This is a genomic window from Paenibacillus sp. sgz302114 (assembly GCF_056120345.1).
This window is the reverse complement of sequence record NZ_JBVYOI010000008.1, coordinates 115,344-205,875: the sequence shown is the minus strand read 5'-3', so window position 1 is coordinate 205,875 and position 90,532 is coordinate 115,344. Positions and strand designations below refer to the sequence as shown.

Here is a 90,532-nt window from a genome sequence, read left to right as displayed (position 1 = left end):
GTAAAAGGAAGAGGCATTACCATGAGCATGTCCCGTAAGGGTACGCCCGCTGATAATGCCCCCATCGAATCGTTCCATTCCACTCTAAAGTCTGAAACGTTCTATCTCGAAGGTTTAACCTGCACAACGACGGCAATCGTTTGAGCAGACCGTTCGAGAATATATTCACTACTATAACTCAATTCGTATTCAAACGAAACTAAATAACCAGTCGCCGGTTGAATTCCGACGACTGGCTGCTTAACTTGAAAGGTGTTTTGATCCCTGTCTCACAAACAGGGGTCAGTCCCTTTGTGCGAATGAGCTTTTATTGTTGTATGAGCTAGGCCGCGCTTTTGTGGGACTCTGTCTCACGTTTGAGCTTCGGAATGAAGAAAGTGACCGGCAGCGCGACAATAACGATGATGCTAGCGATGAGATAGACGTCATTGACGCTCATCGTGAACGCCATGATTTTGATATGGTTTGGGTCGGTTGCCCCTGCCTTCGCGAGATCCTTGCCGTGCTCTATGGAGCGGGAAGAGAGCATCGTTGTGAATATGGCGATCGCGAATGAGCCGAGCACGTTGCGGATCCAGTTGGTCAGCGAGGAAGCGTGGCCGCTGAATTGCTTCGGCACAGCTTGCATGCCGGCATTGCTGGCAGGCATCATTGCGAACGAAATGCCGAGGTTCCGAATGATCATCCAGAACAAAATATAGCCGTGCGGAATATCGACACTCAGCCAGCTAAGCGGCAGTGTGCCGCCGGCCATGAGCAGAACGCCGGTAATGAGCAGCGGACGCGGGCCGATGCGGGTGAAGAGCTTGCCGACAAGCGGTGTCATCAGCGCCATTGCAAGGGAGGCCGGAAGTAGAATAAGGCCGGTATCGAGCGTCGACACTTGCTGAATATTTTGCAGGAATACAGGCGATAGGAACGTTCCGGAGTACAAGCTGATCGTCACAATGCTCGTTATCGTCAGAGAGATGGTATATCGGCTGATGCGGAAGATGCGCAGGTTGAGCAGCGGCGTCTCGCATGTCAGCTCCCGCCAGATGAAGAGCAGCAGGAAGACCGCTCCAATGATGAGCAGTGCAATGGTTTTCTCGCCGGTCCAGCCCCATGTATGTCCGTTCGAAAGGGCAACGAGCAGCGATGCGCTGCTAATAATAACCGTGATGAAACCGATGAAATCGAATGATTTGGGCACATTTAACCGGTAATACGGAATGAATGGGATGATAAGCATTATGCCGATAGCTGCAATCGGCACGTTCACCCAGAACAACCAGTGCCAGCTGACATTATCGAGCAGCCAGCCGCTGAAGGTTGGGCCGATAGCCGGAGCGAGCATGCTGGATGCCGCCCAGAAGCTGATCGCCATTGGCTGTTTCTCTCGCGGGATGACTTGGTAGACAATCGCCATCGTAACCGGGGAGATCAAGCCGCTGAACGCGCCTTGCATGATGCGGAACGCGATGAGTGAATGTGCGCTCCACGCAAGCGCGCAGCAGACTGACGCAATCATAAAACCGGATAGGGCAAAGATATACAGTCGTTTGTAGCTGAATCGTTCGCCGAAATAACCGGTAATCGGGGCGAAAGTGCCCATTGCGAGCATGAAGCCGGTCAGTGTCCACTGAATCGTGCTGAGCGAAGCGTGAAAATGCTCAGAGAGCACCGGAATCGCAATGTTAATCGTGCTGATGTTGAGTGTCGAGATGAAGCTGCCGAAGAAGATGGCAATCATAATGGGCAGAACCCGAATTTGCGGTTGGGGTGCAGGTGGCTGCATAGTGGTTGTAACGCCTCCGTTCTATTTGCTTTATATGTACAGTTTTACATATAAGAGCGACCTTGACATCATACGCTCGGTGCCCAGATGGAGTCAATTGCGGCAGGCTATGGTATGAGGGCACAGCGCGTCAATAAAACGCATTCATGAGGCTTCGGCGGCTTTTTTCGGCTTGATGCAGCCCTGTGATATAATGGAGCAAAATCTATTTTGCACATTGCAGAAGCTGGGGATACGGAATTGAACATGAACACCACGAACACCAATAGAGATATGGGCAACACGATGATATGGCAAGTCAGCGGCACAGCGCCGCAAGCTGGCGAATTGGCGGAGGCGGCGGCAATGCTGCGTGAAGGCGGCGCTGTAGCTTTTCCGACGGAAACGGTGTACGGCCTAGGGGCGGATGCGCGGCGGACGGAAGCGGTGGAGCGGATCTTCACGGCAAAAGGTCGCCCGTCCGACAATCCGCTAATCGTGCATATCGCGGATGCGGCGCAGCTCGCGGAGCTGACTTTGCCGCTTGCGGCTGATGCGGCAGCGCTAGCGGAGCGGCTGATGGCAAGATTTTGGCCGGGACCGCTCACGCTCGTGCTGCCGGTGAAGCCGGGCGCTGTCTCGCCGCGCGTCACCGCAGGTCTGGACACGGTAGCGGTGCGGATGCCCGCGCATCCCGTTGCGCTGCGGCTCATCGCCGAGTCGGGCTGCCCGCTCGCCGCGCCGAGCGCGAATCGCTCGGGCCGTCCGAGCCCGACGCTGGCATCGCATGTGCGCGATGACCTGAGCGGCCGCATTGACGGCATCGTCGACGGCGGCGCGGCAGGCGTTGGCTTGGAATCGACGGTCGTAGAAATCGAGGGCGGCGATTCCGTGCGAATCTTGCGCCCTGGCGGCGTGACCGCCGAAGCGCTGCGCGAGGTTGCCGCGCATGTGGCGTACGACGCCGTGGCAGCGCCCGGCGCCGGCACAGGCGAGAGCGACGGCGAAGGCGAAGGCAGCGCCGCCGCGGATACAGCGGCGCCGCGCTCGCCGGGCATGAAATACGCGCATTACGCCCCGCAAGGGCTGATGCAGCTGGTGAAGGGCGAGCCTGACGCCGTCTCCGCCTATATTCAGGCGGAGACGGCGTCGGCGCGGGAGCGCGGCGAGCGCACGGGCGTGCTCGCATTTGCCGAGCATGCTGCTCGGTACGACGCCGACTGCGTGCTCGTCGTCGGCAGCCTCGCGCAGCTGGAAACGGCTGCGCACGGGCTTTATGGCGCGCTGCGCGAGTTCGACGCGCGCGGCGTGCAGCGCATCTGGGCCGAGACGTGCCCGGAGCACGGCATCGGCCATGCGCTTATGAACCGCTTGGCGAAAGCCGCCGGCCACGCGGTGGTCCGCGCCTAGCGCTCGCGCTTCGCGCTGTGCCTGCGTGGTGTTCTCGGAGCTGAGAGAGCCTAATACGTACTCTCAGCCCAATAATCGGCTGATTGAAGCTCTGTGAGTGCTAATTCAGCACTCTCAGATAAGGAAGCAGCCGAAAGCGCCGCGTCCCTCTATAATGGGTTTTCCAATATACCCCCAGCTCTCGCGCCTCGCACAGTGCCGAGTGCTCTTGTAGGGCTGCTGCTCACCGAGCCTGGTCATCATTCCCCCCTTGTCCGCATATGCTTGTGAAGAAGAAGCGGGACAAGGAGAGGATGACATGATCGAGAGCATGCATGCCGGGCAGCTGCTGACCCTCATTATTATAGCGGTGGCGCTGGGGATGGACGCTTTTTCGCTTGGTGTCGGCATTGGACTCAAAGGGATCCGGTTGCTGGACATTATGAAGCTGAGCGCCGTCATTGCGCTTTTTCACATAATTATGCCATTGATGGGCATCTTCACAGGTGAGTATGTCAGCACGCTGCTTGGCGGCGTCGCGACGACTGCGGCAGGTGCGCTTCTGCTGCTGCTTGGCGGGCATATGATCTACAGCTCGCTGCGCGGTGACGCGGTTGAATCCATTGATTATCGCAGCGGATGGGGGATTCTTCTGTTTGCGCTGAGCGTAAGCATTGACTCGTTCTCCGTTGGCATCTCGCTCGGTATGTTTGAGGCAGATATGCTGCTGACCGTGCTGCTCTTTGGCGTTGCTGGAGGCATCATGTCCGTGCTCGGCTTACTGCTTGGCAGACGCGTCGGCACTAGTCTCGGCGGTTATGGAGAAGCGTGCGGCGGCGTCATTTTATTCACCTTCGGCTTGCTGTTCTTGTTCTGAAATATATAAATATAGAGGAGTGTACGATTCTTGAAACGGATACTGTTTGTCTGCACGGGCAACACCTGCCGGTCGCCGATGGCTGAGGCGCTGCTTCGTACGCTCGCGCAGGAGCGGGGGCTGCAGCTCGATATTCGCTCTGCAGGTGTATCGACGATTGATGGGCTGCCTGTTTCGAAGAACGCGGAAGAAGCGCTGTCCCGCCGTGGTATTGAGCATCGCAGTGCGTCAAGAGCGCTTGAGACTGGCTCGATAGCTTGGTCGGACTTGATTCTGACGATGACAGGAAGCCACAAAAGACAACTGCTGCAGCGGTTCCCGAGCGCAGTGGACAAGACGTATACGCTGCTCGAGTTCGTGAATACCGACCCGGAAGTGCTTGAGCGCATCGCTGAGCTCGAAGGGATTTTGTCCGAGTGGCACATGAATCAAGCGCTAGGCCAGCCGTTTAGTGAAGCGAAGCGCGCTAGACTGCTGGAGCTGGAGCGGCAAATGCCGAACTTCGATATCGAAGATCCTTTCGGAGGACAGCTCAGCGTGTACGAGCAAAGCGCGGCTCAGATCGAGGAAGCGCTGAAGCGGCTGCTTGACCGGTTGCAGCAATAATTGGGCAACCTGAGGCTGCTTGGCCGGATTGATTTTCACGCGATAATCCGTTATGATGAAAATAACTAAAGACGGTTTCCAATGTAACTGGCGACGAGAGTGGGTTAAACCACGGTGGAGCATTGGAATATACGGCCGGTCGCCTGGGCAAAGAGCAGTGTGCGTAAGCATGCTCGCTCTTTTTTTGTCATTCGGAAGATGGATAAGTTTGCCGCTTGCAGCTGAATGACCGTCAGATGAATTTGATTCTTGTTCTGTAATTCAGTTTTTTATGTCCCGCGTTTTTTGCTTGTCGTCGCACAAAACGCATGTTCACCACGAATCTGGTCAATGTTCCTTTTTTGCTTGTCGCCTGAAATCAGGTATACTAGAACCAGTGTGAATCGACATTTTCCGCCATGAGCGGTCACTTGGGAGGTATATGGAATTATGAGAATTGCCATCGGTGCAGACCATGCGGGCTACCGCCTGAAGGACGAGATCGTTCCGTTCATTCAATCGCTCGGTCACGAAATCGAGGACGTCGGTTGCAATTGCGACCAGTCGGTTGATTACCCGGATTATGCGCTGCCGGTTGCTGATCTTGTGGCATCGGGCAAAGCGGATCGCGGCATTCTGATCTGCGGCACAGGCATCGGCATGTCCATTGCGGCCAACAAAGTGAAGGGCATCCGCTGTGCGCTCGTGCACGATATGTTCTCCGCCAAAGCAACTCGCGAGCACAACGATACGAACGTGCTGGCAATGGGCGAGCGCGTCATCGGTCCCGGCGTTGCGCAGGAGATTATCCGCATTTGGCTCGAGACGCCGTTCTCGAACGGTGAGCGCCATGTGGGCCGCGTGAACAAAGTGATGCAGATTGAAGCAAAATTCGCGGACGCGTAAAGGAAGCCGGTGATGACGATGGATCCAGCACAGCTTTCTAATGATGTGGAAACCGTCATTCGCGAACTAGCTTCTGCAGCGCGGCTGCGAGAGGGGCAGCTGCTCGTTATTGGCTGCTCTACGAGTGAAGTGCTTGGCCAGCGGATCGGCACGTCCGGCACGCTGGAAACTGCTGAAGCCATCTATGCTGGCGTAGAGGCTGTTCGGCGCGAGCTGTTGTTCTATCCGGTGTTTCAGTGCTGCGAGCATTTGAATCGGGCGCTTGTCATGGAGCGCGAAGCGGCTGAGCGGTATGGGCTGGAGCTCGTCTCGGCGATCCCTGTGCGCAAAGCCGGAGGATCAATGGCTGCATACGCCTTCAGTAAGCTGCAGGATGCCTGCCTGACCGAGACGGTACAGGCACACGCCGGTCTCGACATCGGCGACACCTTGATCGGCATGCACTTGAAGCGTGTGGCTGTGCCGGTGCGTCCGTCGATTCGTTCCATCGGAGCGGCACATGTGACGATGGCATATACTCGTCCGAAGCTAATCGGCGGAGAACGAGCTGTATATAACCGGGAAGCTGCTAATTTGGCGGCGCCCGGCGCTAGCGATACTTGCGATTAATTATTTTGAGGAGGACTTATACACACATGGAGAACTTACGCAAACAAGATCCCGAAATTTTGGCCGCACTTGGCCTTGAGCTTCAGCGCCAACGCGACAACATCGAGCTGATTGCATCCGAGAATATCGTTTCCGAAGCTGTGCTTGAAGCAATGGGTACTGTTCTGACAAACAAATACGCGGAAGGCTACCCGGGCAAGCGCTACTACGGCGGCTGCGAGCACGTGGATATCGCGGAAGATATCGCGCGCAATCGTGCGAAGGAACTGTTCGGTGCCGAGCACGCGAACGTTCAGCCTCACTCCGGCGCACAAGCGAACATGGCTGTTTACCTGGCAGCATTGAACCCTGGCGACACAGTTCTCGGTATGAACCTGGCGCACGGCGGCCACTTGACGCACGGTAGTCCGGTTAACGCTTCCGGTATTCTGTACAACTTCGTTCCTTACGGCGTAAGCGAAGACACGTTCACAATCGACTACGCGGAAGTTCGCAAGCTGGCGTTCAAGCACCGTCCTCGTATGATCGTTGCAGGCGCATCGGCTTACCCGCGCATCATTGATTTCGAAGAGCTTGGCCGCATCGCTGACGATGTTGGCGCGCTGCTGTTCGTCGACATGGCGCACATCGCAGGCCTTGTTGCTGCTGGTCTTCACCCAAGCCCAGTGCCGCATGCGCACTTCGTTACGACGACAACTCACAAAACGCTTCGCGGTCCTCGCGGCGGTATGATCCTTTGCCGCAAAGCATGGGCGCAAGCGATTGATAAAGCGGTATTCCCTGGTTCCCAAGGCGGTCCTTTGATGCACATCATCGCAGCTAAAGCTGTCGCTTTCGGCGAAGCGCTCCAGCCTTCGTTCAAAGAGTATGGCAAGAACGTTGTGGACAATGCCCAAGCGCTTGCAAACGCGCTGATCGGACACGGCATCAACATCGTTTCCGGCGGCACAGACAACCATCTGATGCTGATCGACCTGCGCAACCTGGGCATTACAGGCAAAGATGCGGAGCATGTCCTTGATTCCGTTCAAATTACGGTGAACAAGAACGCGATCCCGTTCGATCCGACCAGCCCGTTCATTACAAGCGGTATCCGCATCGGTACACCTGCTGCGACTTCCCGCGGCATGGGCGTAGATGCGATGGGTACAATCGCAGAAGTTATCGCAATGACGCTGAAGAACCCGAAAGATGAAGCGGTTCTGACTAAAGCGCGCGGTATGGTTAGCGACCTTATGTCGCAATACCCGCTCTACCCAGGTATGACTTACTAATTCGCGTGTATGGAAATCGGCAGCCTTACTCTAGCTTAAACTGGGGTAAGGCTTTTTTGTTTTGCAAAACAGTAAAAACAAAATGATTGCAATCGCTTTCTTTATTTGTATATAATAAGCTCAAACTCGTTCCGAAACGTTTCGGATGGAAATGGAGAATACGCTGGTGACAACTTTGAAAATGGTAGCTAGGCTCGCCGGTGTCTCTGTTACCACTGCATCACGGGCGCTGAATGGCTATTCAGACGTAAACGAAGACACACGCACGAAGATCAAGCTCGTGGCTCAGGACTTGAATTACAGGCCGAACGTATTGGCACGAAGTCTTGTCACGAAGCGATCTCGCGCAATTGGCGTCATTCTATCGGAGATAAATCGCTCGGGAGCGAAGGATGCACTTATGTACGAAATTTTATGCGGCATCAACGACAGGGCATCCGAGCTGGATTACGACATTATGCTGTTCAGCACGAATCCCAAGAAGCAGTTATCCAAATCCTATTCGGATCTATGCAAAGAGTGGAATGTCAGTGGCGCGATCATTGCGGGGCTGCGGGTTAATGACCCTTACTTGGAGGAAGTTGCAAGCGATACCAATTTCCCGTGCGTGCTCATTGATATTCCGGTAGAGGGCAGCAATGTCGGCCATGTAACGGCAGATGATATCCAGGGGGCCAGATTAGCCGTAAGGCACTTGGTCCAGCTAGGTCATCGTAACATTGCGATGATTAACGGACATAATCAGGCTGTGGTCAGTTTCGAGCGGCTTAAAGGCTATCAGCTCGAGCTGGAGCAGAATGGGCTGACCTTCAAGCCGGAGCTCGTGTACGACGGCGGATTCACGGAAGAAGGCGGGTTTACCGCAATGGGGCAAATTTTGCGCGAGCATCCGGATGTTACGGCCGTATTCTCGGCAAGCGATTTAATGGTGCTAGGAGCGCTTAGAGCTGCCGAGCATTGCGGAAGCAAGGTGCCGGAGTCGATATCGATTGTCGGGTATGATGATATTACGATCGCCTCCTACTGCACGCCTCGCATTACGACAATTAAACGCGATAAGTATGAAATGGGCTATCAATCGGCTCAACTGCTCCTCGACATGCTGACCAAGCAGAAGGCTGCAGCCCGCAAAATCGTCCTGTACAATGAACTGATTGTCCGAGAAAGCACGGCTCGCCCGGCGGTGAAGTAAGGAAGGGCGGCTTTGTTTCACCCAGCAACCGAAACGTTTCGGTATTATTTTTTTCGTAAATTTCCGAAACGTTTCGGATAATGATGGTATTTAGGGCTAGCACCAGCGAAGCCTACTGGTGATGCTCTTAAATATATAATCCTACCAAGAGGAGTTGTACGAGCATGTCAACGAGGGGTAAAGCAGTACTTGTACTTGGTATCACGGCAGCAGTCGTTTTAACCGGATGCGGTTCTAACGGAGATTCGGGCTCGAATGGTGCAGCGGGCAACGCATCGAGTAATTCGGCGGCGACGGCGAATAACGGGGCGGCTTCAAGCGGCAATTCGGAACAGAAGGAAGTAAAGCTGCGTGTCGGCACCTGGGAAGGTGGAGATGGCGCTAAGCTTCAGCAGCAAATCGCAGACAATTACAGTAAAGAACACAGCAATGTCAAAATCTCGATTGAATCGGTACCGGATCAATACGGCACGAAGCTGCTCACGCAAATTGCAGCTGGCCAAGCGCCGGATATTTTCCAAATCGGTGACGGCGACGTCAGCATGTTCATGAAGAAAGGCGCGCTTGAAGATCTGACGCCTTATATTGGAGGCGCTAACGGCGTCAACCTGGACGACTACTATACGAGTGTTCTTGATGTAGGCAAGCTGGATGGCAAGTACTACACAATGCCGAAGGACTACTCAGATATTGCGGTTTATTACAATAAGAAAATGTTCGACGCTGCAGGCATTCCTTACCCACAAACAGGCTGGACATGGGATCAGTTCTACGACACAGCGAAGAAGCTGACGGTCAAAGACGGCGACAAGTTCAAGCAGTGGGGCGTTAGCTTGCCAGGCGGCTGGGTACGTGCGATTCTACCTCTTATCAACTCATACGGCGGCAGCGTCATCAGCCCAGACGGCGAGAAAATCGATGGCTTCATGAACAGCGACGGTACTGTTAAGGCGCTTGAGTTGTACCAAGACATGTACCAGAAGGATCATATCTCCCCGTCCAACACGGAGAGCGAAGCTTTCAAAGGTGTAGATCTGTTCGTTGCGGGTAAAGTGGCGATGAGCGTTACCGGCAGATGGCCGGTAGAGGATTACAAGAAGAATGCGGATCTTTCCTTCGGTGTTGCACAAATGCCAGTTGGTCCATCAGGCGCAGCAAACACGATTTGTTATGCAGGCTACGGCTTGTATTCCAAGTCTGAGAACAAAGATGCGGCTTGGGATTACCTGAAGTATTTGACAGGGCCGCAAGGTCAAGAACTGATGGCGACGCATGCGTTTACGGCTGTGAAATCGACGGCGGAGAAGCTTGGCCAAACGAATGATCCGGCGTTGAAGCCGTTCCTTGACGACATTCCGAATATTAAAGATTTCCCTGAGAAAATCAGTCCATTCTTCGGCGTATCCGGTGGCAAATCGCTGCAAGCGGTATTGGACAAAATGCTGCTCGGCAAACCGATTGACGTGAAGAGCGAGCTGGACGCAGCAGCTAAACAGGGCGATATCGACCTTCAAGCAGCTAAATCGGAATAAAACACGGCCTGAAGGCATGTGAACCAGAAGTTGACACACGGGGCGGGATGAACGTTTACGGGCTTCCCGCTCTTCCCTATTCATTGATGAACTGCGCAAGAGGAACAACATACTAGCCTGAGGTGATGAAATGAGCATGCCGGCGCCGAGCGTAGATACTGCCGCACCTGACACCGTCCGCAAGAAAATATGGTTTAACGCTACACGCAAGGAAGCAATGTGGTTTTACCTTCTAATTTCCCCGTGGCTTATCGGGTTTCTCTGTTTTGTACTTGGACCTATGATTGCTTCGTTTGTTATTAGCTTAATGAAGTGGGATTTGCTTACCCCAGCTAAATTTGTCGGTTTCAAAAACTATTCCAAAGCGATTAATCGCGACCCGCTGTTCTGGCAGTCGCTAAAAGTAACGGTTGTCTATTCGATCTTCTCAGTACCTCTTGGACTGATTTTCTCCTTGGCGCTTGCCCTGCTGCTCAATCAAGCGGCGCGGGGAATGCGGCTGTTCCGCACAATATTCTATATGCCGGCTGTCGTTAGCGGTGTATCCGTCATGGTGCTATGGATGTGGATTTTCAATCCTCAAATCGGATTATTAAATACAGTACTTGGCTACTTTGGCATTAACGGTCCTGGTTGGATTTTCGATCCGAAATGGGCAATGACTTCACTCATTATTATGAGCCTCTGGGGAATTGGCGGGGGCATGATTATTTGGCTTGCTGGCTTGAAGGGCATCTCGCCGATGCTGTACGAAGCGGCGGATCTCGACGGTGCCAATGTGTGGCAGAAGTTCCGGAATGTAACGATTCCAATGCTGACGCCGACGATTTTCTTCAACTTGATAATGGGCATTGTAGGCGCACTCCAAACTTTCGGTCAAGCCTATGTGATGACGAAGGGCGGACCGATGAACTCGACGCTCTTCTTCAACTACTACTTGTTCCAGAACGCATTTGAGAATTTCAATATGGGCTATGCATCGGCGCTTGCCTGGTTCTTGTTCGTCATTATTCTTGCGCTGACACTTGTCGTCGTGAAATCGTCAGATGCATGGGTGTATTACGAAGGGGAGAGGAAGTGACAGCATGAAGCAATCTAACTGGATTAAGCTTACTATCGTTTATGCGCTTCTTATACTCGGATCGATCGTTATGCTCGTTCCGTTTGCCTGGATGCTCTCTACCTCGCTGAAAGAGTCCTATCAGGTATTCGCTACGCCTGTGCGCTGGATTCCGAGTCCGATCAAATGGCATAACTACGTGGAAACATTCACAGGCCTTCCATTCGGCAGATGGCTACGCAATACGGTCATTATTACACTGCTCAATATTCTCGGCACGCTCGTGTCTTGTACGGTAGTGGCCTACGGCTTCGCGCGGTTTCGCGCTAAAGGAAAGAGCTTCTTCTTCATCCTCATGCTGTCGACCATGATGCTGCCGGGAACGGTAACGATGATTCCGGTGTTCTACCTGTTTACAGAACTGGGCTGGATGAATACGTTCTACCCGCTTATCGTGCCTGCGTTCTTCGGCAACGCCTTCTTTATTTTCTTGCTGCGTCAATTCTTTATGGGTATTCCGACAGAGATGGAGGAAGCGGCTAAGATCGACGGTGCAAGCACGGTCGGTATTTTATGGCGTGTTATTTTGCCGCTTACGATCCCTGCCCTTATTACGGTTGCGATTTTCCAGTTCAATGGCGTATGGAATGATTTTATGGGCCCACTGTTGTATCTGAACAAGCCTGAGCTGTATACGCTCGCGCTTGGTATCAACTTCTTCAAGAGTGAGAACAACGTCCAGTGGAACTACTTGATGGCGGCTTCCGTCGTTACGATGCTGCCGTCACTCATTTTCTACTTCATCGGTCAAAAATATTTCGTTGAAAGCATCACGCTAACAGGACAGAAGGGATAACCGTATGATCAAGCTATCGAAACGCGCCTCCTGGACGCTCAGTATCGGTCTGATGTCGGCAGCTATGCTTGGACTCGAGATTGCCCTGACCAATGTATTCGGCGTACTGCTGCAGTACCATTACGTATCCTTCATCGTGTCGCTTGCCGTCTTCGGTATTGGGACAGGCGCTTATGCCGCTTCCCGGAGCAAGCGATCTGGGAGTGCGGCTGTGACGGGATGGGTGTGTGCAGCTGCAGGGCTGTTCATGGCGCTGCTAAGCTTCGTTTTAGCGAGGTTTCCGTATGTCGATCAGCTTGCGATTTATGCGCTGATGTGTACCGTGCCGTTCATTCTGTTCGGCTGGATGACAGGACGTGCACTTGGCAGCGGTGCTGCATCGGCTGCAACGATCTATGCAGCCGATTTGCTCGGCGCAGCGCTTGGCGCTGTTGCTGCTTATTTGCTGCTTAACCGCTTCGGCGGCTTTGAAACGATCTTCGCTTTGTCGGCGCTATGCTTCGCAGCTGCGGCTGCATTATTCCTGCTGCCGGGCGAAGGAAAAGAACGCCGCATGGCGGGGCCTGCAGCTGGCTTGATCGCTGCCGTACTCGTCGTGGTATGGCTGGCCGCTGGTCCCGAAGGCGGCTGGAAGCTTAACTTTGCCGGTATGCTCGGTGCAGCGCCGGATAAGACGATCGTTGGCACACTGCAAGCGGACCCGGCTGCACGTATTGTACATACGAAATGGGACAGCTTCGCGCGTACCGATACAGTAAGCACGTCAGATGCAAGCCGGCGTATTCTGTTCGTCGACGGCGGCGCGGGTAGCTATATGTATAAGTTTGGCGGCGATCTGAGCGCAATGGGATCGCTTGCGAGAGACATCGAATTTTTGCCGTTTGCAGCAGGCTCCGCGAATAAGGCGATTATCGTCGGCGCGGGCGGTGGCAGAGATATTCTATATACATTGATGGCAGGAGCCAAAGATGTTACCGCTGTTGAGCTTAGCCCAAGTCTAGTGAGCAGCGTGCGGGCAATGTCGGATTATAACGGGTCCGTACTTGATCTGCCTGGCGTCCATACGGTCGTTGGCGACGGGCGGAGTGTGCTGGAGCGTAGCCGCGAGTCCTACGACCTCATCGTACTGGATCTTGTCTATTCTCAGGTTGGCGGCATCGGCGGACAGGCGCTGTCCGAGAACTACGTGTTCACGAGGGAAGCGTTCGAGACGTATTTGCAGCGGTTAACGCCTACTGGCCGCATTATCGTCATTTCACACCAAGGTATTGAAGGGCTGCGAGCCTACTATACCGGATTTGAAGCGCTGCTTCATACAGGTGGAGACGGCATCAAGCCAAGGGAAGCGGCGAAGCATACCGCGCTCCTCATGGCGTCGGAGGGTTCCGCTTCACCGAATTTAACGTTGTCTATTATTCAGAAGTCGCCCCTAAGTGAACAACAGCTAAAATTACTCCGTGCGGGATCGAGCTCCCTCGGTCTGAATGCGCTGTTCCTGCCAGGCTCGGATGAACAGTTTCTGAAGCCGCTGTTGGACGGAAAGACGCCGTTTGACCGATTCGTCCGGGATTCCGACTACAATGTGTATCCGACTACGGATGATAAACCGTTCTTCTTCCTCGTGCAGCAGTCGCTGCCGAGCGCTTTGAAGCAGTGGCTTGCCGTCATTCTCGTGCTTACGGTAATGTTTGCCCTTCTGATTCTGCAGAGTGAGCAGCAGCAGAAGGCTGGAGATCGGAAGCGGATAAACGCGTTCACTTATTACATCTTAACCGGCATCGGTTATATGTGCGTTCAGACTGTACTTATACAGAAGACCTTGTACTATGCAGGCAGCCCGGTGCTCGCCGCAATGACGGTTATTGTCGCGATGCTGCTTGGCGGCAGCGTTGGCAGCCTTATTGCCGGAAGGATCCGTGTGAAGCTGTGCATCTTGGCTGCCGCCATTATTGGACTCATTGTCGTTCTTGCCATATGGGGTGCAACAGCAGAAGCCGATCTGATGGCGATTGCTGAGACTGGCCGAATGATCGTGCTCGGCATCGCGCTCTTCCTGCTCGGTGTTCTGCTCGGTATTCCGCTTCCTGCGGGACTGCGGGCGGAAGAAAGCAGCCCGTCCGGCAGAGCAGCATTTTATTTTGCGCTAAGCGGCATCTCCGGCGTATGGGGATCTTGGCTTGCGGCGGCGGTGTCGATTGCAGGGGGGTTAACCGTTACGCTGGCAGCCGGCTGCTTATGCTACGCGCTTCTAGCACTAACACGTTATCGTACGATATAGGAGGCTATTGAAATGACATTGACTAAAGAAGCGAAATTAAGTGCCGGCCCGATTTTGGAGGCTTATCACGAGTCGAGAGAATCGAGCGGCCTGTCGTGGAAGGATCTTTATATAACGCCAGGCAATCGGACCTATATGATCGGCAGCCAGAACGGCGGATTTCCGGATTTCGGCCACCATGTAAAGCTTGAAATGGGCGGCCTGTGGCTGCATCCGATCAAGCTGCTTGACGGCTTCTGGCTTCATATTGCTAACACTGGTGCTTCTGCTCCAGCTGACGGCAAATGGCTGACCGAATCTGATACCTTCCATAACTATCCCTTTTATAATGAGCATCGTTATACGCTGCCATCGCTCCAGCTTCAAGTGGATCGCAGCCAGTTCTGCCCGGATGATGCGGAAGGCTTCGTTATTACTTATACGATGCGCGACACGAGCGGCGAGGATAGAAAGCTTAGCCTCAGCTTCCTCGCAAGGACTGACCTGAGTCCTGTATGGTTCTCTGAGGGGAAAGGTATTGAAGACGGCTTCGACGAAGGGCAGTTCGACCGAGAAGAGGGACTTTTCCTCGGGAAGGATTCGCTGAACCCGTGGCACGTCGTCATCGGCGCGAACCGTCAATTCAGTAGAGGGCACATCGAGCGGGAGCTGTTCGGACCTCACTGGACGGCAGGAAAAGGTATTGGCGCTGAGCTTACGTATGATGATGTCGTTGTGCCTGCGGGCGGAGAGACGGAGATTCGGTTCTTTATTGCCGGTTCTTATTCATCTGAGGAGTCGGCACGTCAAACGTACAAGCAGCTGGCGAGCAGCTATGCCAAGCTGTGGTCGGACAAATGCAAGCGTTATGAAGCGCTAGTGTCCCAAACCGTTATCTCCATCCCAGACCAGCATCTGCAGAAGGTGTTCGACTGGGTGAAGTTCCATAACGATTGGTTCGTGCGCGACGTGCCGGAGGTCGGCCGCGGTATGGGAGCGGGTCATCCGGAATACCCGTGGTGGTTCGGCTGTGACAACAGCTACACGCTGCTGGGACTTCTGCCGCTTGGCGGACTCGAGATGGCGCAGGAGACGTTGGAGCTGATTCGGCGGACATCCGAGGAAACGAACGGAAACGGCCGTATTATTCATGAGCTGTCCACGAGCGGACTTGTCGCAAATCCGGGAAATACGCAGGAAACGGCGCATTTTATTAAATGCGTGTGGGATGTGTTTGGTTGGACAGGCGACATTCAATTCCTTCGCAGTATGTATCCTGGCGTCAAGAAAGGTTTGTCGTGGCTGCTTGGCGAGATGGACCCGGACGGCGATTTGCTGCCCGAAGGCTATGGCATCATTGAGATTGAAGGCCTCAACGTTGAGCTGATCGATTCTGCTGTATATACATGGTCTGCATTGCGCGCGGGCATCCAGATGGCGGTGCTGCTTGGAGAGCAGGAGCAAGCGGATGAATATGCATCGTTAGCCGAGCGCCTTGGCCATACAATCAACCACGAGCTGTGGCTGGAGAAAGAGGGGCTCTACGCCGATGCGATGGCATCGGTCGGCAAGGTCATGAGCCGCATTGATATTTATATCGAGCGTGCCCGCAGTATGGGGGCGGAAGTCGCCGTGGCCAGCATGCAAGCGATGAAGGAAGAGATGCAACAGCTGGATCCGGAGAGCGAGCAGCCTTGGCTGTTCAAGAACTGGGTCATCAACACGCCGATGGAGACGGGGCTTGCTCCTCGTGACAAGGCGATTAGGGCGCTCGATCGGATGGGCACGGATGAATTCACGGGACCTTGGGGCACCTACCTATCCGGTATGTATCAAGATCAGATGATGACAATCTCGACTAGCGTGCAGGCGGTTGCCGAAGCGCAGTATGATCGTATGGATGAGTCGCTTCGCTATGTCCGCTTGATCGCTTCAACATTCAACAAGCGGCTTCCGGGCTCTATCTCGGAGATGTCTCCGGATTACGGATGCTTCGTCCAAGCTTGGACGGTATACGGAATCGCATGGCCGATGCTGACCGGTATGTTCGGCATTCAGCCTGAGGCACACCGGCGAACGCTTACGCTGCGTCCGCGCTTGCCGAAAGAGTGGAATGAGATGAGCGTAAAGAATGTGAACTTGGGGCTTGGCGAGCTGCACAACGTCCTCGATTGGGCGATTAGCCACGAGGAGTCCGTTCAAACGTACTCGTTCGAGCTCAAGCATCCGGGATGGTCGGTTGTGTGGGATGTGCCTGTTACCGCGGATGAAGCTGTAACGCTTGACGGTGCTCCGGTTGAGCCAGCGAAAATGGCGGAAGGCGGCTCCTCGATTCGGATCGACAGTGCCGGGAAGCATGTTATTGTCGTGAAGAAACGCATAGGTATTGAATAATGAAGGGGCTGTAACTCGTCATCGTGACCGATGAGTGACAGCCCCTTATTAATGCCGCGGAATTTACGGGATTTCACCTATATTGGCATCCGAGCCGTGATATGATGACCCTATACCACGAACAAGGCGGTGCATCGTAAAATGAATCCGTTTGTGATAGTCATTGTCGTGATCATTTTGTTTTTCGCATTTAGACTTTTATCGTCCAATAACGGACATGGGAGGGCTAGAGGTGCTATGCGGGGAGGCTCGCGGCCAAGGCCATCCAGCGCCCGGACGCCGATGCGCAAGCCGCCTGAATGTCTCGGTGTACCGGAGGGGCATCCTGCGCGCACGGCAGCGGAACGGCTTGAAGCGGCGCTGACAGCTGATTTCGAAGCGCGCGTAAAGGACCGCGTGCTGCGCAATGCGCCAAGCCTGCGGGACGGGGAATGGCAGTGGCAATGGTTCGAGCTGAAGCGGTATTTTCTCATGTGCGGTGTCCTCAGAGGCGTGCCGATGTACAGTGCGCGAGTCGATGACGTGTGGCATGAGATGCTCATGTTTACGCGTGAATATGAACAATTCTGCAAGCAGTTCTGCGGTGCGCTTATCCATCATGCTCCTCATACGCCGGGTGGGAAGCCGGATCCGAGTGAGCGCGCATGGTTCGATTGGATCTATGGCGAGCTGTTCCTGCCGGCACCAGCGAGCGGACAGCTGTGGGGGCCGTTCTACCGGACGCCAATGTCGCATGAGCTGATGCGCGAGCTGGAGCAAGAGAACGATGAGGCGCTTCGCAGCCGGAGGTTTAATGAGCGTGCGGCTGAACAGTTTCCTGATATTGATGCGACCATTCGCTACATAATTGAGCGAGGCAGAATGCTTACGGCATCGAACGGGCAAGAGCAGACATACCGGGATCGTGATGATTGGACGGGGATGGGCATGTCGACAGGCCTGCTTTCGGGGATGTTCTTTGCCTCGTCATTGGGGCCGATAGATGATTTCCACAATCAGATGAACGACGCACAGTCAGAAGAGGAGCGCGAAGCGAACGGCGATAGCAGCGGCGCAAGCTATGTATGCAGCAGTGGCGATACAGACGATAATGGCGGTGACGGAGGCGATTCAGGAGGCAGCAATTGCAGCTCGGACAGCGGCAGCAATTGCAGCAGTTCAGATAGTGGCAGCGGTGGAGACAGTGGCGGTGGCGGTTCGTCCTGCGGCAGCAGCTGCGGAGGCGGCAGCTAGTTATTGGTTTGAAGCAGCGCGAGACCATTCGGGCAATCAACTTGGCTTAAAAAGACCATTGCTCATGCCTCATTGAAAACCTTCGTTTCCAGACCGCAGCTGGGGACGAAGGTTTCTTGGCGTGCGGAGACGGCAACTAATTCGGGCTGCTTAGGTAGAATTCACTCGGTTTCGGGAATACTTTGCATGAGTTTTATAGCTCTCGCTTACATTTAAATGTGCATATTGCGTCTCCGAATGTTATAATACTCAGTTGAAAAGAGCATTTCAGGAGGATGAATAATACCTATGGGTAAGCTCACCATTTGCGATCACCCGCTTATTCAGCACAAGCTGACCTTTATCCGTGATAAAGAAACGAAGACGAAAGATTTCCGCGAACTTGTTGATGAAGTTGCGACAATGATGGCTTATGAAATTACAAGAGATTTGCCGCTTGAGACCGTTTCGGTCAGTACGCCAGTTGTTGAGGCGACAAGCAAAATCGTTTCCGGCCGCATGCTCGGGCTCATCCCGATTCTGCGCGCAGGGCTTGGCATGGTTGAAGGAATGCTGAAGCTCATTCCATCGGCTAAAGTCGGCCATATCGGCTTGTTCCGCAACCCGGAGACGCTTGAGCCGGTTGAATACTATGTCAACCTGCCGTCCGATGCGCCAGAACGCCTCTTAATCGTCATTGATCCAATGCTCGCAACGGGCGGGTCGGCGAATGCGGCGATCCAGGCATTGAAGACGCGCGGCTGCACGCAGATCAAACTGATGTGTCTCATTGCTGCGCCTGAAGGCGTGAAGGCCGTACAGGAAGCGCATCCGGACGTTGATATTTTCTTGGCTTCGCTCGACAGCCATCTCAACGACCACGGTTATATCGTGCCAGGTCTCGGCGATGCCGGCGACCGCATGTTCGGCACGAAGTAAATTTACTTTAGGGGTGAAAGGCATTGGCTAAGATTAAGGTAATGACGGTTTTCGGCACACGACCGGAAGCGGTCAAGATGGCGCCGCTCGTACTGGAGCTGCAGAAGCATCCTGAAGACATTGAGTCGGTCGTCTGCGTAACGGCGCAGCATCGCCAGATGCTGGACCAAGTGCTTGATTTTTTCAAAATCACGCCTGATTACGATCTCAACGTCATGAAAGATCGTCAAACCTTAACCGAAACGACCGTTAAAGTGCTGCAAGGCCTTGATCCGATTCTAAGCGAGTCAAAGCCGGATATCGTACTTGTGCACGGTGATACGCAGACCTGCTTCCTAGGCAGCTATGCAGCGTTCTTGCAGCAGATTCAAGTCGGCCATGTCGAAGCAGGCCTTCGTACATGGAACAAGCTGTCTCCGTATCCGGAGGAGATGAACCGCCAATTGGCAGGCGTGCTCTCCGATGTGCATTTTGCGCCTACGGACAAGTCTGCCGAGAACTTGCTCAAGGAGAATAAACCGGAGAACGCTATCTACATAACCGGTAATACGGCAACGGATGTATTCCAGTACACGGTCGATCCTTCGTTCAGGCACCCGGTGCTCGATTGGGCGAAAGGCAAGCGGATGATTCTGATGACAGCGCATCGCCGTGAAGCGATCGGCGAGCCGCATCGCAATATTTTCAGAGCGGTGAAGCGCATTGCGGATGAGTTCGAGGACGTTGCGATCGTGTACGCGGTTCATCTGAATCCGGCTGTTCGCGAGCCGGCGAATGAGATTCTTGGCAATCATCCACGTATTAAGCTCATTGAACCGCTTGATGTGTTCGAATTCCATAACTTCTATCCGCATACGTACATGATCATGACGGATTCCGGCGGTCTGCAGGAAGAAGCGCCATCATTCGGCGTGCCGACGCTCGTGCTTCGCGATACGACAGAGCGCCCGGAAGGTATTGAAGCAGGAACGCTGGAGCTTGTTGGTACGGATGAAGCGGTTGTGTACGAACGGGCGCGCGCGCTGTTGTCAGACTCAGCGCTGTATGAGCGGATGAGCAAAGCTGCGAACCCATATGGTGACGGAAAAGCGTCGGAGCGTATTGTCCAAGCTATTTTGCATCATTTTGGGAAATCAGACATTCGTCCGACAACGTTCACACAACGTTCATAGTTGACATTGATAGTGGAGCATCTCCTTTAAGGCTACAGCATACAGTGCTACTGTACGGTTGTTGCATCCGAAAACCCTAGGAAAATCAAGGGTTTTCGGGCTGTAGTTCACTAAATGTTTGAATTTATATCAATTGACAAACATGAACCCGCTTGGCTAAAATAAATAAGAGTTTTGGAGTGATTAGGGGCGATGAATTCATCCCATGACGACAAAAATCGCAGCACGGACAACAGTAGCCTTGGAGATAATCCATGGCGGGCGATGGGGCTGATCGGCTCTGTTGGCGGAACAATTGGCGTATGTCTTGGACTAGGCTATTGGATTGGCAGCAGGACTGATAGTTCAGATGGTTCCGGGTATGGAGCGATTGTCGGAATGGCTGCAGGTTTCGTCATTGCCGTCATCATAACCATACTTTTGATCCGAGCGTTTACAGGGGGCAAAGCAAAGTAATGGATGATCTGTCCGGCCACCTTCGAACGGTTATGCGTATTACGTTCTTTTTTTTGTCTGTATGCTTCATTGGATGGGCCCTGCTTCCGGAATATAAACCGCTCTTCGGCGGATTAATTCTCGGCGCTGTGGCAAGTCTTGCAAACGCCTTCCATCTTTCTTGGAAAGTACAACGAACCGGCGCATATGCGGTGGCTGGAATCAGGAAACGCAACAATCTTGGATTTCTTACACGCGCATGCATCGCGCTGCTCGCGGCAGTCATTGCCACTAGGTACTTTTCGTTCAGCATCTATGGAACAGTAGCCGGATTATTTGTAGCGCAATTGGCAACACTCATATTGGGGTTTATTGCCAAGCGGAATTCGGCGGTACGGCATTCTACCGATGAAAGGGGTGAAAACAACTAAATGGATCATATTTTTCCTGAAGTGCATCTAGGCGGCATACGCTTTGACCTAGCTGCTATTTTCATGATTGTTATCACCAGCATTATCGTGTTCATTCTTGCAAAAGTGTCCGTTCGTAACGCATCGGTAACTAATCCGACGAAGATGCAAAACTTCTTGGAGTGGGTTATCGAATTCGTTCAGAACATTATTGGTACGACGATGGATCTTAAGAAAGGTCGTCCGTACTTGACACTAGGTATTGCAATGATCATGTACCTGTTTGTAGCGAACTTGCTCGGTCTTCCGTTCGGTATCGTTACGCACGCACATGAAGGCGCAACATTCTTAGGAATGGAATTGTTCTTGGATGGTAAAGAGGAAGCGCACATCTCGTGGTGGAAATCGCCGACAGCGGATGTTGCCGTTTCAGGAGCGCTAATGGCTATCGTAATCGTGCTAACGCACATCGAGGGTCTTCGTCGCAACCGTAAACATTACCTCAAGCACTATTTCGAGCCTTACGCAGCATTCTTCCCGCTGAACGTTATTAAAGAGGTTGCGAAGCCGCTTTCGCTTTCGCTTCGTCTCTACGGTAACATTTTCGCAGGTGAGGTTATGATCGGCGTTATCATGGGTATGGGCTGGTTCGGTATTCCGGCGCTCATCGTATGGCAAGGCTTCAGCGTATTCGTAGGTGCAATTCAATCGTTCGTATTCGTCATGCTGACAATGGTTTACATGTCGCAAGCGATCGTTCACGAAGAACACTAAGCACACTGTAACAACCCTGCTAAGCAGGAAAAAATAAACTATTTTTAAACAATTTGAGGAGGATTTCTCTAATGGGAGCTTTAGCATTAGTTGCAGCAGCAATTGTATTTGGTCTTGGAGCATTGGGTGCAGGTATCGGTAACGGTTTGATCGTAGGTCGTACAGTTGAGGGTATTTCCCGTCAACCAGAACTTCGCGGTACTCTTCAAACTACAATGTTCATCGGGGTAGCGCTTGTAGAGGCACTTCCAGTTATTTCCCTCGTTCTTGCGTTCATCTTCTTGGGTAAAGCTTAAGAAACATTTCAACAGACTATGGCGGGGAGTGCCTTATGCCTCCGCGCCTTCCTTTTGCTGACAGTCTCATAAGGGTGTCAGCCAATCTACGGAAAGGAGTGACGTACGTTGGATATCGTATGGTCAAATTTTTTCATCCAACTGATTGCCTTCGGAATTCTCTACTGGCTGCTTAGCCGTTACGCTTTCGGCCCGCTCTTCTCCATCATGGAACAGCGCAAGCAGTTCGTGAAAGAACAGCTTGAAGGTGCAGAGAACAGCCGCAAGCAAGCTGAAGCGCAATACGAAGAGCAGAAGCAATCGCTCGCGCAAGCTCGTAAAGACGCTTATGACATTATCGAGCAAGCGAAGCAAACAAGCACGAAGCAAGCCGACGAGATCGTTCACGCTGCAAAATCCGAGGCAACTCGCCTGAAGGACGAGGCAGTGAAAGATATTGAAAGCGAGAAGAACAAAGCAATTGCTTCACTTCGCTCGCAAGTTAGCGGCATGTCCGTCATGATCGCTTCCAAAATCATCGAGAAACAAATCGATGACAAATCGCAAGAGCAGCTTGTTGACCAATACTTGAATGAGGTTGGAAGCAAATGAGCCGCGAGGGCGTCGTAGCTAAACGCTACGCTAAAGCGCTGTTTGAACTGGCACAGAGCAACAATGCGGTTGCGGATGTTGAAAAACAGCTGAAGATCGTCGTTGATGTCTTGTCCGGAGATGCGCAAATTCGCAAATTCCTCGGACTGCCTAACGTAGAAGTTTCCAAGAAAATCGACATCGTACGCGGCGCTTTGTCCGATACCGTGTCGGTTATGGTTCTGAATACTGTAGAGCTTCTCATTATCCGCGGCCGCCAAGCTGCGATTGCTGATGTGTACGAAGCTTATACGAAAGTAGCGGGAGATGCGCTCGGTCAAGCACACGCTACGATATATACCGCTAAATCGTTGTCCGCTGAAGAGCTGTCCAAAGTGTCGGCGCAGTTCGGTACAATGATCGGCAAACGCATTATCGCAAAACAAATCGTTGAACCAGCTCTGCTCGGTGGCGTACAAGTGCGCATCGGCGATCGTCTATATGACGGCAGCCTCTCCGGCAAGCTCGCTCGACTTGAACAAGCTTTGAAAACTCAAGCATTGTAGATAGGGGTGAACGGAATTGAGTATCAGACCTGATGAAATCAGCACGCTGATTAAACAACAGATCGAACAATTTAAATCCGAAATTCAAGTCGTTGATGTCGGTACGGTCATCCAAGTTGGTGACGGTATCGCACGTGTGCACGGCCTTGAGAACGCGATGGCTGGCGAACTGCTCGAATTCGCGAACGGTGTTATGGGTATGGCCCTTAACCTTGAAGAGAGCAACGTCGGTGTCGTTATCATGGGTCCTTACACTGGCATCCGCGAAGGCGACCAAGTGAAAAGAACGGGTCGTATCATGGAAGTTCCTGTAGGCGAAGCGTTGCTTGGCCGCGTTGTTAACGCACTGGGTCAACCAGTTGACGGCAACGGTCCAATCAACACAACTGCAGCACGTCCAATCGAATCTCCGGCACCGGGCGTTATGGCTCGTAAATCGGTATTCGAGCCGATGCAAACAGGCATCAAAGCGATTGACGCGATGATTCCTATCGGCCGTGGTCAACGCGAGCTTATCATCGGTGACCGCCAAACAGGCAAAACGCAAATCGCGATCGACACGATCGTTAACCAAAAAGGCAACGGCGTTATCTGTATCTACGTTGCAATCGGTCAAAAGCAATCGACTGTTCGTACAGTTGTTGAGTCCCTTCGCCAACAAGGCGCTTTGGACTACACAATCGTTGTAACAGCGAGCGCTTCCGAGCCGTCCCCGCTCCTTTACCTAGCGCCTTACACAGGCTGCTCGATGGGCGAGTACTTCATGTACAACGGCAAACACGTACTTGTTATCTATGATGACCTTTCCAAACAAGCGGCAGCATACCGTGAGCTTTCCTTGCTGCTTCGCCGTCCGCCGGGTCGTGAAGCTTACCCAGGTGATGTATTCTACCTGCATTCCCGTTTGCTTGAGCGCGCAGCTAAGCTGAACGATGAGCTTGGCGGCGGTTCCTTGACTGCATTGCCATTCATCGAGACGCAAGCCGGCGATATCTCGGCTTACATCCCGACGAACGTAATCTCGATTACGGACGGTCAAATCTTCCTTGAGTCCGACCTGTTCTACTCCGGTCAGCGTCCAGCGGTTAACGTTGGTAACTCTGTATCCCGTGTAGGTAGCTCCGCTCAAATCAAAGCAATGAAGAAGGTTGCTGGTACGCTTAAGACTGACCTCGCGCAATACCGCGAGCTCGCAGCTTTCGCAGCGTTCGGCTCCGATCTCGATAAAGTAACACAATCCCGTCTGAACCGCGGTGAGCGTACGCTTGAAATTCTGAAGCAAGGCGTTAACGCGCCATTGCCAGTAGAACGTCAAGTTGTATCCCTGTACACGGTTACTCGTGGACACGTGGACGATCTTCCAGTTCAAGACGTTCGTCGTTTCGAACAAAGCTTCCTGGCTTACGTGGATGCAAACAAACCGGAAATTTTCGCTTCCATCCGCGACACGAAAGATTTGACTTCCGACAATGAGAAAGCACTTGTTGAAGCAATCAAAACGTTCAAGAACAGTTTTGCTGCGTCGGTATAAAAGTTTAACTTAGCGCGGAATAGATACTGGTTAGGGTGAAGCTAAGCTTCACCCAGAGGCTGGTAATAAGGTGGTGACAACGAATGGCTAAAGGTATGCGCGAGATTAAGCGCTCGATCAAGAGTAAGCAAAATACGAAGCAGATTACGAAGGCTATGGAGATGGTAGCATCTGCGAAGCTCAAAAGAGCTCAAGACGCAGCTGTAGCATCACGTCCATATACGGAGAAAATCAAAGAAGTCGTAGCTAGCATTGCATCGGGTGGAGGCACAATTAAGCATCCCATGCTGCAAAGCCGCGAAGTTAAGCGTACGGCCTATCTGGTCGTTACGTCGGACCGTGGTTTGGCGGGTGGGTACAATGCGAACGTGCTTCGTAAAGTATGGACGACGATTGAGGAGAAGCATAAGTCTTCTGCTGAATACGACGTGTTCGTCATCGGTCGTAAAGGCCGCGATTACTTCAGACGCCGTGGCGTAGAGCTGGCAGGCGAAGTAACAGGACTTTCCGACACACCTAAATTTGCAGATATCAAGTCGGTAGCAGCAGCTGCTGTTAAAGGCTTCGAGAGCGGCAAGTATGACGAATTGAACCTGGTTTACAACCAATTCTACAACGCAATGACCCAAGTTCCTGTTGTTAAACAGCTGCTTCCACTGGATCAGTCGGATTTCACAGGCGCGAAGGCAAGCTACGAATATGAGCCGTCACCTGAGAAGGTGCTCGACGTTCTTCTTCCTAAATACGCGGAAACGGTCATTTACAGCGCAGTATTGGAAGGTAAAGCGAGCGAGTTCGGCGCACGTATGACTGCGATGGGCAATGCAACGAAGAACGCGACGAAGATGATCGCAGGCTTGACGTTGACGTACAACCGTGCGCGTCAGGCAGCAATCACGCAAGAAATCGCGGAAATCGTCGGCGGCGCGAACGCGCAGGCGTAACATAAACTTTAAAGTATTTTTCCTCGGAAAAACATGAAGGAGGTACACCAATGAGCAAGGGGCATGTAGTCCAGGTAACAGGTCCGGTTGTCGACATCGCGTTCGAGAACGGTCATTTGCCTGAGATTCTTAATGCGATAAAAATTGAGAAAAAAGCTGAAAAGCCAGGCGAAGTAAACATCAATCTTACGGTTGAAGTTGCAACTCACCTAGGTGATAACCTGGTTCGTTGCGTTGCGATGTCTTCCACTGACGGTCTTGTCAGAGGTACAGTAGCTGTTGACTTGGGCAACCCAATCACAGTACCTGTAGGACCAGCAACACTTGGTCGCGTATTTAACGTACTCGGCGATCCAATTGATAACAATGGTGATGTTGACCGTACGCTCGCTAACCCGATCCACCGTCAAGCTCCTCCTTTCGAAGAGCTGTCGACTTCCCAAGAAATCCTGGAAACAGGTATTAAAGTTATCGACCTTATGGCACCATACTCCAAAGGTGGTAAGATCGGTCTCTTCGGCGGTGCGGGCGTAGGTAAAACCGTAACGATGCAAGAGCTGATTCACAACATCGCACAAGAGCACGGCGGTATCTCCGTATTCGCCGGCGTTGGTGAGCGTACTCGTGAAGGTAATGACCTTTACCACGAGATGAGCGACTCCGGCGTTATCAACAAAACAGCGATGGTATTCGGTCAAATGAATGAGCCTCCAGGCGCGCGTCTTCGCGTAGCTTTGACAGGCTTGACAATGGCTGAGTACTTCCGTGATGAAGAAGGCAGAGACGTACTTCTGTTCGTCGACAACATCTTCCGCTTCACGCAAGCTGGTTCCGAAGTATCCGCATTGCTCGGCCGTATGCCGTCCGCGGTAGGTTACCAACCAACATTGGCAACTGAAATGGGTCAACTGCAAGAGCGTATCACTTCAACGAAAAAAGGTTCCGTTACTTCCATTCAAGCGATCTACGTTCCTGCCGATGACTATACGGATCCGGCTCCAGCAACGGCGTTTGCTCACTTGGATGCAACGACTAACCTTGAGCGTAACATCGCAGCGATGGGTATCTTCCCAGCCGTTGACCCGCTCGCTTCGTCTTCCCGTATCCTGACACCAGAAATTCTTGGCGAAGAGCACTACCAAGTAGCGCAAACCGTTAAGAAAGTTCTGCAACGTTATAAAGAGCTTCTGGATATTATCGCGATCCTCGGTATGGACGAATTGTCTGAAGAAGACAAGCAAGTCGTTCACCGCGCGCGCCGTATTCAATTGTTCTTCGCACAACCACTTCACGTTGCGGAAGCGTTCAATGGTATTCCGGGCTTGTACGTTCCTGTTAAGGAAACGGTACGCAGCTTCAAAGAAATTCTTGAAGGTAAGTACGATCACCTTCCAGAACCGGCATTCCACAACGTCGGAACGATCGAAGATGCAGTTGCGAAAGCGGAAAAACTCGCTCAAGAGGTTTAATTCGCTCATAGCTGCTTAGGGAGGTAAACCATGAGCTCCTTTTTATTGGAAATTGTAACGCCTGAGCGTAAGGCTTACGCTCAGGATGTTAATATGATTATTGTCAAAGGCTCCGAGGGTGAGCTAGGTATTCTGCCTAACCACATTCCGATGGTAACGCCTTTGAAGATTGCTCCTGTCACAATCAAGAGAGACCGCACTGAAGAGGTTATCGCTGTTAACGGCGGCTTCCTTGAGATCCGTAAGGATAAAGTGGTTATCTTGGCTGAGAGCGCTGAGCTGCCTGGCGACATTGATGTTGCTCGTGCAGAATCCGCGAAGCAGCGTGCGGAGCAGCGTCTGAACGGCAAGCGCGATGAGTACGATCATGTTCGTGCCGAGCTTGCCCTGCAGCGTGCGCTTAACCGTATCGGTGTAGCAGGCCGCTAATCATACACAAATAAAGGCTGATTTCTTTGCAGATTATCTCTGCAGGGGAATCGGTCTTTTTTTGCGTTTTATCGACATTTTTAGAGTATAATGACAGCAATGGTAGTATTAAAAGACTAGTAGTATAGGAGCATACAATGATGATAGATATTCACACACATATACTTCCTGGCATTGATGATGGGGCAGGCAATCTAGAGGATTCGCTTGCACTCGCTAGAGCTGCCGTAGCTGAAGGCATTACAGGAATAGTCGCAACTCCGCACCATGCGGATGGAAGATATACGAATCATGCTGCGTTTGTTACGGAGCAAGTAGAGCGATTGAAGGAAGAGCTGGCAGCTCGCCAGATCCCGCTTGAACTATTCGGGGGACAAGAGATTCGTGTACATAGCGATATGCTAGACGCTTGGGGTGCAAACGAGCTTGCTGCGCTGGCTGGGTCGAAATATATTTTGATAGAGATGCCCTCAGCGTCCGTACCTTCAAGAATGCTAGAGTATATACACGAGTTTGTTATTATGGGGATTAGCCCCATTATTGCCCATCCCGAACGTAACGCAGAGGTCGTAAAGTACCCTGAGAAGCTTAAAGAAATGATAGAGGCAGGCGCATATGGCCAAATGACGACGCACTCTCTATTAGGCGGCTTTGGGAAACAGATTGAGCGCAGGGCGTGGCAGCTTTGCAGAGAAGGGCTTATTCATGTTATCTCCTCTGACGCTCATCATATGGAATGGCGTGGCTTCCGACTGAGAGAAGCGTATGACAGAGTGAGTAAGGAACTAGGAGTAGAGATAGTTAAGACCTACTTGGATAATGCAGAATCGGTAATAAGTAATAGAAATCTAGTAGAGCCATCCGTAAAAAGTAACAAATCAAGGGCAAATAGCTGGTTTAAACTTCCAAAATACTTCCAAAATCATTGACCGTTGATAGGGCGAGTGGTAAAATTGATGGTGATTGTTACATATAGCGGCAAATTAAGACAAAATATATGACTGAGGTGAATTGATAGTGTCTATCAAAAGGAAAATAGCAGTAACAACTCTCGCAGCCAGTCTCGTAACTGGTTCTCTAGCAGCATTGCCATACAGCAACAAAGGTTTGGATGAGCAATTTGGACTAGTTAATATTGCTTCTGCGGATCCTGCGGGTCAGACTCCATATGAAGCATTTCTGAACAGACTAAGTAACATTTATTCATATCTTAACGAAGATGATGTTACTACAATTAATAGTTTAAGAGCTCAAATTTCTGCTTTGGACGATATTAGCAAGATTGATCCATTAATGCCACTTCTACCTGGGGATCTTCAGAACGATGAGGAGTTCCAACAAGGTCTGTTCAATACATTCAGAGTGCTTGGATTAATTATGTATAGCACGAGCGCTGATCAAGTGAATGGCTATCATTCCGATCCGTCACTGGACGTTGCATTGGATTACTTGAAAGATCATACACCTGTATCCAGGTTGACTGCGGATGACTTGGCTTTGTTCATCAGAGCTGTTGAGACTGCGCTCATAGTGAATGTAAGCGACATCCAGAATCTGAATGATCTGTTTGATGATGAATCAGGCGATCTAGTAACCGGTCTTGTTAAAGCCTCGATTAGAGATGTCTTAAGCAGAGAAGATCTGAATGTAAGCCTAGTGCTCAATTGGATTAAAGACCATACAGACATCTCGAGTAACGACCTGGCTGAAGCTGTGGCTGAAACCTTTGCTGGCTTCTCGACAGATCTTACTTCCGGGAAAGCAGCAACCAAAGCGCTTATGGTTGCCTTCGTAAACGCAGAAGCAACAGATTCGCATGTCACTTCTTCTAACGGACGTAAGAAAACTTATTCACTAGAGGTTGATGGCATCACTCTTCCAAGTTATTTGGTTGAATGGAGCAAAGTCTCCGGCAGCGCTAATGTAACAGTGTCGGAGGATGGCGAAGTAGAGCTGATCAGTGGCAATTCTGGTTCAGCGGTAATTAATGCCTCGTTCTTGGGTAGAGAGCTAGATACCAATGTTAATGTTTCGTTCAGCATTTCTAGTAATAATGATAACAATAACACGACCACTCCACCGCCAGTAACTCCTCCAACTACTGTTGAACAGTTGAAAGAGCTGAAGGACAAGATTGCTAGTGCGACAGGAGAAGAGAAAGCTAAGCTTGTTCAGGAAGCAGTGACTAAAGCTGCTGAAGCGATCAAAGCGTTGACCAACGTTCCATTGAAGAAAGAAGTAGTGGATGGCGTTCTTGTCGTTAGCGTTGATAATGAAGCACTTCAGAAACAATTCGATGAGATTAAGGCAACGATTGAAGCGCTTAAAGAAGCTGCTCCGGGTACAGAAGGATCATTGCCTAGCTTCAGCTTGGAATTAGAAGTTCCGGAGCTGCCGAGCGGAGCTGGATACGTTACAACCGGTATTAATAGCAGTTCACTTGCAAAAGCAAAGGCGCTCGGTATTACAAACTTGGAGTATAGCTCCTCCGGGTTCAAAGCAAACTTCCCGCTAACTGCGCTACTACCTTCAAATACTGGAGCACTGCTCGCGAATCGTATTGTCAATTTTGCCGCAGCGTCTAAGTATGAAGCAACGCCAGTTGTTACTTCTGCAGATGAAACGATCAAATTTACGATCAAAACGAGCGCAGCTACAGCAGAATTGCTAGGTTCCAAGAAAGCGGCGTCTGATGTCTATGAAATCAGCGTAACTGCTGGAGACAAGCCTGTTGATCTATCCGGACAGCAAGTGAAGCTGAGCTTCCCGCTGAAGAATGTAGCGGGACTTGATAAAGATTTGCTGTCGGTTGCTAAGGTTGCTGATGGCAAGCTGGCATTCGAAGGCGGCGTAGTTGTTGGCAATACCCTCGTAGAAAATACGGATAAGCTGGGTACGTTCGTAGTTGTCGAGAACAAAGTCGAGTTCGATGATATCTCGAAAGTGAAAGCATGGGCTGGCCGTCAAATCGAAGTGTTAGCTGCTAAGGGTGCAATTGAAGGCCGCAAAGCAGGTGCATTTGAACCAAACGGTCAAGTAACTCGTGCTGAGTTCGCGAAGATGCTCATTCGCGCTTTGGACCTGGACAAATCCGCAGTAACCGGAAAGTTCACGGATGTTAAGGCTACAGATTGGTTCGCTCCATATGTAGCTGCAGCTGTAGAGGCTGGCATCATTAACGGCCGTACGGAAACAACATTCGTTCCGAACGCAACGATTACGCGCGCAGAGATGGCTGCCATGGTCGCTCGCGCACTCGAAGCTACTAAAGGTGTGAAAGCTAGCGCTGATGATCTGAAGGCGCTTGAAGCGTTCAAGGATGCTGGCGCCATCAATGCATCCCTGAAGGATGGCGTTGCATTCGCAGCGAATAAAGGCTTGGTTGTTGGCGATAAAGGCAAGTTTAATCCTAACGCAACAGCAACTCGTGCCCAAGCGGCAGTAACGATTTACCGTGCGTACAATTTCAAGGGCTAATACGCAAGTATGAATGCAGTTATGAATATACATCCCCCTTCAATGGGGGATGTATATTGCTTTATTGAACAATTACATCCAAATTAACCCAAATTCAACATAGAAAATGTGAGGGATATAACGTGCAGATGGAATTAGAGCTCCGAGACTACATCCAGATCATTATGAAACGAAAATGGATGATAGTGGCCATTGTACTCGTTTGTTCGATGGCAGCGGGGCTGTACAGCTACTTCATGATACAGCCGACCTATGAAGCAACGACAAAGATTGTAGTAAACCGTACGACAACAGATAGTTCTGTTAATGACTCGAACCTGATTAACGAAGTCAATGCCAATCTCCGCTTGATCGATACGTACAAGGAAATTATTAAGACTCCTGCCATAATGGAGGTTGTGGTGGAACAGCATCCGGAGTTTAACTTGATGGCAGATGACCTGATTAAGAAAGTGAAGGTTAGTTCTGTGAATAATACGCAAGTGATGACTTTGAATGTACAGGATCTTTCCTATGAGACAGCTGCCAAAATTGTGAATGCGATCTCTCTTGTCTTCAAGGAACAAATCCCTACTATTTTCAACGTGAAGAACGTAACGCTCTTGAACTTGGCTGATCTGCATCCCGTTAAAGAGCCTGTGCCGGTTAATATGAAATTAAAGCTGAATGTAATCTTAGCGTTCCTAGTATCTTTGATCGGCGCAGTAGGTATAGCATTCCTGTTGGATTATTTGGATGACACCATCAAGACGGAAGCGGATGTCATGCGGTACCTCGAGCTCCCAACACTTGGTCAGATTGCCCGAATGGATAATCAGGGGCTAGACCGGAAGCAAGCAACTACAGCTCAAAAAGCAAAGGCGGGTGAAGTCAAGCATGTCCAAGTTGGCGAGTAAGAGGCGTCTAATCTCGTTGGTAGAACCAAAGTCCCCCATATCGGAAGCCTATCGCTCCCTCCGCACCAATATTGACTTCTCATCAGTTGACGACAAGGTTCAGGTCATTATGGTCACTTCGGCATCTCCTGGCGAAGGGAAGTCGACAACAATTGCTAATCTGGCGGTTGTCTATGCGCAAGCAGATCGTAGTGTCGTGCTAATTGATGCGGACATGAGAAGGCCGACCAGTCATCATACGTTCAGATTAAGTAATCGTTATGGTTTATCCTCCGTATTATCTCGTCAATGTGAAGTAGAAGAGGCCGTGCAAGCTACCGATATTCAGAATCTCTCTGTAATGACTTCAGGTCCAGTACCGCCTAATCCTGCAGAAATGTTGGCATCGAAGCGTATGAGCATGTTAATTGAGCAATTACGTGAACGGTTTGATGTCATTCTTATTGATACTCCTCCCACACTCGCAGTTACTGACGCTCAAATCGTTTCAACGAAATGTGATGGCTCCCTGTTAGTACTGGAATCCGGTAAAGTAAAGCGCGATATGGTCGTGAAAGCGAAACAGCAGCTTACCCAGGTTAATGGGCGTATTCTTGGAGTCGTTCTTAATAATGTCAAACAGAAGAATGGTGACGGATACTACTATTATCACTATAACGACGCAAATAAATAGTGCTTAAGTATTGTTATATTAGACAAAAAGGTCTATTATATATCTGGGTATATTGTCTGATAATGCCAAATTAGTGAGAAATATGACCTATTTACCCATGATATAAACAAAGGTGATGTCTCCTGAACCTCTATCACATGCAGGCACTCGATTACGCTGTGGGCAAATTGCCTTAGACGTTCATCGTCAAGGGTGTAATGTGAGGACGGGTTCAATGCCCTTTATTTGGATGAGAGAAAATCCTATATAAAAAGACGAGCTATGCTTTTTATATCCATGAAAAGTATAGCTTGTTTTTTTATCTGTAAGTGAATGATGGAAGAGGTGAGTAAGATTGAAGAAGGTTAGAAAAGCAATCATTCCAGCGGCGGGCTTAGGGACAAGATTCTTGCCAGCAACGAAGGCGATGCCCAAAGAAATGCTTCCGATTGTCGATAAACCTACAATCCAATACATCGTAGAAGAAGCTGTTGCATCGGGGATTGAAGATATTATTATCGTTACAGGCAAAGGAAAGCGCGCGATTGAGGACCACTTCGACAGTGCATTCGAGCTGGAAACAAACCTCATGGAGAAGGGCAAGCTGGAGCTGCTCGGAGAGGTGCGCAAGTCGTCTAGTGTAGATATTCACTATATTAGACAGAAGGAACCTAAAGGCCTTGGTCACGCAGTATGGTGTGCACGTAAGTTTATCGGGGACGAACCATTCGCTGTCCTACTTGGGGATGACATCGTTGTTGCAGATGTTCCATGTACGAAACAGCTTATCACTCAGTATGAGAAAGTGCAGCGATCCGTTGTTGGCGTCCAAGCGATCTCCATTGAACAGACGGAACGCTATGGGATTGTTGATCCGCGTGAAGCAATGGGCAATCTCTATTCAGTAAATCGGTTTGTTGAGAAACCGAAGTTAGGTACGGCACCTTCAAACTTGGCTATTATGGGCAGATACATTCTAACCCCTGACATATTTGATTATCTAGAGAGCCAGGAGGCAGGAGCAGGCGGAGAAATTCAATTGACCGATGCGATTCAAAGGTTGAATGAAATTCAAGGTGCTTATGCGTATAATTTTGACGGAAAACGTTATGACGTGGGTGAGAAGCTCGGCTTTATTACCACAATGATTGATTTTGCACTAGCGAATGTAGAGCTGCGAGCTCCACTATTAGCGGCACTTGAAGAAGTTCTTAAACAAGAACGAATGAAGAAATAGAACAGGAAGCGGGTGACAAATAATGGGCCTATCCTCACGGCAAAGCGATGGGGATGTAATCTTAGAACGCAGCTTCTCTGCTTCAATCCAATCTGCAGAAAGAACATCGAACTTTTCCTTCTACCTTATGCTAAAGCGTATGATGGATGTTATTGGAGCGACGCTGGGACTTATCTTCTTAATACCGTTGTTCATTGTTATAGCGATTGTAATCAAAATCGAGGACCCGCGCGGTCCTATATTTTTTTATCAGGTACGAGTCGGGAAGAATGAAAAGCCGTTCCGTATGTATAAGTTTCGATCCATGGTTTCCAATGCCGAAGAGCTCTTGGAAGGGTTATTGGAACAGAATGAAGTTAGCGGGGCCATGTTCAAGATGAAAGAAGACCCGCGAATTACTAGAGTGGGAAGGCTCATTCGAAGAACGAGTATTGATGAACTGCCGCAGCTTTGGAACGTCATTCGGGGAGAGATGTCTCTTGTTGGACCAAGGCCCCCGCTTCCGCGTGAAGTCGATGAATACACCAGCTATGACAAGATGAGGTTAAAGGCTACGCCAGGCTGCACGGGATTATGGCAAGTCAGCGGCAGAAATAACTTAAACTTTAACGAGATGGTTGAGCTGGACTTGATATACATAGAGCAGAGAAGTGTAACCTATGATATAAAGATTATTTTTAAGACGGTAAAAGTACTGCTTGGATCAAAAGATGCTTTTTAGCATCGAAATCTTCTGTTCAGAGGTGTAGGTATGGAGATAGGTTCGAAGATATATATAGCAGGGCATAGAGGCTTGGTCGGTTCTGCAATAAAGAGAGCATTAGAGGACAGAGGCTATCAGAATCTTATCTATCGCTCTAGCTCAGAATTGGACCTGCGGGATCGTGACCAGGTTCAGAGATTCTTTGAAGAGAACGATATTGACTATGTCTTTCTTGCTGCCGCTAAAGTTGGCGGCATTGTTGCAAACAACGAATTTCCTGCGGATTTCATTCGAGATAATTTGCTAATTCAAACAAACGTGATCGATTCTGCCTATCGTGCCAGGGTTAAGAAGCTATTGTTTCTAGGTTCCACATGCATTTATCCGAAGTTTGCACCTCAACCTTTGAAGGAAGAGTATCTGCTGACGGGAGAGCTTGAGCCTACTAATCAACCTTATGCCATTGCGAAGATCGCTGGGATTAATATGTGCCAATCATATAATCGCCAATACGGAACGAAGTTTATCTCCGTAATGCCAACGAATATGTATGGACCGAACGATAACTTCGATTTAAAGACATCTCATGTATTGCCTGCACTTATTCGAAAGTTTCATGAGGCCAAAGAAGCCAAAGCGCCAACTGTTGAGGTATGGGGGACGGGCAAGCCCAAACGTGAGTTCCTACACTCAGACGATCTAGCGGAAGCGTGTCTATTCCTAATGGCGCATTACGAGGACAGTGAAATCGTAAACATTGGTGTTGGTGAAGATATCTCCATTAAGGATTTAGCTTGTCTAATTAAAGATGTGGTCGGATACGAGGGGGATGTTGTATTTAACACTTCCGCACCGGACGGCACACCAAGAAAGCTGGTCGATGTAACAAAAATTAACGGACTCGGCTGGAAGGCATCAATACCGCTTGAGCAAGGAATACGAGCTGTATATGAAGCATTTCAGGCTGAACATGTCGCACGACAATAACATTCATGAGATAGGGTGGGAATGATGGGGAAGTGTGCACTAATTACTGGAGTAACCGGTCAGGATGGCTCCTATCTAGCTGAGTTTTTATTAGAAAAGGGTTACGAGGTGCATGGTGTTATCCGCCGCAGCTCGTCCTACAACCAGGAACGGCTCGAGGATATACTCTCAGAAGAAGAAGCAAGTCATATTCTGAACAATAAGAGCTTCCATCTCCATTATGGCGATGTGACGGATGCGCTTAACATTACAAGATTAATAAGCGAGATCCGTCCGGATGAAATTTACAACCTCGCAGCACAGTCGCATGTACGTGTCTCCTTCGATATGCCAGGTTACACCTTGGACGTCGATGGCAAAGGTACTTTGAATATTCTAGAGGCTGTGAGGCTCCTGGGATTGACAGATAAGACCCGTGTATATCAGGCATCTACCTCCGAATTATTTGGGAAGGTTCAGGAAGTTCCTCAGAAGGAAACGACCCCATTCTATCCTCGTTCTCCATATGGCGTAGCCAAAATTTATGGATTCTGGATTACCAAGAACTATCGCGAGTCGTATAACATGTTTGCCGTCAATGGCATTCTATTCAATCACGAATCCGAGCGTCGTGGAGAGACCTTTGTTACCCGGAAAATTACTCTGGCAGCTGCCAGAATTGCACAAGGCAAGCAAAAGAAGCTGCAGCTCGGCAACTTGGAATCTCTGCGTGATTGGGGATATGCCAAGGACTATGTTGAGTGCATGTGGTTAATTCTACAGCATGATAAGCCAGAGGATTTCGTTATCGCTACAGGTGAGATGCACACGGTACGTGAGTTTGTGGAGTTGGCATTTAAGCACGTAGGAGTACAAATCCAATGGCAAGGTAGCGGTGTAGAAGAGAAAGGCATTAACAAGTCTACGGGTGAAGTTATTGTTGAAGTAGATCCTACCTTCTTCAGACCTGCCGAAGTTGAGCAGCTGCTCGGCGATCCAACGAAAGCAAAGACCTTATTGGGCTGGAACCCTACTAGAACCTCCTTCGAGAAGCTGGTGAGCAAGATGGTTCAATACGATATGGCGAAAGTTAGCACGGAAGAAGGAAGTAAGAAAATGTTCGACGGGGTGTTGGTCTAGAAACGATGACAAGCCCAGAAGCAAGAACGAGAAAAAAGTTGCTTATCTACGCGCATTATTACCATCCAGATGTCGCATCAACAGGTCAAATCCTGAAAGAACTAGCGGAAGGCATGCTTCCTTCCTTCGCTATAACGGTTATTTGTGTAGTTCCCTCTTACACTGGGGCAGTAGCTGCCGAGTATAAGACAAGGATGTTTTATTACGAAGAAATGAATGGAGTCAAAGTCATACGAATCCGCGTTCCAGAATTCACGAAGAGCAGCAAGCTCAGCAGGATTAAGAACATTTTGTCTTACTTTGTTGGCGCAATGCTTGCAACGTTCAAAGCTGGCAAGATGGATTATGTGTATTCCATTTCACAGCCACCTATCCTTGGCGGGCTTATTGGCGTATGGGGCAAATGGATGAAACGGGCCAAGTACATTTACAACATCCAGGATTTCAACCCTGAACAAACGATAGCCGTAAAATATAGCAACAATAAGCTAATTCTGAACGCGATGTTGTGGTTTGATAAATTCAGCTGCAGAAGCGCAGATAAAGTTATTTTAGTCGGCCGAGATATGGTCGAAACGCTAAAAGCTAGATTCCAAGGCAAGAAGGTGCCTAATCATACCTTTATTAATAACTGGATCGATGAGAAGGAGATTTATCCTCTTCCAGCTGATCATGAACGGGTAGTGGAGTTTAAGCAAAAGTATGGATTAGACAATAAATTCGTCATTATGTATTCCGGCAACATCGGCCTATATTACGATCTTGAGAATATGATGCCTGTCATCAAGAGGTTCAAGGATCGTGATGATGTGGTGTTTGCCTTTATTGGTGAAGGATCTGTTCTGCAACAGCTAATTGATTATAGAGACGAGCATCATTTGAAGAATGTCGCTTTCATTCCCTATCAGAAGAAATCCGATCTGATCTACAGTCTGAATGCCGGTGATGTACATTGGTGCATTAATGCCAAGGGGATTAAAGGCGTCTCTGTACCAAGTAAACTGTATGGCATTATGGCAGCGGGAAAACCGATACTAGGCGTACTGGAGCAAGGTTCTGAAGCGCGCTTGATAATGGAAGAATCGCAATGCGGCTATGTGACGGAACCAGGAAATTATATTGAAGTTGAAGCGATTATTAATCGCTTTCTGAGTGAGAAAGATAGCAGCATTCAATCAGATATGAGCGAGCGGGCAAGAGCCTTCTTAGTTAAGAATCTAACGAAGGATGTATCGATTAACAAATATATTCATGAAATTAGTCATTAACTGCTGAGGGCGATAGATATGAACAGTAATTGGTTTAAGCTCGTAATGAAAGCGACCAAAGTGAGGTATGGAAAGAACCTTTTGCTAAAAGGAATGCCAGTTATCTTCAATAAGTCAGGGGCGGAATTAACGATAGGTAATAATGTGACGATTAACTCGTCATTCTTGTCCAATTTAATAGGGCTGTATCAGAGAACTATTATTGTGACGCGCACTTCAGATGCGGAAATTCGAATCGGTAATAATGTTGGAATATCTGGAGCTACGATTTATGCACGTAAAAGTATACATATTGGTGAAAATACGTTGATTGGCGGGAATGCCAAAATCATGGACAATGACTTTCACCCGATTGAAATTGAGGCAAGGAATGCAGATATTAAAGAGAAGATAGGCGCAAAGCCGGTACGAATAGGAAAAGACTGTTTTATAGGTTGCAACTCTTTAATATTAAAAGGAACTGTGCTAGGAGACGGTTGTGTAGTTGGGGCTGGGGCAGTAGTTAGTGGCATTTTTGAAGATAACTGCGTAATTGCGGGTAACCCGGCCAAAGTAATAAAGAGATTGTGAGTTGGACTAAATGAGCAAAAAAAGAATATGTTTCATTGCCCAGTTTCCGCCGCCTATTCATGGATTGTCTAAAGCTGTTGATACACTTTATAACTCAGAATTAAAGAATGAGTTTGGATTTGAGAAGGTTGATATTACCAACAATAAAACATTTCTTAGAAATCTCTATTCGATTTGGAAGAGTAAAGCGGAGCTAATTTACTTTACAATTAGCCAGACCAAAGGTGGGAATGTTAGGGATTTAATAATATTATGTTTATTAAAGCTTCAGAAAAAGAAATGTATTGTTCACCTGCATGGAGGCTATTATCGTAAACTAGTTGATCATGATATCGGAAAGTTACAATCACGTTTGAATTATTATGCGATTAACTCGTTAGAAAATGTAATTGTACTATCTGATTCTATGAAATTAATTTTTAAAGGAATGATTCCAGAAGATAGAATCCTGGTTGTTCCGAATTGTATAGATAATGATTTATTAATGACGGATTCAGAGTTTCAGCGGAAGGTTAGTTTAGTCGAGGATAAACAACATCTAGATGTGCTCTATCTAAGTAATTTCATAAAGTCCAAGGGATATCTAGAGGTTCTTGAACTAGCAAAAATAGAACAAAAAAGAATAGATTCAGGACAAGAGAAAAAATTTCATTTCCACTTTGCCGGTAAGTTTTTTAGGGACGAGGAGAGAGAGTATTTCCTTGAACTAATTGATGCTAATGGATTAAGTAATGTTATTACTTATCATGGTGAGGTTAAGGGGACGCAAAAGAAAGATTTGTTGAAAACATGCGATATCTTCACATTAATTACTCGTTACCCGAAAGAAGGACAGCCTATCTCTATTATTGAGGCAATGGGAAACGGTATGACCATAGTAACAACAGATCATGCTGGCATTCCGGATCTAGTGAAAAATGGTGAGAATGGGATTGTCATAACTGAGACAGAACAACAAAACTTATTTGAAATTTATAAACGATTATATTGCACTCAGGAAACAATGATGAGCAACAGAATGGCTATTTTAGAGTCATTTAAAGAATCTAGATACATAAATAATTTCCGTTCGATTTTCAATAAAAAGTTGAACCAAGAACACAGAAACTAAAATAGGTGGAGATCCGCAGCATTTGGCTGTGCAAGTAAGAAATTTAGTAAGGAATCAAGAACTGTATACAAGTGTGAAAGCTAAAGCGATGAACTCGTAGTTTAAAGGAATTTACTGCTCATAGAAATTCAACGCAGATCATGAGTATCTATACTTTTTCAAACGAATAACTCAGAAAGGAGCTAATTATGAGAGTTCTTTTTATAACCAATATCCCGGCTCCTTACAGAGTAGAGTTCTGGAATGAGTTAGGGCTGCATTGTGATCTAACGGTATGGTTTGAAGCTGCTAATGAGAAGGATCGGGAATGGGAGATAGATAATTTAGGAAACAACTTTAATTATAAATTTTTAAAGGGATATACTTTTGGACTAGATAAGCATATTAATTTAGGAATAATAAATGAATTAAGAAATAGCAAATTTGATATTTACATCATGGGTGGCTACAGTACCCCCACTGAGATGGTAGCAATTACGTGGCTAAAACTTAATCGTGTACCTTTCTTGCTCAATTCTGACGGAGGCTTTATTAAGCGAGGTGAGAATGCTTTATTTAAACAAACAAAACGCTTTTTCATCTCTAGTGCTGCTGCTTATCTCTCATCTGGAAAGAATTGCTCAAAGTACTTAATGTACTATGGAGCTTCAGAGCAAGAAGTCTATGAGTATCCGTTTGCGTCGGTCAGCTGCAATCCTAGTGACAGGATTAGCCTGAGTCTTGCTGATAAGGTGGAGATAAGAAACAATTTGCAACTGCGTGAACAGGTATTGTTAAGCATAGGGCAATTTATATCACGAAAGGGATTTGACACTCTTATTAAGTCATTTAAATTAATTGACGATAATAAAACAACACTTGTGCTTATTGGAGGCGGACCCGAAAGGGCGAATTACGAAGCACTTATTAATGAGTATGAATTATCGGATAAGGTAGTGCTAATAGATTTCTTACAGAAGAATGAATTAATTCCTTATTGGAGTATAGCAGACCTCTTTGTTTTTCCTAGTAGATATGATATATGGGGACTCGTTATAAATGAGGCGATTACATTTGGACTACCAATCATAGCTACAACCGGAGTGGGGGCAAGCTTTGAGCTAGTTGAGCAAAATAAAAATGGATTTGTTGTAGAAGTAGACGATATTCAAGAAATGGCTAATAAAACTAGAAGGTTGCTCAATGACGAAGAGTTAAGGAAACAATTCGGGAGTTATAGCAGAGAAATCTCGAAATTATATACCATCACGGAAATGGTGAAAAAGCATTTGCATATTTTTGACGAATTTCTACGTGTAAAAGGGAAAAAGAAACATGCATAGCCGAACAACAATCTCGTTTCAATAGAAGCATAGAATGAGGGGAATAAATGAAAGTATTGCATATTTGTATTTGTGGTCCTGTATCCGATGGTTGGAACTATCAAGAGAATATGCTTACTAAATATCATGTTAAACTAGGTAACGAGGTTTCAATAATTGCCCCACAATGGATGTGGGGGAATAATGGTGAGGTAGAAAAGATTGAGAGAACTAATTACATAAATGAAGATGGCGTTAAAGTAATTCGAGTACCGATTAAACAAGATAAAGATATTAATTATCGATATAAACGATATCAAGGCTTCTATGAGACAATTGAAGCAGAAGCACCTGACATCATATTTGTTCATAATGTTCAATTCGTTGATATCCTTCAAGTTGCAAAATATGCAAAGAAATATTCTGTAAAAATCTATGTTGATAATCACGCTGATTTCTCAAATAGTGCAAGGACCTTATTAGCAAAAATTTTTTATAAAGTGGTTTGGAGCTACTTTGCTAAGAAAATCGAACCCTATACAGAAAAGTTTTATGGAGTTCTTCCATCTAGGGTAGAGTTTATTAAAGATATTTATCGTATAAAGCCTGAGAAGGTTGAACTGCTTGTAATGGGAGCAGACGATGATGAAGTAATTAAAGCAGCAGATTTACAACAAATACGAGCGGTTCGTAAAGATAATAACATCAAAGAAGATGACTTCTTAATCGTAACAGGTGGTAAGATTGATGAGTTTAAGAAGCAAACACTACTGTTAATGAAAGCTGTCAGTGAGTTAAGAAAAGCTAATGTAAAGCTAGTAGTATTTGGATCGGTAGTGGAGAGTTTGAAGGAAGAGATGTTTGGACTCTGTAACAATCAGACTGTACAATTTATAGGCTGGATTAGTTCGAGTGAATCTTACAAGTATTTCGCCGCAGCTGATTTAGTCGTGTTTCCAGGCAGACATTCCGTTTTTTGGGAGCAAGTCGCTGGTCAGGGAGTTCCAATGATCTGCAAATACTGGGATGGCACCACACATGTGGATTTAGGCGGGAATGTAGAGTTCTTATATAGTGATTCAGTTAATGAGATTAGAAGTAAGATCGAAGATATCGTCAACGATGAAAATAAATATGGAGCAATGAAATTAGCAGCTGAGAATAAAGGGAAGGACGTATTTCTCTATAAAGAGATTGCTAAGCGTGCTATTGCGGAATGATAAGGAGAAATAAAAATGCTATTATCTATAATACTTCCAGTTTATAATGTGGAGCCCTATCTCCGAGAATGTCTCAATTCCATTTATAAAATGCAAATGAATTTATTTGAGATAATTGCTGTAGATGATGGTTCTACAGATAATAGCCTGTGTATACTACAAGAATATGAGAAGAAGTATATGAATATAAAGGTAATAAGTCAAGAAAATAGCGGAGTAGGTACAGCGCGAAATGTTGGCTTTAATTATTGCCAAGGCGAGTATGTGTACTTTTTTGACTCAGATGACATCATATCGGAGAGTCCTCTCTTACTTGTTAAGACAGCTCGCGAATTAGGTGCAGATGTAGTCGTCTTTAATGCCGAAGTCTTTAATGAAGAAATTTCCAACGGTTTGCTAGAGAGCGATAGTTACAAAGAACAACATGTAATAACAGGAACTGTGACGAATGTGTATGATATTCCTACAAGATTGTTAGATGGAATTGAATACTTACATACTAACAGAAAAAGAAATATGTATTCACCTGTTGTCTGGAAAAGAATATATAACCGTGATTTTTTGATAGATAAAGGCCTTTCTTTTTATTCTGGAATAGTTCCTGCTGAAGATGATATGTTCTATTTTGAGACCATGTTATTTAACCCAAAGGTGATATACTTTGAAAAAGTAATCGTATATCATCGTGTACATAAATCTTCTATAATGAGTACCTTAAGAAGTGATAAAAGCCACCACAGTTTTAATTTCATCTTAAACAGACTATTAGTGATGAAGAGTATACAAAATCATGAACAAGTATTGTTGCTAGATTGGATGATTAACGTGTTCGTTAGACGCATTCATTCACAGAAGCCCTCTGCAGTAGAAGCGTGGAGATTGGTGAATCTAGTAACTTCAAAGGGTGTGAGACTGGAACTTAAAACACCACTAAAATTACTTATAAATTTATTAAGGAAAAGAGTTTCATGAATAGAACAGCAAAGAACATTTTTTATGTCGCTTGTCAACAATTTGTAAATACAATACTACCATTTTTAACTCTGCCCTATGTAGCTAGAGTACTAGGGGTACTCCAAAATGGGGTATATTCTTACTCGTTAACGATAACTAATATATTTGCGACCATATTCACTTTTGGATTTGCAGTACATGGATCGAATATTGTAGCACAATCTGAAGTGAACAGAAGGGAACTTAAATTCATTGAAATACAATTATTAAGAACTTTATTTTTACTGTCAGGAGGAGTACTCTTCACTGCGTTAGTGTTGTTATACCCATTGCAATATAATAGATCAATATTTCTATTACAAGGGTTACTAATGGCAGTGAGTTTATTTGATGTTAGTTGGTACTTTCAAGGGACGGGTGAATTCAAAAAAGTAGTATCAAGAAATATTGTTATTAAGTTTGTAGGTTCAATTAGCATTTTTTTATTCGTAAAGAGTCCAAATGATTTATGGATATATATTGCTATAATGAATGGAAGTCAACTATTAGGAAATTTAGTTCTATTTTCTGAAGTAATGCCATTTTTTAAACACTATAGATTGATTCAATTTGCGGACTTTAAGAAACACATATATATATCGTTTTTTCTATTCATACCCAATCTATCGGTATTGATATATTCAAGTTTTGATAAGGTAATGCTGGGTGGAAGTAATAATATTCAGGGATTATCAAACTATCAACAGGTACAAAGAATTATATCTTTTATTTATGCATCACTCATGATCCCAACAGCAGTGCTTGCTCAAAAAATTGCCCAATATAGAGGCTTAAAAGAGCATATAAAAGCGGAACTGATCATATGTAAAGGACTCAATATATATACAGCATTTGGCGTATATTTAATATTCGGAATAGCCCTGTGCTCAGGAAATTTCATCAATTTGTTTTTGGGAAAAGAGTATTCCGCAGCCATGAATTTACTAGTTATCATGGGGCCTATTATATTATGTAAAACAGTAGGTAGTGTAATTGGAGGATGGTACTTGATCCCTGTTGGCAGGGTAAAGTTGAACTCTTTTCCTCTAATAGTAGGTACAGTTATTAGCGTTGTATTAAACATTTTGTTAACTCCCAGGGTAGGAGTATTTGCAGCGGCGATAATTTTTACAATTACAGAACTATTAGTTGTTTTAATTCAACTCATTTGTTTACCTGAAATTAGGAAGTTATTCAATATTAAGTTACTGATAATGATTGTAGTTGCTTCTTCATTATCGTATTGTTTAACAAATTTAATAACCAGTGCTAATACTTTGTCAAACCTATATATATTATTAATAAAGGCCTCTATATACTCGGTTTTTATTGCTGTTATTACACTCATTTTTAAGCCCGCGCGACAATATTGTAGGGAGTTAGTAAACAGTATTAAAGTTAACAGAAAAGGTGAGTATTTATGAAAGTAGTACCAATTAGTAGTGGTCTTGGGAACCAAATGTTCCAATATGCCCTCTATAAAAAATTATTGAAGAAGAATGATAATGTGTATTTGGATTCAAAATCAAACTATCGATTACAGAATCAACACATTGGCGATGAACTAGATAGGATATTCGGTATTAATGCAAATCATGCAGAGGATATACATATAGCACGATTATCAGATACAGAAGATCATATAGCAACAAAGCTTAGAAGATTAATATTTGGTAGTTAAAAGACATTCAATTCGAAATACAATCGAATAGCATATGTCCCTAGGCCCATATGCTATATTCATACTAAAGTTTTTTGTGGTATAATCCGCTAAAAACGGGAAGAGTGAACTTGTTGATTAAGATCGGCTATGCTAAACCTCTGCTTGCTACTTTTCTGCTCATCTTCATGGTGGCTCTGCTGCCTATACTTCTCATTGTTGATAATGAGGGAAGTTTTGAGTTTAAAAGCAGCCTGATACTTTGCTTTGCAATTATCCTATACTCATCGATTAAGCTCTGTGCCATTGCTTATAAGAACCAAGAGTCGCTGCTTGACCTTACCTTCTGGCTATTTACTTATATTTGGATGGGCATTACGCCTTTTGCTCATATTATTTCGGGTAAATTTTCGTGGGGCGTTTCCTACTATACCGACACCCAAATTTCGTTTGGGTTATTTATTGTGCTAGTTGGTATTGTGGCATACCATATTGGAACAATGTTCGCAAATAAGCGTAAAAGAGAGGGAGTTTTAGTTGAAACTACAACATATTCACTTTCAAAACACTGGTTGTATCTGATATCTATTGCATCGATTATCCTTTCGTTGATCATTATCTACAAAACAGGTGGGTTTGGCAATCTTTTTGCAGCAAGAAATGCAACCAAATCTTATATCTTATCCAAAACCGAATTTCTACTATATAACAACCTGTTGAAAGTTCCAGTTTTTGTTTGTTTGGTTATTGCGATCGCGGCGAGAAAAACTAAACAAGAAGGAGTCAATTCCTTCGGGGCAACGCTTTTAATTTTTATAATGTTTTTATTTAATGCCATGGTTAGTAATCCTATATCCAACGCTAGATACTGGTTTGGCTCAGTGGCACTAACACTCTTTTTGGTTATCATTCCGTGGAAAAGGAATTCTGCTGGAAAGATCATCTTTGGGTTTTTAGCTCTGATGCTAATTATTTTCCCTTATGCCGATATATTCAGGAGTTCAACAAGTACCACACTGAATACCAAGAAAATCACCTACATGTTGACATCAAAAGGTGATTATGATGCATTCCAGCAACTGCTCAACACAGTCATGTATGTTGACAAAGAGGGGATTGTTAACGGAAGACAGTTTTTAGGCTCAATTCTCTTTTGGGTTCCTAGAAGTTTGTGGCCAGATAAACCGTGGGGCACTGGGCAAATGGTTGGTGAGTATTTGGGTTATGATTTTACCAATTTTTCTTGTCCTCTTTGGGCAGAAGGGTATATAAATTTCGGTATCATAGGTATGGCTTTAGGATTTTTCCTATACGGGTATTTCAGTCGGATATATGAGATGAAATACTTATTGTCCAAGTCCACTGGTGTTATTTCTAAGTGGTTGATTCTCGTACCGTTTCTCTCAGCCTATCAATTCTTCCTTATTCGAGGAGACTTGTTAAATGGCGTGGCGTACATGTTCGTGTATATCCTGTGTTCAATAGTGTTTATGCGACGAAACCGTAAAAGAGAGTACGTAATACCAAGGAGATTTAGTCGGGTAAATGTATTTAAACACTAAACCAGGCTTAGTCAAAAGCTTTGACCCAGAAAAAAGTCCATTCATTATATTGAGAGTTGTTTAATGATAGTGTTATCAAGTTATTTATTATGGTATCGGTCTTTGTTTTCCAATGCTAATAAAAAGTTGATGGAGGTGACATATGAAACTTGTATACTTAATATTGGCTCACGTTGATCCGTATCATATTGCCAGACTAGCAAAGAAAATAGTAGGTGCTAATGTTGATGTATACATACATGTGGATAGTAAAGTGGACATAACCCCTTTTCAGGAATTACTGACTGATAACGATTCAGTTTATTTTACTAATAATAGATACTCTATAAGTTGGGGGGGGTATAGTTCAATTATTGCAACAATATCTTTAATCAATGAAGCATTTAGTACGAGACAGTATGACAGATATATATTATTACAAGGGTTGGACTACCCACTAGTTTCAAATGAAACAATAGAAACATTTTTCCGTGAGAATGCGGATGTAGAATATATTAGAGGATGTAACATTACAGGGTCAAAGGATAGATACCATAATAGAAGATATAGTTTATTTTGGTTTATGGATAATAAGACTTTAATCAAAAAGATCGTTAATAAGATTCAAATGTTGTTACCCTTAAAGTTAAGGGGCGGAGTGATTCGAGAGAGAGGCAGTTTTAATATTTATTGGGGTTCTGCTCAGTGGGCCCTATCATCTCAATGCATAGAATATATATTAAACTTCTCAAAAACACATAGTAAATTTAATAACTATTTTAAGCATGTCTTTGCACCTGATGAGTCTTATTTTCATACAATCATATTTAATTCGAGTTTTTCGAAGAAAACTATGTGTAATGGACCTGAGCCAGCAGTAAAAGGGTTAGTTAAGTGGAGGAATTTGCACTATTTTGAATACGATAAGAGTGTTAAAGTGTTTACTGAATCGGATTTTGATAGATTAATTAGTTCAGGTTGTTTATTCTTTAGAAAAGTAACAACTCGAGACTCTATAAGTCTATTAAATAAGATAGACGATTTTACATGCAATTTTTAGCTTTGAGTTAATGAATTATACTGAGCTGTTAGGTAATTCTTCTTGGAGGTGTTATATGAAACTAGTACTCCTTTCCGGCGGTTCCGGCAAGCGCCTCTGGCCGTTATCAAATGATGCCCGATCCAAGCAATTTCTGAAAGTGCTAAAGAACGAAGAGCAAGAGCTAGTCTCCATGGTGCAGCGCGTATGGAGCCAGATTAGTGATTGCGGTTTAGCGGATTCCAGCTATATAGCAACAGGTAAAGCACAGATTGAGATGATACATAAGCAGATCGGTCTTTCTGTGCCGCTTATTATTGAGCCTGAACGTAGAGATACGTTCCCAGCCATTGCCTTAACGGCAGCTTATTTATACTCAGTCGCCAAAGTGGATTTGGACGAAGTCATAGCAATCTTACCAGTGGACCCTTACGTAGAGGGCCACTTTTTTTATGCCGTCAAACAGCTGGAAGAAACTCTTCAGGCAACACAGGCGGACCTTGCTCTTATTGGTGTTAAGCCAACTTATCCGTCTGCCAAGTATGGTTACATCATCCCTGAACGTGAGCACGAAGCTCTGCAGGGTGCATTGAAAGTCAGTCATTTCCGAGAAAAGCCGACTGAAAAAGCTGCTGTTCACTTGATTGAGCAGCAGGCGTTGTGGAATTGTGGCGTATTCTCCTTCAAACTGGGCTATCTCATTAACATCCTGGAGGAGAAAGGGTACCCCGTTCACTATGATCAGCTAGTTCAGCGTTATCACGAACTTCCGAAGATTAGCTTCGATTACGAGGTTGTTGAGAAGACGGACAACATCGTCGTTGTACCTTACGATGGCTATTGGAAGGATCTTGGCACATGGAACACGTTAACGGAAGAGATGGGGCAGAACCAGATCGGGAGAGGGACCATCAGCGAAGATTGCCACAATACGCATCTTGTGAATGAGCTCGAAATCCCTGTAACGATACTAGGAGTTTCTAATGTGGTTGTAGCCGTTAGTCCAGATGGGATTCTTGTCACGGATAAAAGCGCTAGTCCTCGAATTAAGGACTTCATTAATTATGATCAAGGTCCGATGTTTGAAGAGAGGGAATGGGGCTGGGTTCGGATTCTGGATAATGATCGTTATGAAAATGGTCGTTGCGTGATGACGAAACGGGTAGCTGTGAAGGAAGGCCGAAACCTGAGCTATCTCATGCATCTTTACCGGGAAGAAGTATGGACGATCGTGAAGGGTGAAGGCGAGTTCGTACAGAACGGGATTCCGATGAAGGTGAGAGCAGGCAATGTCCTACATATTCCAATCAAAACCTTGCATGGCCTGAGAGCCATTACGGACATGGAGATGATTGTGGTCAATAGCGGAGATTCCGATGATGATACCACTATGGAGCTTTATTCCACTTGGTCGGAGATGAGTAAACACTGCCTTAATATTCCCATGGGAAAATAAAGATAATCACGCATTGCAAGGAGTGAATAAGGATGAAGCTTGCGGTTATTGGTACCGGCTACGTGGGCTTGGTCTCAGGTGTTTGTTTTGCGGAGCTTGGGAATGAGGTCATTTGTGTAGATAATGCGCGGGCCAAGGTAGACTTGCTAAACAGCGGCGAAGTTCCGATTCATGAACCCGGTCTGAAGGAGCTAATTGCAAGTAATGTGGGGGCCGGCCGATTGTCGTTTACAACTGATCTAGCAGACGCGGTCAATCGATCCGAGATCATTATTATTGCGGTAGGAACGCCATCCTTGCCTAACGGTGAGGCGAATTTGGCTTATATTGAACAGGCAGCTGAGGATATCGGTCGCGCCGTTCATGACCACAAAGTTATAGTCGTGAAAAGCACGGTCCCAGTCGGTACGAATGAGAAGGTAGCAGCAATTATTGCGAAGCATGCGACAAGTACATTTGACTTCGCTTCCGTACCGGAGTTTCTCCGGGAAGGTACAGCTATTAAAGATACGTTGAATCCGGATCGTATTATTATCGGCACCGCAAGTGAGCGTGCAGCGGAAATGCTGACGGAGTTGCATCGTCCCATGACCGAGCAAATTACAGTTACCGATGTTCGCAGCTCCGAGATGATTAAGTATGCTTCGAATGCTTTTCTGGCTACGAAGATTTCCTTCATCAACGAAATTGCGAATATTTGCGAGAAGGTCGGGGCTGATGTCGAGGAAGTTGCCAAAGGAATGGGTATGGATCGCCGTATTGGCTCGTCCTTCTTGAAGGCGGGAATCGGTTACGGAGGTTCGTGTTTCCCGAAGGATACACAAGCGCTTATTCAGATTGCTGGGCAGATGGATTATGACTTCAAGCTCTTGAAGTCCGTTGTTGAGGTCAACCGCGATCAACGGTTCAACGTCATTCGGAAGCTGGAAGAACTACTCGGTAACGTTACCGGTAAAGTGATTGGCATTTGGGGACTTGCCTTCAAGCCGGAGACGGATGATGTTCGTGACGCGCCGGCTTTTGAAATTATTGAAACACTTCTGGAGCGGGGGGCTAGGGTGAAAGCATACGATCCAATTGCTTCTTCTAACTTTGAGAAGGCCTTTAATCGTCCAGAAGTGGAGTATTGTCAGTCAGCACAAGATGCGGCTACGGATTCGGATGCGCTATGCATCCTGACCGAATGGAGGGAATTCATAGAGACTCCGCTCTCGGATATTCAGAGGTGGCTGAAGTCGCCGAATCTGATTGACGGCAGAAACATTTATCGGGAAGAGGACTTAAAAGCAACGCCGTTCGCGTACTACTCGATCGGCCGCCCAAAGATGAATAACGGCGTGAAGGAAATGAGCCCGAATTTATCGTTCTAAACGAATTCCATGCTATTACAGGAGCTGCTAACAAAATGGAGACTGAACAACCGACAAGGAAGAAAGTAAGGCGCAAGCGTAAGCGCAAGTGGAAAGCATGGCAGAAGTGGACACTCGGTGTGATCTCCTTTATTGTTGCCGCGTTACTGATTTTCGTCGGGTACATTTACTACTACATAAAATCAATGGACATTGATGATATCGTAGCCCGGCACAGCAATGAAACGACAGCAGTGAATCAAACAGCGGACGCAAAGCCTGCACAAGACAAGCCGAAGAAAATTCCTGCCATCATTAAGAAGCCGGTAGAGAAGGCAAGTGCGCTGCTTGGCGGGCAAGAGATCAAGAGTGACGATGCGCTGGACGTTGCGGCCATTCTTCTGAAATCTGGGCTTAGCTTGAAGCAAATTTCTTATCTGCAAGGGAATGCAGCCTACGATCTCTCTGTGGAAGAGAAACAGAAGATTCGAGATATGTTGCTATCCAAGCTGACGAAAGAAGAGATCAACGCATTAAGAAACATTACCAAGCAGTATGGCATCGGACTTAATATCCTTAATCCGGATTATCCAATTGAGTGGGTTGGTGAGCGAGATCCAGAGAAGTTGAAAGAGAACGGCAAGGCTTGGGAAGAAATGCAGACCAAGCCAAAGGATCCAGTAATACAGGAGCCACAGAAGGATACGACTACAGGAACAAAAGATAAAGAATTAACGGCTGAGCAGCAGCAGAAGAAGAAGGACATAGATGCCAAGACCAAGACTCAGCTGGGCGCGCTATCAGGTACCTGCAAAGTTCAAAGCAATAGCATTTTGAACGAGATCCTCGCTAGCACGTCAGGGAAGGTATCGTTGAAAGACTTGCAGGATAAGTTCCTCGGCAAAGTAGTGGCCGCTGAGGCATCCTGCGATGCACAATTTCAGACGATCCAGAGTAATGCGAAATCCGGCTACGTAAGTGCCGGGATTAGTACGGGTCTAATGCCTAACTGGAGTACCGAGTATGAGGCTGGTAAGAGCAGCGCGCGTGCGGCGGCTATTGGTGCAATTGCAAAGGCAATAAAGAAGGATAAATAAAGGAGGTTGGAACGCGATTGTTATACAGAAAATTTAGTAAGAAGCTATCATTTGCTCTATCTATGTTAGGAGCATTGGTTCTTATGGTTAACTCGGCCGTGTCTGCGGCTTCGCCAGCGCCAATCAAAGTCAAGACAAGCAGCTTCAACATGGTCTTCGACGGCCAGAAGCTTGCGCTGCCGGAGGGACAATATGTGTTTGCGGTTAATGGCACATCCTATATGCCGCTTCGCTTCGTATCGTATGCGCTGCAGAAGAGCGTGAATTGGGATTCGAAGACGCTTAAAGTGACGGTATCGAATCCAACGAAGCAACAAGCCGTTATTTTGAAGGACTATCTTACAAATGTCATTTCACATAACGATCAAGTATCGGCTCAAGGTGGAGTAACGATACAGCTCACGCCGAAGCCGGTGAAGTTCGCAGTGAACGGTGAGGCAAAGTCACTGCCTAGCGGACAGAACGGTTACATCGTCAATGGCGCGTTGTATGTGCCAGTGCGCTTCTTATCTGAGGCGGTTGGTTCAGCGATTCAGTGGGATGCGGTGAAGAAGCAGGTAACTGCGAAATCTGAGGCATACCAGGCAGAGCATGGGAAAGACGAGACTGGCACAGGTACAGGTACAAGTACAGACAATGGTACAGGTACAGGCAGTGACAATACGAGCGGTAATGGAAGTGCAAGCGGTAATGAAAATGGTAATTCGGACAGCGGCTCAGGCGGTGATTCAACCGGAGGGGCTATTGGTGGAGGGGCAGGCGGCGTTATTGAGAAGCCGACTTACGAGTCCATCAAGGCGAATGCGGAGCAGCGTCTGACACAATTACAGAGCAGCTGCCAGTCAGCGCTTATGAAAATCGCCATCAAATATAGTAATTCGAATGATCCGAATGCAAAGGAAACGCTGAAAAACCAAGGCTACGCGCAGCTTGATTCGTGTACAGCGAAATTTAATACCATCATCAGTGACACGGAAAAGCAGCTGAAGGCAAACGGGTACGATACAGATATCCTTCAGTCGTACCGAGATGAGTTTAACAGCCAAGTTGAGGCTGGCAAAGTGATTATGCAGGGAATGGCGTAATCCATAGGTATCGCTTAAAAAAGGCTCCTTACGCGAACGCGTAGGGAGCCTTTTTTGCGTTGAAGCGCAGGTTAGTTGATGCTGTCTACATAGATGCTGCCGCTCCAAGCGCCGCTCGTTTTGAGCTCGATTCCAATTAACTTCATCGGTGTAGGCGCAGTCGATGGAATGGTTACGGTGATCGTATTCCAAGCATTCTTCGTCAGACCGGAGTAGACTTGGTAATTGCCATGCCATGCCCAGGCGTTGCTCTGAACGAATGGTTGGACAGAGGTAATGGCCGCGCCGCTTGGGACCCAGATGCGGAAGGTGACGGTGCTGCCCGCTGTCAGGCCCGAAGGGTTATCCAGCTGTGCATAGTAGGTGGCAGCACCAGTCGCATTGGCAGTCATTTTCAAGGAGTAGCTGCCCGCATAGGCACGGTCTGTGCTCGAAGCAACCGCCAAGCTGTTCGTACCGTAGAAGCTTTGCAGAGAGCCGCTCTCGAAGTTGAATTTGGCTGTATCGCTGCTTGCTACTGGGAATACCAGCGAGTTATGCGCGCTAGCGAAGGCGGATGTAGCCGGTGAGAGATTGGTCATGTTGCCGTTGCTGTCGACGCCGTTCGAGGTCCATGGCATGACGCCTGCGTAGCCGTTCGTATAGGCATTGGAGAAATCGCTCGTGAGGGTATGCCCCGTTGAGCCAAGTGCAGGACATTCGCCGACGACGACTGGCCGATCGAATACGAGATACCAGGACGAAGGCGTTACGTAGAAAGGGATGCCCCAGTAAGGATCCTGCCATGGGTAATAGTGCGGTGAGTAGAAATCGACTTTGGCGAGAGTGCTGCTTACTTTGGCTTGGAGTGCGGCATCGCTGATCTTGTTGCCGCTCGAGCCGCTTGCTGTTGCACTGTTATACTTGACCATTCCGAGACCGACCGTAGTCAAAATGCTGCTGTTCTGGTGAATGGCGACAGCTGACTTCGCAAAATACGTTTGCAGGCGATCCCAGGAGATTTGTCCGTTGTTCGAATCCTCATACACCCAGTCCGGCTCGTTCATGAGATCGATGGACCAGAGATACGGATTGCTTTTGTAACGATTAACGAATGGGATGAGATAGTTGTTGACGTAGGAATCAATATTGGAGTCGCTGCCTAGCATGTTGCGCCAGCTTTGGTAGTTCGTGTGGCTGTTATTGAAGTGGTCAAATGACATGAGTGTCGCCATAATGTAGACGCCATTGTTCTGAGCGATCTGGAACAGGCTGTCGAGGTTGCTCCAATGAGCGGTTGTTGCACCCGTCACTTGACCGTTGCTGTTAATGTTGATGCCAACTTCTCCGTTACAAGTAATCCACACCCTTGTTGCGTTTACCCCATTACTGTGAAGCGTGGCGAAGTGATTGTTCCACCAATTGTAGTCGAACGATCCGCCAAAATCATTCCAGCTGTTCCACGGCGTGTTAGCCCCGTTCATAAAGATCTGCTGGCCCCCGGCATAGAAATTTGTTCCGCTGATCGTAATGCGGTCTCCAAATGCTGCATTTGCGGATGATGAGAAACTAAGCGAACCAAGCAAAATAGCTAGAGATAAGACAATGGATATCCAGCTGCTGCGTGCATGCTTCGTCATTCGAGCTTCCTCCTCTCAAATTGAAAACCAAACGTCGAGCCTTACAATTTTCTTCCTTAAACATTACATAAAGCGCTTACATTACTATTTTTGATGAAAATGCTCGGTGTGTAAACAGAACCTTGTCATGGGATACGGGGAATGTAGTCATGTGAACGTTAGAATTTTGTCATGTCCCAAGGGATATAAAAGGTTTGACGAACTCACGTATCCCCTTCTATACTGGTTGATAATAGTTCTCAATATATTGAGATGAATAGAGCTTACAGGAGCACATATGCGCAAAATAGGTATCCGTGCAGGCGGGCTGCTCATGGCTGCCTGCTTCATATGGTTGTCGTGGAGGTATTTTCATGGTCAAGCGATCGAGAACAGTGTGGTCAAGCTGCTGCATGCGCCAAGGATGCTGCTGCTTATGACGGGTGGCTATGCATTGTCCTTCGTTCTTAAAGCACTTGCTTGGCGGTCATATGCCGGGCGAGGCAAGATGGATCGGTTGTCGATCTACGTACATCCGCTTCTAGTGAGCTTGCTTGTGAACCATGTTTTGCCGCTGAAGCTGGGCGACTTGGCACGAGCAGGACTGCTGGCGAGAACAGCTAAGATACGCTGGGATGAGGCTTTGCACTCTGTCGCAGTGATGAGAGTTCTCGATATGGCCTCATTGATCCTCATCGGTTCGGTTGGCGCGCTGCTGCTTGGCCTGGAGGCGTCGCCTTGGTCACTTGTTGTCGCGGCGGCGGCCACGCTTGGAGTGGTAGTCCTGCTGCTGATCGAGAGGCGCCGGAGAATGGGCGAGAAGGTTCGAGCTGAACGTAAAGGCATTGCCGCTCTTCTGCAGCGGCATTATGCCAAGCTGCAATCGACACTGGCTTCTAAACGGGGAGCGGCTGCGGCGCTGCTAACACTACTTAGCTGGCTGCTGGAAGGAGCCGTCGTGTATGGCGTAACAGAGGTGCTTGACCTGCCGATAAACCCATTCGAAGCGATATGGGTAACGAGCATGACGATCGCCGGGCAGCTGTTTCATATTACGCCTGGCGGCATTGGGACTTACGAAACGACGCTGACAGCATCGCTTGGCGTGCTAGGTGTTTCGGGCAAGGATGCTTTTGCCGCAGCGCTGTTGTCGCACGGTTTTAAATTTGTGTTTGCATATGTGACAGGTGCGGTATCGCTTGCGATGAGCGCCGTCACGGTGAAGGAGCTGCGGACATGGCTGCAGCCACCTGGGAGAGAGGGGAAAGCGAAATGAAGAAGGCGTCGAGATTCGAGATTGTAGCGGCGCGCTGCTGGAATTTGTTGAATGAGGGGAAGCCGTTCACGCCTATATTCGTCACCGGTTCATACGCGCTCTATCATATGAATCAATGGGGGATGGCAAGCTTCTGGGTGCAGTTTATGTTCGGGCTGCTGGCGGCACTTCCGCTGTTTGCGCTGTACTTCTATTATGATTTTCCGCTGTTTCTGCGTAACTATCTGTGGCTTCCCGTCGTTGCGGCGCTCGTGCTGTGGCGTGATGCGCCGCTTGATCTGGGGTTGTACGCGACGGCGACACTGCTGTTTCTATTCTTCACAATCTACTTCTGGGGGACGTTCTATTACCACTTAAGGATTGGAACGTCATGGTGGAATTTCAAACGGTTCTGGAAGCTTGTGTTGAAGAACAGCGATTCTACGAGTGGCAATGCGCAAGAGCAGCTGCCGAAGTTTCTGCTGCTTCTCTTCGTTGTTGACGTGGCGGGCGGATATTGGGCGGATGGAAGCGGGTCTGCGGGTGATTTTGGCTGGGGCAGCTATTGCTTATTCGTCGTCGGTGCCGCAGTGTATGCGTTCATTCTGCACCGCAATCTATTCGATTGGAAGCCGAAAGAAATACCAAACTATACGGTCCCTGTACAACCGCCGGAGCAGCCGGCTAAAGGCAAAGCGTTCGTGCTTGTCATTGACGGCATGCGGAAGGACCGGTTCGAGGAAGCGAATGCGCCTTTTCTGAAAAGGTGGCGGGCAGAAGGTACGGAATATACGCAGATGGAGACGTTGTATCCGGCGAGAACGGTCGTTTGTTTCTCTTCCATGTTCACAGGCACGTATCCGCGCGAGCACGGCATTACGTCCAATATGGTATGGAAGCTCGGCATTAAGGTCGAATCGATCTTCGACAGCTTGCGAAAAGTGGGCAAAGTCGGACGGCTGCTCGGCATTGCGCATCTAATCGACTCCATGGGCGATGATGTGGAGAGCGTCACGGCGGTTATGCATAACGATAAAGCCGACCGCAACATTATGGAGCGCGCGAAGCTCATTATGGCGGAGCAGAATCCGGATCTCTTGATTGTGCAGTTCATTGCAACGGATCAGACCGGACATAGCATGGGCGCGCTGTACGGCGAGTACCGGCAAAAGATTGAGGAGGCTGACGCGCTCATCGCCGAGTTCGTGCAGTGGCTTGAGGCACAAGGGCACGCAGAGGATGCAACGTTCATCGTATGCGCCGATCATGGACAAGCCGACGGGATCGGCGGACATGGTCATTTGGACGAGGGCGAACGGTATGTGCCGTTCTTCATATATGGTCCGAACGTGCGGCAGGGCGTCAAAGTCGATGCCAAGCAGTCGCTTGTATCGGTGGCGCCGACGCTCAGCTACTTGCTCGATGCGCCGCTGCCAAGTCATAGCCGCGGACCGGTATTGATAGACGCTTTTGAAACGAGCCAGACGATTAAACCAAAGAAAGAAGCTGGGCAGCATGGAGAAGAAAAAGCTGGTCGTATTCCTGCCGGCGCATAACGAACAAGGCAATATCGCCAAAGTAATCGCTCGAATTCCGCGCAAGCCGCATCCGGAATGGCAGGTAGAGGTGCTCGTCATTGATGATGGGTCAACGGATGGTACGGTGGAGGAAGCAAGGGGTGCGGGTGCGGAGCATATCGTTTCTTTTGCGCGTAACCGGGGTCTGGGTGCTGCCGTTCGAGAGGGGCTTGCTTCATGCGTGCGCCTCGGTGCCGATATTGGACTCATGATTGACGCGGATAACGAGTATCCGGCAGAGGAAATTCCGAACGTTGTCGCTCCGATCTGGGAGGGGCGTGCCGATTATACGATGGGATCGCGGTTTAAAGGCGTTATCCGTGGGATGAAGCTGCACCGCCGACTCGGCAATTACTGCTTCACGCTGCTGCAGGCGCTGCTGCTGCGCCGGATGATCCGGGACGGCCAGTCTGGCATGCGCGGCTTCTCGAGGTCGGCGATGGATCGAGCTGAAATTATCCATGATTACAATTACGCGCAGGTGCTGACGCTTAATCTGATCCGCCAAGGCTTCAGAATGGAAGAGGTGCCGATTACGTACCAGGTGCGCGAGCATGGCGAATCGTTCATCAAGTTCAATAAATATATGACGAATGTGCTGCCAGCGGTATGGAAGGAAATGCGCCGTCCTGTGGGCAGGAAGCGGGCTACCGCGCTGAAGAAAGCGCGGGCGGTTGCCGTGAGCGGGGCGAGTGTGGAGAAGTAATAGGCTGGCTGAGTGGTGAAGTAGGAGCAAGAGCAAGAGCAAGAGCAAGAGCAAGAGCAAGAGCAAGAGCAAGAGCAAGAGCAAGAGCAAGAGCAAGAGCAAGAGCAAGAGCAAGAGCAAGAGCAAGAGCAAGAGAGTTGGCACTAGCTAAAGCGGAAAACAAAAGCAGGAGCTATTGCTAGGATGAGGTGGTGGCAGGGTGCGGCGGCGAGATGGGAATCATTTGCGGGGTGGGCGCAGATATAGGAGTGTTGTGAAGTCGGTCGCCGCACCGGCTTCTGTTGTTGTTGGGGTGCTGCTCTGGCTGCTGTACAGCTTGCAGCACCGGAGTCCGTTTGCGGGCAGCTGGGACGAGGTTGATTTTGTGCTGGCGCTTAGCCGGTTCGATCTGCTCGCGATGCAGCCGCACTTCCCTGGGTATCCTTACTTCGTGGCGGGGGCAATGATAGTGCAGCGCTTCGTGCACAATCCGGTGCTCGCCTACGACACGCTGAATATCGGACTGTTTGCAGTGTCTGTTTTTCCACTCTGGCTGCTTGCGCGGCGGGTGCTAACGCCGCTATGGACGTCGCTTGCGGTGCTGCTCGTGCTGACAGCTCCGTATCTATGGCTGCAGGCGGTGCGGCCGATGTCGGAGGCGGCAGGCATCGCCTTGCTGTGGTGGTTTCTGTGGAGCTGGTGGAGAGCGATGGAACGTCGCTCATGGGGACGCTCAGCGGCAGCGCTGTTCTTCTTCAGCCTGATGATGGGAATCAGGCTGTCTTTTGTTGCCTTCGGCATCGGCCTGCTCTGGCTGCTGGTGCTGCATGTTCTGGATTGGCGGCGGCAGGGGAAGCGGGTGCTGCCACTGGCCTTGCTGTTCGTGCTGCTCGCGGCAGGCTTCGAGCTGCTGTGGGTGGCAGGGCTAGCCCTGAGCGAAGGCGGGCTGCGCGGGTTTGTTCAGCTGGCCCTCGCGTTCACCGAGGGCCATTTCAGTGAATGGGGCGGCGGCGTAACCTCCGCCGCCCAGATCAGCTTCGCCGCGCGGCTGCTGCGCTTGGCCGGCGACAACGTGCTGTGGACCGGCATGTTCGCCCGGTCCACGGCATTGCTCGCAGCGGCGGCGGGGCTTACCTTCGCCGCTGTGCTCTCCGCGGGGGCGGCACGCCCGCCCCGCGGCAGCGCGCGCACGCGCGCGCCTTTGGCGCCCCGGGCGGCGGCATGGCTATGCCGCCCGGCGCTGCCGGGGGCGCTCGCTGTGCTCGCGAGCGCCTACGGCGCCTGGGCGCTGCTGGCGCAGAACATCGACAAGCCACGCCATATCACGCCGCTAATCGGCGTGATATGGCTGCTGCTTGCGATGTGCTGCGCGGCTGCGCCGGCTGCTGCGCAGCAAGAGCGCGGCGCGCGCATTCGCCGCGCGCTGCAAGCGGCGGGCGCGCTCTGCGCCGCTTGCGTCATTGCGCTGCAAGCGGCCGCAGGCAGCGCGCTGGTAGCACGGCAGGCGGAAGAGAAGCCTGCCGTCTACCAGCTAGAGCAGGGGCTTCGCCAGCTTGCGGCAAGCGATACGGAACGTCGGTTCGTCGTGTACACGTGGGAGGAAACGCGCGTCTTCCAGTACTTGCAATGCCCGGTGACGAACCGGCGGATTGAGACATACTCGTACTTCCTCGCGGATGTACAGGCAGACCCAACGGCAGAGATTTTGCTGACCGATCATGTGCTGCAAGGCTTCGAAGCTCAGGTTGGCTCGCTGCGGGACAAGGTGCAGCCGATCGCGGTCTATCGCAGCGACCCGCTCTTTGAGCCCGTCTACAACGAAATCACTTTGTACAAGTGGATCGGTGAGAAGACATCTTAACTAGCACGTTAGACTCTAACTGCGGAACCACACACTAACAGCCACACGCTATAAAGGACTTTCCTATGTTCTCTGATCAAGTCACTCGTTTCTAGCAGTAATAATGGATTTTCCCATTCTTATCTCTAATCAAGTCACTCGTATCTAGCAGCAACAACAAATCTCCCCACTCACATCTATGCTCAAACCATCATTTTGGAGGATTTGGGCGCTGAGAGTCGCATTTCCCGACTCTCGGAGCGAAACTGCAGCTGTTTTCGAACTGAGAGTAGCGTTATCCGACTCTCAGAGCTTCAAACGGGCTATTTCAGCGGTTCTTTGGGCGCTGAGAGTCACATTTCCCCTCTCTCGGAGCGAATCTACAGCTGTTTTCGAACTGAGAGTAGCATTATCCGACTCTCAGAATTCTCAACAGTTCGTTACTACTCAGGCGCCCCTGAATTTGGGGAGTTTTTCACTGACCTCCTCCGGCTAACGAATCGTATAGCACTTATTTAGCCGATTTCGGCAGGTTAAATTGGCTAACGAACTGGAGGCACGCTATTGTCACGATTTTGCCAACCCAATGGCTCCTAATTGCTTAATAAAGCTAACTGAGTTCGTTAGCCTATCAACCCCGTCCAATTTGTTCGAATAACGCCACCTGAGTTCGTTAGAGGGGGAGCAAGGCTGGGGAGATCTCTTAATAGCTCGCTCAGCCCAGCTGCACTGACCTAATGTAGTAACGATTTTCCCACCATTGACCCCCAAATCTGTCCAATATAGCGAACGATTTTGGGCTTTCCCACTATATTCGCTACCGCAGCTAGAAGTGATTTCCAGACAAAATGCCCAATTATTTTTGTGCACTCCAATCTATTGACACCCCAATTGAAAATGATTATCATTACTAGCGTGACCTTTGAGAAAAAATGGGAGTCACTGTATGGCGATTATGACTTTTGGAAGGTGAGTTGCAATCATGCGCATAAGGTCAATGAGAATCGCAACGCTGGTTGTCGCGATTTTTCTGGTCCTGGCACCTACGAGTGTATGGGCTTATTCGTACGGCGATGCCAATACCGAGGACGTAGCGGAAACGTTTAAGCTGGTCGTTTCATCGCTTGGGAAGAACCCGGCCGATTGGAACACGGCACAAGCAGCGCATAAAGAACGGCGTGACGAAATCGCATCGCACTTTGGCGAATCCGTTGCGGCAACGCTGGATGCGGACATCAAGGCACATAAGACAGCTGAGACGATTGCTAACTACAAGGCGATTCTCATCATGAATCTGGATCGCCGCTTTGAGAATGTGCTCCACGATTACACCGATTACACGAAGGCGAAGCTGCTGCTTGCGAAGGCGCGCGCAACGTTTGTAACGTTGTCGCCTTATGCGGAGTCGAAGCTTTCCCCGGCGAAGCTGGATAGTCTCTCGAAGGATTTTGACGCTGCACTTGAGGCGATCGGCAATCCGGGACTGTTCGGCGTCGGCAAGAAGGACCCGGACGAAGCGGCGCTGAAAGCAGCGGTTAACCGGATCTACGGTGCGGTTAGACCACTGTTCCCGTTCACGCCTTACAAGGCAGAGCCGTCGAAGCCTGCAACGGGTACTGGAACTACCACGAAGCCGTCAACGGGCACATCGGCAGGCGGCACAACAAAGCCGTCCGGTAACAAGCCTGATAAGGGCACAACGACCTCAGGCTCGGCAGCATCCGATAAGCCGGCAGCTAATGACAACAAGTCCGGCACAGACACAAGCAAGAATACGAGCACGACGGACAAACCCGCCACGGACGATTCTAGCAAGGAAACTTCAACTGAAGCGCCTGCAGACGACGCAGCGGCACCGGATCAATCATCGAATGCCGATGAGCAAGCTCCGGCAGATGATGCGAATCAGGCGGCGGACGACACCAAGGCAGCAGATACCGCTAATAATACAGCTGCGACGAATGATACGGCAGCGTCCGACAACGCAGCTTCAAGCGGCAACGACACTGCAGCAGCAGATGATACGGCAACGGCTGACACAGCGGCAGCAGCAGAGCCGGAAGTCATTGACGGGACGAAAGCGCATGCGCCAATGGCCCACGAGAGCAAGACCAATCCTGCTGTAACGATCAGCGTCATCGGAGGCGTCGTTCTTGTAGGGGCAGGGACCGTATGGTGGGCTCGCCGCAAAGGTTTTTTCTAACCGTTCTTCTTTATCATTTCTGACCGCGCCACTCTATCATTCTGTACCTCTCTATCGTTCCGTATCGCTTTATCATTCTTTGTGCCAAAAACCGGCGAAAGCTGGTTTTATTGAATCATTTAAATCTATTTTGGGAGAGTTGAACTGATGAACCGATTCAAGAAGTTCTTGTCCATCCTGCTCACCGTCACAATGCTTGCAGCATCTGTATTTGCTTTTGCAGCTGCTGCATTCGCTGACGACTCACCGCAGAAGGCGCCGGTCAACACTGACGTTGCGCCACAACTAGCTGCTTACAAGAACCTTCTAGGCATGTTTGAACAGAAGAAAGCGATTGCCGATATTAAAGCACAGTATGTAGCTGATTTCGAGAAAAACGTCCTTGGCGTTGATGGCAGCATTAAAGCCGGCGACCCTGTTGTGAACGAAAACATTCGTTTCGTTCTGGATAATGCAGTTGATGGCAAGCTTACATATGCGCAAGCAGAGCAAGCTGTTGATAAAGGGCTGCAATGGTACTTCTACTTCCTGATTAAGAACCTCACAAACACAGGTGCGAAAGCTGCCCTGACCGCAGGCGATCAAGCTGGTGCGCAAGCATTCATCTCGAAGGCGGCGCTTGTTTACACGGATGTGCTCGGCGCTACAGCGAAGATGGTTGACACCACATATGGCACAACAATTTCAGCATTGTTGAACCAAACCGTATTCCCGGCCTTCAAATCCGAGATCGATAGCAAAGACGTGACTCAGCTTAACGTTCACCGTCAATTGCTTGACAAAACATTGATCAAAATCTTCAATCTCGCAACTCTTGCACAAGCAGACCGCATGAAGAGCCTGCCTGCTGACGAGCAGCCTGCAGCTGTAATCGAAGGTTACTTCTATTACATGAGCGTTTATGGTTACCTGCACGGCGGAGACGCTGCTGATGCAGATGTTGTCTACAAGGCATTCGGTTCAGGCGATGCGAAGCAAATTGATGCAGCTGCGATTCGCCAAGCTATTATCCGCTGCAACGTTGCTAAGGTAAGCGAGTACACGACAGAGATTCTTACTAAGCTTGGCAAGAAAGACGTAGCAGGCGCAGCTGGCACAGGCGGCGAGCTGTATGGCTTCTTCGCAGCACTGGAGCCGTTCTACGCACCGGGCGTATATGCAGAAGCGAAGCATCTGAATGACGAGATCCTTGCGGCATCTGCTGCAGGCGATGCGGACAAAGTTCGCGCGATCGGTTTCCAAATGGCTTCCTATGCTGTACAACTCGACGGCATTACGTTTAAAGCTGGCGACAAGCAGGTCGCTGTGAACGGCAAAGCGCAAGATGTAACGCCTTCGTTCATCGAGAAGTCATCTGGCCGCACACTTGTACCGACTCGTTACTTGGGGCTTCTTGGCTTCGCAGTGAGCTTCTATAACGCTACGAAGACGGCAAAAGTAACAAAGGACGGCGTAACGCTGGGACTTACAATCGGCAGCGACGTTGTAACGAAGAATGGCGAAGCAATCGCTGACTACAAGCTGGATCAGCCGGTTGTAGTGAAGGACAATGTCACTTATCTTCCGCTTCGTGCAATTGCTGAGCTTTCCGGCAACCGCATTTATTTTGACAAAGGTCAAATCATCGTTATTAAATAGGCGCCTTTCACTAGCTGCGCCTATGCTTGCCCGTCCTCTTCGCAGGGCGGGTATGCGTATTTAGGAAGGATTAAGGAGTGAGCGTTCCATGAATTTGCAGGCGTTTCTCATCACATTCCGCGAGGCGTTCGAAGCGATTCTCATTGTCGGAATTATCATTACGTACTTGAATCGGATCGGGCAGAGCAAATGGAATAAGTGGGTGTGGGTCGGGGTGTTTATGGCGATCCTCGCCAGCCTTGGCGTTGCGCTCGTGTTCCAGATCGTGCTCGACGGGTATGCGACAATGGGCAGCAGAGAATATTTGCGTATTGGCATTTTGCTTGTGTCATCGGGGTTGTTAACGCATATGATCTTGTTTATGGGCAAGCAGAACCAAGAGATGCGAAGCAAGCTGCAAAATAAAGTAGCGCTTATTCTCGGTGCCGGCGGCGCAATCAATATGATTGTTCACTCCTTTCTCGTCACATTGCGTGAAGGGATAGAGACGGTCTTCTTCTTCGCGGCGATTTCCGGAGGCGATATCTCGAAAGCGATTCAGAGCTGGGGCGCTTTGGCCGGACTTGTGGCCGCGGGACTGCTCGGCGTTGCCGTATTCAAGGGCAGCAAAAAAATTAAGATCGGAACCTTCTTCAAGGTGACGAGCGTATTTCTCATAATGATCGCGGCTGGCCTGTTCGTTCAGGCGATTGGCGTGATGCAGGATTTGCGCATGATCGATAGCCTTTATAAGACGCCGGGCGGCGAGATCGGCGCGATGTACGATCTGACCTGGTTCATGCCGGAGCATCCGATTGACGAGACGAATTACTTCCGCGATACGGGGCATCATCCGATTCTGAACGGGCAGGTCGGCATCTTCTTCAAAGCGTTCCTCGGCTATACGCAGGACCCTTCCTTGGAGGAGTTCGCGCTATACTGGCTGTACTATGTGATGGTATTTGTACTGCTTGCGAGGCAGCGAAAGCTGGCACTTCTGGCAGAGGCCAAAGCCCGCGAAGAGGCGGAAGCCTCGGCGGAGTCAGCCATAATGGGCGACGGTGTCGCAGCCGCCTCGGCGCTGACGGAAGAACGACCGAATAATACAACCGCGGTATAACGGAATATGTGAATTGTGTAATAGGCTCTCGTTTTCGCCGGCTCACCGGAGAAGGGGGAGTCTTTTTATTGTTCACACCTGCATATTTTTACCAGCAACGGCTTATCCTAATGGAGGCTGACTTTACTAGCGCGCTCCAAAATTTGTCGAAAGGAAGCGCATTCAACTCCGTCATAGACGCAAGTGGTAGCTTTTGTTATAATTGTGAGGGAAATTTGACCAAGCTGGCAGCACCGATCCCGCCCTGCAGATCCATTACAATGGAGGCGAAAATAGTGGAGAAGTACATCAACAATTACGTTATTGTGGCCATCTTCATTCTTCTCGGTATTCTGCTTCCCGTGGTCGCACTGGCGTTTGGGCGACTATTGCGTCCAAACAAACCGAATGAAGAGAAGAAGACGACCTACGAGAGCGGAAACGAACCCGTAGGGGAGGGTCAAGTCCGATTTAATGTGCGCTACTATCTGTTTGCGCTCATGTTCGTAATTTTCGATGTGGAAACCGTTTTCTTATATCCGTGGGCCGTTGCTTATAAGCAGCTCGGCTTATTTGTGCTTGTCGAGATGGCGATATTTACGGGATTATTGTTAATTGGATTACTCTACGCCTGGAAGAAGAAGGTGCTCAAATGGAATTCAATTTAGAGTCGATTACCCCCGAAGAGAGACAAGAGCTGGAACGCAACGTGTTTATGGGGACGCTGGAGCAATTGAAGGCGTGGGCGCGCAGCAACTCGCTGTGGCCGCTGACGTTCGGACTTGCTTGCTGTGCAATCGAGATGATGGGGACAGGCGCATCGCATTATGACCTGGACCGGTTCGGCGTTATGTTCCGCACATCGCCGCGCCAATCTGACGTAATGATTGTTGCTGGTACCGTCACGAAGAAGATGGGACCGCTGCTTCGTCGTCTCTATGACCAGATGCCTGAGCCCAAATGGGTCATTGCGATGGGCTCCTGCGCCACCGCAGGCGGACCTTATGTTCGTTCATACGCAGTTATGAAGGGCGTCGATCAGATCGTGCCCGTTGATGTATATATTCCGGGCTGCCCGCCGAACCCGGCTGCACTTATCTATGGCATTAACAAGCTTCAGGAGAAAATCCGCTACGAGGCGAAGACCGGGAAGCGGGTGACGAACCGATGAGCGACGAGAAAGAGAAGGAGCAGTCGGCTGAGCCGAAGAGCGAGGAATCTAGTCGCCAAGAGGCAAGTGAAGCGAAGGCTGCAGAAGTGCCTGCGAGTGAGGCAGCTGAGCCTGTGGAAGATGCGAGCGAGGATGCAGCAAAAGTAGCGGAGCCAGCGGCAGCGGAGCCAGCGAGCGAGGCGAAGCCCGTAGTGGAAGCCGCACCGAGCGCGCCGGCAGCGGAGCAATCGAGCGAGCCAGCGAAAGCGGCAGAAGCCGCGGAGACGGCGCAAGTAAGCGGCGTGCCTAGCGGCGAAACGGCGCGGGCAGAAGCGAGCGAGGCGAAGCCCGCAGCGGAAGCCGCGCCGAGTGCGCCCGCAGCGGATGCGGCTTCCGCGCCAGCGGTCGATCCGGAGCGCGAAGCGAAGCTGAAGGCGGCAGCAGAAGCACGTGCCGCAAGAGCAGCCGCGAAGGCGGCGGCGGAGGGCGGCGGCGAAGCGCCTGCTGCTGCGCCAGCCGGAGCTGGAGCTGGCAGCGCGGAAGATCCGGAGAAAGCGGCGAAGCTTGCCGCTGCTGCGGAAGCGCGCGCGGCGCGGGCTGCGGCCAAGGCGGCAGCAGAAGGCGGCGAAGCGGCACCGGCAGAGCCGAAGGCGCCGTCACCGAAGCAGCCTCAGCTTGACGAGGTAGCAGCACTTATTCGTGTGTCCATTGCTGAAGATGCGATTGAAGAAGCTTACATAAATGAACTGAACGATCATATGCCGTCGCTTATCGTTCGCGCGGAACGTTTGGTCGAGACTTGTCGTCTCTTAAAGACGCATGAAGCGCAGAGCTTCTCCTACCTGCGCAACGTCTCCGGCGTTGATTATGAGACGCATCTGGAAGTCGTCTACCATCTCGTATCGCTGAAGACGAAGAACGAGCTTGCCTTGAAGGTGAAGACAAACCGCGAGCAGCCTGAGATTCCATCGGTTGTCCCAATCTGGGATACGGCGAACTGGAACGAGCGCGAGATCTACGATTTGCTCGGAATTGATTTTCCGGGCCATCCCGATTTGCGGCGCATAATGATGCCTGACGATTGGGTTGGGTATCCGCTGCGCAAAGATTACGTACCGCTAGACCCGGAGGTGTGATGAGCCGTGATTCGTACAGAAGAACTGCTGCTTAACGTCGGCCCGCAGCATCCCAGCACGCATGGCGTTTTTCGCATTATCGTCAAGCTTGACGGTGAAGTGATAACGGAAGCGACTCCGGTTATGGGCTATTTGCACCGGGGAACAGAGAAGCTTGCGGAAGATTTGAACTATACGCAAATTATTCCTTATACCGACCGGATGGATTATGTGTCGGCGATGACGACGAACTACGTGCTCTGTCACGGCGTTGAGAAGATGATGGGACTTGAAGTGCCGGAGCGCGCCGAGTTCATGCGGCTCATTGTAATGGAGCTGCAGCGCATTGCCAGCCATTTGGTATGGTGGGGCACTTACCTGCTCGATATCGGCGCGATGAGCCCGTTTCTGTTCGCTTTCCGCGATCGCGAAATCATTATCAACCTGTTCAACGAGCTGTGCGGCGCCCGCCTGACTTACAACTATATGCGGGTTGGCGGCGTGAAGTGGGATGCTCCTGTCGGCTGGATTGATAAAGTCCGCGAGTTCATTCCATATATGGAAGGCAAGCTTGACGAGTATAACAATCTTGTCAGCGGCAACGAAATCTTCCTAGCGCGTATCAAGAACATCGGCGCATATGATGCGCAGACCGCTATCGACTATGGCTTATCCGGTGCGAATCTCCGCTCTACAGGCGTGGACTGGGACTTGCGCAAGGCGAAGCCATACAGCTTATATGATCGCTTCGAGTTCGATGTACCGCTCGGCAAGAAGGGCGATTGCTATGACCGTTACTTGATCCGGCTTGAGGAAATCCGCCAATCGCTTCGCATCTTGAAGCAGGCGGTGGAGCAGTTCCCGTCCTCCGGCGAAGTGATGGGCAAAGTGCCCCGCGTCATTCGTCCGCCAGCAGGCGAGCTCTATGTGGGGATTGAATCGCCGCGCGGCGAGATCGGTGTTCATATCGTTTCGAAGGGGAAAGCGGAGCCTTACCGGCTGAAATTCCGACGTCCGTCCTTTGTGAATCTGCAAATCTTGCCGAAGCTGCTCGTCGGGGAGACAATGACGAACCTCATTACCATTTTGGGCGGCATCGACATTGTCGTCGGGGAGGTTGACTGCTAATGGGGTCCTGGCTCGATGAAACGTTGACTTGGGGCAATGCGCTGCTGTTCTTCCTATGGGGCGTTATCTTGCTTGTCGTCGTATTAGGCTTCGTAACCTACGCGATCTTCTTCGAACGTAAAGTAATCGGCTGGATGCAGTACCGGATCGGCCCGAACCGGGTTGGACCGTGGGGATTGCTGCAATCCGTCGCCGATATTACCAAGCTTCTCATAAAGGAAGACACGATTCCGCGCAAAGCAGACAGGGCGCTGTTCATCTTGGCTCCAGCGCTTGCATATGTTCCTGCGTTTGCCGTTCTCGCAGTTATTCCGTACACGCAGAAGCTGTATTTTGCCGATATCAACGTTGGGCTTCTCTACTATGTCGCGCTCTCGGGCATTTCGACGATTGCGATCGTCCTGGGCGGCTGGTCGTCCAACAACAAATACGCGCTGCTCGGCGGTATGCGCTCCGCTGCGCAGATGATCAGCTACGAAGTGCCGCTCGTCATCTCCGTCGTCGGCGTCATTATGATGTCGGGCTCGCTCAACCTGCGCTCGATTGCCGAGCAGCAAGGCGATTGGTTCTGGCAGTGGAACTTCATTCCGCAAATTATTGGGTTTATCGTATTCATTATCGCAGCCGTATCGGAGCTGAACCGGACGCCGTTCGACTTGCCAGAGGCGGAATCGGAGCTTGTTGCCGGCTATCACGTCGAGTACAGCGGCTTCCGCTTCGCGTTCTTCATGCTGACGGAGTATGTGTATGTGTACGCAATTGCGGCACTGACGACCGTATTGTTCCTCGGCGGCTGGCATGCGCCGTTCCCGTTCCTTGACTGGGTACCGGGCATCATTTGGTTCCTGCTCAAGTTCTCCTTTATCGTGTTCTTCCTGTTCTGGATCCGGGCGACCTTGCCGCGTATCCGAATTGATCAGCTGATGGGACTTGGCTGGAAGGTGCTGCTTCCGGTGGCAATCTTGAATGTGTTTCTTACAGCGGTTTACATGGAGCTGTTCGTGAAATAAGGCTTATGAAGACAGGAGGGATGAGGGAATGAAAGGTCTCTTAAAAGGGCTTGGTGTCACGCTTAAATCATTGACCGAGAAAAAAGTTACCACTTCCTATCCCGATGTGCCCATCATCATGCCGGACCGTTACCGCGGCATCCAGCATTTTGAGCCGGACAAATGCATCGTGTGCAACCAGTGCGCCCGTATTTGTCCAACGGAGTGCATCACGCTTACCGGTAAAGCGAATCCGGACCCGGAGAAGAAAGGGAAGGTCATCGACACGTATGACATCAACTTTGAAATTTGCATTTTGTGCGATCTCTGTACGGAAGTGTGTCCGACAGAAGCGATCGTCATGACAGGCAATTTCGAATTGGCGTCGTACAGCCGTGACGAATTGTTCAAGGACTTGAAGTGGCTGGACGATAACAACAACAATGTCCGTCAGGACAATAACAATATTGGTGCTCCCGCTGCAGCCAAGGGAGGAGCGAAGTAGCCGATGTTTAACGTGAATTTTACGGGTGAATTTGTCGCCTTCTTCATTTTCTCTGTACTTATTATTAGCGGCGCGGTGCTGATGGTCAGCTTCACGAAGGTCGTTCACATGGTCGTCTCGCTCGCGGCTGTATTCCTCGGCATTGCAGGCATGTTCGTGCTGCTGCAGGCGGAATTTCTTGCCTTCGTTCAAGTGCTTATCTACGCCGGCGCGGTAACCATTCTGATGATCTTCGGCATTATGATGACGAAGCACCAGGATGGGGAAACGGAGCGTTCGCGCCCCTTGCATGAGACGCTGACGGCAATCGGCGCACTGGCGCTGTTCGGCATTCTGTTCTACGCCATCCGCCAATCGGAATTCCCAGAGCCATCGCAGCCGCTAAATGCGGCGGCTGATAATACGATGGAAATCGGCAAGCTGCTGTTCACGAATTATGTCGTGCCTTTCGAGCTTGTTTCGGTGCTGCTGACGGTTGCCTTTATCGGCGCGATCGTGCTTGCGAAGAAGGAGGCGGACTAACATGTTATCTTCGTATTTAACGATGGCTGCCATTTTGTTCTGCATCGGCTTGTACGGTGCGCTTGTGAAACGCAATGCGGTCATCATTCTATTGTCGATTGAGCTGATGCTGAATGCGGTCAATCTCAATCTGGTTGCTTTCTCGAAGTATGGTGTTGTTCCATCGCTGACAGGACAAATGTTCACGCTGTTCAGCATCGCCGTTGCAGCAGCAGAGGCGGCTGTCGGTATTGCTGTCCTCATTGCGCTGTTCCGTGCGCGCGGTACCGTCAACGTGGATGAGTACGACGAGATGAGGAGGTAACGGATATATGGATACAACTTTCTCACAAGCTGCTTGGCTCATTCCGCTCTTTCCGTTCCTTGCTTTTCTATTGCTGCTCGCCTTTGGGCGCGGTCAGCGGACGCTCGGCGTTCTGCTTGGCTGCGTAAGCTCGTTCGCAGGGCTTGTGCTGTCGATTCTCGTCCTAATTGAGCATATGACAGATGGAACGAAATACTATCAATATGCGTTCAAATGGCTGGACATTAACGGTCTGACCTTGAATGCAGGCTATGAGGTTACGAATCTGACCGCGCTTATGCTTGTCGTCGTCACATTGGTCAGCTTCCTCGTCAACCTCTACTCGGCCGGTTATATGAAAAGCGACGAGCGAATCTCTGTTTTCTACAGCTACGTCGCACTGTTCTCGTTCTCGATGCTTGGCCTCGTACTATCGGACAACATGCTGACGCTCTATATTTTCTGGGAGCTCGTTGGTGTCTGCTCGTTCCTGCTGGTTGGCTTCTGGTACAGCAAGCCGGAGGCGAAAGCCGCAGCGAAGAAGGCGTTCATCGTGACCCGGATCGGGGATGCGGGTCTGTTGCTCGGTATTCTGCTGCTGTACTGGTATATGCCAGATCATGCGCTTGATTTTGTCCATATCGGCAATGTGTTCGATGGGCAGACAGGGATTATCGCGGCAAGCGTGACGACCTGGATTGCCATTCTGATCTTTGTTGGCGCAGTCGGCAAATCCGGTCAGTTCCCGCTGCATGTATGGCTTCCGGATGCAATGGAAGGTCCGACACCGATTAGTGCGCTGATCCATGCGGCAACGATGGTTGCGGCAGGCGTCTATCTCGTTGCTCGGACATTTGATATTTTTCAAGCTTCGCAGACGGCGATGGATATCGTCGCTTATATCGGTGGCTTCACGGCCATCTTCGCCGCTACCATCGGGGTGGCGCAGAACGATATTAAGCGGATTCTCGCTTACTCTACCGTCAGCCAGCTCGGCTATATGATGATGGCGCTGGGGCTTGGCTCGATGACAGGCGGCATCTTCCACCTGTTCACTCATGCTTTCTTCAAGGCGCTGCTCTTCCTCGGAGCGGGCAGTGTCATCCATGCGGTACATACGCAGAACATTCAAGAAATGGGCGGCCTAAGCGGCAAAATGAAGATTACGACCTGGACGTTCGGCATCGGCACGCTTGCACTGTCGGGTATCCCGCCGTTCTCCGGCTTCTGGTCCAAAGATATGATTCTCAATACCGCGCTGCACGAGAAGCCTGTGCTGTTCGCAGTCGGTGTAGCTGCTGCATTCTTCACGGCGTTCTACATGTCGCGGTTGTTCTTCCTCGTCTTCATGGGCAAGCCGAGAGGAGAGCAGCACGCTCATGCGCATGAGTCGCCAGCCTCAATGACGATTCCGCTCATCGTGTTGGCTGCGCTATCTGTCGTCGCTGGCTTCATCCAAACGCCTTGGAACGAAACGCTAGGCACATGGCTGACCGATGGTGCAGAGAAGGAGCATGGCGGCGCTGGCATCGTGATGGTCATCTCCGCAGCGGTTGGACTGCTTGGCTTATACCTCGGCTGGCTCGTCTTCGTGAAAGGGACGATTGCTCGCGATGCGGTATCCTCCAAGGCGCCTTGGCTAATTCGGCTGCTGGAACGCAAATATTACATGGATGAGCTGTATGAAGCGCTGCTGGTTCGGCCGCTTCGGGGACTTGGCTACCTGCTGAATGCAATTGATGATTATATTGTGGACGGCCTTGTTCGGCTGGTCGGCGGAACAGCGGTGCTGTTCGGCCGCGGGGGAACCCGCGTACAGAACGGCCAAATTCAAACCTATGGCGTAGTGACGCTTCTTGGACTCGTCGTTCTCATCGTTGCACTTGTCGGAAGGAGGTTTTGGTAATGCTGGCTGATCTTCCGATTCTATCGCTTATTACGTTCTCGCCGCTGCTTGGCATTCTCGTTCTGCTCTTCCTGCCGAAGCACCGGAGCCGGTGGCTGAAGGTGACCGCGATTACCGCGACGATTCTTCCGCTCCTGCTGTCGCTGTGGCTGTATGCCGATTATAACGGCACGAAGGGCGGCAAAGCGTACGAGGAGAACGCAACCTGGCTCGACGTCTCGCTCAACAAAGAAGCAGTCGGCGATGTCAGCTCTTATCAATTCGAGCTTCAGTATCATATGGGCATAGACGGTTTATCGATGCCGCTTCTGCTGCTAACGACCATTGTTGGCGTCATGGCTGCACTTGCTTCCGTCCATGTGAAGAAGCGCTGGAAGTCGTTCTATATTTGGTTCCTGCTGCTTGAGATCGGCATGCTCGGCGTGTTCCTCGCCAGAGATGTGTTCTTGTTCTTCGTCTTCTTCGAAATGACGCTCATTCCGATGTTCTTCCTCATCGGGATATGGGGCTACATGAACCGGGAGAAGGCTGCGAACAAGTTCTTGCTCTATAACGGCATCGGCTCGGCGATTATGTTGATCGCCTTCGTTATCCTTGTTGCTACGGCAGGCTTCCGCGCGGAGCAGCTGCCGGAGAATCAGCAAACGAACTTGTCTTATAGCGGAAGCTATGAGGTTATTACAACGAACCTGACGAAGGCCGATTCGTATGTGAATATGCCGTCGGGACAAACGCAGGGCCAGGAGAATCCGTTCTACTTGTCCGAGCGGATGCGCTGGGTCATCTTCCTGCTGCTGCTGATCGCCTTCGGCATTAAGCTGCCGATCTTCCCGTTCCATACGTGGATGCTCGGGGTGCATACGGAAGCACCGCCTTCGGTCGTTATGATTCACTCCGGCGTCCTGCTCAAGATGGGGGCATACGGCTTGCTCCGCTTCGGGGTATTCATGTTCCCAGGGGTGGCGGAGGATTGGAAAGTAGCGATCGCCATACTAGGCGTCATCAATATTCTATACGGCGCAATACTTGCAATCGTGCAAAAGGAATTCAAGCTCGTTCTCGCTTACTCATCGATCAGCCATATGGGCATCGTGCTGCTAGGTATCGCTTCGCTCAATGAAATCGGCTTGCATGGCGCAATCATACAGCTGATCTCGCACGGTCTGATCTCCGCGCTGCTGTTCCTCATTGTCGGCAGCATCTATGAGAGGACCGGCTCGACAGAGCTGAAGGATCTAGGAGGTCTTGCAAGAAGCATGCCGTTCATTAGCGGCATTCTGCTAACGGCAGGTATGGCTTCGCTCGGTCTTCCTGGATTGTCCGGCTTCATCGGAGAGTTCCTGTCGCTGCTTGGGTTGTTTGATTCCCAGCGCGTCATTACGGGAATTGCGGTGCTCGGCGTTATTCTGACCGCGGTCTATGTGCTGCGCAGCATCCTTGGCATTACGTTCGGCCAGGCGCCGGAGAAGCTTGCAGGCGTTCGCGATGCGCGACTTATTGAAGCGGTGCCGATGATTACGCTGCTTGCTTTTATCGTACTGATCGGGGTTTACCCGGCTGTATTGACGGAGCCGATGAAGCATGGCTTCGATACGCTGCTCCAGCAACTTTCAGAGAAGGCGGGGAGGTAGACGATGGACGCTGTACAACAACAGCTGCAGTCGCTCACCTGGAGTGACGCAGCCTATCTCGCCCCAGAATGGATACTCGTCGCATTCACCATTGTACTAGCGGTGCTTGATCTATTCCTGCCGCGCCGATCGCTGATTGGCTGGCTGACGCTTGGCGGCCTGGCGCTCTCGCTTGGTTTTGCCGTATGGCGCTTAACGGATCTTATTGATAAAGCGCAGTCGACAGACGCGAATGGTCAGGCAATCAGCCACGTCATTCGATTGATGGGCGACAGCTACCGGATTGACGTATTCTCAAGCCTGCTGAAGATTCTGTTCCTCGTCGCTACGATGCTGATTGTGTTAATGAGTCTTGGCACCATTAGCAGAGCGGATATTTCGGATAGAGGCGAGTTCTATTATTTGCTCATGCCGGCTGTCGTTGGCGCGATGATTATGGCCTCTTCCGGCGATATGATTACGCTCTACATCGGTCTTGAGCTGCTGAGCATCACAACCTATGTGCTCGTTGGCATTCGCAAGCAGTCGCTGAAGTCCGCGGAGGCGGCGTTCAAGTACGTCGTAACCGGCGGCATCTCGTCTGCACTGATCCTGTTCGGGATGTCATACCTGTATGGCATCACAGGCGCGACGAATCTCGGCGCGATTGCGCAGGGCATTCAGCAGCATGCAGCGGAATATCCGGCACTGCTTTATGTATCGCTCTTCTTCATGCTGGCGGGACTTGGCATTAAGATCGCCGCTGCTCCATTCCATTACTGGGCGCCTGATGTGTACCAAGGGGCACCGACGCCAGTTACAGCGTTCCTTGCGGTCGTTTCCAAGGGCGCGGCATTCGCGGTTATTTTCCGAATCGTATACAATGTGGCGTTTTTCGCTTCTTCGCCGGATAAGCCGATTGCCGATGATGTGTTCCTCGCACTGCTCGTCATGGCAGCTGCGGCGATGCTGGTCGGCTCGACGATGGCACTGCGCCAGTACAATGTGAAGCGGCTCTTCGCGCTCTCCGGAGTTGCTAATGCCGGCTATCTGCTCGTACCGGTAGGCCTGTCGCTCAAAGGGATGCACGCCTCGAACTTCGGTGAGTTCCTGTTCTACCTGGCAGCTTACCTGCTCATGACAATTGGTATCCTCGCCGTATTCTCGGTCATTAGCAAATCGGTCGGCCATGAGGAGATTGGCGGCTTCGCAGGCCTCTACTACCGAGCGCCATGGACAGCTGTCGCGGTCATCATCTTCGTGCTCTCACTGGCAGGCTTGCCAGTTACGGGCGGCTTCTTCGGGAAGCTGTTCATCCTGCTTGGCGCGGCGCAGTCGAAGCTGTACTGGATTATCGCCGTTATGGTCGTCAGCAGCGTCATCTCGTACTACTTCTACTTCGGCCTCATTCGCCAAATGTTCATGCGTGCAACGATCGATAATGAAGTGCGCGTGCCGGTCACGACGGGCATCGTGATCTGGCTGTGTGCCGGAGCGACCTTCGCGCTTGGCATTGTGCCAGGACCGGTGCTGGACTTTGTGAATGATCATTTCTCCATTGTGAGTGATTTGTTCGTGCGGCTGCAGTAGCCATTCGACAAGTTTGTCAATGAATACCAATAAACCTCTGATTCTATGCAGCTCTGGTAGAATTGGAGGTTTTTTTGTGTGTTTCGCAGGTCTGCAGGCAGATTCGGACGAGAAACTATCGAAGGTACATAGACCTAATAGAGTGAGACCAAGTTCATGTAATCTTTAGACGTAGAAAGGCAATTCGGCGCATAAATATCGAATATCTATGTTTCTGAGATAGGACCATCGACCTTTTAATTCATATTTCTACAATATGTTAAAAGGAATACGACAAACGGTAGCGAACAAGTTTCAGATATCAATTTGCAGGTTAAAGGCAGACTATGATGATTAAAGAAAAGCGTTCCGCGATTGCGAATTCCATACCGTTGATGCAGCTGTTGAGGCTTGTTCCAAAGCCGGGCCGTAATGCCCAGGCTTCTACTGCTGCGCGTGTTTCCGGCGGCGGAGCTTCGCCGGCTGCGGCACTTCCGACGCCGCCGCAGAAGCGCGGCTTCGCGCGCCTCGCGCTGCACGGGGCGCTTGCAGCGCTGCTGCTCTGGAGCGCTCTAGCGGGGGAACTGGGCCATGCGGCTCCCGCTAGAGCCGCTCCCGCGGGCGGTGAGCCAGCAGCGATGCAAAGCTGGCTCGTGAAATGGCGCGACCCGGCGCAGGCGAAGCCGCTGCCGGGGACGCGCGTGCTCCGCCGCCTTGCGCAGCCGGCGGCGGCGGGCGTCGTGGACGTTGTCCGCCCCGAGGGGACGGGGGCGGACACGTCCGCATGGCTGCTCCGGCTGCAGCAGACGCCGGAGATCGAATATGTCGAGCCGCTCAGCCAAGTGGAGCTGCTCGCTTCATCCTCGCCTGCATCGAATGATCCGAAGCTGCCGCTAGAGCAGCATCTCGATCAGATCGGGGCCAAGGAAGCGTGGAACACCGTGCATGATCAGACGGCGCTTACGATTGCCGTCGTAGATACCGGTGTTGATCTTAACCACCCGGATCTGGTGGGTAATTTAATCCCGGGTACGAATCTCGTCTCGCCGGGCAAGCTGCCGGAGGACGACAACGGGCATGGCACGTCCGTAGCGGGCGTGCTAGCCGGAGAAGGCAACAACCGAATCGGTGTTGCCGGCATACTATGGCATGCGCGCATCATGCCGATTAAGGCGCTTGACGCCGATGGTTACGGCGATGAAGAGCGGCTCGGCAAAGCGATCGTATATGCAGTTGATCATGGAGCTCGAATTGTGGTGCTCTCGGTAGGGCTGTACCGTTACTCGCTTTACTTAAAGGATATTGCGGCTTATGCGGAATCGAAGGGGGCGCTGCTCGTTGCAGCAAGCGGTAATGATGGAGTGACGTTCGGAAGCCGGGCTGACGTAAAGTTCCCGGCAGCGTATCCGACCGTCGTTGCCGTCGCAGGGGCTGACCCTGACGGCAATCCGGAGCCGCGGTCAAATACGGGACCGGAGATTGACCTTGCAGCTCCATGGCATGTCTATACGACAGCGATTGGCGGCGGCTATAAGGCAGAAGAAGGCACTTCGATGGCTGCCCCGCAAGTGGCGGCAGCAGCCGCACTCGTGTGGGCGATGCATCCTGATTACAAGCCGTATCAGGTTCGGGCGCTGCTGCGCCAGACTGCCCTTGATATCGGCAAGCCCGGCTTTGATACAACGAGCGGCTACGGCCTGCTGCAGGTAGATCATGCGGTAACGGCGACGCTGAAGCCGGATAGCTATGAGCCGAACAACAGCAAGAGTGCAGCGCGTGTATTCCCGCTCGGGAAGAAGATTGCAGCTGAGCTTGCTGGCGGCGCCGATAAAGATTGGTACAGCGTCGATGCGCCTTATGACGGCGTGCTGGCTATCCAGCTGCAGGGGTTAATTGGAGTAGGCGATGCGATGCCGACCGTTCAAATGACGCATGACGGTGACACCTCGTCGCAAAGCATAAAAGATGCAAAACTCGGCAACCAAACGATGCAATGGAACGTCAAGAAGGGTAGGAACTATTTTGAACTCCATCTCTTCGATAAGACGCTCAGCCAGCATCTGCCGTATTTGCTGACCTCTACGTTTGAGATCGCGCCGGATGCGTACGAAATCAATGATAAACAGTACCAAGCGTTTACCTTATCGCCCCGTTCGCAGCAGATTACGGGTAATTTTCATCAGACGGGCGATCTGGATTGGTACGCCATTCATTTCGATACTGGGGGCACTGTGAAGCTGACGATGTCGGTGGACTCTGCACGGATTGATCCCTCGGTTGGCTTTCAGCGTCAAGGCGAAGCGATGCAGGAAACGGATGAGAAAGGGGACGGTGAGACCGAAACGACGCGCTCGTTCAACGTCACCCCCGGCCAATACTATATACGGGTCCGTAACAGCATGTCGGCACAGGCAAGCCCGACGGTGGCAGAGTATCATCTGAAGCTTCAGGTGATCTCCAAGCTGACGGATCCGAATGAGCCGAATAACAAAACCTATGAAGCAACAGGCGTATCTCCGGGATCGAACTACTGGGGCGTAGTCGGAACTTCAAGCGATGTCGATTGGTATCAGCTGCGGCTGGCAAGCGCGAGCATGACAACCGTACAGCTTAGCGGAATACCAAGCGGTATTCGGATGAAGGCTGAATTGTACGATAAGAAACAGAAGCTGTTGACGCAGCAGCAATCGGCTCCGAATCAGACCGGACTAACGAAAGAACTGAAGCTTGGCGCAGGCCTTTACTATATTAAAGTGACGGCAAGCGCGAGCTTCGACAGGCAATACTACAAGCTGAGGATCCAAACGGATAAGCTTGTGGCCGGCTTCCGGGATATCGAAGATCATTGGGCGGTTGATTCGATCGAGGCGCTGAGGGAGCTCGGGGTAGTAGCGGGCAGCGGCAGCTTCCGCTTCAATCCGGACCAGAGTATTACGCGCGCAGAAGCGGTCTCCATGCTCGTTCGTGCGGTGAAGCCGAAGGCAGCGTCAACGGTCGGATTTGTTGATGTGCCGCGCTCGCATTGGGCGTATGGTCCAATCAACAGCGCAGCTGCCTCGGGCTGGGTAGGCGGCTACCCTGGCGGCTTCTTTGGCCCGAATCAGTCGATTGACCGTGAAGAGATGGCGGTTATGCTGCTGCGGACCTTCGGTCTAGGCAGCGTTCGTCCTGTGCATGCGCCGTTCCTTGACGTTGCTGCGGACCGCTGGTCTGCGCCGGCGATTCAGACCATGAAGCAGAAAGGTCTGATTGGCGGATATGAGAACGGCGGGTTCAAGCCGGAAGGCTCGGCGAGTAGGGCGGAATTCGCTACCGTATTGCTTAGGACGATGCATCTCAACAAAACTTAAGTTAGGGAGCTTTTTGCCATGATGGACCAAATCGCCGCAAATGCCGGCGTTCATGCGCTGATCTCCATCCTTGTCGAGCTGTTCAGCATCGCGGCCGCTTGGATCGTCATTCAGGAGTTGAAGCTGGATGCCATCCTCAAGCGTCCGCGCAGTACGCAGGCGCGCGTGCTGCAAATTATGCTCGCGATCGTTATCGGTCATGCTTTTGCCGGCTTCATTCTCGATTATTGGGGCTGGTCGGGCCAACTGAAGGGCATTGTCGAATAACAAGGTGGAAACATGTCAACAATGGGTATAATATGACGGTATTAAAATTGGAACGCGCTACGAATTCTATAAAAAAGAGCTTAAATTACCGCTTTCGACAGGCAGAAAATAACGCTTGTCGATTTGTGTAAGCAGGTGGTAAGATGTAATTTGGGTGCGGGCCAGGTGTGCCATAAATTGCCCGCTAAGGAAGAAAAAGAATCTACTGCACGCGGAGGGAAACCTAGGATGAGCAAAATAATCGTCCGCGGCGGCCAGCGACTAACCGGAAATGTTCGCGTAAGCGGAGCTAAGAATGCCGTATTACCGATTCTCGCTGCCACGTTACTAGCTAGCGAAGGTGAAAGTATCATTCACGATGTGCCTTTTCTTGACGATGTTATTACAATTCAACAAGTGCTTGCCGCACTCGGCGGTAAGCTCACATATGACAATGAAATTATGCGTATTTCGGCCGAGAAATTGACGTCGTACGAAGCTCCATATGAATGGGTACGCAAAATGCGCGCATCGTTTCTTGTCATGGGACCTTTGCTAGCTCGCCTCGGCTGTGTCAGAATTTCCCTTCCAGGCGGATGCGCAATTGGAACAAGGCCTATCGACCAGCACTTGAAGGGCTTTGAAGCGATGGGTGCGGAGATCGTACTCGGTCAGGGCTTTATTGAGGCTCGTTCGACGGGCAAGCTGAGAGGCGCTAAGATTTATCTGGATTATGCCAGCGTTGGCGCAACAGAGAACATCATGATGGCAGCTTCGCTTGCTGAAGGAACAACGACAATTGAGAATGCGGCGAAAGAGCCGGAGATTGTCGATTTGGCTAATTACTTAAACGCTATGGGCGCGAAGGTTCGCGGCGCAGGCACAGGCATTATTCGTATTGAAGGCGTAGAGAAGCTGAAAGGCGCTCGTCATACTGTTATTCCAGACCGTGTTGAAGCAGGTACGTTTATGATCGCGGCAGCTATTACAGGCGGCGATGTACATGTTGAAGGCGCAATTTGCGATCACTTGACGCCGGTTATCTCCAAGCTTGAAGAAATGGGTGTCGTCATTGAAGAGACTGACAATGGTCTTCGCGTTATAGCGCCGAAGAAGCTAAAGTCGGTTGACGTCAAGACGTTACCATACCCAGGATTCCCGACAGATATGCAGTCGCAGATGATGGCGCTTCTTATGGTTGCTGAAGGAACCAGCCTTGTGACGGAGACGGTGTTCGAGAACCGTTTCATGCATGTTGAGGAATTCCAGAAGATGAGTGCTCAGATCAAGATCGAAGGACGCACTGCAATCGTTAGCGGCAGCACGCAATTAACAGGCGCGAAAGTAACGGCGACGGATCTCCGCGCAGGCGCAGCGCTTCTGTGTGCAGCACTTACAGCAGACGGCGAGACTGAGCTTACAGGACTTCACCACGTGGACCGCGGTTATGTCGATATTACCGGCAAGCTTGCAGCGCTAGGCGCTAACATTAGCCGTGTAGAAGATAAACCAGCTCCTGCACCGATCTACAAGGTGCTTGAAGGAGTCGCAGCAGCGCTTGAAGAAGCAGAGCCGGTTATCGTAGCGGCAATGTCTCAAGAGCCAGCAGCGAAGCGTGAGAAAGAAGTGCCACGCATGAAAGCACAGCCTACTTGGGCTTAAAACTATAGGGTCATCCCAAACCCCATCTCCAATTAACGGAGATGGGGTTTTTGCTATGCGGATGGCAGGAACCTCACTTGAGGGCGAGCTAACGGATGCCACGACTATTTCGTCTAAAATGACCCTTTCGAACGTATAACGGTTATCAGCGAGCCTATACGGCGATATTGGTATCGAAATCATGTCATTAAGATCAAATAGCCTCTCTCGCAGCCGTTAGATTTTTAGAAAGGCTATTATCGTGCAAATAAACGCTGTGACAACCGCTATATATTAATCTGACTTCTCTCCAATCAAAGCCTCATCACCAATATAAGGTGATGAGGCTTTTTTTGCTTCTCTCCTTTAATGCAGTTGAAAAGGGTTGAAGGTGAGCAAAGCGAAGCGGGCGGAATCGTTGTGGAGAAACGGCAGTGGTCGCCTTTGTCCTCGTATATAAACCGCATAGGCTTTTAAATAATCTTATATATACGAGGACAACAGCGATCGGAACAATGATCCGCACGCGCAGCATTCTCTCACCTAGACTCTATTTTATAACTGCATTTTCCCGTACTATTCTACTTTTCCGCTTCATAGACTGTACCAAGAGCAGTTAAGAGAATAGGAGCTTAGGAAGGAGCGGGAGATGAAGCAGATCAAGTGGAAGGCAGGAGGCATAAGCGGCCGGAGGATTCGGACAAGGAATTGGATCATCGGCTTTATGTGGGGTCTCTTGCTAGTCGTGCTAGTACGAGGGATTGTCTACGTAACAGAGCTGCGATCAGCCGCGGTAAGGGAGCAACAGCGAATGGTGACGCAAGTAGCGGAGTCCGCGCCGCCTAAGCCGTCCGATCCGAAGGCGAAGGTGCCCTCCAAATCTGTACAAGCTTCGGTATCAAGCGCCGGTAAGGAAGCGCAAAATAAGCTGAGTGCCTATGACCGGCTTTGGGTGAGTGTCTATGTCTCAGAAGACAAGCGGATCGAGAAAATGCCAATCGAGCTCTATGTGCGCGGTGTGCTGGCTGGAGAGATGCCGATTGATTTTGAACTGGAGGCGCTCAAAGCTCAGGCAATTGCTGCACGTACGTATATTTATAGAAGGCTGCTGGCAGGAGGCGCAAGCGGGCCGTCAGACGAAGCAGACGTTGATGATACGATCAAGAATCAGGTGTATGTCCCGTTAGGCGAGCTGATTGGGCGCTGGAGCGGGAAGGAGAAAGAAGCTAATTTGAAGAAGCTGAATGAAGCGGTAGAGGAGACTAAGGGACAAATTGTTACTTATAAAGGCGATCCGATTGAGGCGTCCTTCTTCTCGACCAGCAATGGTTATACGGAGAACGCGTCTGACTATTGGAGTCTGGATCTGCCCTACTTGAGAAGCGTTGCTAGTCCATGGGATAAGACGATATCGCCTAACTATAGAGAAACGACGACAATGGATCTGGATGATTTCAGCCGCAAGCTTGGCGTGAAAGCAAACGATGTGCGCCAGATGCGCATTATGGATACGACGGCGGGCCATCGCATCAAGACAATAAGAATAGGACGAGAGAGCTTTAGCGGCAAAGAAATACGAGAGAAGATAGGACTTGCATCCTCGCAATTCAATTGGGCAATCATAGGCGATCAAGTTCGGATCACCACTTTCGGTTACGGACATGGCGTCGGCATGAGCCAGTGGGGAGCGAACGGAATGGCGATGGAAGGGAAAACGGCGTCTCAAATTCTTACACACTACTATACGGGAACGAAGCTGGAGCAGGCGAGCGGTGTACTAGAGTAGCCGCAGCATCAGCAGTTCTACTCTAACAATCTCAAAAAATGTGAATCCCTCACGTATAAACTGCTAGGTTGTGGCAACAATGGCTAGTGAGGTGATCGAACTATGAGTGATAAATCAAAGTTCAATGAAGAGGCTCCCAAAAATTCAGTGGGAGGCAAAACAGTAAAACCGTCTGCTTGGAGAAAGCTGTTAGCGAAGAAATGGGCAGCACCTACAGCGTTTCTGGCCGCGGCAGCAATTATCGTAACCTTAATGTGGCTCTATGGGGGAGCTGGAGAAACTAGTAACAAACCAGCCAGCACCACTATAGAAGATTCACAAGGTACGAACGCGGTAAGCGATGACGAAGTTCAAGTGCCTGCAGATGACCCGATTGTGAAAGATTCCGAGAATGAAGTGATGCAGTGGCCGACTGATCGCAGCCAAGTGGATATCGTCGCAGGCTACTATGATTCGAAGGCAACAAGCGATGAACGTGTGGCAGCAGTCATCCAGTCGGGCAATACGTTCGTGGCGAATATGGGTATTGACCTTGCCAAGAACGATCAGCCATTCGACGTCAAGGCAGCGCTTAGCGGTCGTGTCATTGTTGCAGAGAAGCATCCGCTGAACGGCAACATTGTCGAGATCAAGCATGCGGACGGTCTTGTGACCATCTACCACAGCTTGAGCGATCTGCAAGTGAAGGTCGGCGATGAAGTGAAGCAGGGCTCAGTAATCGCGAAGGCTGGCCGGAGCGAACTCGAGAAAGACCTCGGCATTCACCTGCACTTCGAAGTGCGCCAGAACGGCAAAGCGATTAATCCGAATACACTGCTCACAAGCGCAGAGAACTAAGATATGAAGAGAAGGCAGGGGCTATCCTTGCCTTCTTTTTGTGTTTTATCAGTTTTGAAGCATGCGAAATGAGGGCTAGGATCAATATTTTGAAAATAATTGCACATCTCCTGCTTGTCATGCTTGGACACAAAGAATATATACCCGTACCCCTCATATACTGTACCAAACTATCTCGAGTAGGGAGGCGGGAGCGTGCACGATTATATCAAAGAACGGACCATAAAAATCGGCCGTTGTATCGTCGAGACGAAGCACACGGTGCGGACGATTGCTAAAGAATTTGGCGTCTCCAAAAGCACAGTCCATAAGGATTTGACCGAGCGACTACCGGAAATAAATCCTGATTTGGCTGACCAGGTTAAACACATTTTGGAATACCACAAGTCGATCCGGCACCTAAGAGGAGGAGAGGCGACGAAAATCAAGTATAAGAAGAGCTCTGGGCGCAAGCGCGAGGTTCTCGCCGCCGCAAAATCGTAAGCGATTTTTTCTACAAGAATAGAGGAATTTCGCACATTTTAGCGAATACTAAACAAGATGAACATTAAACAGACTATTATTCGCCCTGGAGGACTTCAGACGTATGTTTAGCAAGGATATTGGTATTGATCTTGGGACCGCAAATGTCTCCATTCATGTTAGAGGGAGGGGCGTCGTTCTAGATGAGCCTTCGGTCGTCGCGATTGAAAGCGAGACGAAGCGCGTGCTTGCCGTTGGTGAAGAAGCACATCGGATGGTTGGACGGACTCCTGGCAACATTATCGCCATCAGACCGCTAAGAGACGGCGTTATCGCCGACTTTGAGATTACAGAAATTATGCTTAAAGCGTTTATTGACCGCGTCGGCGGCCGTTCCTGGTACAGCCGCCCTCGCATTCTTATTTGTGCCCCTACGAACATTACCTCGGTGGAGCAGAAGGCGATTCGTGAAGCTGCAGAGCGCAGCGGCGCGAAAGATGTCTTCCTTGAAGAGGAGCCTAAAGCTGCTGCGATCGGGGCAGGTATGGATATCTACCAGCCGAGCGGCAATATGGTCGTTGATATTGGTGGCGGAACAACGGATGTTGCCGTGCTTTCGATGGGCGACGTTGTAACCGCCTCCTCCATTAAAGTTGCGGGGGACAAGTTCGACGAAGCCATTATGAAATATATCAAGAGCAAGTACAAGCTCCTTATCGGTGAGCGTACGAGCGAAGATATTAAGATTAAGATCGGTTCGGTATACGACAATGGCTTCAGAGAAGAGATTGACATTCGCGGACGGGATATGGTTACTGGCTTGCCGTTGACAGTGACGATTTATTCGGAAGAAGTGCGTGAAGCGCTTTGGGAGCCGGTATCGTCCATCGTGTCAGCGGCTAAATCAGTGCTTGAACGGACACCGCCGGAATTATCGGCCGATATCATCGACCGTGGCGTCATCTTGACAGGCGGCGGCGCGCTGCTCAGCGGATTGGATGCGCTTCTTGCTGAAGAGCTGAAGGTGCCGGTGCTGATTGCCGAAGATCCGATGCACTGCGTCGTTAAAGGGACAGGACTACTGCTTGATTACTTGGACCGTTCACCTCGCAGGGACAAGCGTTAATTGGAGTAGCCCATTAACGGCCAGGTGATGTTCGGGTAAGACGCCTGGGGGGCGTGCTGAGGAATATCGACCTTTATATAAAAATAACAAGATTCGTGGACGTCCTCTTCAACGCAGTGATGCAAGTTCCGATATATACGGTATAGATATGTACCAACAGGAGGACGGCTCCATGCTAAGAGGTCTTTATACAGCTGCTGCGGGCATGATTTCCCAGCAGCAACGACATGATACGATAACGAATAATATCTCAAACTTAAATACACCGGGTTATAAACAAAAGAACGCAGTCACGCGTTCGTTCCCGGACATGCTGCTTCATCTGACTGGCACGAAGGATGCTGGCGGACAAGCAATCGGCAAGCTGAGCACGGGCGTATTCGCTGAGGAAAGCCTGCAAATCAACCAACAAGGCGATTTGATGCAGACGAACCGCTTCAGCGACTTTGCGATCGTATCCGACATTGAAGTGCCTGGTATCAATTTTGATTCCTCCGGCAAGTCAGTGAATGCGGATGGCCAGATCGTGTTCCAGCCGCAAGCATTCTTTACCGTTCAGAATACGAATGGCGAGACGCGTTATACGCGTGACGGCCAGTTCAAGCTGAATGGGGAAGGCTTCCTGACTTTACCCGACGGCTCACGCGTCCTTGACTCGAACGGACAGCCCTTTCAGCTGCCGGCAGATATGTCCTTCAATGCGCTAACTCTGACGAAAGACAATCAGCTTATTGACCCGCTTACAGGCAGGAGCGCAGGCAAGCTGCTCATGACTCGCGTGGACAACCCTAACGATCTCGTTCGTGAAGGGGACGGTAAGTTCAAGCTTGGTCCTGACGTTACGACAGGCGTTCGGGAGCTGAATGCGACCGATCGCGTCGAGGTGCGCCAAGGCTATGTCGAGCGCTCGAACGTGGATGCCACTCAATCGATGGTTGATTTGATGTCGGCGTCCCGCGCTTATGAAGCGAATCAGAAAGTGATTCAATTCTTCGATAAGAGCTTGGACAAAGCAGTTAATGAAATCGGCAAAGTATAAGGAAAGCGTGCTGGCGAAGCGGCAGAGGAGGCAACTTAGATGAACAGTTCGATGATTAACGCAATGGTGTCCATGAATGGACTGCAGCAGAAGCTAGACCTGCTAGCTGACAATATTGCCAATGTGAATACAGTCGGCTACAAGCGAAAGCAAGGAACGTTTGAAGATCTGCTGACAACGCTGAAGAAGCAGCCGGAAGCGTTCAATCAACCGGGCCGCCTAACGCCACTCGGCTTCAGCCAAGGCTGGGGTTCGCGTCTGACGATGGTACAACCGGATTTCTCTCAAGGACCGCTTCAGCAGACGGATCAACCTTTTGACGTCGCGATTGAAGGTAATGCCCTCTTCGAGGTCACGGTCGATGATTCCGGTCACCTCGGCTACACCCGCGGCGGATCGTTCCAGTCGTCACTAACGCAAGACGGTCGTAATATATTGGCAACCAAAGAAGGTTACCCGGTTTCATCAGTGAACGGCAACCCGATTGAGATTCCTCCGAATATGAAGATAGTCAGTGTTGATGCGGAAGGTAAAGTTCTCGGTACGAGAACAACAGGCGAAATTGTGACATTAGGACAGTTTAAGCTTGTACAGGTAGACAAACCTGCTTTGCTCTCTCAAGTGGCGGATAACCTGTTCGCCATCGGCGATGGTGTGAACGTCACTGATGTTCTCCATCCTGTTGCAGCAAACGCTGAGAATAAAATTGCCATTAAGCAAGGCTTTCTGGAGCAGTCGAACGTTGTCTTGGCAGACGAGATGACAGAATTGATTAGTGTGCAGCGAGCTTACCAGCTCAGTGCGAAAGCAGTGACATCGAGCGATACGATGTTGGGCCTCGCGAACAATTTGCGCGCTTAGGAAATGAGTGATTGCGAATATGGATTCAAGGAAAGAGACAGCGGCCGGTTTAGAAGCTGCTGCAGTACCTGTCAAAGATCAGTCTCGACAAACAGCTAACGCTCAGCGTGAAGCTGCGCAGGGCAAGCAGCGGAAGAAGCGTAATCCCGCATTGCGAATACTGCTATGGACACTGCGAGCGCTTGTTGTGCCCGTGCTGTGTGTAGCAGCCATTCTAGGCGGCATGTACGCTGGCTACGTCATCCTAGGCAAACGTCCAGGGGATGAAGTGTTTGAGATTGAGACCTGGAAGCATATGTACGATCTTGTATTCGCGGATTAAGCGATGAGCCTGCCTCGGTAACGAGCAGGCTTTTTTATATGGTTTTAACAGTTAGGAATGAAGCAGCCCCCTTTGATGTGAAATCCAAAGGGGGCTGCTTTCGTGTAGTTATTTGACAGAAACGCGGATGCTTACAGACTTGCCGTTATAATTGGCCCGAATAATCGTCGTGCCTTTCGCTAATGCAATAATGTTGCCGTCATCGACAGTTGCTACTTTCGCGTTGCCGCTTGTCCAAGTCGCTGTCTTCGTGACGTCCGTTACTTTGCCGCCCTCGTATTCCGCGGATGCTTTCACGGATTCTTTGCCTTCCGGCGCAAGGGTTAACGTCTTCGTAGAAGCAGTTAGCTTCTTCAGCTTCGGAACGACAGAAAGTGAAACGACAACCGATTTGCCTTGGTACGTACCGGTGAGCTTAGCTGTGCCCTCAGTCAATGCTTTAAACGTGCTGCCTTTAACGGAAGCGACTGTTTCTGGGTCAATCGTCCAGTTCATCTTGGCAGCCAACGATACGGACTTGCCGCTCTTATAGATGCCGGTTACTTTCACGCTCTTGGAACGGTTAGGATTGAGCGTAATCGCTGTGGTATCCACGAACAGCTTCGTAATTTCTTCTTCAATCGTTACACGAACGGTCGTGCTCTTACCAAGATAAGAGGCAGTAAGCGTAACGCTCGAAGCTTGCAGGCCTCTTATGTTTGGCGCCTTCACAATCAGGTTTGCGGAAGAGCTTTTCCATGTTACAAGGCTAGTGGCATCTTCTTCATTGCCGCTCTCGTAAGTCACCGTAATGGTTGGCAGCTTAACTTCTTTGCCGATTACGACAGAAACATTCGCCTGCTCTGGAGTGAGCATGAGTGGTCTCTCATGTACATTGACAGTAATGGTTACTGTCTTCGCTTGAATGGTTCCGGTCAGCGTAGCCGTACCGAGCTGCTTCGCTGTCCATTTGCCGTCAACTTTGTCTAGGATATCGGCATCGCTGCTTGTCCAGCTAGTCAGGTTCGTGACATCAACGGTTTCGCCGGAGATCGATACCGCGGATATATTCGGTAAAGTAACGGTGTCATTCAGGAAAGGATCAAGCGTATCCTTATCGGCTTTTACGCTCGTAACCGTTGGATATACAGTAACATTAACTTGTTGGGAAATTCCTTTATAGGTAGCCTTCACTACCGTGGTTCCTACACCTTTCGGTGTAATTACGCCATTCTTAACCGTTGCCACATAGACGTTGCTGGAAGTCCAAGTGGCAGAACCGGTTACATCCTCTGCGGGGGAGGAACCTTTAAGCGCTTCTGCAGTGAGTGTCACCGGCGCATCCTGCAGGGTCAAGTGCACATCTTCTTTAGGCGTCAGATTAAGCGCTTCATAAGCAGGTCTAACGACTACGGAGAGCGTTCCGCTTACACCGAGATAGGATGCTGTGATCGTTGCAACACCTGCGCCTACAGGCTTCACAACACCGCCGGAAACCGTAACGACAGCTGTGTTGCTCGACAACCACGTTGCGTTGTCTACGACCGGAATCGTACTTCCATCCGTTGTTTCCGCGTTTGCTTCAAGGGTAACCGGGTCATCTCCCGTGAGCAGTTCCAGTAGATCATCATCGGAAGGAATGGTAATGGATTTGAAAGGCGATGAAACGGTCAGCTTAATGGAATCCGAACGGCCTTTATACTTAGCTACGATTGTTGTTTCGCCTGCACTTAGCAATGTAACGGTGCCATCATCAACAGTAGCAACTGCTGTGTTAATGCTAGTCCAGGTCGCGTCGTCCGTTACATCCTCATCGGACTGCTCGCTGCTCGCACCGATCAGCGTGTAGTCCAGTGTATTGCCTAAGTTAACAGAGGCAGTGGCTGGCAAGTCGGTGCTGCCGTCAGTAAGGGTAACTTTGTCGTACAAATACTTAACTGTAACGGGTAACGTTGCCTTATATCCTTTATAAGTAGCGGTAATCGTTGCGGTTCCGCTGGTCAAGCCAGTAAGTACGCCTCCGCTTACTTTCACGACTGAGCTGCTTGAGGATGTCCAGGTGGAATCGGCTGTGACGTCTTTAACAGAAGTCGCGCCTTGAATGGTCGCATCTACGTGAAGTGAAATGGTGTCATCATCGACATAAAGGATAGCAGGGGACGGAGCGTCGTCGAAGTTAATGGCGGTGACCACCTCGTCGGCATTCGCAATGCCCGCGAAGGAGGAGAAGGTCAGGACAAATGCCAGCATGACCGTGAGCCATGGGCGAAAATGCTTTGCAGGTGCTGCGTGTTTGTTTATGCGCATGTTGCGTTACAACCTCCAGATACGTTAATTTCTTGTTCACTCGTGTGCATCTACTTCTTCTATAGTTAACGGCTTTAGCGACGTGTTTTTGTAGGTACGACAGAACCATTTCTGAATTTAGTTGCCTGGGGGAGAAATGCTATGCTGTACAGCGGGGAAAATGGCAAGGAACACTGCATACAGGTACTGGTACGATAGTTTTATTTTTTCCAGTGTAGAGGTATAATGGGTAAGAATCTCTGAGGCTTCAAGTCGGTTAACAGGTAAGGGGGCCTAACGGTTGAATTTGCCTAATTTGCTCACGATGCTTCGATTTGCATTAGTTCCCGTATACATCGCCGTATTTGCATCAGATACATCGGGTCATATGAAATGGGCATTTCTTGTTATCGTCATCGCCGGTCTTACCGATATTTTAGACGGTTATTTGGCGCGTAAGTACGGTCAGGTCACGATGGTAGGGTCGATGCTCGATCCGCTTGCAGACAAGACGATGATGATCACGGTCATCTTGTCGCTGCTCATTACCGGGCATATTCCATGGAGTGCGGGTGCGGCTATTTTCATCCGCGATGCAGGGATGATCGTGGGATCGGCGTTCTTTCACTTTCGGGGGAAGAAGACGGTGCCAGCCAATTGGATGGGCAAGCTGACGACCATTCTGTATTACTTGGCTATTCTATTCATTTTCTTTGAATTACCGTTTGCCCGTACGTATTTATGGGGCGTCATTGCGTTCTCGTTCGTTACCTCGTTCATCTACATTTTCTTGTTTGTCGCATTGAATAAAGACGAAGAAGACGAAGCAGGAGTGGTTCCGAGCGGAGGACAGCAGAACGATTCGAAACAAGCTGAATTGTAAAAAAGGAGACTGGACGCTGCTGCCCTCTCAAGTGGCAATAGCGGCCAATCTCCCTTATCTTAACCTCCACGACTGCAGTTTCGTGAAGGATGGTTTTATTGTGACTCATTGCCATGTAATTTATTACAACTGACTGAAGGGAGTCAATTTTGCATGTTAGATATTAGAGAAATCATGGAAATCATTCCACACCGCCCGCCGTTCTTGCTGGTGGATCGGATTTTAGAGGTGGAAGACGGCAAACGAGCTGTCGGTATTAAGAACGTAACGATGAACGAACCATTCTTCACTGGCCACTTCCCGCAATATCCGGTTATGCCTGGAGTTCTTATCGTAGAGGCGCTAGCGCAGGTCGGATGCGTTGCGATTCTGAAGGTCGAAGCTAACCGAGGCAAAATCGGCTTCTTCGCTGGCATCGACAATTTCCGTTTCCGTGGTCAGGTCGTTCCTGGCGACACACTTACATTAGAAGTGGAAATTACGCGACTCAAAGGCATGATTGGCAAAGGACAGGCTGTCGCGAAGGTTGGCGATAAAGTGGTAGCCGAAGGCGAAATTATGTTTGCGCTTAAAGACGCGTAAGCACTGGCTGCCTTCTTGAAATAGACATCTTATGTGGAGAGAGGATGTTTTCGAATGAATCATATGGCAGAAGAACGGTATCAGGCATGGCTTAACGATCCCCTTATAGACGAGGCAACAAAGCAAGAATTGGCTGCATTGCAAGGCAACGATAAAGAAATTGAAGATCGCTTCTACCGCGAGCTTGAGTTCGGAACAGGCGGTCTACGCGGTGTCATGGGCGCAGGGACGAACCGGCTGAATAGCTACACGGTAGGCAAAGCGACGCAAGGTCTTGCGAATTGGG

At 49.7% G+C, this 90,532-nt stretch carries 81 protein-coding genes, 1 pseudogene and 1 riboswitch (1 of these 83 running past the window's edge); of the genes and pseudogenes, 79 read left to right on the top strand and 3 right to left on the bottom strand.

The genetic code is table 11. The features are described 5' to 3' along the window. Positions 1–244, top strand: a pseudogene (locus AC0LWF_RS20215) (IS3 family transposase); the annotation flags it as partial. 78 nt (positions 245–322) lie between these two features. Here AC0LWF_RS20215 and AC0LWF_RS20210 read toward each other — a convergent pair. After that, positions 323–1,777, bottom strand: a complete 1,455-nt coding sequence (locus AC0LWF_RS20210; RefSeq protein ID WP_474653335.1) for an MDR family MFS transporter — start codon at positions 1,775–1,777, stop codon at positions 323–325. A gap of 246 nt (positions 1,778–2,023) precedes the next feature. Between AC0LWF_RS20210 and AC0LWF_RS20205 the strand changes: the two genes are divergently transcribed. From AC0LWF_RS20205 to AC0LWF_RS19975, 47 genes are all read left to right on the top strand, one after another. Next, the gene (locus AC0LWF_RS20205; RefSeq protein ID WP_474653334.1) at positions 2,024–3,166 is read left to right on the top strand and encodes an L-threonylcarbamoyladenylate synthase; all 1,143 of its coding nucleotides are present in this window, start codon (positions 2,024–2,026) and stop codon (positions 3,164–3,166) included. Positions 3,167–3,464: 298 nt separating this feature from the next. Further along, positions 3,465–4,022, top strand: coding sequence for a manganese efflux pump MntP (locus AC0LWF_RS20200; RefSeq protein ID WP_090575194.1), 558 nt, complete (start codon positions 3,465–3,467; stop codon positions 4,020–4,022). A 30-nt stretch (positions 4,023–4,052) separates the two neighbouring features. Then, entirely contained in the window at positions 4,053–4,628 is a 576-nt protein-coding gene (locus AC0LWF_RS20195) for a low molecular weight protein arginine phosphatase (RefSeq protein WP_474653333.1), read from the top strand. Between the two features lie 73 nt (positions 4,629–4,701). Further along, positions 4,702–4,784, top strand: a riboswitch (ZMP/ZTP riboswitch). A 273-nt stretch (positions 4,785–5,057) separates the two neighbouring features. Then, positions 5,058–5,513 carry a ribose 5-phosphate isomerase B gene (gene rpiB / locus AC0LWF_RS20190; RefSeq protein ID WP_474653332.1) on the top strand — a complete coding sequence of 152 codons (456 nt, stop codon included), beginning with the start codon at positions 5,058–5,060 and terminating at the stop codon, positions 5,511–5,513. An 18-nt stretch (positions 5,514–5,531) separates the two neighbouring features. Next, positions 5,532–6,122: a TIGR01440 family protein gene (locus tag AC0LWF_RS20185; protein WP_474653343.1), complete on the top strand. Its 591-nt coding sequence runs from the start codon at positions 5,532–5,534 to the stop codon at positions 6,120–6,122. Positions 6,123–6,148: 26 nt separating this feature from the next. Then, complete coding sequence (locus AC0LWF_RS20180; protein ID WP_474653331.1) at positions 6,149–7,396, top strand: serine hydroxymethyltransferase; 1,248 nt, start codon at positions 6,149–6,151, stop codon at positions 7,394–7,396. Positions 7,397–7,562: 166 nt separating this feature from the next. After that, positions 7,563–8,588, top strand: a complete 1,026-nt coding sequence (locus tag AC0LWF_RS20175) for a LacI family DNA-binding transcriptional regulator (protein WP_474653330.1) — start codon at positions 7,563–7,565, stop codon at positions 8,586–8,588. Between the two features lie 164 nt (positions 8,589–8,752). Next, positions 8,753–10,120 carry an ABC transporter substrate-binding protein gene (locus tag AC0LWF_RS20170; protein WP_474653329.1) on the top strand — a complete coding sequence of 456 codons (1,368 nt, stop codon included), beginning with the start codon at positions 8,753–8,755 and terminating at the stop codon, positions 10,118–10,120. 136 nt (positions 10,121–10,256) lie between these two features. Then, positions 10,257–11,201: a carbohydrate ABC transporter permease gene (locus AC0LWF_RS20165; protein ID WP_474653328.1), complete on the top strand. Its 945-nt coding sequence runs from the start codon at positions 10,257–10,259 to the stop codon at positions 11,199–11,201. 4 nt (positions 11,202–11,205) lie between these two features. Beyond that, complete coding sequence (locus tag AC0LWF_RS20160; protein ID WP_474653327.1) at positions 11,206–12,036, top strand: carbohydrate ABC transporter permease; 831 nt, start codon at positions 11,206–11,208, stop codon at positions 12,034–12,036. A gap of 4 nt (positions 12,037–12,040) precedes the next feature. Next, the gene (locus tag AC0LWF_RS20155) at positions 12,041–14,314 is read left to right on the top strand and encodes a spermidine synthase family protein (protein WP_474653326.1); all 2,274 of its coding nucleotides are present in this window, start codon (positions 12,041–12,043) and stop codon (positions 14,312–14,314) included. Positions 14,315–14,326: 12 nt separating this feature from the next. After that, complete coding sequence (locus tag AC0LWF_RS20150) at positions 14,327–16,687, top strand: alpha-L-rhamnosidase-related protein (protein ID WP_474653325.1); 2,361 nt, start codon at positions 14,327–14,329, stop codon at positions 16,685–16,687. A 237-nt stretch (positions 16,688–16,924) separates the two neighbouring features. Next, positions 16,925–17,920, top strand: a complete 996-nt coding sequence (locus AC0LWF_RS20145) for a glycine-rich domain-containing protein (RefSeq protein WP_474653324.1) — start codon at positions 16,925–16,927, stop codon at positions 17,918–17,920. Positions 17,921–18,208: 288 nt separating this feature from the next. Continuing rightward, positions 18,209–18,838 (top strand): uracil phosphoribosyltransferase, encoded by a 630-nt coding sequence (gene upp, locus AC0LWF_RS20140; RefSeq protein WP_474653323.1) that lies wholly within the window; start codon positions 18,209–18,211, stop codon positions 18,836–18,838. Positions 18,839–18,861: 23 nt separating this feature from the next. Then, complete coding sequence (gene wecB / locus AC0LWF_RS20135; protein ID WP_474653322.1) at positions 18,862–20,010, top strand: non-hydrolyzing UDP-N-acetylglucosamine 2-epimerase; 1,149 nt, start codon at positions 18,862–18,864, stop codon at positions 20,008–20,010. A gap of 192 nt (positions 20,011–20,202) precedes the next feature. Further along, complete coding sequence (locus AC0LWF_RS20130) at positions 20,203–20,466, top strand: AtpZ/AtpI family protein (RefSeq protein ID WP_474653321.1); 264 nt, start codon at positions 20,203–20,205, stop codon at positions 20,464–20,466. Next, on the top strand, positions 20,466–20,876 hold the full coding sequence (locus AC0LWF_RS20125) for an ATP synthase subunit I (protein ID WP_474653320.1): 411 nt from the start codon (positions 20,466–20,468) through the stop codon (positions 20,874–20,876). The genes AC0LWF_RS20130 and AC0LWF_RS20125 overlap by 1 nt, the downstream gene beginning before the upstream one ends. After that, positions 20,877–21,629 (top strand): F0F1 ATP synthase subunit A, encoded by a 753-nt coding sequence (gene atpB / locus AC0LWF_RS20120; RefSeq protein ID WP_474653319.1) that lies wholly within the window; start codon positions 20,877–20,879, stop codon positions 21,627–21,629. It abuts the gene before it with no gap. Between the two features lie 71 nt (positions 21,630–21,700). Continuing rightward, the gene (gene atpE / locus AC0LWF_RS20115) at positions 21,701–21,925 is read left to right on the top strand and encodes a F0F1 ATP synthase subunit C (RefSeq protein ID WP_090982204.1); all 225 of its coding nucleotides are present in this window, start codon (positions 21,701–21,703) and stop codon (positions 21,923–21,925) included. 108 nt (positions 21,926–22,033) lie between these two features. Continuing rightward, the gene (gene atpF / locus AC0LWF_RS20110; protein ID WP_474653318.1) at positions 22,034–22,516 is read left to right on the top strand and encodes a F0F1 ATP synthase subunit B; all 483 of its coding nucleotides are present in this window, start codon (positions 22,034–22,036) and stop codon (positions 22,514–22,516) included. Then, positions 22,513–23,061, top strand: coding sequence for a F0F1 ATP synthase subunit delta (locus tag AC0LWF_RS20105; RefSeq protein ID WP_126011864.1), 549 nt, complete (start codon positions 22,513–22,515; stop codon positions 23,059–23,061). The genes atpF and AC0LWF_RS20105 overlap by 4 nt, the downstream gene beginning before the upstream one ends. A gap of 16 nt (positions 23,062–23,077) precedes the next feature. Then, positions 23,078–24,592 carry a F0F1 ATP synthase subunit alpha gene (atpA, locus tag AC0LWF_RS20100; protein WP_474653317.1) on the top strand — a complete coding sequence of 505 codons (1,515 nt, stop codon included), beginning with the start codon at positions 23,078–23,080 and terminating at the stop codon, positions 24,590–24,592. 83 nt (positions 24,593–24,675) lie between these two features. Then, positions 24,676–25,536, top strand: coding sequence for an ATP synthase F1 subunit gamma (atpG, locus tag AC0LWF_RS20095; RefSeq protein ID WP_474653316.1), 861 nt, complete (start codon positions 24,676–24,678; stop codon positions 25,534–25,536). A gap of 50 nt (positions 25,537–25,586) precedes the next feature. Continuing rightward, on the top strand, positions 25,587–27,005 hold the full coding sequence (gene atpD / locus AC0LWF_RS20090) for a F0F1 ATP synthase subunit beta (protein ID WP_474653315.1): 1,419 nt from the start codon (positions 25,587–25,589) through the stop codon (positions 27,003–27,005). Positions 27,006–27,035: 30 nt separating this feature from the next. Further along, positions 27,036–27,434, top strand: a complete 399-nt coding sequence (locus AC0LWF_RS20085; protein ID WP_474653314.1) for a F0F1 ATP synthase subunit epsilon — start codon at positions 27,036–27,038, stop codon at positions 27,432–27,434. Positions 27,435–27,571: 137 nt separating this feature from the next. Then, entirely contained in the window at positions 27,572–28,363 is a 792-nt protein-coding gene (locus AC0LWF_RS20080; RefSeq protein WP_474653313.1) for a tyrosine-protein phosphatase, read from the top strand. A gap of 364 nt (positions 28,364–28,727) precedes the next feature. Next, a complete protein-coding gene (locus tag AC0LWF_RS20075) occupies positions 28,728–30,911 on the top strand; it encodes an S-layer homology domain-containing protein (protein ID WP_474653312.1) in 2,184 nt (727 codons plus the stop codon). Positions 30,912–31,039: 128 nt separating this feature from the next. Beyond that, positions 31,040–31,807: a YveK family protein gene (locus tag AC0LWF_RS20070; protein ID WP_474653342.1), complete on the top strand. Its 768-nt coding sequence runs from the start codon at positions 31,040–31,042 to the stop codon at positions 31,805–31,807. Further along, positions 31,788–32,480 carry a CpsD/CapB family tyrosine-protein kinase gene (locus AC0LWF_RS20065; RefSeq protein ID WP_474653311.1) on the top strand — a complete coding sequence of 231 codons (693 nt, stop codon included), beginning with the start codon at positions 31,788–31,790 and terminating at the stop codon, positions 32,478–32,480. Before AC0LWF_RS20070 ends, AC0LWF_RS20065 begins: the two co-directional genes overlap by 20 nt. 334 nt (positions 32,481–32,814) lie before the next feature. Next, the gene (gene galU / locus AC0LWF_RS20060) at positions 32,815–33,696 is read left to right on the top strand and encodes a UTP--glucose-1-phosphate uridylyltransferase GalU (RefSeq protein WP_474653310.1); all 882 of its coding nucleotides are present in this window, start codon (positions 32,815–32,817) and stop codon (positions 33,694–33,696) included. A gap of 22 nt (positions 33,697–33,718) precedes the next feature. Beyond that, entirely contained in the window at positions 33,719–34,417 is a 699-nt protein-coding gene (locus AC0LWF_RS20055) for a sugar transferase (RefSeq protein WP_474653309.1), read from the top strand. Positions 34,418–34,447: 30 nt separating this feature from the next. After that, positions 34,448–35,386: a GDP-L-fucose synthase family protein gene (locus tag AC0LWF_RS20050; protein WP_474653308.1), complete on the top strand. Its 939-nt coding sequence runs from the start codon at positions 34,448–34,450 to the stop codon at positions 35,384–35,386. 24 nt (positions 35,387–35,410) lie between these two features. Then, complete coding sequence (gene gmd, locus AC0LWF_RS20045; RefSeq protein ID WP_474653341.1) at positions 35,411–36,505, top strand: GDP-mannose 4,6-dehydratase; 1,095 nt, start codon at positions 35,411–35,413, stop codon at positions 36,503–36,505. Between the two features lie 5 nt (positions 36,506–36,510). Next, on the top strand, positions 36,511–37,773 hold the full coding sequence (locus AC0LWF_RS20040) for a glycosyltransferase family 4 protein (RefSeq protein ID WP_474653307.1): 1,263 nt from the start codon (positions 36,511–36,513) through the stop codon (positions 37,771–37,773). Between the two features lie 18 nt (positions 37,774–37,791). Then, on the top strand, positions 37,792–38,343 hold the full coding sequence (locus tag AC0LWF_RS20035) for an acyltransferase (protein WP_474653306.1): 552 nt from the start codon (positions 37,792–37,794) through the stop codon (positions 38,341–38,343). Between the two features lie 10 nt (positions 38,344–38,353). Continuing rightward, entirely contained in the window at positions 38,354–39,454 is a 1,101-nt protein-coding gene (locus tag AC0LWF_RS20030) for a glycosyltransferase family 4 protein (RefSeq protein WP_474653305.1), read from the top strand. Between the two features lie 188 nt (positions 39,455–39,642). Continuing rightward, positions 39,643–40,776, top strand: coding sequence for a glycosyltransferase family 4 protein (locus AC0LWF_RS20025; RefSeq protein ID WP_474653304.1), 1,134 nt, complete (start codon positions 39,643–39,645; stop codon positions 40,774–40,776). A gap of 47 nt (positions 40,777–40,823) precedes the next feature. After that, positions 40,824–41,975 carry a glycosyltransferase family 4 protein gene (locus AC0LWF_RS20020; RefSeq protein WP_474653303.1) on the top strand — a complete coding sequence of 384 codons (1,152 nt, stop codon included), beginning with the start codon at positions 40,824–40,826 and terminating at the stop codon, positions 41,973–41,975. Positions 41,976–41,990: 15 nt separating this feature from the next. Then, the gene (locus AC0LWF_RS20015; protein ID WP_474653302.1) at positions 41,991–42,947 is read left to right on the top strand and encodes a glycosyltransferase; all 957 of its coding nucleotides are present in this window, start codon (positions 41,991–41,993) and stop codon (positions 42,945–42,947) included. Continuing rightward, positions 42,944–44,392 carry an oligosaccharide flippase family protein gene (locus AC0LWF_RS20010; RefSeq protein ID WP_474653301.1) on the top strand — a complete coding sequence of 483 codons (1,449 nt, stop codon included), beginning with the start codon at positions 42,944–42,946 and terminating at the stop codon, positions 44,390–44,392. Before AC0LWF_RS20015 ends, AC0LWF_RS20010 begins: the two co-directional genes overlap by 4 nt. Further along, a complete protein-coding gene (locus AC0LWF_RS20005) occupies positions 44,389–44,649 on the top strand; it encodes an O-fucosyltransferase family protein (RefSeq protein WP_474653300.1) in 261 nt (86 codons plus the stop codon). Before AC0LWF_RS20010 ends, AC0LWF_RS20005 begins: the two co-directional genes overlap by 4 nt. A gap of 113 nt (positions 44,650–44,762) precedes the next feature. After that, on the top strand, positions 44,763–46,190 hold the full coding sequence (locus AC0LWF_RS20000; RefSeq protein WP_474653299.1) for an O-antigen polymerase: 1,428 nt from the start codon (positions 44,763–44,765) through the stop codon (positions 46,188–46,190). Between the two features lie 142 nt (positions 46,191–46,332). Continuing rightward, the gene (locus tag AC0LWF_RS19995; protein WP_474653298.1) at positions 46,333–47,229 is read left to right on the top strand and encodes a beta-1,6-N-acetylglucosaminyltransferase; all 897 of its coding nucleotides are present in this window, start codon (positions 46,333–46,335) and stop codon (positions 47,227–47,229) included. Positions 47,230–47,284: 55 nt separating this feature from the next. After that, on the top strand, positions 47,285–48,664 hold the full coding sequence (locus AC0LWF_RS19990) for a sugar phosphate nucleotidyltransferase (protein WP_474653297.1): 1,380 nt from the start codon (positions 47,285–47,287) through the stop codon (positions 48,662–48,664). A gap of 32 nt (positions 48,665–48,696) precedes the next feature. After that, positions 48,697–50,034 carry a UDP-glucose dehydrogenase family protein gene (locus AC0LWF_RS19985; protein WP_474653296.1) on the top strand — a complete coding sequence of 446 codons (1,338 nt, stop codon included), beginning with the start codon at positions 48,697–48,699 and terminating at the stop codon, positions 50,032–50,034. Between the two features lie 35 nt (positions 50,035–50,069). After that, on the top strand, positions 50,070–51,110 hold the full coding sequence (locus tag AC0LWF_RS19980; protein WP_474653295.1) for a hypothetical protein: 1,041 nt from the start codon (positions 50,070–50,072) through the stop codon (positions 51,108–51,110). 83 nt (positions 51,111–51,193) lie between these two features. Next, positions 51,194–52,195: a copper amine oxidase N-terminal domain-containing protein gene (locus AC0LWF_RS19975; RefSeq protein ID WP_474653294.1), complete on the top strand. Its 1,002-nt coding sequence runs from the start codon at positions 51,194–51,196 to the stop codon at positions 52,193–52,195. Positions 52,196–52,266: 71 nt separating this feature from the next. Here AC0LWF_RS19975 and AC0LWF_RS19970 read toward each other — a convergent pair whose 3' ends face one another. After that, on the bottom strand, positions 52,267–53,814 hold the full coding sequence (locus AC0LWF_RS19970; protein ID WP_474653293.1) for a glycoside hydrolase 5 family protein: 1,548 nt from the start codon (positions 53,812–53,814) through the stop codon (positions 52,267–52,269). Positions 53,815–54,091: 277 nt separating this feature from the next. Here AC0LWF_RS19970 and AC0LWF_RS19965 point away from each other — a divergent pair, with 277 nt between their 5' ends. The 28 genes from AC0LWF_RS19965 (at position 54,092) to AC0LWF_RS19830 (ending at position 86,516) form a co-directional block, all read left to right on the top strand. Further along, positions 54,092–55,069, top strand: a complete 978-nt coding sequence (locus AC0LWF_RS19965; RefSeq protein WP_474653292.1) for a lysylphosphatidylglycerol synthase transmembrane domain-containing protein — start codon at positions 54,092–54,094, stop codon at positions 55,067–55,069. Continuing rightward, the gene (locus tag AC0LWF_RS19960) at positions 55,066–56,604 is read left to right on the top strand and encodes an alkaline phosphatase family protein (RefSeq protein ID WP_474653340.1); all 1,539 of its coding nucleotides are present in this window, start codon (positions 55,066–55,068) and stop codon (positions 56,602–56,604) included. Before AC0LWF_RS19965 ends, AC0LWF_RS19960 begins: the two co-directional genes overlap by 4 nt. Further along, on the top strand, positions 56,564–57,331 hold the full coding sequence (locus AC0LWF_RS19955) for a glycosyltransferase family 2 protein (protein ID WP_474653291.1): 768 nt from the start codon (positions 56,564–56,566) through the stop codon (positions 57,329–57,331). Before AC0LWF_RS19960 ends, AC0LWF_RS19955 begins: the two co-directional genes overlap by 41 nt. 253 nt (positions 57,332–57,584) lie before the next feature. After that, complete coding sequence (locus tag AC0LWF_RS19950) at positions 57,585–59,171, top strand: nucleoporin-interacting protein (protein ID WP_474653290.1); 1,587 nt, start codon at positions 57,585–57,587, stop codon at positions 59,169–59,171. Positions 59,172–60,132: 961 nt separating this feature from the next. Then, entirely contained in the window at positions 60,133–61,353 is a 1,221-nt protein-coding gene (locus AC0LWF_RS19945) for a hypothetical protein (RefSeq protein ID WP_474653289.1), read from the top strand. A gap of 147 nt (positions 61,354–61,500) precedes the next feature. Next, positions 61,501–62,991, top strand: coding sequence for a copper amine oxidase N-terminal domain-containing protein (locus AC0LWF_RS19940; RefSeq protein WP_474653288.1), 1,491 nt, complete (start codon positions 61,501–61,503; stop codon positions 62,989–62,991). A gap of 88 nt (positions 62,992–63,079) precedes the next feature. Further along, positions 63,080–64,090, top strand: coding sequence for an FTR1 family iron permease (locus AC0LWF_RS19935; RefSeq protein ID WP_474653287.1), 1,011 nt, complete (start codon positions 63,080–63,082; stop codon positions 64,088–64,090). 260 nt (positions 64,091–64,350) lie between these two features. After that, positions 64,351–64,737 (top strand): NADH-quinone oxidoreductase subunit A, encoded by a 387-nt coding sequence (locus tag AC0LWF_RS19930; RefSeq protein ID WP_126011806.1) that lies wholly within the window; start codon positions 64,351–64,353, stop codon positions 64,735–64,737. Then, complete coding sequence (locus AC0LWF_RS19925; RefSeq protein WP_090575341.1) at positions 64,722–65,240, top strand: NuoB/complex I 20 kDa subunit family protein; 519 nt, start codon at positions 64,722–64,724, stop codon at positions 65,238–65,240. Before AC0LWF_RS19930 ends, AC0LWF_RS19925 begins: the two co-directional genes overlap by 16 nt. After that, positions 65,237–66,355, top strand: a complete 1,119-nt coding sequence (locus AC0LWF_RS19920) for an NADH-quinone oxidoreductase subunit C (RefSeq protein WP_474653286.1) — start codon at positions 65,237–65,239, stop codon at positions 66,353–66,355. The genes AC0LWF_RS19925 and AC0LWF_RS19920 overlap by 4 nt, the downstream gene beginning before the upstream one ends. 6 nt (positions 66,356–66,361) lie before the next feature. Next, positions 66,362–67,462, top strand: a complete 1,101-nt coding sequence (locus AC0LWF_RS19915) for an NADH-quinone oxidoreductase subunit D (RefSeq protein WP_474653285.1) — start codon at positions 66,362–66,364, stop codon at positions 67,460–67,462. After that, positions 67,462–68,472 carry an NADH-quinone oxidoreductase subunit NuoH gene (gene nuoH / locus AC0LWF_RS19910; RefSeq protein ID WP_474653284.1) on the top strand — a complete coding sequence of 337 codons (1,011 nt, stop codon included), beginning with the start codon at positions 67,462–67,464 and terminating at the stop codon, positions 68,470–68,472. Before AC0LWF_RS19915 ends, nuoH begins: the two co-directional genes overlap by 1 nt. Before the next feature lie 28 nt (positions 68,473–68,500). Beyond that, positions 68,501–68,956, top strand: coding sequence for an NADH-quinone oxidoreductase subunit NuoI (nuoI, locus tag AC0LWF_RS19905; RefSeq protein ID WP_474653283.1), 456 nt, complete (start codon positions 68,501–68,503; stop codon positions 68,954–68,956). Between the two features lie 3 nt (positions 68,957–68,959). Next, entirely contained in the window at positions 68,960–69,478 is a 519-nt protein-coding gene (locus AC0LWF_RS19900) for an NADH-quinone oxidoreductase subunit J (RefSeq protein WP_474653282.1), read from the top strand. A gap of 1 nt (position 69,479) precedes the next feature. Beyond that, positions 69,480–69,782, top strand: a complete 303-nt coding sequence (gene nuoK, locus AC0LWF_RS19895; RefSeq protein ID WP_090575359.1) for an NADH-quinone oxidoreductase subunit NuoK — start codon at positions 69,480–69,482, stop codon at positions 69,780–69,782. 7 nt (positions 69,783–69,789) lie between these two features. Next, positions 69,790–71,667, top strand: coding sequence for an NADH-quinone oxidoreductase subunit L (nuoL, locus tag AC0LWF_RS19890; RefSeq protein WP_474653281.1), 1,878 nt, complete (start codon positions 69,790–69,792; stop codon positions 71,665–71,667). Beyond that, positions 71,667–73,298 (top strand): complex I subunit 4 family protein, encoded by a 1,632-nt coding sequence (locus AC0LWF_RS19885; RefSeq protein ID WP_474653280.1) that lies wholly within the window; start codon positions 71,667–71,669, stop codon positions 73,296–73,298. The genes nuoL and AC0LWF_RS19885 overlap by 1 nt, the downstream gene beginning before the upstream one ends. A gap of 3 nt (positions 73,299–73,301) precedes the next feature. After that, positions 73,302–74,867: an NADH-quinone oxidoreductase subunit N gene (locus tag AC0LWF_RS19880; protein ID WP_474653279.1), complete on the top strand. Its 1,566-nt coding sequence runs from the start codon at positions 73,302–73,304 to the stop codon at positions 74,865–74,867. Between the two features lie 326 nt (positions 74,868–75,193). Further along, the gene (locus AC0LWF_RS19875; RefSeq protein WP_474653278.1) at positions 75,194–78,196 is read left to right on the top strand and encodes a S8 family serine peptidase; all 3,003 of its coding nucleotides are present in this window, start codon (positions 75,194–75,196) and stop codon (positions 78,194–78,196) included. Between the two features lie 18 nt (positions 78,197–78,214). Further along, positions 78,215–78,463 carry a DUF1146 domain-containing protein gene (locus AC0LWF_RS19870; protein ID WP_474653277.1) on the top strand — a complete coding sequence of 83 codons (249 nt, stop codon included), beginning with the start codon at positions 78,215–78,217 and terminating at the stop codon, positions 78,461–78,463. A gap of 228 nt (positions 78,464–78,691) precedes the next feature. After that, complete coding sequence (gene murA, locus AC0LWF_RS19865; protein ID WP_474653276.1) at positions 78,692–80,104, top strand: UDP-N-acetylglucosamine 1-carboxyvinyltransferase; 1,413 nt, start codon at positions 78,692–78,694, stop codon at positions 80,102–80,104. A 628-nt stretch (positions 80,105–80,732) separates the two neighbouring features. Further along, the gene (gene spoIID, locus AC0LWF_RS19860; RefSeq protein ID WP_474653275.1) at positions 80,733–81,869 is read left to right on the top strand and encodes a stage II sporulation protein D; all 1,137 of its coding nucleotides are present in this window, start codon (positions 80,733–80,735) and stop codon (positions 81,867–81,869) included. Positions 81,870–81,971: 102 nt separating this feature from the next. Continuing rightward, entirely contained in the window at positions 81,972–82,706 is a 735-nt protein-coding gene (locus AC0LWF_RS19855; protein WP_474653274.1) for a peptidoglycan DD-metalloendopeptidase family protein, read from the top strand. 195 nt (positions 82,707–82,901) lie between these two features. Then, positions 82,902–83,189 (top strand): sporulation transcriptional regulator SpoIIID, encoded by a 288-nt coding sequence (gene spoIIID / locus AC0LWF_RS19850; protein ID WP_090575384.1) that lies wholly within the window; start codon positions 82,902–82,904, stop codon positions 83,187–83,189. A 103-nt stretch (positions 83,190–83,292) separates the two neighbouring features. After that, positions 83,293–84,294, top strand: a complete 1,002-nt coding sequence (gene mreB, locus AC0LWF_RS19845; protein WP_474653273.1) for a rod shape-determining protein — start codon at positions 83,293–83,295, stop codon at positions 84,292–84,294. A 172-nt stretch (positions 84,295–84,466) separates the two neighbouring features. Next, positions 84,467–85,333, top strand: coding sequence for a flagellar hook-basal body protein (locus AC0LWF_RS19840; protein WP_474653272.1), 867 nt, complete (start codon positions 84,467–84,469; stop codon positions 85,331–85,333). Between the two features lie 39 nt (positions 85,334–85,372). Continuing rightward, positions 85,373–86,194: a flagellar hook-basal body protein gene (locus AC0LWF_RS19835; RefSeq protein ID WP_474653271.1), complete on the top strand. Its 822-nt coding sequence runs from the start codon at positions 85,373–85,375 to the stop codon at positions 86,192–86,194. Positions 86,195–86,213: 19 nt separating this feature from the next. Beyond that, positions 86,214–86,516, top strand: a complete 303-nt coding sequence (locus AC0LWF_RS19830; protein ID WP_474653270.1) for a DNA-directed RNA polymerase subunit beta — start codon at positions 86,214–86,216, stop codon at positions 86,514–86,516. 108 nt (positions 86,517–86,624) lie between these two features. Here the strand turns inward: AC0LWF_RS19830 and AC0LWF_RS19825 are convergent, their stop codons facing one another. Continuing rightward, positions 86,625–88,802 carry an Ig-like domain-containing protein gene (locus tag AC0LWF_RS19825; protein ID WP_474653269.1) on the bottom strand — a complete coding sequence of 726 codons (2,178 nt, stop codon included), beginning with the start codon at positions 88,800–88,802 and terminating at the stop codon, positions 86,625–86,627. Positions 88,803–89,082: 280 nt separating this feature from the next. Here AC0LWF_RS19825 and AC0LWF_RS19820 point away from each other — a divergent pair, with 280 nt between their 5' ends. From AC0LWF_RS19820 to AC0LWF_RS19810, 3 genes are all read left to right on the top strand, one after another. Continuing rightward, a complete protein-coding gene (locus AC0LWF_RS19820) occupies positions 89,083–89,664 on the top strand; it encodes a CDP-alcohol phosphatidyltransferase family protein (protein ID WP_474653268.1) in 582 nt (193 codons plus the stop codon). A 153-nt stretch (positions 89,665–89,817) separates the two neighbouring features. Next, positions 89,818–90,246, top strand: coding sequence for a 3-hydroxyacyl-ACP dehydratase FabZ (fabZ, locus tag AC0LWF_RS19815; RefSeq protein ID WP_474653267.1), 429 nt, complete (start codon positions 89,818–89,820; stop codon positions 90,244–90,246). 54 nt (positions 90,247–90,300) lie between these two features. Continuing rightward, positions 90,301–90,532, top strand: the beginning of a protein-coding gene (locus tag AC0LWF_RS19810; protein WP_474653266.1) for a phospho-sugar mutase. The gene runs 1,472 nt beyond the window's last position; only the first 232 of its 1,704 coding nucleotides appear in the window; the start codon lies at positions 90,301–90,303; its stop codon lies beyond the right edge, outside the window.

Excerpts from the sequence above, each read along its gene's own strand:
- AC0LWF_RS19940 (WP_474653288.1), top strand. The coding sequence starts at position 61,501 with ATGAACCGATTCAAGAAGTTCTTGTCCATCCTGCTCACCGTCACAATG.
- AC0LWF_RS20035 (WP_474653306.1), top strand. The coding sequence starts at position 37,792 with ATGAACAGTAATTGGTTTAAGCTCGTAATGAAAGCGACCAAAGTGAGG.
- AC0LWF_RS20085 (WP_474653314.1), top strand. The coding sequence starts at position 27,036 with ATGAGCTCCTTTTTATTGGAAATTGTAACGCCTGAGCGTAAGGCTTAC.
- AC0LWF_RS19920 (WP_474653286.1), top strand. The coding sequence starts at position 65,237 with ATGAGCGACGAGAAAGAGAAGGAGCAGTCGGCTGAGCCGAAGAGCGAG.
- AC0LWF_RS20030 (WP_474653305.1), top strand. The coding sequence starts at position 38,354 with ATGAGCAAAAAAAGAATATGTTTCATTGCCCAGTTTCCGCCGCCTATT.
- atpD (WP_474653315.1), top strand. The coding sequence starts at position 25,587 with ATGAGCAAGGGGCATGTAGTCCAGGTAACAGGTCCGGTTGTCGACATC.
- murA (WP_474653276.1), top strand. The coding sequence starts at position 78,692 with ATGAGCAAAATAATCGTCCGCGGCGGCCAGCGACTAACCGGAAATGTT.
- AC0LWF_RS20200 (WP_090575194.1), top strand. The coding sequence starts at position 3,465 with ATGATCGAGAGCATGCATGCCGGGCAGCTGCTGACCCTCATTATTATA.
- AC0LWF_RS19840 (WP_474653272.1), top strand. The coding sequence starts at position 84,467 with ATGCTAAGAGGTCTTTATACAGCTGCTGCGGGCATGATTTCCCAGCAG.
- AC0LWF_RS20005 (WP_474653300.1), top strand. The coding sequence starts at position 44,389 with ATGAAAGTAGTACCAATTAGTAGTGGTCTTGGGAACCAAATGTTCCAA.
- AC0LWF_RS20210 (WP_474653335.1), bottom strand. The coding sequence starts at position 1,777 with ATGCAGCCACCTGCACCCCAACCGCAAATTCGGGTTCTGCCCATTATG.
- fabZ (WP_474653267.1), top strand. The coding sequence starts at position 89,818 with ATGTTAGATATTAGAGAAATCATGGAAATCATTCCACACCGCCCGCCG.
- AC0LWF_RS20055 (WP_474653309.1), top strand. The coding sequence starts at position 33,719 with ATGGGCCTATCCTCACGGCAAAGCGATGGGGATGTAATCTTAGAACGC.
- AC0LWF_RS19825 (WP_474653269.1), bottom strand. The coding sequence starts at position 88,802 with ATGCGCATAAACAAACACGCAGCACCTGCAAAGCATTTTCGCCCATGG.
- AC0LWF_RS20170 (WP_474653329.1), top strand. The coding sequence starts at position 8,753 with ATGTCAACGAGGGGTAAAGCAGTACTTGTACTTGGTATCACGGCAGCA.
- AC0LWF_RS20065 (WP_474653311.1), top strand. The coding sequence starts at position 31,788 with ATGTCCAAGTTGGCGAGTAAGAGGCGTCTAATCTCGTTGGTAGAACCA.
- AC0LWF_RS19955 (WP_474653291.1), top strand. The coding sequence starts at position 56,564 with ATGGAGAAGAAAAAGCTGGTCGTATTCCTGCCGGCGCATAACGAACAA.
- AC0LWF_RS19880 (WP_474653279.1), top strand. The coding sequence starts at position 73,302 with ATGGACGCTGTACAACAACAGCTGCAGTCGCTCACCTGGAGTGACGCA.
- atpB (WP_474653319.1), top strand. The coding sequence starts at position 20,877 with ATGGATCATATTTTTCCTGAAGTGCATCTAGGCGGCATACGCTTTGAC.
- nuoH (WP_474653284.1), top strand. The coding sequence starts at position 67,462 with ATGGGGTCCTGGCTCGATGAAACGTTGACTTGGGGCAATGCGCTGCTG.
- AC0LWF_RS20150 (WP_474653325.1), top strand. The coding sequence starts at position 14,327 with ATGACATTGACTAAAGAAGCGAAATTAAGTGCCGGCCCGATTTTGGAG.
- nuoK (WP_090575359.1), top strand. The coding sequence starts at position 69,480 with ATGTTATCTTCGTATTTAACGATGGCTGCCATTTTGTTCTGCATCGGC.
- AC0LWF_RS20185 (WP_474653343.1), top strand. The coding sequence starts at position 5,532 with ATGGATCCAGCACAGCTTTCTAATGATGTGGAAACCGTCATTCGCGAA.
- AC0LWF_RS19870 (WP_474653277.1), top strand. The coding sequence starts at position 78,215 with ATGATGGACCAAATCGCCGCAAATGCCGGCGTTCATGCGCTGATCTCC.
- AC0LWF_RS19995 (WP_474653298.1), top strand. The coding sequence starts at position 46,333 with ATGAAACTTGTATACTTAATATTGGCTCACGTTGATCCGTATCATATT.
- AC0LWF_RS20020 (WP_474653303.1), top strand. The coding sequence starts at position 40,824 with ATGAAAGTATTGCATATTTGTATTTGTGGTCCTGTATCCGATGGTTGG.
- AC0LWF_RS20205 (WP_474653334.1), top strand. The coding sequence starts at position 2,024 with ATGAACACCACGAACACCAATAGAGATATGGGCAACACGATGATATGG.
- AC0LWF_RS20165 (WP_474653328.1), top strand. The coding sequence starts at position 10,257 with ATGCCGGCGCCGAGCGTAGATACTGCCGCACCTGACACCGTCCGCAAG.
- atpG (WP_474653316.1), top strand. The coding sequence starts at position 24,676 with ATGGCTAAAGGTATGCGCGAGATTAAGCGCTCGATCAAGAGTAAGCAA.
- AC0LWF_RS20050 (WP_474653308.1), top strand. The coding sequence starts at position 34,448 with ATGGAGATAGGTTCGAAGATATATATAGCAGGGCATAGAGGCTTGGTC.
- AC0LWF_RS20180 (WP_474653331.1), top strand. The coding sequence starts at position 6,149 with ATGGAGAACTTACGCAAACAAGATCCCGAAATTTTGGCCGCACTTGGC.
- AC0LWF_RS19900 (WP_474653282.1), top strand. The coding sequence starts at position 68,960 with ATGTTTAACGTGAATTTTACGGGTGAATTTGTCGCCTTCTTCATTTTC.
- AC0LWF_RS19930 (WP_126011806.1), top strand. The coding sequence starts at position 64,351 with ATGGAGGCGAAAATAGTGGAGAAGTACATCAACAATTACGTTATTGTG.
- AC0LWF_RS19965 (WP_474653292.1), top strand. The coding sequence starts at position 54,092 with ATGCGCAAAATAGGTATCCGTGCAGGCGGGCTGCTCATGGCTGCCTGC.
- spoIID (WP_474653275.1), top strand. The coding sequence starts at position 80,733 with ATGAAGCAGATCAAGTGGAAGGCAGGAGGCATAAGCGGCCGGAGGATT.
- AC0LWF_RS19990 (WP_474653297.1), top strand. The coding sequence starts at position 47,285 with ATGAAACTAGTACTCCTTTCCGGCGGTTCCGGCAAGCGCCTCTGGCCG.
- AC0LWF_RS20130 (WP_474653321.1), top strand. The coding sequence starts at position 20,203 with ATGAATTCATCCCATGACGACAAAAATCGCAGCACGGACAACAGTAGC.
- AC0LWF_RS20160 (WP_474653327.1), top strand. The coding sequence starts at position 11,206 with ATGAAGCAATCTAACTGGATTAAGCTTACTATCGTTTATGCGCTTCTT.
- nuoI (WP_474653283.1), top strand. The coding sequence starts at position 68,501 with ATGAAAGGTCTCTTAAAAGGGCTTGGTGTCACGCTTAAATCATTGACC.
- AC0LWF_RS19960 (WP_474653340.1), top strand. The coding sequence starts at position 55,066 with ATGAAGAAGGCGTCGAGATTCGAGATTGTAGCGGCGCGCTGCTGGAAT.
- AC0LWF_RS19935 (WP_474653287.1), top strand. The coding sequence starts at position 63,080 with ATGAATTTGCAGGCGTTTCTCATCACATTCCGCGAGGCGTTCGAAGCG.
- AC0LWF_RS20155 (WP_474653326.1), top strand. The coding sequence starts at position 12,041 with ATGATCAAGCTATCGAAACGCGCCTCCTGGACGCTCAGTATCGGTCTG.
- AC0LWF_RS19875 (WP_474653278.1), top strand. The coding sequence starts at position 75,194 with ATGATGATTAAAGAAAAGCGTTCCGCGATTGCGAATTCCATACCGTTG.
- AC0LWF_RS19835 (WP_474653271.1), top strand. The coding sequence starts at position 85,373 with ATGAACAGTTCGATGATTAACGCAATGGTGTCCATGAATGGACTGCAG.
- AC0LWF_RS20070 (WP_474653342.1), top strand. The coding sequence starts at position 31,040 with ATGGAATTAGAGCTCCGAGACTACATCCAGATCATTATGAAACGAAAA.
- mreB (WP_474653273.1), top strand. The coding sequence starts at position 83,293 with ATGTTTAGCAAGGATATTGGTATTGATCTTGGGACCGCAAATGTCTCC.
- atpE (WP_090982204.1), top strand. The coding sequence starts at position 21,701 with ATGGGAGCTTTAGCATTAGTTGCAGCAGCAATTGTATTTGGTCTTGGA.
- AC0LWF_RS20015 (WP_474653302.1), top strand. The coding sequence starts at position 41,991 with ATGCTATTATCTATAATACTTCCAGTTTATAATGTGGAGCCCTATCTC.
- AC0LWF_RS20080 (WP_474653313.1), top strand. The coding sequence starts at position 27,572 with ATGATGATAGATATTCACACACATATACTTCCTGGCATTGATGATGGG.
- gmd (WP_474653341.1), top strand. The coding sequence starts at position 35,411 with ATGGGGAAGTGTGCACTAATTACTGGAGTAACCGGTCAGGATGGCTCC.
- AC0LWF_RS20025 (WP_474653304.1), top strand. The coding sequence starts at position 39,643 with ATGAGAGTTCTTTTTATAACCAATATCCCGGCTCCTTACAGAGTAGAG.
- upp (WP_474653323.1), top strand. The coding sequence starts at position 18,209 with ATGGGTAAGCTCACCATTTGCGATCACCCGCTTATTCAGCACAAGCTG.
- AC0LWF_RS19975 (WP_474653294.1), top strand. The coding sequence starts at position 51,194 with ATGGTTAACTCGGCCGTGTCTGCGGCTTCGCCAGCGCCAATCAAAGTC.
- AC0LWF_RS19885 (WP_474653280.1), top strand. The coding sequence starts at position 71,667 with ATGCTGGCTGATCTTCCGATTCTATCGCTTATTACGTTCTCGCCGCTG.
- AC0LWF_RS19985 (WP_474653296.1), top strand. The coding sequence starts at position 48,697 with ATGAAGCTTGCGGTTATTGGTACCGGCTACGTGGGCTTGGTCTCAGGT.
- AC0LWF_RS19830 (WP_474653270.1), top strand. The coding sequence starts at position 86,214 with ATGGATTCAAGGAAAGAGACAGCGGCCGGTTTAGAAGCTGCTGCAGTA.
- AC0LWF_RS19970 (WP_474653293.1), bottom strand. The coding sequence starts at position 53,814 with ATGACGAAGCATGCACGCAGCAGCTGGATATCCATTGTCTTATCTCTA.
- AC0LWF_RS20145 (WP_474653324.1), top strand. The coding sequence starts at position 16,925 with ATGCGGGGAGGCTCGCGGCCAAGGCCATCCAGCGCCCGGACGCCGATG.
- AC0LWF_RS19925 (WP_090575341.1), top strand. The coding sequence starts at position 64,722 with ATGGAATTCAATTTAGAGTCGATTACCCCCGAAGAGAGACAAGAGCTG.
- rpiB (WP_474653332.1), top strand. The coding sequence starts at position 5,058 with ATGAGAATTGCCATCGGTGCAGACCATGCGGGCTACCGCCTGAAGGAC.
- AC0LWF_RS20105 (WP_126011864.1), top strand. The coding sequence starts at position 22,513 with ATGAGCCGCGAGGGCGTCGTAGCTAAACGCTACGCTAAAGCGCTGTTT.
- nuoL (WP_474653281.1), top strand. The coding sequence starts at position 69,790 with ATGGATACAACTTTCTCACAAGCTGCTTGGCTCATTCCGCTCTTTCCG.
- AC0LWF_RS19980 (WP_474653295.1), top strand. The coding sequence starts at position 50,070 with ATGGAGACTGAACAACCGACAAGGAAGAAAGTAAGGCGCAAGCGTAAG.
- AC0LWF_RS20125 (WP_474653320.1), top strand. The coding sequence starts at position 20,466 with ATGGATGATCTGTCCGGCCACCTTCGAACGGTTATGCGTATTACGTTC.
- AC0LWF_RS20075 (WP_474653312.1), top strand. The coding sequence starts at position 28,728 with ATGCCACTTCTACCTGGGGATCTTCAGAACGATGAGGAGTTCCAACAA.
- AC0LWF_RS19855 (WP_474653274.1), top strand. The coding sequence starts at position 81,972 with ATGAGTGATAAATCAAAGTTCAATGAAGAGGCTCCCAAAAATTCAGTG.
- AC0LWF_RS20040 (WP_474653307.1), top strand. The coding sequence starts at position 36,511 with ATGACAAGCCCAGAAGCAAGAACGAGAAAAAAGTTGCTTATCTACGCG.
- AC0LWF_RS19945 (WP_474653289.1), top strand. The coding sequence starts at position 60,133 with ATGCGCATAAGGTCAATGAGAATCGCAACGCTGGTTGTCGCGATTTTT.
- AC0LWF_RS20010 (WP_474653301.1), top strand. The coding sequence starts at position 42,944 with ATGAATAGAACAGCAAAGAACATTTTTTATGTCGCTTGTCAACAATTT.